At 69.0% G+C, this 114,132-nt stretch carries 103 protein-coding genes and 1 pseudogene (2 of these 104 only partly in view); 43 read left to right on the top strand and 61 right to left on the bottom strand.

Annotated features, from left to right (window positions below):
- Positions 1–601, top strand: the 3' portion of a protein-coding gene (locus E0H75_RS19660; RefSeq protein WP_131515030.1) for an SDR family oxidoreductase. 305 nt of this gene lie to the left of the window's left edge; 601 of the gene's 906 nt are visible here — the last part of the coding sequence; its start codon lies off the left edge, out of view; the stop codon is at positions 599–601.
- 176 nt (positions 602–777) lie between these two features.
- Here the strand turns inward: E0H75_RS19660 and E0H75_RS19655 are convergent, their stop codons facing one another.
- From E0H75_RS19655 to E0H75_RS19645, 3 genes are all read right to left on the bottom strand, one after another.
- Positions 778–1,770, bottom strand: a complete 993-nt coding sequence (locus E0H75_RS19655; protein WP_131515029.1) for a Gfo/Idh/MocA family protein — start codon at positions 1,768–1,770, stop codon at positions 778–780.
- A gap of 11 nt (positions 1,771–1,781) precedes the next feature.
- Positions 1,782–2,762 (bottom strand): Gfo/Idh/MocA family protein, encoded by a 981-nt coding sequence (locus E0H75_RS19650; RefSeq protein WP_131515028.1) that lies wholly within the window; start codon positions 2,760–2,762, stop codon positions 1,782–1,784.
- Positions 2,763–2,874: 112 nt separating this feature from the next.
- On the bottom strand, positions 2,875–3,633 hold the full coding sequence (locus E0H75_RS19645) for an SDR family oxidoreductase (protein ID WP_131515027.1): 759 nt from the start codon (positions 3,631–3,633) through the stop codon (positions 2,875–2,877).
- Between the two features lie 170 nt (positions 3,634–3,803).
- Here E0H75_RS19645 and E0H75_RS19640 point away from each other — a divergent pair, with 170 nt between their 5' ends.
- Entirely contained in the window at positions 3,804–4,517 is a 714-nt protein-coding gene (locus tag E0H75_RS19640; RefSeq protein WP_131515026.1) for an alpha/beta fold hydrolase, read from the top strand.
- Positions 4,518–4,589: 72 nt separating this feature from the next.
- On the opposite strand, the gene E0H75_RS19635 is transcribed toward E0H75_RS19640, so the two are convergent.
- Genes E0H75_RS19635 through E0H75_RS19615 form a run of 5 tightly spaced genes read right to left on the bottom strand, consistent with a single transcriptional unit; the run spans position 4,590 to position 7,212 of the window.
- Positions 4,590–5,354, bottom strand: coding sequence for an alanyl-tRNA editing protein (locus E0H75_RS19635; protein WP_131515025.1), 765 nt, complete (start codon positions 5,352–5,354; stop codon positions 4,590–4,592).
- 3 nt (positions 5,355–5,357) lie between these two features.
- A complete protein-coding gene (locus E0H75_RS19630) occupies positions 5,358–5,768 on the bottom strand; it encodes a hypothetical protein (RefSeq protein ID WP_131515024.1) in 411 nt (136 codons plus the stop codon).
- 50 nt (positions 5,769–5,818) lie between these two features.
- Positions 5,819–6,490: an APH(3') family aminoglycoside O-phosphotransferase gene (locus E0H75_RS19625; RefSeq protein WP_131515023.1), complete on the bottom strand. Its 672-nt coding sequence runs from the start codon at positions 6,488–6,490 to the stop codon at positions 5,819–5,821.
- Between the two features lie 36 nt (positions 6,491–6,526).
- Entirely contained in the window at positions 6,527–6,733 is a 207-nt protein-coding gene (locus tag E0H75_RS19620; RefSeq protein WP_131353919.1) for a helix-turn-helix domain-containing protein, read from the bottom strand.
- On the bottom strand, positions 6,733–7,212 hold the full coding sequence (locus tag E0H75_RS19615) for a DUF2975 domain-containing protein (RefSeq protein ID WP_131515022.1): 480 nt from the start codon (positions 7,210–7,212) through the stop codon (positions 6,733–6,735). The genes E0H75_RS19620 and E0H75_RS19615 overlap by 1 nt, the downstream gene beginning before the upstream one ends.
- Positions 7,213–7,482: 270 nt before the next feature.
- Between E0H75_RS19615 and E0H75_RS19610 the strand changes: the two genes are divergently transcribed.
- Positions 7,483–8,934, top strand: a complete 1,452-nt coding sequence (locus E0H75_RS19610) for an alkaline phosphatase PhoX (protein WP_131515021.1) — start codon at positions 7,483–7,485, stop codon at positions 8,932–8,934.
- A 34-nt stretch (positions 8,935–8,968) separates the two neighbouring features.
- On the opposite strand, the gene E0H75_RS19605 is transcribed toward E0H75_RS19610, so the two are convergent.
- The 3 genes from E0H75_RS19605 to E0H75_RS19595 all read right to left on the bottom strand — a co-directional run bounded on the left by E0H75_RS19605 (position 8,969) and on the right by E0H75_RS19595 (position 12,746).
- Complete coding sequence (locus E0H75_RS19605) at positions 8,969–9,433, bottom strand: hypothetical protein (protein WP_131515020.1); 465 nt, start codon at positions 9,431–9,433, stop codon at positions 8,969–8,971.
- A 55-nt stretch (positions 9,434–9,488) separates the two neighbouring features.
- Positions 9,489–10,058: an RNA polymerase sigma factor gene (locus tag E0H75_RS19600; protein ID WP_202873056.1), complete on the bottom strand. Its 570-nt coding sequence runs from the start codon at positions 10,056–10,058 to the stop codon at positions 9,489–9,491.
- A gap of 69 nt (positions 10,059–10,127) precedes the next feature.
- Positions 10,128–12,746 carry a CHAT domain-containing protein gene (locus E0H75_RS19595; RefSeq protein ID WP_131515018.1) on the bottom strand — a complete coding sequence of 873 codons (2,619 nt, stop codon included), beginning with the start codon at positions 12,744–12,746 and terminating at the stop codon, positions 10,128–10,130.
- A gap of 74 nt (positions 12,747–12,820) precedes the next feature.
- Here E0H75_RS19595 and E0H75_RS19590 point away from each other — a divergent pair, with 74 nt between their 5' ends.
- Positions 12,821–14,107: a S8 family peptidase gene (locus E0H75_RS19590; protein ID WP_131515017.1), complete on the top strand. Its 1,287-nt coding sequence runs from the start codon at positions 12,821–12,823 to the stop codon at positions 14,105–14,107.
- Positions 14,108–14,290: 183 nt separating this feature from the next.
- On the opposite strand, the gene E0H75_RS19585 is transcribed toward E0H75_RS19590, so the two are convergent.
- The gene (locus E0H75_RS19585; RefSeq protein WP_131515016.1) at positions 14,291–15,400 is read right to left on the bottom strand and encodes a serine hydrolase domain-containing protein; all 1,110 of its coding nucleotides are present in this window, start codon (positions 15,398–15,400) and stop codon (positions 14,291–14,293) included.
- A 99-nt stretch (positions 15,401–15,499) separates the two neighbouring features.
- Here E0H75_RS19585 and E0H75_RS19580 point away from each other — a divergent pair, with 99 nt between their 5' ends.
- Positions 15,500–16,081, top strand: coding sequence for a TetR/AcrR family transcriptional regulator (locus tag E0H75_RS19580; RefSeq protein WP_131515015.1), 582 nt, complete (start codon positions 15,500–15,502; stop codon positions 16,079–16,081).
- Here the strand turns inward: E0H75_RS19580 and E0H75_RS19575 are convergent.
- From E0H75_RS19575 to E0H75_RS19550, 6 genes are all read right to left on the bottom strand, one after another.
- On the bottom strand, positions 16,050–17,183 hold the full coding sequence (locus E0H75_RS19575) for an MFS transporter (protein WP_131515014.1): 1,134 nt from the start codon (positions 17,181–17,183) through the stop codon (positions 16,050–16,052). The two genes, E0H75_RS19580 and E0H75_RS19575, sit on opposite strands and share 32 nt — an antisense overlap.
- Positions 17,184–17,226: 43 nt before the next feature.
- Complete coding sequence (locus tag E0H75_RS19570; protein ID WP_131515013.1) at positions 17,227–18,198, bottom strand: quinone oxidoreductase family protein; 972 nt, start codon at positions 18,196–18,198, stop codon at positions 17,227–17,229.
- A gap of 18 nt (positions 18,199–18,216) precedes the next feature.
- The gene (locus E0H75_RS19565) at positions 18,217–18,576 is read right to left on the bottom strand and encodes a hypothetical protein (RefSeq protein ID WP_131515012.1); all 360 of its coding nucleotides are present in this window, start codon (positions 18,574–18,576) and stop codon (positions 18,217–18,219) included.
- 76 nt (positions 18,577–18,652) lie between these two features.
- A complete protein-coding gene (locus tag E0H75_RS19560; RefSeq protein ID WP_131515011.1) occupies positions 18,653–19,516 on the bottom strand; it encodes a DODA-type extradiol aromatic ring-opening family dioxygenase in 864 nt (287 codons plus the stop codon).
- 27 nt (positions 19,517–19,543) lie between these two features.
- A complete protein-coding gene (locus E0H75_RS19555; protein ID WP_131515010.1) occupies positions 19,544–20,320 on the bottom strand; it encodes a citryl-CoA lyase in 777 nt (258 codons plus the stop codon).
- A complete protein-coding gene (locus E0H75_RS19550) occupies positions 20,317–21,453 on the bottom strand; it encodes a CaiB/BaiF CoA transferase family protein (protein WP_131515009.1) in 1,137 nt (378 codons plus the stop codon). Before E0H75_RS19550 ends, E0H75_RS19555 begins: the two co-directional genes overlap by 4 nt.
- A gap of 192 nt (positions 21,454–21,645) precedes the next feature.
- On the opposite strand from E0H75_RS19550, the gene E0H75_RS19545 reads away from it, so the two are divergent.
- Both E0H75_RS19545 and E0H75_RS19540 read left to right on the top strand, forming a co-directional pair.
- Positions 21,646–23,124: an amidohydrolase family protein gene (locus tag E0H75_RS19545; protein WP_131515008.1), complete on the top strand. Its 1,479-nt coding sequence runs from the start codon at positions 21,646–21,648 to the stop codon at positions 23,122–23,124.
- A 63-nt stretch (positions 23,125–23,187) separates the two neighbouring features.
- Positions 23,188–24,012 (top strand): IclR family transcriptional regulator domain-containing protein, encoded by an 825-nt coding sequence (locus tag E0H75_RS19540; protein WP_131515007.1) that lies wholly within the window; start codon positions 23,188–23,190, stop codon positions 24,010–24,012.
- On the opposite strand, the gene E0H75_RS19535 is transcribed toward E0H75_RS19540, so the two are convergent.
- From E0H75_RS19535 to E0H75_RS19515, 5 genes are all read right to left on the bottom strand, one after another.
- Complete coding sequence (locus tag E0H75_RS19535; protein WP_238163145.1) at positions 24,009–24,407, bottom strand: Rieske (2Fe-2S) protein; 399 nt, start codon at positions 24,405–24,407, stop codon at positions 24,009–24,011. The genes E0H75_RS19540 and E0H75_RS19535 overlap by 4 nt on opposite strands.
- Positions 24,408–24,419: 12 nt before the next feature.
- Complete coding sequence (locus E0H75_RS19530; protein WP_131515006.1) at positions 24,420–24,968, bottom strand: DUF6529 family protein; 549 nt, start codon at positions 24,966–24,968, stop codon at positions 24,420–24,422.
- A gap of 8 nt (positions 24,969–24,976) precedes the next feature.
- Positions 24,977–25,663 (bottom strand): hypothetical protein, encoded by a 687-nt coding sequence (locus E0H75_RS19525; protein ID WP_131515005.1) that lies wholly within the window; start codon positions 25,661–25,663, stop codon positions 24,977–24,979.
- Between the two features lie 115 nt (positions 25,664–25,778).
- Positions 25,779–26,555 (bottom strand): maleylpyruvate isomerase N-terminal domain-containing protein, encoded by a 777-nt coding sequence (locus tag E0H75_RS19520; RefSeq protein ID WP_131515004.1) that lies wholly within the window; start codon positions 26,553–26,555, stop codon positions 25,779–25,781.
- 95 nt (positions 26,556–26,650) lie between these two features.
- Positions 26,651–27,655, bottom strand: coding sequence for a DUF2278 family protein (locus tag E0H75_RS19515; protein ID WP_131515003.1), 1,005 nt, complete (start codon positions 27,653–27,655; stop codon positions 26,651–26,653).
- A 104-nt stretch (positions 27,656–27,759) separates the two neighbouring features.
- Here E0H75_RS19515 and E0H75_RS19510 point away from each other — a divergent pair, with 104 nt between their 5' ends.
- Positions 27,760–28,593 carry an LLM class flavin-dependent oxidoreductase gene (locus E0H75_RS19510; RefSeq protein ID WP_131515002.1) on the top strand — a complete coding sequence of 278 codons (834 nt, stop codon included), beginning with the start codon at positions 27,760–27,762 and terminating at the stop codon, positions 28,591–28,593.
- Between the two features lie 56 nt (positions 28,594–28,649).
- Positions 28,650–29,777, top strand: a complete 1,128-nt coding sequence (locus tag E0H75_RS19505) for a hypothetical protein (RefSeq protein WP_131515001.1) — start codon at positions 28,650–28,652, stop codon at positions 29,775–29,777.
- 35 nt (positions 29,778–29,812) lie between these two features.
- Here the strand turns inward: E0H75_RS19505 and E0H75_RS19500 are convergent.
- Positions 29,813–33,237: pseudogene (locus E0H75_RS19500) on the bottom strand (error-prone DNA polymerase).
- Between the two features lie 64 nt (positions 33,238–33,301).
- Here E0H75_RS19500 and E0H75_RS19495 point away from each other — a divergent pair.
- Together E0H75_RS19495 and E0H75_RS19490 are read left to right on the top strand one after the other, a co-directional pair.
- The gene (locus E0H75_RS19495) at positions 33,302–33,637 is read left to right on the top strand and encodes a hypothetical protein (protein WP_131515000.1); all 336 of its coding nucleotides are present in this window, start codon (positions 33,302–33,304) and stop codon (positions 33,635–33,637) included.
- Positions 33,638–33,659: 22 nt separating this feature from the next.
- Positions 33,660–34,433, top strand: a complete 774-nt coding sequence (locus E0H75_RS19490) for an inositol monophosphatase family protein (protein WP_131514999.1) — start codon at positions 33,660–33,662, stop codon at positions 34,431–34,433.
- 2 nt (positions 34,434–34,435) lie between these two features.
- Here the strand turns inward: E0H75_RS19490 and E0H75_RS19485 are convergent, their stop codons facing one another.
- Complete coding sequence (locus E0H75_RS19485; RefSeq protein ID WP_165553856.1) at positions 34,436–35,158, bottom strand: type 1 glutamine amidotransferase; 723 nt, start codon at positions 35,156–35,158, stop codon at positions 34,436–34,438.
- Between the two features lie 59 nt (positions 35,159–35,217).
- On the opposite strand from E0H75_RS19485, the gene E0H75_RS43610 reads away from it, so the two are divergent.
- The 6 genes from E0H75_RS43610 to E0H75_RS44835 all read left to right on the top strand — a co-directional run bounded on the left by E0H75_RS43610 (position 35,218) and on the right by E0H75_RS44835 (position 39,195).
- Positions 35,218–35,466 (top strand): arginase family protein, encoded by a 249-nt coding sequence (locus tag E0H75_RS43610; RefSeq protein ID WP_238163144.1) that lies wholly within the window; start codon positions 35,218–35,220, stop codon positions 35,464–35,466.
- Between the two features lie 26 nt (positions 35,467–35,492).
- Complete coding sequence (locus E0H75_RS43605; RefSeq protein WP_238163182.1) at positions 35,493–35,735, top strand: arginase family protein; 243 nt, start codon at positions 35,493–35,495, stop codon at positions 35,733–35,735.
- A gap of 94 nt (positions 35,736–35,829) precedes the next feature.
- Positions 35,830–37,284: an amino acid permease gene (locus E0H75_RS19475; protein WP_131514997.1), complete on the top strand. Its 1,455-nt coding sequence runs from the start codon at positions 35,830–35,832 to the stop codon at positions 37,282–37,284.
- Positions 37,281–38,201: a universal stress protein gene (locus tag E0H75_RS19470; protein ID WP_131514996.1), complete on the top strand. Its 921-nt coding sequence runs from the start codon at positions 37,281–37,283 to the stop codon at positions 38,199–38,201. The genes E0H75_RS19475 and E0H75_RS19470 overlap by 4 nt, the downstream gene beginning before the upstream one ends.
- 60 nt (positions 38,202–38,261) lie before the next feature.
- Complete coding sequence (locus tag E0H75_RS44840) at positions 38,262–38,606, top strand: copper amine oxidase (RefSeq protein WP_337589513.1); 345 nt, start codon at positions 38,262–38,264, stop codon at positions 38,604–38,606.
- A 70-nt stretch (positions 38,607–38,676) separates the two neighbouring features.
- A complete protein-coding gene (locus E0H75_RS44835; protein ID WP_337589511.1) occupies positions 38,677–39,195 on the top strand; it encodes a copper amine oxidase in 519 nt (172 codons plus the stop codon).
- Positions 39,196–39,198: 3 nt separating this feature from the next.
- Here E0H75_RS44835 and E0H75_RS19460 read toward each other — a convergent pair whose 3' ends face one another.
- Positions 39,199–41,328: a transglycosylase domain-containing protein gene (locus E0H75_RS19460; protein ID WP_131514995.1), complete on the bottom strand. Its 2,130-nt coding sequence runs from the start codon at positions 41,326–41,328 to the stop codon at positions 39,199–39,201.
- A gap of 9 nt (positions 41,329–41,337) precedes the next feature.
- The gene (locus E0H75_RS19455) at positions 41,338–46,854 is read right to left on the bottom strand and encodes an ATP-binding protein (RefSeq protein ID WP_131514994.1); all 5,517 of its coding nucleotides are present in this window, start codon (positions 46,852–46,854) and stop codon (positions 41,338–41,340) included.
- A gap of 194 nt (positions 46,855–47,048) precedes the next feature.
- Here E0H75_RS19455 and E0H75_RS19450 point away from each other — a divergent pair, with 194 nt between their 5' ends.
- Entirely contained in the window at positions 47,049–48,404 is a 1,356-nt protein-coding gene (locus tag E0H75_RS19450; protein ID WP_238163143.1) for an FAD-binding oxidoreductase, read from the top strand.
- Here E0H75_RS19450 and E0H75_RS19445 read toward each other — a convergent pair.
- The gene (locus tag E0H75_RS19445; protein ID WP_131514992.1) at positions 48,401–49,249 is read right to left on the bottom strand and encodes an NAD-dependent epimerase/dehydratase family protein; all 849 of its coding nucleotides are present in this window, start codon (positions 49,247–49,249) and stop codon (positions 48,401–48,403) included. The two genes, E0H75_RS19450 and E0H75_RS19445, sit on opposite strands and share 4 nt — an antisense overlap.
- Before the next feature lie 106 nt (positions 49,250–49,355).
- On the opposite strand from E0H75_RS19445, the gene E0H75_RS19440 reads away from it, so the two are divergent.
- Complete coding sequence (locus tag E0H75_RS19440; protein WP_131514991.1) at positions 49,356–50,516, top strand: pyridoxal phosphate-dependent aminotransferase; 1,161 nt, start codon at positions 49,356–49,358, stop codon at positions 50,514–50,516.
- On the opposite strand, the gene E0H75_RS19435 is transcribed toward E0H75_RS19440, so the two are convergent.
- The 5 genes from E0H75_RS19435 to E0H75_RS19415 form a co-directional block, all read right to left on the bottom strand.
- Positions 50,506–51,681, bottom strand: a complete 1,176-nt coding sequence (locus E0H75_RS19435) for a DegT/DnrJ/EryC1/StrS family aminotransferase (RefSeq protein ID WP_131514990.1) — start codon at positions 51,679–51,681, stop codon at positions 50,506–50,508. The genes E0H75_RS19440 and E0H75_RS19435 overlap by 11 nt on opposite strands.
- A complete protein-coding gene (locus E0H75_RS19430) occupies positions 51,678–52,433 on the bottom strand; it encodes an amidohydrolase family protein (RefSeq protein ID WP_131514989.1) in 756 nt (251 codons plus the stop codon). The genes E0H75_RS19435 and E0H75_RS19430 overlap by 4 nt, the downstream gene beginning before the upstream one ends.
- Positions 52,430–53,113, bottom strand: coding sequence for an amidohydrolase family protein (locus E0H75_RS19425; protein WP_131514988.1), 684 nt, complete (start codon positions 53,111–53,113; stop codon positions 52,430–52,432). The genes E0H75_RS19430 and E0H75_RS19425 overlap by 4 nt, the downstream gene beginning before the upstream one ends.
- Positions 53,114–53,117: 4 nt before the next feature.
- Positions 53,118–54,386, bottom strand: a complete 1,269-nt coding sequence (locus E0H75_RS19420) for an ABC transporter substrate-binding protein (protein ID WP_131514987.1) — start codon at positions 54,384–54,386, stop codon at positions 53,118–53,120.
- Positions 54,387–54,460: 74 nt separating this feature from the next.
- Positions 54,461–54,853 (bottom strand): DUF5997 family protein, encoded by a 393-nt coding sequence (locus tag E0H75_RS19415; protein WP_131514986.1) that lies wholly within the window; start codon positions 54,851–54,853, stop codon positions 54,461–54,463.
- A 48-nt stretch (positions 54,854–54,901) separates the two neighbouring features.
- Here E0H75_RS19415 and E0H75_RS19410 point away from each other — a divergent pair, with 48 nt between their 5' ends.
- Both E0H75_RS19410 and E0H75_RS19405 read left to right on the top strand, forming a co-directional pair.
- The gene (locus E0H75_RS19410; protein WP_131514985.1) at positions 54,902–55,630 is read left to right on the top strand and encodes a LysR family substrate-binding domain-containing protein; all 729 of its coding nucleotides are present in this window, start codon (positions 54,902–54,904) and stop codon (positions 55,628–55,630) included.
- A 63-nt stretch (positions 55,631–55,693) separates the two neighbouring features.
- Positions 55,694–56,212: a VOC family protein gene (locus E0H75_RS19405; protein WP_131514984.1), complete on the top strand. Its 519-nt coding sequence runs from the start codon at positions 55,694–55,696 to the stop codon at positions 56,210–56,212.
- A gap of 3 nt (positions 56,213–56,215) precedes the next feature.
- Here the strand turns inward: E0H75_RS19405 and E0H75_RS19400 are convergent, their stop codons facing one another.
- The 3 genes from E0H75_RS19400 to E0H75_RS19390 all read right to left on the bottom strand — a co-directional run bounded on the left by E0H75_RS19400 (position 56,216) and on the right by E0H75_RS19390 (position 60,315).
- Positions 56,216–58,210 carry a GMC oxidoreductase gene (locus tag E0H75_RS19400; protein ID WP_238163142.1) on the bottom strand — a complete coding sequence of 665 codons (1,995 nt, stop codon included), beginning with the start codon at positions 58,208–58,210 and terminating at the stop codon, positions 56,216–56,218.
- 135 nt (positions 58,211–58,345) lie between these two features.
- Entirely contained in the window at positions 58,346–59,305 is a 960-nt protein-coding gene (locus tag E0H75_RS19395) for an aldo/keto reductase (RefSeq protein WP_131514982.1), read from the bottom strand.
- Positions 59,305–60,315, bottom strand: a complete 1,011-nt coding sequence (locus tag E0H75_RS19390) for a hypothetical protein (protein ID WP_131514981.1) — start codon at positions 60,313–60,315, stop codon at positions 59,305–59,307. The genes E0H75_RS19395 and E0H75_RS19390 overlap by 1 nt, the downstream gene beginning before the upstream one ends.
- 75 nt (positions 60,316–60,390) lie before the next feature.
- Here E0H75_RS19390 and E0H75_RS19385 point away from each other — a divergent pair, with 75 nt between their 5' ends.
- Positions 60,391–61,008: a TetR/AcrR family transcriptional regulator gene (locus tag E0H75_RS19385; protein WP_165553852.1), complete on the top strand. Its 618-nt coding sequence runs from the start codon at positions 60,391–60,393 to the stop codon at positions 61,006–61,008.
- On the opposite strand, the gene cpt is transcribed toward E0H75_RS19385, so the two are convergent.
- Positions 60,986–61,519, bottom strand: a complete 534-nt coding sequence (cpt, locus tag E0H75_RS19380) for a chloramphenicol phosphotransferase CPT (protein ID WP_238163141.1) — start codon at positions 61,517–61,519, stop codon at positions 60,986–60,988. The genes E0H75_RS19385 and cpt overlap by 23 nt on opposite strands.
- Positions 61,516–62,769, bottom strand: coding sequence for an MFS transporter (locus tag E0H75_RS19375; protein WP_131514980.1), 1,254 nt, complete (start codon positions 62,767–62,769; stop codon positions 61,516–61,518). Before E0H75_RS19375 ends, cpt begins: the two co-directional genes overlap by 4 nt.
- A gap of 100 nt (positions 62,770–62,869) precedes the next feature.
- Here E0H75_RS19375 and E0H75_RS19370 point away from each other — a divergent pair, with 100 nt between their 5' ends.
- Positions 62,870–64,801, top strand: a complete 1,932-nt coding sequence (locus E0H75_RS19370) for a potassium transporter Kup (RefSeq protein WP_238163140.1) — start codon at positions 62,870–62,872, stop codon at positions 64,799–64,801.
- A 3-nt stretch (positions 64,802–64,804) separates the two neighbouring features.
- Here the strand turns inward: E0H75_RS19370 and E0H75_RS19365 are convergent, their stop codons facing one another.
- Positions 64,805–65,437 (bottom strand): maleylpyruvate isomerase family mycothiol-dependent enzyme, encoded by a 633-nt coding sequence (locus E0H75_RS19365; protein ID WP_131514979.1) that lies wholly within the window; start codon positions 65,435–65,437, stop codon positions 64,805–64,807.
- Between the two features lie 126 nt (positions 65,438–65,563).
- Between E0H75_RS19365 and E0H75_RS19360 the strand changes: the two genes are divergently transcribed.
- The 5 genes from E0H75_RS19360 (at position 65,564) to E0H75_RS19340 (ending at position 71,787) form a co-directional block, all read left to right on the top strand.
- Positions 65,564–66,778 (top strand): helix-turn-helix domain-containing protein, encoded by a 1,215-nt coding sequence (locus E0H75_RS19360; RefSeq protein WP_131514978.1) that lies wholly within the window; start codon positions 65,564–65,566, stop codon positions 66,776–66,778.
- Between the two features lie 90 nt (positions 66,779–66,868).
- Positions 66,869–68,824, top strand: a complete 1,956-nt coding sequence (locus E0H75_RS19355; RefSeq protein ID WP_131514977.1) for a YncE family protein — start codon at positions 66,869–66,871, stop codon at positions 68,822–68,824.
- A 277-nt stretch (positions 68,825–69,101) separates the two neighbouring features.
- A complete protein-coding gene (locus E0H75_RS19350) occupies positions 69,102–70,334 on the top strand; it encodes a DegT/DnrJ/EryC1/StrS family aminotransferase (protein ID WP_131514976.1) in 1,233 nt (410 codons plus the stop codon).
- On the top strand, positions 70,334–71,062 hold the full coding sequence (locus E0H75_RS19345) for an amidohydrolase family protein (RefSeq protein WP_131514975.1): 729 nt from the start codon (positions 70,334–70,336) through the stop codon (positions 71,060–71,062). The genes E0H75_RS19350 and E0H75_RS19345 overlap by 1 nt, the downstream gene beginning before the upstream one ends.
- Positions 71,056–71,787: an amidohydrolase family protein gene (locus tag E0H75_RS19340; protein ID WP_131514974.1), complete on the top strand. Its 732-nt coding sequence runs from the start codon at positions 71,056–71,058 to the stop codon at positions 71,785–71,787. The genes E0H75_RS19345 and E0H75_RS19340 overlap by 7 nt, the downstream gene beginning before the upstream one ends.
- Here E0H75_RS19340 and E0H75_RS19335 read toward each other — a convergent pair.
- The 4 genes from E0H75_RS19335 to E0H75_RS19320 all read right to left on the bottom strand — a co-directional run bounded on the left by E0H75_RS19335 (position 71,777) and on the right by E0H75_RS19320 (position 74,131).
- Complete coding sequence (locus E0H75_RS19335; RefSeq protein WP_165553850.1) at positions 71,777–72,316, bottom strand: GNAT family N-acetyltransferase; 540 nt, start codon at positions 72,314–72,316, stop codon at positions 71,777–71,779. The genes E0H75_RS19340 and E0H75_RS19335 overlap by 11 nt on opposite strands.
- 64 nt (positions 72,317–72,380) lie before the next feature.
- Positions 72,381–72,686 (bottom strand): hypothetical protein, encoded by a 306-nt coding sequence (locus E0H75_RS19330; RefSeq protein ID WP_131514972.1) that lies wholly within the window; start codon positions 72,684–72,686, stop codon positions 72,381–72,383.
- A 50-nt stretch (positions 72,687–72,736) separates the two neighbouring features.
- The gene (locus E0H75_RS19325; RefSeq protein ID WP_131514971.1) at positions 72,737–73,540 is read right to left on the bottom strand and encodes a CPBP family intramembrane glutamic endopeptidase; all 804 of its coding nucleotides are present in this window, start codon (positions 73,538–73,540) and stop codon (positions 72,737–72,739) included.
- Positions 73,541–73,543: 3 nt separating this feature from the next.
- Entirely contained in the window at positions 73,544–74,131 is a 588-nt protein-coding gene (locus E0H75_RS19320; protein WP_131514970.1) for a TetR/AcrR family transcriptional regulator, read from the bottom strand.
- Positions 74,132–74,199: 68 nt separating this feature from the next.
- Between E0H75_RS19320 and E0H75_RS19315 the strand changes: the two genes are divergently transcribed.
- On the top strand, positions 74,200–76,614 hold the full coding sequence (locus E0H75_RS19315) for a glycoside hydrolase family 3 protein (RefSeq protein ID WP_131514969.1): 2,415 nt from the start codon (positions 74,200–74,202) through the stop codon (positions 76,612–76,614).
- Here the strand turns inward: E0H75_RS19315 and E0H75_RS19310 are convergent.
- Positions 76,574–77,566: an ArsR/SmtB family transcription factor gene (locus tag E0H75_RS19310; protein WP_131514968.1), complete on the bottom strand. Its 993-nt coding sequence runs from the start codon at positions 77,564–77,566 to the stop codon at positions 76,574–76,576. The genes E0H75_RS19315 and E0H75_RS19310 overlap by 41 nt on opposite strands.
- Before the next feature lie 59 nt (positions 77,567–77,625).
- On the opposite strand from E0H75_RS19310, the gene E0H75_RS19305 reads away from it, so the two are divergent.
- The 4 genes from E0H75_RS19305 to E0H75_RS19290 are packed head-to-tail and all read left to right on the top strand — an operon-like array spanning position 77,626 to position 83,107.
- Positions 77,626–78,900, top strand: a complete 1,275-nt coding sequence (locus E0H75_RS19305) for an MFS transporter (protein WP_131514967.1) — start codon at positions 77,626–77,628, stop codon at positions 78,898–78,900.
- Complete coding sequence (locus tag E0H75_RS19300) at positions 78,812–79,633, top strand: ABC transporter ATP-binding protein (protein ID WP_131514966.1); 822 nt, start codon at positions 78,812–78,814, stop codon at positions 79,631–79,633. The genes E0H75_RS19305 and E0H75_RS19300 overlap by 89 nt, the downstream gene beginning before the upstream one ends.
- On the top strand, positions 79,630–80,286 hold the full coding sequence (locus E0H75_RS19295; protein ID WP_131514965.1) for a hypothetical protein: 657 nt from the start codon (positions 79,630–79,632) through the stop codon (positions 80,284–80,286). The genes E0H75_RS19300 and E0H75_RS19295 overlap by 4 nt, the downstream gene beginning before the upstream one ends.
- Before the next feature lie 52 nt (positions 80,287–80,338).
- Positions 80,339–83,107 (top strand): ATP-binding protein, encoded by a 2,769-nt coding sequence (locus E0H75_RS19290; RefSeq protein WP_131514964.1) that lies wholly within the window; start codon positions 80,339–80,341, stop codon positions 83,105–83,107.
- Here the strand turns inward: E0H75_RS19290 and E0H75_RS19285 are convergent.
- Entirely contained in the window at positions 83,085–83,639 is a 555-nt protein-coding gene (locus tag E0H75_RS19285) for a TetR/AcrR family transcriptional regulator (RefSeq protein WP_131514963.1), read from the bottom strand. The genes E0H75_RS19290 and E0H75_RS19285 overlap by 23 nt on opposite strands.
- 75 nt (positions 83,640–83,714) lie before the next feature.
- Between E0H75_RS19285 and E0H75_RS19280 the strand changes: the two genes are divergently transcribed.
- Positions 83,715–84,071: a DoxX family protein gene (locus E0H75_RS19280; RefSeq protein WP_131514962.1), complete on the top strand. Its 357-nt coding sequence runs from the start codon at positions 83,715–83,717 to the stop codon at positions 84,069–84,071.
- Here E0H75_RS19280 and E0H75_RS19275 read toward each other — a convergent pair whose 3' ends face one another.
- The 3 genes from E0H75_RS19275 to E0H75_RS19265 all read right to left on the bottom strand — a co-directional run bounded on the left by E0H75_RS19275 (position 84,072) and on the right by E0H75_RS19265 (position 87,248).
- On the bottom strand, positions 84,072–84,974 hold the full coding sequence (locus E0H75_RS19275; RefSeq protein WP_131514961.1) for a carbohydrate ABC transporter permease: 903 nt from the start codon (positions 84,972–84,974) through the stop codon (positions 84,072–84,074). It lies immediately after the preceding gene.
- 1 nt (position 84,975) lies between these two features.
- Complete coding sequence (locus tag E0H75_RS19270) at positions 84,976–85,818, bottom strand: carbohydrate ABC transporter permease (protein WP_131514960.1); 843 nt, start codon at positions 85,816–85,818, stop codon at positions 84,976–84,978.
- 83 nt (positions 85,819–85,901) lie between these two features.
- On the bottom strand, positions 85,902–87,248 hold the full coding sequence (locus E0H75_RS19265) for an extracellular solute-binding protein (protein ID WP_131514959.1): 1,347 nt from the start codon (positions 87,246–87,248) through the stop codon (positions 85,902–85,904).
- 265 nt (positions 87,249–87,513) lie between these two features.
- Between E0H75_RS19265 and E0H75_RS19260 the strand changes: the two genes are divergently transcribed.
- Together E0H75_RS19260 and E0H75_RS19255 are read left to right on the top strand one after the other, a co-directional pair.
- A complete protein-coding gene (locus E0H75_RS19260; protein ID WP_238163139.1) occupies positions 87,514–89,892 on the top strand; it encodes a glycoside hydrolase family 3 N-terminal domain-containing protein in 2,379 nt (792 codons plus the stop codon).
- A gap of 4 nt (positions 89,893–89,896) precedes the next feature.
- The gene (locus tag E0H75_RS19255; RefSeq protein WP_131514958.1) at positions 89,897–90,937 is read left to right on the top strand and encodes a LacI family DNA-binding transcriptional regulator; all 1,041 of its coding nucleotides are present in this window, start codon (positions 89,897–89,899) and stop codon (positions 90,935–90,937) included.
- Positions 90,938–91,057: 120 nt separating this feature from the next.
- Here the strand turns inward: E0H75_RS19255 and E0H75_RS19250 are convergent, their stop codons facing one another.
- Positions 91,058–91,597 carry a zinc-binding dehydrogenase gene (locus E0H75_RS19250; protein ID WP_131514957.1) on the bottom strand — a complete coding sequence of 180 codons (540 nt, stop codon included), beginning with the start codon at positions 91,595–91,597 and terminating at the stop codon, positions 91,058–91,060.
- Here E0H75_RS19250 and E0H75_RS19245 point away from each other — a divergent pair.
- The 3 genes from E0H75_RS19245 (at position 91,580) to E0H75_RS19235 (ending at position 95,723) form a co-directional block, all read left to right on the top strand.
- Complete coding sequence (locus tag E0H75_RS19245; RefSeq protein WP_202873054.1) at positions 91,580–91,903, top strand: TetR/AcrR family transcriptional regulator C-terminal domain-containing protein; 324 nt, start codon at positions 91,580–91,582, stop codon at positions 91,901–91,903. The genes E0H75_RS19250 and E0H75_RS19245 overlap by 18 nt on opposite strands.
- A gap of 96 nt (positions 91,904–91,999) precedes the next feature.
- Complete coding sequence (locus E0H75_RS19240) at positions 92,000–94,399, top strand: penicillin-binding protein (protein ID WP_131514955.1); 2,400 nt, start codon at positions 92,000–92,002, stop codon at positions 94,397–94,399.
- Positions 94,400–94,466: 67 nt separating this feature from the next.
- A complete protein-coding gene (locus tag E0H75_RS19235) occupies positions 94,467–95,723 on the top strand; it encodes an aspartate aminotransferase type Ic (protein ID WP_131514954.1) in 1,257 nt (418 codons plus the stop codon).
- A gap of 27 nt (positions 95,724–95,750) precedes the next feature.
- Here the strand turns inward: E0H75_RS19235 and E0H75_RS19230 are convergent, their stop codons facing one another.
- Positions 95,751–96,263, bottom strand: a complete 513-nt coding sequence (locus tag E0H75_RS19230; RefSeq protein WP_131514953.1) for a PaaI family thioesterase — start codon at positions 96,261–96,263, stop codon at positions 95,751–95,753.
- A 293-nt stretch (positions 96,264–96,556) separates the two neighbouring features.
- On the opposite strand from E0H75_RS19230, the gene E0H75_RS19225 reads away from it, so the two are divergent.
- Complete coding sequence (locus E0H75_RS19225) at positions 96,557–97,066, top strand: excalibur calcium-binding domain-containing protein (RefSeq protein ID WP_238163138.1); 510 nt, start codon at positions 96,557–96,559, stop codon at positions 97,064–97,066.
- Between the two features lie 60 nt (positions 97,067–97,126).
- Here the strand turns inward: E0H75_RS19225 and E0H75_RS19220 are convergent, their stop codons facing one another.
- The gene (locus E0H75_RS19220; protein ID WP_131514952.1) at positions 97,127–97,537 is read right to left on the bottom strand and encodes a hypothetical protein; all 411 of its coding nucleotides are present in this window, start codon (positions 97,535–97,537) and stop codon (positions 97,127–97,129) included.
- A 79-nt stretch (positions 97,538–97,616) separates the two neighbouring features.
- The gene (locus E0H75_RS19215; protein WP_131514951.1) at positions 97,617–98,975 is read right to left on the bottom strand and encodes an NAD-dependent succinate-semialdehyde dehydrogenase; all 1,359 of its coding nucleotides are present in this window, start codon (positions 98,973–98,975) and stop codon (positions 97,617–97,619) included.
- Between the two features lie 144 nt (positions 98,976–99,119).
- Here E0H75_RS19215 and E0H75_RS19210 point away from each other — a divergent pair, with 144 nt between their 5' ends.
- Positions 99,120–101,234: a M6 family metalloprotease domain-containing protein gene (locus E0H75_RS19210; RefSeq protein WP_131514950.1), complete on the top strand. Its 2,115-nt coding sequence runs from the start codon at positions 99,120–99,122 to the stop codon at positions 101,232–101,234.
- On the opposite strand, the gene E0H75_RS19205 is transcribed toward E0H75_RS19210, so the two are convergent.
- From E0H75_RS19205 to E0H75_RS19185, 5 genes are read right to left on the bottom strand one after another with little or no spacing between them, the layout of a single operon-like run.
- Positions 101,224–101,847, bottom strand: coding sequence for a histone deacetylase (locus E0H75_RS19205; protein WP_131514949.1), 624 nt, complete (start codon positions 101,845–101,847; stop codon positions 101,224–101,226). The two genes, E0H75_RS19210 and E0H75_RS19205, sit on opposite strands and share 11 nt — an antisense overlap.
- An 8-nt stretch (positions 101,848–101,855) precedes the next feature.
- Complete coding sequence (locus E0H75_RS19200) at positions 101,856–103,448, bottom strand: peptide ligase PGM1-related protein (protein ID WP_131514948.1); 1,593 nt, start codon at positions 103,446–103,448, stop codon at positions 101,856–101,858.
- Complete coding sequence (locus E0H75_RS19195; protein ID WP_131514947.1) at positions 103,445–104,563, bottom strand: adenylate/guanylate cyclase domain-containing protein; 1,119 nt, start codon at positions 104,561–104,563, stop codon at positions 103,445–103,447. Before E0H75_RS19195 ends, E0H75_RS19200 begins: the two co-directional genes overlap by 4 nt.
- Positions 104,560–104,943: a response regulator gene (locus E0H75_RS19190; RefSeq protein WP_131514946.1), complete on the bottom strand. Its 384-nt coding sequence runs from the start codon at positions 104,941–104,943 to the stop codon at positions 104,560–104,562. Before E0H75_RS19190 ends, E0H75_RS19195 begins: the two co-directional genes overlap by 4 nt.
- Positions 104,940–107,174: a GAF domain-containing protein gene (locus E0H75_RS19185; protein ID WP_131514945.1), complete on the bottom strand. Its 2,235-nt coding sequence runs from the start codon at positions 107,172–107,174 to the stop codon at positions 104,940–104,942. Before E0H75_RS19185 ends, E0H75_RS19190 begins: the two co-directional genes overlap by 4 nt.
- A 237-nt stretch (positions 107,175–107,411) precedes the next feature.
- Between E0H75_RS19185 and E0H75_RS19180 the strand changes: the two genes are divergently transcribed.
- Complete coding sequence (locus E0H75_RS19180) at positions 107,412–109,445, top strand: phosphocholine-specific phospholipase C (RefSeq protein WP_131514944.1); 2,034 nt, start codon at positions 107,412–107,414, stop codon at positions 109,443–109,445.
- 218 nt (positions 109,446–109,663) lie between these two features.
- On the opposite strand, the gene E0H75_RS19175 is transcribed toward E0H75_RS19180, so the two are convergent.
- Positions 109,664–110,638 (bottom strand): AraC-like ligand-binding domain-containing protein, encoded by a 975-nt coding sequence (locus tag E0H75_RS19175; protein WP_131514943.1) that lies wholly within the window; start codon positions 110,636–110,638, stop codon positions 109,664–109,666.
- A gap of 102 nt (positions 110,639–110,740) precedes the next feature.
- Between E0H75_RS19175 and E0H75_RS19170 the strand changes: the two genes are divergently transcribed.
- Positions 110,741–111,763, top strand: a complete 1,023-nt coding sequence (locus E0H75_RS19170) for a methyltransferase (RefSeq protein WP_165553848.1) — start codon at positions 110,741–110,743, stop codon at positions 111,761–111,763.
- A 12-nt stretch (positions 111,764–111,775) separates the two neighbouring features.
- On the opposite strand, the gene E0H75_RS19165 is transcribed toward E0H75_RS19170, so the two are convergent.
- The 3 genes in view from E0H75_RS19165 to E0H75_RS19155 are tightly spaced (each overlapping or abutting the next) and all read right to left on the bottom strand, a layout consistent with a single transcriptional unit that may run on beyond the window.
- Positions 111,776–112,663 (bottom strand): ABC transporter ATP-binding protein, encoded by an 888-nt coding sequence (locus tag E0H75_RS19165; protein ID WP_131514941.1) that lies wholly within the window; start codon positions 112,661–112,663, stop codon positions 111,776–111,778.
- Positions 112,660–113,472, bottom strand: a complete 813-nt coding sequence (locus E0H75_RS19160; protein WP_131514940.1) for an ABC transporter ATP-binding protein — start codon at positions 113,470–113,472, stop codon at positions 112,660–112,662. The genes E0H75_RS19165 and E0H75_RS19160 overlap by 4 nt, the downstream gene beginning before the upstream one ends.
- A protein-coding gene (locus tag E0H75_RS19155) for an ABC transporter permease (RefSeq protein ID WP_238163137.1) crosses the window boundary here: on the bottom strand, positions 113,465–114,132 show its 3' portion. It continues 160 nt past the right edge of the window; only the last 668 of its 828 coding nucleotides appear in the window; the start codon falls outside the window, past its right edge — the gene reads right to left on this strand; its stop codon occupies positions 113,465–113,467. The genes E0H75_RS19160 and E0H75_RS19155 overlap by 8 nt, the downstream gene beginning before the upstream one ends.

Below are 114,132 nucleotides of genomic sequence, written 5' to 3'. Positions count from 1 at the left end.
CGGCACGGACAAGCCGTTCGTGGGTACGTCGGGAACCGGCCTGCTGGGTCACGCCGGCTTCGGTCGGCGCGGGACCGAGGACGACACCCTGCCGGGCGGCTACCGCATCGACGCGGAGAACTTCGTCATCGACCTGGCCGGCAAGGGCATCCGGTCCTCGGTCGTCCGGCTGCCGATCGTGCACGGCCCGCTCGACCACACCGGGTTCGTGCCCGGGCTGATCACCTTCGCCCGCCGGAACGGATTCGCGGCGTACGTCGGCGACGGGACGAACCGCTGGCCGTCGGTGCACACGCTCGACGCGGCCCGGCTGTACCGGCTCGCGCTCGAGTCGGCGCCCGCGGGCACCCGGCTGCACGCGGTCGCGGAGGAGGGCGTCGAGCTACGCCGGATCGCCGAGGCGATCGGACGCGGCATCGACGTACCGGCCCGCTCGGTCACGCCGGACCAGGCAGCCGAATACATCGGCTACCTGGCGGCGTTCACGGCCCTGGACCACCCGGCCTCCGCGACCCGGACGAGTGAGCTGCTCAACTGGCACCCCACCCACCCGGACCTGCTGGACGACCTGGCCCAAGGGTTCTACTTCCAGAAGTCCTAGCCCCCGCCCATGAAGCTCTCGCGCTGCGCCGCGCCGCGCCGTACATCCAGACCTTGAGCACGGGTCAGCCACCCAAAGCTCGCTCAGATGGTTGACCCGTGCTCAAAGTCGTGCAGCGGGCGCGGTTGCTGCTGCGTGAGCGGGCGGCGGCGAGCAGGCTGCTGGTCGGGGTGCGGCTAGACCTTGGGGATGGGAGCGATTGTTTTGGTGCGAGATCCTTCGTAGGCGGCGAGGAGGATGCCGAGGACGGCGATGCCCTCTTCTTCGGTGTGCAGGGGGCGGGTCCTGCCGAGCAGCGAGTCGGCGAAGTGGCCGATCTCGGCGACGAACGTGTCGACCGGTTCCAGCTCGAACGTCTCGGTCTCGCCGGACCGGAGCCGGTAGGACAACGACGTACCGTCGCTGTGCAGGGAGCCGAGCTCCCCCACCGCGGAGAACCGCTCGGTGGAGTCGGCCGGCTGGTAGGCCCAGCTGGTCACCATCTGCCCGACAACCCCGTTGTCGAACCTGATCAGGACCTGCGCGGAGTCCTCGCCCTCCATGAACTTCAGCCGGTGCGTGGACAGCATCGCCGTCGCCTCGACCGGCAGCCCGCCGGCCAGGTACAGCATCAGATAGGTGGGGTGGTACCCGGTGTCGATGAGCTCGCCACCCCCACTGGTCTTGCTGCTCGCCCGCCAGCCCATGCTGCTCGGGTCGAAGTTGTTGTAGAAGCTGTCGGTCGTCCGTACTTCGTAGACGGTGCCGATCGTGCCGGCCTCGAGCAGTTCCTTGGCCTTCGCGACCGTGGGCATGAACAGCTGGTTGTGCGCACACATCAGCGTCACGCCACTCTTGGTGACCGCCTTGCGAACGTCCGCGGCCTCGTCCGCCGACAGGCACAGCGGCTTCTCGCAGAGCACATGCTTGCCCGCCTCAGCGGCCGCGACGATCGCGTCGCGGTGCAGATGGTGCGGCAGGCAGATGTCGACCGCGTCGAGGTCCTCGTTCGCGAGCATCTCGCGGTAGTCCGTGTACGGCGTCGCGCCCAGCTCCTCGCCCCGCGCGGCAGCCGTGGCCTCCACGGCGTCGGCGACAGCGGTGATGCCGATCTTGGCGGAGTGTTCCTGGTAACCGCGGATGTGTGCCGAGGCGATGCCGCCGGCCCCGATGAGCCCAACCTTGATCATCGGCAGTCCCTTCACTTGTAGGCGATCGATCGTCCGGTCTCCGCGGCTTCGTTCGCGGTCACCACCAGGCGGGTCAGCTCGACCGCCCGGCTGAGGTTGTCGTCGGCACGGGTCCCCTCGGTGATGTGGTCGACCCACTGCCCGAACGCATCCTGACTGTGCTCAGGCACGGGCAACTGCTCGTCGCCGACCTTCAGCACGTTCCCGTCGTCGGTGTACGTCAGCGTGCCCTCGGTCCCGAAGAGCTCGATCGTGAACGGGTTCCGGCTGGCGAACCCGGCCTCGATCACGCCGATCGCCTGGTCGGCGTACCCGGCGGTGACGACGGCGTTGTCCTCGAGGCCGCGGCCGGCCACCGACCGGTACGTCGCGCTGATCGTCTCCGGCGTGGAGCCGAGGAACAGCTGGGTCAGGTAGACGGGGTGGCAGCCGAGGTCGGTCAGCGCGCCACCGATCGCGGTCTTCGGCTCGAAGAACCGCTGCGGCAGCCAGCCCTCCTGCCCGTCTCGCGGCAGGGCGCCGTCGTGGGACAGGCGGACCCGGCCGTAGTTCAGCTGCCCGAGCCGGCCGCTGTCGATCACCTCGCGGATCGCCTGGGTGTAGCCGTGGTACAGCCGCGGCAGGGAGACGATGAGCTTGACGCCGTTCGCGTCGGTGGCGGCGATGATCTCCTCGGCCTCGGCCACGGTCGGCGCCAACAGCTTCTCGGTGAAGATGTGCTTGCCGGCGTTGGCCGCCTTCACCATCACGTCGCGATGGACGTCGGTGGGCGTCGTGATCGTGACGCCGTCGATGTCCTCCCGTGCCAGCAGGGCATCCAGGTCGTCGGTGTACGCGACGCCGAAGTCGTCCGCACCCGCCTGGCCGAGCCCTGGGTCGTCGTCCCAGACCGCGACCAGCTCAGTCCCCGGATGCTGCTGGGTCTGCCGGGCGTAGTCCTTGGCGTGAACGTGCCAGAATCCCAGGACCGCGATGTTGAGCGGTTTCGACACCTTGTCCTCCTCGCGCAAGTCATTGACGGTCTCCCGCAGTACTTTGCCAAGACAAACGGGTGCTCGCGCAGGTTCCCGGCGGTTCGTCTCACAGACCGGTCAGTAGGTCACCTCACTTCCCGGGGTTCTGCTGGGTGGCGAACCAGTCGTCGTACTGGATCGCGCCGAGGGTGGCTTCGCCGGCCGGGACCAGGGTGCGCTCCTGCGGCACGGAACCGAAGTACGTCGACTGTGGGTCGGTCACCACCTCGCGCGGGTCGTGGCGCATGGCAAGCGCCTTGCGGAAGAACTCGTCCATCCGGTACTCCTGCGGCCCGGCGATGTCGATCCGGCCGTTCAGCGGCGCGCCGGACGCCGTACGGGCCACCGCCGTGGCAACGTCCTCGGCGGCCATCGGCTGGAACGCGACCGGCGCCATCCGCACCGTCGTCTCGTCGCTGTCCTCGTCCGCGATGGCCTTGACGAACTCGAAGAACTGCGTCGCGTGCACGAGCGAGTACGGGATCGACGACTCCTCGATCAGCTTCTCCTGGGCCAGCTTGGCCGCGAAGTACCGGTTCTCGGCCATCCGCTCGGTGCCGACGACGGACAGCGCGACGTGGTGCTGTACGCCGGCCCCAGTCTCGGCCTCGAGCAGGTTGATGGTCGACGTAGTGAAGAAGTCCATCACCGCCTTCGCCTCGAACGACGGCGAGTTCGACACGTCGACGACCGTGTCCGCGCCCTGCAGAACCTCGGCCAGCCCTTCGCCGGTGAGGGTGTTCACGCCGGTGTTCGGCGACGCGGCCACGGCCTCGTGCCCGTGTTCGCCGAGTTTCGCCACCACCTTCGAGCCGATCAGTCCGGTACCACCGATGACGACGATCTTCATTGCTGTCCCTCCGTTGCCGTCCGGCGTCCGATGCCGGCCGGTCACCAGCTAAGACAGGGCACCACCCCGGCTTGTGACGGCCGGTCCGGAACTGGCCGCTGTCACAACCCGGACGGGTGTCCGGTCCTGATGGACAAGGAGCAACACCGAATCAAGGGGAGGAACTCACCATGCCCGAGCAGAACCCGGTCGTCGTCCTGGTGCACGGCGCCTTCGCCGAGTCCGCGAGCTGGAACGGCGTCGTCGAGCGGTTGCAGACCCAGTCCATCGACGCCGTCGCCGTCGCCAACCCGCTGCGCAGTGTCGAGGGTGACGCGGCGTACGTCCGCGACGTGATCGCCGGCCTCGGCCGGCCAGTTGTGCTGGTCGCTCACTCGTACGGCGGCTTCGTGGCCACCGAGGCCGCGGCGAACAACGACGCGGTGAAGAGCCTGGTCTACGTCTGCGCGTTCGCTCCGGACACCGGCGAGAACGCCTTCGACCTTTCGCTGAAGTTCCCGGGCAGCACGCTCGGTGACGCGCTGAACGCCTACCCGGTGAGCACCGGGGGCAACGAGCTCGCCATCCGTGCGGATGTCTTCCACCAGCAGTTCTGCGCCGACGTACCGGCCGAAACCGCCGCACTCATGGCCGCGACCCAGCGCCCGGTCACCCAGGCGGCGCTCACCACCGGCCTGCCGACCGATTCCCCGGCCTGGAAGACGCTCCCGTCCTGGTTCGTCTTCAGTGACCAGGACCTCAACATCCCGGTCACCCTGCACCGCTTCCTCGCCGACCGCGCCGGCGCCAAGAACGTCCGCGAGATCGCCGGCGCCTCCCACGCCCTCAGCGTCTCGGAGCCGGACGCCGTCACCGCCACCATCCAGGAGGCCCTGAACGCTTGAGCCTCGCTGGCGGGTTGTTCCACCGATGACGGGAAGTTGTCACGCTAGCGAGCAAACAACCCGCCACCGGGCCTAGTGGACTTCGAGGCGGATGCGTTTGTTGGCCTTGCCTCGGGATTCGGTGCCGGTGACCTTGACGGAGCCGACCTCGGCGGTGGTGAGGACGTGGGTGCCGCCGTCGGCCTGCTTGTCCAGGCCGGTGATGTCGATGACGCGGAGCGGGTCGATCTCGCGCGGGATCAGGTGCGCGGCGATCCGGATCAGGGCCGGATCCGCGTCGGCGACCTCACGGCCGACGAAGTCGACGACGATCTCGCGGGCCGCCGCGATCTCCTCGTTGATCCGGGCCTCGATCCGGCGGCCGAACTCGGCCGACATCGAGTCGAAGGCGAAGTCCAGCCGGCCCTTGCCCGGATCCATGTTGCCGCCGGTCACCGCGACGTGGTGATCCGCCCAGATCACACCGCAGAGAATGTGCAGCGCGGTGTGCGTCCGCATGGTCAGGTGGCGGCGCTCCCAGTCGAGCTCGCCGTGCACCTCGTCGTCGGGACCGGGCAACTGCTCGCCGTCCAGCCAGTGCCAGAGCAGGGGTCCCTCCCGCTTGACGCGGGTGACCGGCGCCGAACCGTCGGCCCAGCGCAGCCTCCCCACGTCGTACGGCTGACCGCCACCGCCCGGGAAGAACGCCGTTCGACGCAAGGCCACGCGACGCTGCTCCGCGTCGACCTCGACGATCGGCGAGTCGAACTCGGCCAGGTACGCGTCGACGGCGTACAACTCGGTGTCGGCCAGCGCCGCCGGGGCGTTGTCCGGCACCTTCTGTCCGGGAACTGCCATCGGTCAGCCGCCTACGGGTGGTTGGGGATTCGTGCAGAGGAACGGTGGCCGGCCGGGCCCGGAGTGGTAGTGGTACTCCTTGCCGCCGGACTCCAGTACGACGCGGCTGCCGTTCACCAGCGCCTGCGTGTAGTGCATGCCGGGCTCGGGGCAACCGAGGCTGCCGTCGCGCCACATCACCTCGGCGGAGCTGACCACCGAGACCTGCGCCGCGTCGACGCCCAGCCGCTTCACCAGATCGGCCTTCGCCTGCTCGGCCGGTCCCGACGGCGGCGGCGAATCGCTCTCGGACACGCCGCTGCTGGACGGTGTCATCGACGGCTCCTCTCCCGCGTCAGATTCGTTGCCACACGCAACCAGCAGGCTGCACGAAACCAGCAGGAAGGGCGCGGCCAGCACAGTGAACACTCGCATCACAATCACCTCCTACCCTAGACGCTCCGCGGGCGCCCGCCGTTGCAGCCTCAGAAGAGCTCGTCCAGCAGGATGTAGAAGTCCAGCTTGTCCTGATCGGGCCCGGTCAGTCCGTAGCCGGCCAGGAACGCGGCGAATGGCTCCTGCGTCAGCTCCCGCTGGAGGATCGCCAGATCGAGCCACCGATCCGCGACGCCCAACCGCCCGACATCGATCACCCCGGTCAGCCGGCCGGTCCGCGGATCGACCAGGACGTTGTCCGGGGTCAGATCGCCATGACACACGACCAGGTCCTCACTCGACGGCCGGGTCCGCTCCAGCTCCGCGAGCAGTTGCTCACCGGTCCAGCCGGCGTACGAATCCTCGAGGTTGTCCAGATCCACCAGGCCCGCGGCGACCCGCGAGCGAGCCTCCGCCATGGTCGTGTCCAGGTCGCGGCGGAACGGGCAGTCCTCGATCGGCAGGCTGTGCAGGGCGCGGGCGAGCTCGACGAACGTCGCCACGACCGCGGGCCGCAGTTCGTCGGTCCAGTCGTACGACGCCGGTACGCCCGGGACCGCCTCGGTCGTCAGTACGCCGTCGCGCTGATCGACGATCCGAGGCACCTTGATCCCCTGCTGTGCCAGCCATTCCAGCCGCTCCGCCTCCGCGGCGACAGCCGGATCCCTCTTCACGAAGTGGTTGCCGACGCGCCGGACCTCAGCGCCCGAGAGCCCTGTCATCCACGCAGCCTAGTGCCCGCGGGGCACTAGCGAGCGTCAGTCCTCGACGAACTCCAGCAGATCGCCGGGCTGGCACTCCAGCACGCGGCACATGGATTCCAGGGTGCTGAAGCGGACCGCCTTGGCCCGGCCGTTCTTCAGTACGGCGATGTTCGCCGGCGTCAGACCGACCTTCTCGGCGAACTCCCCCACGCTCATCTTCCGCTTCGCCAACTCGACGTCGATGCGCACGATGATGGGCATCAGATGACCGCTTCCATATCGGCCCGCAGCGTGGTGGCGCGCCTGAGCAGGGCCCGCATCACCACCATGAGCAGCACCAGGACGGCGCCGGTCAGCACCATGCCGAACAGAACGATCGGCAGCCCCGGGTCGTTCGCCAGCCAGCCGAGGTAGACGAACCCGGCGAACAGCAACACCCAGGCGGCACTGAGCGCCCACAGGATCGCGTCCACCCAGACGAACGCGTCCTCGGTGAAGATCCGGTCGGCCTTCACCATCGTCAGCAACTGCCATGTGCAGACGATCACGACCTGCACGCAGAGCAGTCCCAGGATCGACCAGATCGTCAACGGCCAGCGCAGGTAGGCCAGGTCGGGTTCCTCCCTCGCCATGTAGGCGAACTGTCCCGGCATGCTCAGCGCCTGCGCGAACACCAGGCCGGCGAACAACATGACGAGCAGGATCCGGAGGGGTACGACGACCCGGTCGACCAGATTCATGCATCGACTATCAGTGGCTACCTATCGATTGTCAATAGACCTCACGGCACAACCCGAGACCGCTCGGCGATTACCACTGAGTTGTTCAGATGGTGTTTGCCGGCTGGCAGCCGACCGACGGCAGGATCATCCACGCTCGGGCGGACACCGTCGCCCTGTGGGAGAGGTCCCGGCCCGCAGTGCCGCCGAGCGACTCTGTGCGGTTCGAGAACACAGGATCAGCGGCTGTCGCCCGCGCCGGTCCGCCACTAAATGCTTGAGGAGCATTCCATGTCAGTCGATCGCCGTTCCGTTCTCCGTGGTGCCGCCGTCGGCGCCGCGGGCGTCGGCTTCGCCACCGTCGGCTCGGTGCCGTCGCTCGCCGAGGCCACCCCGGTCTCGCACTCGCACCACGGTCCCGGGCCGTTCCCGACGCACCGTCCCTTCCCACCGCTGCTGGACGACCCGAACGGCCTGCTCGCCCTGCCGGCCGGCTTCAAGTACAAGGTCGTCACCCACGCCGGTGAGACCAAGCTGAAGAGCGGCCAGCCGACTCCGTCGCTGCACGACGGCACCGCCGTGGTCGACAACGACCGCAACGGCTACACGCTGATCCAGAACCACGAGATCGGCGGCAACGACCCGCTCGGCGTACCGCAGATCCCGGGCACCGTGTACGACTCGGCGGTCGGTTCGGCCGGCGGCTGCACCGTCATCTCCGTCGACAAGGACGGCCGCAACAAGGGCGAGTGGGTCGGCATCTCCGGCACCCTCACCAACTGCGCCGGCGGCCCGACCCCGTGGGGCACCTGGATGACGTGTGAGGAGACCGAGAGCAAGGCCAACGGCACCAGCCGGCTCAAGGACCACGGGTACGTCTTCGAGGTCTGGGCCGACGGCAAGACCGCGCACCCGCTGCCGCTGAAGGCGCTCGGCCGCTACGCCCATGAGGCGCTGGCGATCGACGAGGACCGGACCCACATCTACCTGTCCGAGGACGCCAGCGGCCCGAACGGCCTGTTCTACCGCTGGTCCGCGCCGCGCGGCTACAAGCTCAGCTCGCGCAGCTACAAGGACCTGGCCGACAAGGACTTCGGCACGCTCGAGGCGATGGCGATCCTCGGTGACGACGGCAAGCCGATCCCGGACGTGGCCTACCTGACCTCGGCGCAGCTGCTCCGGCCGTTCCGGGTCGCCTGGGTGCCGGTGGCCGACCGCGACGGGCTGACCGTCTCGGTGCGCAACCAGTTCACCGAGGGCCAGGTCACCCGCGGCAAGAAGTTCGAGGGCGTCTACGGCACCCGTGACGGCGTGTACGTCGTCAACTCGTTCGCCGAAGGCGGCACCGCCGACCTGCCGGCCGACGGCGTACCGCACGACGGCATGGTCTGGTTCTACAACTACGACGCCAAGACCATCCAGCTGGTCACGTACTTCCCGGAGAGCGCGGCCGCGAACAAGGGTGCCGAGGCGAAGTACGACGACTACAACTTCGACGGTCCGGACAACGTCACTGTCACCCCGTGGGGCTCGCTGATCCTCGCCGAGGACGGCACCGCGAGCAGCCACGTGCTCAGCGCGACCCCGGGCGGCCCGACGTACGCGATCGCCCGGAACATGCTGAACGACTCGGAGTTCACCGGTCCGACGTTCTCCGCCGACGGCAAGGTGCTCTTCGTCAACATCCAGACCCCGGGCATCACGCTGGCCATCACCGGCCCGTGGCGCGACTACCTGGGCTGAGGCTGACCGCCGTAGCCGGCCCCCCAGGGGTCGGCTACGGCGTCACCCAGCCGGTGAGGATCGTCGGCCCGGAGGCCGGCGTACAGATCAGGCGGTAGGGCTCGGTCGGGATCGGCCAGAGCACGAAGAACCCGAGGTCGTCGATCTCGGCCGAAGCCAACTCCCCGCTGTGGCCGCGGGCACTGACCGTGCCGGACTCGGGCGGATCCAGCTGGCCGAGTACGCCGGTGGGCGTGAGCTCGATCTCGATCGTCCAGCCGTCGGAGGCGAACGTGAGTGCGCGCAAGGTGGCAGCTCGGCTCTCCGATCGGACCGGCGCGGCATCCGCGCTCTCCCAGGCCGAGTCGTAGGTCAGGGCGGCGAGCTCTGCGTCGATGGTCCGCCAGACGAACGCCGCCTTACCCGCGTCGACGAACGTGCGGGGCATCTCCCGCTCGGTCTGCAGCGCGTCGCGCAACGCGTCGAGGAGCTCGTCGTCGTTCCAGCCGGTCTCCGTCATGCCTCCCACCTCCGCACTGATCCCTCAGTGTTCGTCTTCAGCGCTCATTTCAGTGCTAGTCCACCAGTGTCGCCAGAGCCGGCGCCCGCCGCAGCCGGTCCAGGCAGCGGGCCCGGTTCGGGCCGATGCTGCCCATCGGCATGTGCAGCTTGCGGCTGATCTCGTCGTACGGCGCCGGCGGGTCCTGCGTGATCATTGCCAACAGCAACTGACAGCGCTGGGACAGCTGGCCGAAGGCGGCCCGGACGATCCGCCGTCGTTCGTGCCGCAGCACCTCCTCCTCCGCCACCGCATGCTCCACGGCGTGCTCTCCCACCTCCCGCGAGTCCACCGGGTCGACAGGGTCGACCCGGCTCGACACCCGCAGCAGGCGCAGACACTCGCGTTGCGCGGTCGTCGCGATCCAGCCCGGCAGTGCGGCCGGTTCGCGAAGCCCGGGCAGATGCTCGATCAGCCGCAGCCACACGCCCTGACCCACGTCGTCGGTGTCTCCCGGCTGAAGCCGGTACCGGCGGCAGATGGACCAGATCAGTGGGGCGTACCGCTCGACGAGCTCGTCCCAGGCTTCCTGGTCCCCGTCCCCGGCGCGCACGACCAGGCTGACGACGGTCGGATCATCCCGCATTCCCCCGCTCCTTCCGCCCGCCGTCATTGATACGGAGTCCGCGGGCCGCGCGTTGATACATGGTGTGAATCACGCTCCCAGTGCGACGAACGACCGGCCCGCCGCACGGGCAACAGGGTCGTCGCCGACCTTGGCACGGGCGAGCGCGAACGCACCCGCCAGCGGCTCACCGGCTTGCAGGTGATCGTGGAGCGCTGTCATCAGGGGCACGGTGGCCGGGTCGTTCACCGGCACGACGCTGGCCAGGATGCCGGCCGCGCCGAGCGGCACGAGACTGCTGCTCAGTCCGAGCAACTCGTCGGCGCCGACCGGTTTCGCCAGCCCCGACTCACAACTCGACAACACCAATCGGTACGGCGCCCGCCGCAGCCGCTCGAAGTCGTAGACGGTCAGCGGACCGTCGTCCAGTCGCAGCGAAGAGAACAAAGGACTGTCGGACCTGAACGTGCCATGAGCAGCAATGTGGCCGATCCACGCGCCGTCGAGTTCCTTCAGCACCCTGTCGGCGGTGGCGTCGCCGTTCGCGAGGACGGTCGCGCCCGGGTACCGCTCGGCGAGGCGCGAGACCTCGGCACGACCGGCCGGCAGACCCGGGCCGAGCACGAGGACGACCCGGCGATCGGACGGCGGCTGCAACCGTCGTGCCCGCAACCAGGTCGCCGCTGACGGTACGACATTCACCGCGCGACTATCCAGCGACGGCACCAGGCCCCAGGGCAACGCCTGCAGTCGCGCCGGAGGCACGATCACCACAGGCCGATCCTCGAGCACGTCCTGCACCGGACCGAGGATCGCGCTGCCAAGCCGGGCCCCGAGCACATCCAGCGAAGGACCGGACTTCGATCGTCCGTGGGCCAGCCAGCGCAGCCGGAACCGAGATCGCTCCACTTCGATCTCGGCCGTCGCCATCGGCCCAACCGTCAGCCGGCTGATCCGGCCGTCGCGCGCCACCACCGCGTGCAGGACTCCGTCGATCTCGATCAACTCGACCAGCACCGTGTCGCCCAGTTCGTCGATCAACTCGTCGAGCTGAACTCCGGAGGTCTCCGGGTGCGAGCGATGCCCGTGCGCTCGGAGCGTGTGTTCTCGCACTGCTTTCTCGAGCCGGCGCCGTTCACGATCGAGGGCCGGATCCGTCCCGTCCCCATCGCGTTTCGCGTCCAGCCGTCGTACGATGTCGCGCAGGGCGGCGAGATCGTGGACGAGTTGCTGGTCGTCCGGTGGACGCACGGGCGGGATCGTCAGCGCGGTGGCACGCCAGCGTTCGCCCCATTTCAGCAGGCTCCTGGCGTCGTCGCGCCGCAACGCATCGCGGAGCGCGAGTCCGGCCAACTCGGCGCCATGACCGCTCGCGCGTGCTCGCAGTTCGGTCGCGCCCATCATCAGGCGATGTTCGTCCAGCGCGTCTAGGCCACGGGCGCACGCGGTCAGCATTCCGCGGACGTCGCCTCTGGCCTCGGACCGCAACGCCTTGCCGAGCCATGCGGCACCGCGGGCGAGTGGCGGAGTGTCTCGGGTCCGCCGTCCGGCCAACTCCAACTGCCGCTCGGCTGTCCGCGTTCGTCCGTCGGCCAACGCGAGCCGGCCGGCGAGCAGGTGCGCGGCCGAAGCTTCTGTAGCGCCGAGGGTGTCGAGCCGCCTGGCGGTCTCCGTCACCTGCCGCAGCAACTTGGGACCGCTCTCCCCGGATTGGTACCGAGCATCGAGTTGCACCATCGACGCGCGGATCGACCACCACGGACGACGCTGGGCCGAGAACAACCGGCGGGCGCTCTCTGCACGGGATCGCGCGGTCTCGAGCTCACCGGCCGCCAGCGCCGCGGTCGCCGCCGCGAACAGCACCTCGGCTCGCTTCGTCGCCTGCCCACCAACGGTTTCCATCCGGTCGATCGCCTGGTCCGCCTCGGCGAGCGCCTCGGTCGGCAGACCCGCCGCTAGTAAGACAGCACACCGGTCGATCGCGAGCTCGGGCCAGACCACGCCGACCTCGGCAAACCCGCGCCCGGCCTCGTCGAGGTACTGCAGCGCGGCCGGCAGATCGCCGCGCGAGAACGCAACCAGGCCACGGTTCTGACGGGTTTCGGCGTACTCGAACTCCTGGCCGCTCGCGGCGTACAACCGGCCGGCCTGTTCGAAATCGGTGTCGGCCTGCCGGGTGATGCCCATCTCGAGCTGGATGAACCCGCGGTAGTTGCGGCAGCGTGCCTCCCAGACCCGGTCACCGGACCGCCGCAGCCGGCTGATCGCGATCCGCAGATCGTCCAGCGCCTCGCGATGCCTGCCCAGGATCAGCAGTACGTCGGCACGGCGCAGCAGAACGCGCCCCGAGAGCGCTCCCCGGCTGAGCCTCACCGCGCGGTCCAGGTGGGTGAGTCCCTCGCGGCTGCGGCCGGCCCGGCCAAGGGTCGCGCCGAGGGTGGCGAGAACATCGGCCTCTCGCTCCGGCCGGCCCGCGGTCTGGGTGAGTCGCAGCGCGATCCGGAGCTCGCGGATCGCGGTGTCCACATCGCCGAGCTGGCGCAGGCCGATCCCGATCGCCTGGTGCGCGCAGGACGCGGCGTCCGGATCGAGGTCGCCGGCGAGCAACGATCGGGCCGCCGCGATGGCGTCGTGCGGACGCGAGAGAGCCAGCGGCAGCAGATCGTTCGGTGCAACCGCCGTTTCGACACTCCCCCCGGCCGTCTGCACGGTGAAATGATATCGGTCCGCTCGACGATTTCGTCGAGTTCCGGGTTAACGATTCAAGGGGGATCGCCCACCGAATGGCGCAAAAAACGGGAAATCAAACGACCGAACAACAGGACCCGAAGTACATCGCCCAGATCAAACTCATCCTGGAGGCATTCGGACGCGACGCCGGCGTCCATCCGCCGGAGTGGGAAAAGGAAGGCGCCGACTATCTGTACCGCATCGGTACAGTGCTCGTCCGCGACGAGGATCTGCAGCGTGTGGTCGAACTCTTCCAGGGCGGCACGACTGGTGAAGGCGGCATCGGCGGGGTCAGCCGGCTACTGCTGCCGGACAAGGTTCCGCCGAACGCACCGGAAGGACCGAACCCCACGCAACGCTTCCTGGCTCTTGCCGACCAACGGCTCGGCCGCGGGGTCGTCACTCCAGAGCACTTGTTCTACGTGACTCCCAGCGTCAGCCCGTGTCCGGCGACCGAACCCGAGGAGGTTGCGCAGGGGATCCCGCCGGACCCCGTACTGCCGACTCCGTTCCTGCCCGCCGGTGCCGCCGACGGGCGCGGAGTGAAGGTGGTCGTGCTCGACGTCGGCTGGTCCGAGGCACCCGCGGCGTACTGGCTGAACGGCGTGACCGGCGATCCGGAGGACGCGTTCTTTCCCTCCGGCCGGATCCGGCCGTACGCGGGTCACGGCACCTTCATCGCCGGCGTACTGCGGGCGGTGGCGCGAAATGTCGAGGTGGTGGTCAAGAGCTATTTCACCAGTGTCGGCGCGATGTGGGAGTTCGATCTCGCCCAGGCTCTTGACGAAGTACTCGATCTCGCTCCGGACATCATCAGTCTGTCGGCCGGAACCAGGACGCGTTTCGACCTTCCGGCGCTCGGCCTCGACGTGTTCGTCCAGACCCGGCTGAATCGGGTGAACGGTCTGGTCCTGGTGGCCGCAGCCGGGAACGAGAACAGCCGGGACTATTTCTGGCCGGCCGCGTTCCCGGAGACCGTGTCGGTCGGAGCGCTCGCCGACAACGGGCGCGATCGCGCGTCGTTCAGCAACTTCGGTGGCTGGGTCGACGTCTACGCGCCGGGCGAGAACCTGGTGAACGCGTTCCTGACCGGGAGTTACGAGTGCACCGAGCCACCGAACACGGGCGAGGTCCGGGACTTCACCGGCATGGCACGCTGGAGTGGTACGTCGTTCTCGACACCGCTGGTCGCCGCGCTCATCGCCGGTCGCATGTCGCTGACCGGGGAGAGTGCGCGCCAGTCCGCGGACGCGTTACTCGCCTTCGCGCTGACCCAGCCGTCACCGGGGGTCGGGCCTGTTCTGACCACCGGCGACGCGTTGGCGTCCTTGGGTCAGTGAGCGTGTGAGTGTGTCGACGCGGCGCGGCCCCCATCCGGTCTGACCACCGGAGTCCTCCCGCACCGCGTCGACGCTCCCCCCTCTGTACCCCCCGCTTGCTCTCCCCCCAGAGCATTTCGAAGGGCGCCCCACTACGCGGAGTCGCCGTCGGCGCGGATTGATACACCCGATTTCCGGGAGATCTCAGACGGCGCTTTCCAACGCGTCGAGCAGAGTCTGCGGCCGCGGGTCGGGCACCGTGCGAACCTGGTTCATCAGGTAGGAGAACGTGATGCGGCGCGACGGCCAGGCGCCGTGGGTCGAGCCGCCGGCACCGACGTGGCCGAAGGCATCGATCGGCCGGCCGAGACGACTGCCTGGAACGTGGAGTTCGAAGCCGGCGCCGTACACCATCTCACTCCCCCAGGTCGGCTCGGTGCCGCGACGGATCTCCCGGCGGGCGAGCTCGACGGTGGCCGGGGTCAGGATGCGCTGACCGTCGACCTCGCCGACGAGCGAGGCGTAGAAGCGAGCCATGCCGCGGGCAGTGGCGAAGCCTCCTACAGCGGCTAGCCCGGCGCTGCGGTACTCCGTGCTGTTCCAGATCTTCTCGGCGCCGGGCACCCAGAGCGGATTGCGGTTCAGCTGCAGAAGCCGGTCGGTCTGTGGTTCGTCGATCAGTACGCCGTCTGGCGCGACCATCGTGGTCGCTCGCCAGTGCAGGTCCTCCGGCAGACCGATCCACACCTCCAGCCCCAGCGGTACGGCGTACTCCTCGGCGAAGAACTGCTGAACGGTCCGGCCGTCGACCCGTCGTACCAGCTCGTCGACCAGCCAGCCCCAGGTGATCGCGTGGTACATGAACGCGGCGCGTGGATCCGTCGACGGAGCCTGCGCCGCCAAGTGCCCGGCCATCACGTCGTGGTCGAGGAGATCGGCGTACCCGGCCTCGACCCAGGGCAGCCTGGCCTGGTGGGACAGTACGTCGGACAGCGTCGTCTCGGTCTTCCCGGCGGCACCGAACTCGGGCCAGTAGCGGCTGAGCCGATCATCCAGAGACACCTGACCGCGCTGCACCATCAGCAGGACGCACGCCGACGCGAGCCCTTTGGTGCCGGAGAACATCAGCTGGATCGTGTCCCGATCCCAGCCGCGCCCGGCGTCCGGGTCCGCCGTACCGCCCCAGAGGTCGACCACCGGCCGCCCGTCCTGGTACGCCGCGAAGGCCGCGCCCAGCTCGCCTCGCTCGGCGAAGTTCCGCGCGAACGCATCCGCCACCTGCTCGAATCCTGCTGCCGTCCACCCATCGATCATGAACAGATAGTACCGATCGGTCTTATCTCCCGCCACTCCATCTCCCCGCCACTCCGAGATGACACCGATCGGTATCCTGTTCTGCGGAGGTGGTGCACGATGCCGGTGAAGGCCGGAGAACGGCTGGACCCCGAGGCGACCAGGGCGCGGATCCTGAAGGCGGCCTCGGAGGTGTTCACGCAGCGGGGCATCCACGCGACCGGGATCAACGAGGTCGCCGAGGCGGCCGGCGCGTCCAAACTCACCATCTACAAGAACTTCGGCTCCAAGGACGGCCTCGTCGAGGCGGTGCTGACCGACCGCACCCAGCGGGTCCGCGCATGGCACGAGCAGGCGGTCGAGCAGGCCGCGGCCGGCCGGGAGCGGATCCTCGCCGTCTTCGACCTGGTCGCGAGCTGGTACGCCGAGGCCGGCTTCCGCGGTTGCGCCATGATCAACGCGGCGACCGAGGATCGCGGTCAGGACGGCGCACCCCGGCGACTCGCGCAGGACCATCTCAGCTTCTATCGCAACCTCTTCCAGCGACTGCTGACCGAGACCGGTGTGTGCGACCCCGAAACCACGGCTCGCCAGCTGGTCATCGTCCTGGAGGGCGCGACGATCATCAGTGCGGTCGATCGGGATCCGGGCCTGGGCGCCGAGGCGCGCGTCATCGTGGAGACACTGCTCGACGCTGCCTGAGGAACACCAGGCAGACGACGACGCAGGCCGCGGCGGACACGGCGGCCAGGTAGAACGCGGCTGGGAATCCCAGTCGTTCCGCGACGAGTCCACCGAGCGGTCCGGCCACCATCACACCGAGATCCCAGAACGACGTCATCACGCCCATCGACACACCGGGCCGCAGCCCGCGCACTCGGTCCAGAGTCATCGACACACACGCCGGATAGATCAGCGCCATCCCGCATCCGGCCAACGCAGTGAACACGAGCGCACCGACTGCCTCGCCGACCAGCGCGAGCCCCACCAACGCCACCACCTCGATCGTCACGGTGACAGCTGCCACCGTGCGCCCGCCGTACCGATCGACCGCGGGGCTGCCGGCGAACCGGATCACCAGGAACGCCGCCGCGAACACCGCGAGCGCGATGCCGTCGCCGCCGATCCCGTCCGCGCGCAGCCGCAGCACCAGCAACGCCGCGACTGTGCCATAGCAGTACGCCGCCAACCCAACGGTTGCTCCAGGCAACGGAACTCCCACCGGGACCAGGTCACGGAACCTCCGGATCCGGACCAGAGGCTCGATTCGGCCGGGATCCGAGCGCGTCGTCAACACCAGCAGAGCCGATGCGGCCGCGAGACCGACGACGACCCACCACACGCGATCTCCGATCAGCGACGCGATCACAGGTCCAGCGGCCAAGCCACCCCACATCGACAGACCGAACCACCCCGCCGCGCGCCCACGTTGCGCCATCCGCATCCCCGACAGGACCCACGGCAGCGCAGCGGAAAACAGAGCCGCCTCCCCCGCGCCCATCACGAGTCGCGCGATCATCAAGATGATCAGACTCGGCGCCAGTAGCTGTCCAAGTCCACCGAGCGCAGTCAGCACACCCCCGGCCACCACGACCGGGCGCGACCACCCGGCATCGGCCAGCCACCCCGCGACCGGACGACCGCACGCCGTGGCCAGGAACGCGATCCCGACCGCGGTCCCACTCGCCAGCGCGCCGCCGCCGAACTTCTCCGGCACGTACGCCGGCAAGGCCTGCAACGTCGCGCCGAACGCCAGATACCCGCACAGCACCGCCACCCACAACCGCCGGACCGGAACACCCATGGCGGAGATGATACCGCTCGTTCTTATCTCAACGGCAGCCGTCTCAGATGGTCAGCACCAGACGGCCCGCAGTCAGGCCCGCTGACTGTCGCTCCCACGCCGCCGCGATCTCGTGCAAGGGAACGCTTTCGTAGGCGACCGCGATCTCACCGACCGCGGCGTGCTGCAGCACCGCGGTGAAGGCGTCCCGACGCTGCTCCGAGGTCAACGCATTGTTGGTGTAGCCAAGGACACTCACCGACCGGCTCCGCAGCACCGCAGAGGAGAACGTCGCCTCGTCCCCCGACGCACCACCGAGATTCACCAACCGCCCGCCAGCGGCCAGGACCCGCGATGCCGCGGTCGCCGCAGCACCGAAGACCGGATCCACCACGACATCAACCGAGCCACCAGTCGCCTCGGAGAACGCCCGCGTGAGTTCTCCGACATCACCGGTCATCGACACGACCTCATCAGCACCGACCGCAAGCGCCCGCTGCTTGGCCTCCTCCGACCGGCACTCCGCCACGATCCGACTGGCGCCGAGGACCCGCGCCGTACCGATCGCGGCCTGACCGACGGCTCCGCCGCCTCCGAGAACGAGAACACTCTCTCCCGGTTGCAACTGGGCGCGCCACGTCAGCACCATCCACGCCGCGACCGCCGACAGACCGAGCGCCGCGACCTGGGCATCGGCCACCGGGGCATCGACCACGATCAGATCGTCGTCCGGTACGGCGCACCGCTCGGCGAAGCTGCCATCACCCGGAGACATCCCGGCCGACGTCGGGAAGAACACCCTGGTCCCGGGGGCCACGACATCCGACTGCTCGACCACACCGACCCCCTGCACACCCGGTACGTACGGCAACGGCTGCTGACCGAAGTACGACGTACCGGAGGCACACAGCAGATCCAGCGGTACGACGGGGGCCGCGGTGACGCGGACGATGGACTGGCCCGCGGACGGCACGGGGTCCGGGTGTTCAGCATGCGCCGGCGATTCGCCGTGGGCGCGCAGGACGGCTGCTCGCACGCGTCTCCTCCTCCAGACTCAGGTGGCGATGTCCGGGTACGGCAGGGTGAGGTGTTCCATCGCCTTGCCGTAGGCCTGCTGATACTCGAGCGGTCCATGGTCGCGCTCGAACATCGCGATGAACAGGGTGAGCGTGAGGAACGGATGCGCACCGAGCTCGAACAGCGCCACATGGTTGTGCTCGCGCAACGCTGTCCGCTCCTCGTCGGTGAGCTGCTGCCAGGTCGACTTCTCGCCGGTCGTGCAGTTGAGGATGCGGTTCGCCATCTCCTCCTCCCACCAGCTCACCGTCCCGGCCGCGTCCTCGCGATACCGCTCGACCAACTCAGGATCGCGGTCGACCGTGAACAGGAACTTGTCCAGCAGGTACTTGCTCATCCACGTCCTCGCTTCGCTCCGGGCGCGGATGAGGCTCGAGCCGCGCTGTGCTCAATGGTGAACTCGCTTCGCTCCTTCACTCCGGTACTCCGTTCGGATACCAGGTGAAGTACGCCTCCATGGTGTGGAACAGGTCGAGCGAGTCGACGTGATCCGCCTTCGCGCCGGCCCCAGCCACGCCCATCATCAGCATGAAGTCCATGAACCCGTGCGTCGCGTTGCCCGGCAGGTGCAGGCTGTCCAGCGTCACCTCGGCCAGGCAGCCCTCGACGTCGCCGCTCGCGATCCACTCGACCGCCTTCCGGTCGAACTCCGGATCGGGGCCGTGGGCACCGAACTGCCGCGGCCCGCCGAGTTCGAGGGACAGGTGACCGGTGCCGATGATCGCCACCCGCTTGTCGTCCGGCCAGGACTCGACCAGCTGCCGGATCGTCCGGCCCAGCTCGACGAACCGCTGCGGCCGCGGCAGCGGCGGCGCGAAGATGTTGGTGTAGATCGGCACGATCGGCAGGTCCGCGTCCGGGCGGAGCGTGATGATCGGGCAGGTGATGCTGTGGTCGATCCGAAGTTCGTTGCTGAAGGCAAGGTCGAAGCCAGCGTCCAGCCCGTTGCGCAGGATGTGCCCGGCCAGCCGCTCCTCACCCGGCAGCGTCATCCGTGGCAGCCCGAACTCGCGTTCCTCGTTGTACCAGTTCGCATCGAAGTACGGCGCTTTGCCGACCAGGAACTGCGGCATGTTGTCCAGCCACAGCTGGTGGAAGTGGTCGCTGCCGACCATCACCAGGATGTCCGGCCGGGCCTTGGTCAGCGTCTCCCGGAACGCCTCGATCTTGGCGACCCACTCGTCGGCGAACGGCGGCCGGTCGGCACCGGTCGAGGTGCTGGCCCGGTAGTAGAACGGATGGTGCGTCGAGGCGATGACCGCGGCGACGGTGGCCATGAAGAGCTCCTCTGCTTCCGGGAACTGTCACTCGTTGGGGTCGACGTAGACGGCGTTGCGGTCCACGGTGAGATAGGCGTCCATGCCGATCGGCCGGCGGCGTTCCTCGGCGAGCTGACCGAGCAGGCCGGCAGCCCTTGCCAGCAAGGCGAATCCGCGCAACAGCTCGACCGGAAGGCCGAGATCGGCGAGGGCAGCACCGCAGACACCGGCGCCGTTCAGTGGAAGCTTGCGGCCCAGCACCTGCTCGTGCACCCGGCCGATGGCTTCGAAGAGCCGTAGGTGTGGCCCGCGGAGACCTTCGTCCTCGGCGATGCCGATCAGCACCGGCGTTCGCGGGTCCTGCACCTTGTGCACCGGATGCCCGAGGCCGGGAACGTACTTCCCCGCCGCCCGCGTCGCGGTGACGACTTCGAGTGCCAGCGCGTCCCACCCGGCGTCGTCGGTCGGCAGGTCCCGGCCCTCCAGCGCCTCGTGCAGGTAGATCCCGCAGTCCTCGGTCACTCCGAGGAAGCGCGATCCGCCACCGAGCAGTCCGGCCGCGAGCGCACCTTGGAGTGAGTCCGGCGCAGAGAGATAGGTCAGCCGGGCCGCGATCGCCGTCGGGGTGAAGCCGTGGTCGGCGAGTGCGACCAGGACCGCCTCGAACACCCGCGTTTCCGACGGCGTCGGGCGGCGCAGCGCGACCAGCCAGAACGCGAGCTCACCGAACCCGACCTTGCCCATCAGGTCGGCCGTGAGGTCCTGACCGAGCAGGTGGATCTCGTCGGCGGTCGACGTACCCAGGGACGTTGGGAAGCTCATTCCTTCAGCCACCTCCGCAGCTCGGCTCCGTGTTCGTCCAGCGACGGCGGCGGCAGCCGGTACTCCGCCGGTGTCTCGGAGAAGGTGATCGGGTTGCGCACGGACGGGATCGAGTCGATCGTCACCACCGGGTCCAGCCCGATGTCCTCGGCGAAGGCCACACCACCGTCGATCGTGTTGATCGGCCCGCACGGAACGCCGGCGGCGATGATGTCGCCGAACCACTCCATCCGGGTCCTGGTCCGCAACCGCTCCACCAGCAGCGGTCGCAGTTCCTCCCGGTTCGCGGTCCGCTTCTCGTTCCGGTCGAAGCGCGGATCGTCGGCCAGTTCCGGCACGCCGAGCACCTCGGTCAGGCGGCGGAACTGATTGTTGTTGCCCGCGGTGATGATCAGCTCGCCGTCGGAACATGGCAGCGGCTCGTATGGGAACAGACTCGGGTGACTGTTCCCCATCCGCAGCGGTACGACGCCACCCGCGACGTACGCGCTCGACTGGTTGACCAGCCCCGACAGGGCCGAGGACAGCAGGTTGACCTCGACGTGCTGGCCGCGCCCGGTCTCGTGCCGCGCGTTCAGGGCGGACAGTACGCCGATGGTCGCGTGCATCCCGGCCATCACATCGAACACCGAGATCCCGGCCCGGAACGGCTCGCCGTCCGGATCGCCGGTCAGACTCATCAGCCCGGAGATGGCCTGCACGATCAGGTCGTACCCCGGCAGGGCGGCTCCCCGCGGCCCGCTCCCGAATCCGCTGATCGATGCGTAGACCAGTCGCGGATTGACCACCGAGACCGACTCGTAGTCCAGGCCGAAGCGCGCCAACCCACCCGGCTTGAAGTTCTCGATCAATACGTCGGCCCGCCGCGCGAGCTCCTGCGCGACGGCCACATCACCGGGGTCCTTCAGGTCGAGCGCGATCGACCGCTTGTTCCGGTTGACCGCCAGGTAGTACGTCGAGATCCCGTCGCGGACCGGCGGCTGCCAGGACCGGGTGTCGTCACCGCCGGGCGCCTCGACCTTGACCACCTCGGCACCGAGGTCGGCCAGCAGCATGGTCGCGTACGGGCCGGCCAGGATGCGGGAGAAATCGGCCACCAGGACCCCGGACAACGGACCTCTCCCAGCGGGCATGACGCGACCTCCCCGATTATTCCGGACACTTGTCCGCATGGACCTAGTCGCCCCAGTCTCAGCGCGCCGGTCCGGCACTGTCAAGCACCGGACGGCGAGCCCTTGACACCGCCGACAGGCGCTTCGATAGTGACCGTATCGCCGTGATGACCGGCATACGGACGTCTGTCCGACCGTTTTCTGGAGGGGATCATGACCACTGCCGAGACGCCGGTCGCGGGCCGGCCGTTACTGCTGCGCGGCGGGACCGTACTGACGATGGACGACAACCACACGGTGCTGACCGCGGGCGACGTACTGGTCGTCGACGACCGCATCGCCGCCGTCGGACCCTCGGTCGACGTCCCCGAGGGCACGCAGGTGATCGACGCCACCGGCGGCATCGTGATGCCCGGGATGATCGACACGCACCGGCACATGTGGCAGACCGCGATGCGCGCGTACGGCGCCGACTGGACGCTGACGCAGTACTTCGTCTGGTACTACCTCGAGCACGGCAAGACCTTCCGGCCCGAGGACATCCACGCCGGCAACCTGACCTCGGCCTGGGAGTCCCTCGAGGCCGGTGTCACCACCACCGTCGACTGGTCGCACGGGTTGCAGTCCGTCGATCACGCCGAGGCCGCCGCGGACGCTCTGCGCGCCGTCCCCGGCCGCTTCGTGCTTGCCTACGGCAACATCCAGGCGGGGCCGTGGCAGTGGTCCGCGGACCCGGCCGTCCGGGCGTTCCTGGAGCGGATCAGGGACGACGACGAGCTCGGGCTCCAGCTCGCCTTCGACGTCACCGGCGACCCGGCCTTCCCCGAACGCGCCGCGTTCGAGGTGGCTCGCGACCTCGGGGTCGGCGTCACGACGCACGCCGGTGTCTGGGGCGCGACGAACGACGACGGCATCCGGCTGATGCACGAGAACGGCTTCATGACACCGCAGAACATCTACGTGCACAGCGCGACTCTGAGCGAGGACTCCTACCAGCGGATGGCCGCGACCGGCGGCTCGGTCTCGGTCTCGACCGAGTCCGAGCAGAGCGCCGGCCAGGGCTACCCACCCACCTGGCAGGTCCGCAAGTACGGCATCCCCGTCTCGCTGTCGATGGACACCAGCGTCTGGTGGAGCGGCGATCTGTTCAGCGCGATGCGTACGACGCTCGGCGCCGACCGGGCCCGTGAGCACCTCGAAGCCCACATGAAGGGCGACACCGTGACGCACAGCCATCTGCGTGCCGAACATGTGGTCGACTGGGCCACTCGCGGCGGCGCGAAGGCGCTCGGCCGCGACGATCTCGGCAGTCTCGAGCCCGGCAAGAAGGCGGACGTCGTACTGATCAAGAACGACGCGTCGCCGGTGTCGTTCCCGATGGTGCATCCGTACGGCCAGGTCGCGTTCCAGGCGCAACGCGGCGACGTCCACACCGTCATCGTCGACGGCAAGGTGGTGAAGTTCGCGAACCAGTTGGTCGGCGTCGACCTGGCCGCCGTCCGAGGAGAGGTCGAGGCGACCGTGGACTTCCTCCGGTCGGCACTCGGCGAGGACGCTTGGGCGGCCGGGATGAACCCGGACCTGCCGAAGGACGAGGTGCTGGACAACCCGTACCAGTACACCGAGTACAAGTCGGAGTCCACCCGCGAGGCCCGCGGCACCATCTTCGGCGACCCCGGCTCCGGCCAGTGACAGTGGCCGGGTCGTAGGCTCTCGTCCGGAACGGAACGTCGTACGACGGGGAGGCAGGAACTGATGGCAGGACGCGGTGCGGGTCCGGACTTCGTCGAGTCGCTGGCTCGGGGGCTGGACGTGCTCGCCTGCTTCGACGCGAATCACCGCACCATGTCGCTCAGCGAGGTGGCGACCGCGGCCGGGCTGGCCCGCCCGACCGCGCGCCGGCTGCTGCTCACGCTGGAGGAGCTCGGCTTCGTTCGCTCGGTCGAGGGCTCCTTCCAGTTGACGCCGAAGGTGCTGACGCTCGGCATGGCCTACGTCGGGGCGCTGGGGCTGTGGGACATCGCGAAACCGCATCTCGAGGAACTGGTGGCGCGGACCGGTGAGTCGTCGTCGATGGCGCAACTCGACGGCTCCGACATCGTCTACGTCGCCCGGGTGTCGGTGCCGAAGATCATCGCGCTGCGGGTCGACATCGGTACCAGGTTCCCGGCGGCACAGACCTCACAGGGCAAGGTCCTGCTCGCCGCCCTCTCCCCCGAGGAACTCGCCGAGACGCTCGCGCTGCCGAGTCGCGCGGGGCTTCCGCCGTACATCGGGCGTACTGCGAATCACTTGCGGGACGAGCTGACCGAGATCCGCGCGCGTGGGTGGGCGTTGGCCGATGAAGAGCTCGCGCCCGGGGTCCGGTCGGTGGCGGCGCCGGTGCGCGACGGAACGGGCGCCGTCCGCGCCGCGATGAACGTGACCGTGCACGCGGCGGAAACCAGCACCGAGAAGCTGCTGCGGGATCATCTCCCGCTGCTCCTTCGCACGGCCGGCGACGTCAGCGCCGAGTGGGCGCTGTGGCAGTCGCGGCCACACCACGAAGTACCGCAGTCGAAGAATCAGTCTTCGGCCTAGGCGAGCGTGATCGTGTCCCCCGAGACGGTGATCTTCTTGGCGGCGAGGGGCTGCGGGGCCGGGTCGTGGACGACCGAGCCGTCCTTGATGGAGAACTTGCTGCCGTGGCAGTCGCAGTTGATGGTGCCGTTGGCAACACTCGCGACCTGACAGCCCTGGTGGGTGCACACCGACGTGAACGCCTTGAACGTGCCGGCAGTCGGCTGCGTGACGACCACCTTGCTGTCGCCGAAGATGACTCCGCCGCCGACCGGGATCTGGCTGGTCTTCGCGAGCGCGGCGCCGGCCTGCGGCGTGGTCGCCGGAGGGCTGTTGGACTCGCCGTACGTGCTGCATCCGGTGACGGCGGCCATCGCGGCCACGGCCAGGATGGTACGGCGACTTGGATCGTCCACGGGCAGGTCCCTTCAGCGAATGATGCCGAACGTGGTGAAGAACCACAGCGAGGAGGTCAGCCACACCCCGACCAGGCCGGCGAAGACTGCGCCGCCCACCGCCGGCAGCAGCCAGCGGGACGCGTCGGTCCGGGTCAGGGTCAGCATCTTGGCGACGAATGCGCCGTAGAAGAAGCAGCCGAGCAGCGAGTGGATCAGCACCCGTGGCTGGTCGTACTGGAATCCCAACGCATAGAGGCAATGGGCGACCACGGGAAGCGTGGCCGCGACGGCGGCGCGGCCCGACCACCGATGCAGCGGTCCGATCCAGCTCCGGCCCGCGAGCGGCCGAAGGTGCCCGAACAGCGCCAGGGCGGAGATCAGTTGCACCAGGGCGAGGACGAACGCGAGCGAGGCCAGCCACGCCTTGACCGACTGTGTGCTGGAGAAGCCGGCCAGGTTCACCGCGACGCCGGTCGGCTCGTGCAGCCGCGCGTACAGACCGAGGACGACGGCGACCGCCGCGCCGATCGACAGCGGGATCGCGACCCTGCTCGTCGCGCCGATCGTTGCTGTCGACATGGCTCTCCTCAGAACGTCTCGTCGCCGGTGACCGATGTGGCCGTGACCGCGGTTCCGCCGACGGTCGACGTACCGGTGGACGGATCGAGCGGCGGGGCGGGCGCGGGCGTGCCGTCGTTGTCGATGCCGACCTGACTGCCGTCGGCGAGCACGATCCAGCCGATGGTGTTGGCGGAGGTCTTCGCCCGGTACAGGCCGGCCGGTGGGTCAGCCTTGGAGATCGTGAAGCGCAGCGTGCGGCCGTGGACCGTGACTGTGCCGGTGACCTGGCCGTTGCCCAGGGTCCCGACCACGCGGTCACCGGCACGGGAGCGGAGCGCGAGGGCGTCGCCGGTTCGCGTGCCGGTCAGCCATGCCTCGACGCGACGGCCATCGCAGACGTACGCCGCCGCCCGGCCGCCCTTCACCGCGATCGCGAGACTCGCCTCGCGGTTCGCCGTACGACCGGCGTAGACGACTGCTACCTGCTGGGTCGGAGTGGGGGCGGCCTGCTTCGTGGCGGTCGGCTGCGGATTGGTCGGTGGCGGGCTGGCCGCCGGCCGGGCGGTGTTAGGCGGAGTGACCGGCGCGCTCGTCACAGCGGCCTCGGACGATGCTGGGCCGGTCGAGGTGGTCTGCGTGCTGTTCACGACAAGCAGCGCGACGAGCCCGACGGCCGCGGCCGCGAGCGTCACCAGTGGACTGCGTTGCCCCATCTCTCCCCCACCCCCGGAGGCAGTATGTGTCGAGAATCGCCGCCGGGGACGGCCAGGTCAACGGCTGGGCGCCTCGCTCATCCAGAGCGCTGAAGCGCGGCCATCGGCTGGAGCGTCAGTCGCTGACCCAGTCCATGTGGTCGATCCAGCGGTCGAGCAGTGCCCGGTCGCCCTGCAGATCCAGACTGGGTGCCGCATCCAGGCGGCGGCGCCTGCTGAGCACGAGCAGGAGGTCAGCGGCTGGGCCGCGGAGCGTGAGGTCCGCCTCAGCATGCGTGCGTTCCAGCACAACTTGGTCCGGTTCCCGGCGGGCCAGCCACTCCCCGGGCGCGTCGGTCGTGTGGAAGTGCAGGGTCTCGCCGTCGCCGCGCATCCCATCGGCGAAGTCCGACCGGTTCTCCCAGTAGCCACGCGATGTCATCGTGTCCAGCCAGTCCTCCAGGGCCGCAGCGGCAGGCTCTGGCGCCAGCTCGTACTGCCTGTCGAGTGCCACCGCCGCGTCCGCGCGATGCACGGACGCCTCACCGAACAACCGACGCGACCAGAACGGCACGCCCGCCGCGGCACCGGACGGATCCCACACCGGCGCGTCATCGGCCACCGAGTCGAACGCCTGTTTCGCCGCGGCCGCACCGTCGCTCATCCAGGCGCCCCACTGGCTCGAATCGGCCGGCGCCGGAACGTAGGCGGCGAACGCCTTGCTCGGCTCGCTCAGCTGCTCACCCACGAGCATGGTCACCATGCGATGGGTGGCGCCGACATGGTCGACGAGGTCGGCCAGCGTCCACTTCGGACACGTCGGCACCGGGGTCGCCGCCTCCCGGCCGTCCACCCACTCGGCGAACGTCCTCGTCTGCTCGACAACGGACTTCAAATACGAGGACGTGTCCATCGCTGCAACTCCAAGCGCTCCGTCGTTACCTGCTGCCGTCGCCCAGCCAAGCCGCCCACCCTTTCAGATCGCTTTCATGCCGACAACAGGTGGGATCAGAAGACGACGCTCCAGCCGGAGCGCTGTGCCTCGGTCGCGGTATAGGCGACGCCGTGGATCTTGAGGCCGGCAGTGTTCAGCAGCGTGATCTCACCGCCTTTGTTGCCCAGTTGGACAGTCGGTGGGAGGTGAACGAGGAGCGTCGCGCCGGGTGCCAGCACACCGGCCGGGACGGGCCCGACGTGGAGAGCTCGATCGACGAGATGCCAGCCGGTCAGGTCGACCGCGTCCGGCGATGCGTTCAGCAGGGTGACGGTCTCGGCTTCAGGCGCGGGGCCGACCGGGTTGATCAAGGCGGCGACGATCTGGACCGCCTCGGCGCCGAACTCCGCGACCGGTGCGTCGACAAGGGCGTGACCGGTCTTGTCGTCGGTGTGCCACGACTGGCTCTGGAACGCCAGGAAGATCCCGACCCAGCGTTGCTGGTCCGGCAGCCCGATGATGATCCCGCCGTCCTGCCACACCCCGTCGTCCTTGCGGAAGGCACCGACGTTCCCCTGGTTCATGTGGATGTCGTGTACGCCGTTGCCCGGCCGGAAGCCGAAGACCTTGTCCTGCGCGTCGTCCTGCGGACCCCAGCGCTCGCCGAACGCGTACACGACCGCGGCCGGCTCGCGGATCGCCCGCTGCACCTGATCGTCCAGCAGGTCGGCAAGATCGTTGCCCGGTCCCTCGACCTCGGCCGGCAACGGCCGCAGCAGCGTGCGATCGAACAACGTCTGCCGGACGTAGTCCAGGTTGACCCCGGCAGCACCGGTGTCGAGCCGATGCCAGCCCCGGGTCAGTCCGGCCAGCTGTGCGGTGACCGGATGCCGGAAGTCCTCGTCGACCCGGTACAGCAGCTCCGACGGGAACTCCTTCGACTTCACGTTCACTGCGATCCGGCAGTCCACTCTGGCGTCGTCCACCAGCCGGATCTGGTAGTGCGGCGTGTCCGAATCGCCTTCCCGGCGTACGCCGACCGCCCGGCCGACCAGTACGCCGTACGTCGTCAACGGCATGGCTACCCCCTCGATCACAGCCCCCACTACCTAGGAGCCCACGAGTCGGCGGGGAATGCAACGGGCCGCGTCGTCCTGTCGGTGGCGGCGAGTAGGAAGGGGGAATGAGATATGGACTGATTCTTCCGGGTGGGTCTGCGGTCGAGCAGCTCGAGCAGGCGGTCGCTGCGGAGGCGGCCGGCTGGGACGGGGTGTTCGTCTGGGAGGCGGCGTACGGCGTCGATGCGTGGGGGCTGCTGACGGCGATCGCGGCCAGGACGAGCCGGCTCCGGCTCGGCACGATGCTGACGCCGTTGCCGTGGCGACGGCCGTGGAAGGTTGCGAGCCAGGTCGCCACTCTGGACCAGGTGTCATCGGGTCGCGCGACCCTGGCGGTCGGGGTCGGCGCCGTCGAGACGGACCTGCCGCGCACCGGCGAGGAGCTGGACCTGCGGACCCGGGCGGCCATGATGGACGAGGGCATCGACCTGATCCGCGAACTCTGGGCCGGACGATCCAGCTACCACGGTGAGTACTACGACTACGAGTGCGGCCGCGACGACCTGGCGCAGGTCGGGCGGCCGGTCCAGGACCGGATCCCGATCTGGGTGGTCGGTGTCTGGCCGAGACCCAAGTCGATGCGCCGCGTCCTCCGCTGCGACGGAGTACTCCCGCAGTACCAGTCAGGCCACGACTCCCCAGACGACCTGGGGCAGGTCCGCTCCTGGCTCACCGCCCAGGGCGGCTCACCAGACCTGGACATCATCGCCGAAGGCGAAACCCCCGCCCACGACCCCGCCGCAGCCTCCGCCCTCGTCAAGCCCTGGGCCGACGCCGGAGCCACCTGGTGGCTGGAAACCCGCTGGGAAATGCCCCACCACTCCCCCGAACGCATGCACCAGGTGCGCAGCCGAATCGCCGCCGGCCCACCGGTACGAGCGGCGAGCGCCAAGGAGTAGCCGAGCTCTTTACAGAGAGTGTCCGCGCCGCCATCCTCAGGCTGGGGGTGGGGGAAATGGCGGTGGATCAGAAGCAGCCGGACACGCGTAAATGGTGGCAGCTGTCCGGGCGGTTCTCGGCGATGTACGCGGTCGAGATCACCGCCGTGGTGGGCGGCCTGATCGCGACCATCGTGTACTCGGTGGCCGGACCGGGGACGAACTGGACCACGCTGTCGTCCGCGGTGATGATCGCGGTGGCGTCGCTGGGCAGCGGCGGGCTGCTCGGCATCCTGTTCGGCGTCCCCCGCACCGGCGCGGGCACCGATCGGGCGCAGCCGGTCGCGGGCATCGCGATCCCCTCGATCGGCGCGAACACGAACCTGGAACAGATCTCCGACTGGCTGACCAAGATCCTCGTCGGCGTGGGTCTGACCCAGTTCCCCGCCATCAAGCGCGAGGCCGGTGCGCTGTTCCGGTCCCTCGCCCCGGCGCTCGGTGACGGCAAGGGCGCGGCGGCCTTCGCCGGCAGCATCGTGATCTATTTCTTCGTGATCGGGTTCCTGAGCGGCTGGTTGTACGCCCGGTTGCGGCTCGGACTCGCGATGAGCAGCGCCGACGCCATGCTCGAACTCTCCCGCCGGGCTGACCGAGCCGGGGACACACAGACCGCGGAGGCCGCGAAGCAGGCTGCGAAGACCTTCACGCAGCTCTCCCTCGGCGCCGAGACTCCGCCGGCGGCGACCCGGACCGGGACGACCGACCTGATCAGCCGCTACGAGGAACTGCGCGCGACCCTGCCGTCCGGGCCACGCCGGACCTCGGCGATGGAGGATCTCGTCCGGCAGGCACGGCAGCTCACCCAGACGGAGCGCTTCACCGCACTCGACGTCACCCAGCTGTTCAACCAGGGCACCGATGGCTGCCGGGTGGTGGCGCTGGCGCTGATGGAGGGCGACCTGGGGCTGGCCGATTTCGCTTCGGTCCTGACGGCGATCCGTACGCCGAGGTCCGCGTTCGAGCAGTACCACGCGCTGACCGTCGCCAACCTGCTGGTCTCCTCGCTGGGAGCAACCGAGCGAACCGATCTGCAGGAGGCCCTCGCCTCCCCGGAGATCAGCCGCGACTGGGGCAGCGACACCAGCCGCGCGTCCCTGGCCGAGTCGATCCGCGGCCGTCTCGGCTCCCTCCCACCCGCCAGTTGATTGAGGCAACGAACTGCCCGATGCGGTTCGCTGGATCAGCGGAAGTCGCGGGAGGCAGTCTTGGCGGCCAGGGGGAGGCGTTCGAGGTGGTCGGCAGAGAGGTTGGTGACTTCGCCCGCTCGTTCTACGCGGCCTCGGATGATGAGGGCTCCGGCCGTGCGGGCCACGGTGGCGTGGCGGTGCCAGCAGCCGACGGTGATGACGATGTTGGCCATGCCGGTCTCGTCCTCGAGGTTCATGAAGGTGACGCCGGAGGCGGTCGCCGGGCGCTGGCGGTGGGTGACCACGCCGGCGACGCGGACCCGGGCGCCGTTCGGGGCTTCGCGGAGTTGGGCCGCAGACAGGATGCCCTCGGCGCGGAGCCGCTCCCGGACGCGTTGCATCGGGTGACTGGTGGTGGTGATCGAGGTGGACCACAGATCCGCCATGTCGGCCTCGATGTCGCTCATCCCGGGCAGGGTCGGCGGTGGTCCGGCGGCGGTGATCCCGGCGAGCTGGCCCGGCCGCTCCTCGGCGGCGCGACCGGCCTCCCACAACGCCTGCCGGCGATCGAGGCCGAAGCAGTCGAACGCCCCGGCCGTGGCGAGCGCCTCGACCTGCGCGGCGGTGATCCCAGTACGCCGGACCAGGTCGGCCATCTCGGTGAAAGGCCCACCGCGCTCGCGCTCCTCGACGATCAGCTTCGCGCCCTTGTCGCCGATCGTGCGCACCTCGGACAACCCGAGCCGGACCGAGAACACGCCGTCGCGACGGTGCACAGTGGTGTCGGACGGCGCCTTCGGATCGAACGGGCCGACCAGCGGCTGCGGATCCTTCAGACAGGCCGGCGATCCGGTCGGGCCGGTGAGCTCCTGACCGTCGACCAGTTGCTCGAGCCCGGCGTCGACTCCCGAGAGGTGCAGGTGCGGGCGCCGTACCTCGACGCCGTGGCGGCGGGCGTCGGCGACCAGGGACTGGGGTGAGTAGAAACCCATCGGCTGGGCGCGCAGCAACGCGGCCAGGAACGCGGCCGGGTAGTGCAGCCGCAGCCACGTGCTGGAGTAGACCAGCAGGGCGAAGCTGATCGAGTGGGACTCGGCGAACCCGAAGTTCGCGAACGCCTCGATCTTGTCGTAGATCTCGTCGGCCAGGTCCCCGGCGATCCCGTTGCGCGCCATCCCGGCGTACAGCTTGTCCTTCAGTGACGAGATCCTCTCGATGCCGCGCTTGGACCCCATCGCCCGGCGCAGCAGGTCGGCCTCGTCGCCGTCGATCTCGCCGACCGCCATCGCCATCTGCATCAGCTGCTCCTGGAACAGCGGCACACCCATGGTCCGCTCCAGCACCGGCCGCAGCTTCGGGTGCAGGTAGGTGATCGGCTCCTCACCGGTCCGGCGGCGGATGTACGGATGGACCGCGCCGCCCTGGATCGGGCCTGGCCGGATCAGCGCGATCTCGGTGACCAGGTCGTAGAACCGGCGCGGCTTCAGCCGCGGCAGCGTCGCCATCTGCGCCCGCGACTCGACCTGGAACACGCCCACCGAGTCCGCGCGGCACAGCTGGTCGTAGACCCCCGCCTCCTCCTTGGGGATCGTGTGCAGCAGCCACGACTCGCCGATGTGCTCGCGGACCAGCTCCATGCAGTACTGCAGCGCGGCCAGCATCCCGAGCCCGAGCAGGTCGAACTTCACCAGCCCCATCCACGCGCAGTCGTCCTTGTCCCACTGCAGGACCGTGCGGTTCTCCATCCGGGCGTGCTCGATCGGCACCACCTCCCCCACCGGCCGCTCGGTCAGCACCATCCCGCCGGAGTGGATGCCCAGGTGCCGCGGGAACTTCAGCAGCTCGGTCGCCATCGCCACCACCTTCGGCGGGATGTCGTGCTCGGTCGAGGTGATCTCCGGGCTCCAGCCGTCCACCTGCTTCGACCACGCGTCCTGCTGACCGACCGAGTACCCCAGCGCCTTGGCCATGTCCCGGACGGCGGACTTCGGCCGGTAGGAGATCACGTTCGCCACCTGGGCGGCGTTGCGGCGGCCGTACTTGCGGTAGACGTGCTGGATCACCTCCTCGCGGCGGTCGGAGTCGAAGTCGACGTCGATGTCCGGCTCCTCGGTCCGGGTGGTGGCGAGGAAGCGCTCGAACGGCAGGTCGTAGAGGATGCTGTCCACCGCGGTGATCCCGAGCGCGTAGCAGACCGCCGAGTTCGCCGCCGATCCCCTGCCCTGGCAGAGGATCCCGTTGTCGTGCGCATACCGGACGATGTCCTCGACGATCAGGAAGTACCCCGGGAACTCCTTCTCCTCGATGACCGCCAGCTCCCGCTCCAACCGCTCGTAGGCGTCCGGCCGCTGCCCGCGGGTCCCGTACCGCTTGGCTGCGCCCTCGAAGGTGAGGTGCCGCAACCACGACATCGGCGTCTCCCCCTCTGGTACGTCGCGCAGCGGCAGCTTGGGTTTCGCCCGGGCCAGGTCGAAGGCCAGCTGGTCGGCCAGTGTCACCGATCGCGCCACGGCCCCGTCGTACCGGCGGAAGCGGAACGCCATCTCCTGCCCCGAGCGCAGGAACGCCATCCCGCTCGGCGGCAGCCAGCCGTCCATCGTGTCCAGGTCCCGCCGGGCCCGGACCGCGGCCAGCGCGGCGGCCAGCTTGTGCTGCGCCGGGGTGGCGTAGTGAACGTTGTTCGTGGCAACTACCGGGAGGCCGCGGTCGGCCGCCAGCCCGGCCAGGATCCGGTTCCGGGTGGTGTCGGCGGGCAGATGGTGGTCGATCAGCTCGACCACCACCCGGTCCTTGCCGAACAGTCCGGTCAGCCGGTCCAGCTCACGCCCCGCGGCGGCCGGACCTTCGGCGTGCCCACCGAGCTCCAGCGCCTGCCGGACCAGCCCCTTGCGGCAACCGGTCAGGATCAGCCAGTGGTCGCGACCCTTCGCCGCCAGCCTCTCCAGGTCGTAGACCGGGCGGCCCTTCTCCCCACCGGCCAACTGTCCCTCCGTGATCTCGCCGGCCAGTATGTGATAGCCCTCCTGGCCGTCCGCCAGCACCAGCAGGTGACTGCCCTCGGGATCGGCCACGCCGTTCTGCGGGCCGGTCAGCTCGAGCGACAACTCCGCTCCGAACACGGTCGGCAACTTGTACGCCGCTGCCGCCTCGGCGAACCGGGCCGCGCCGTAGAACCCGTCGTGATCGGTCAGCGCCAGCGCGTGCAGCCCTGCCGGACCGCGGCCTCGACCAGGTCCTCCGGCTGGGAAGCACCGTCCAGGAAGGAGAAGTTCGAATGCGCGTGGAGCTCCGCGTAAGGCACCGCGTGCTCCGGGCGACGAACGGTGTCAGGCACATACGGACCGCGGTGCTGTGACCACGCCGGGCTGTCGCCGCCGTCGCCCGTCACCGGCCGCCCGCCGTGGCTGCCCGGCCGGGACCGGTCCGACAGCTTCCGCTCCAGCTCCGACCACTTGATCGGCGGATTGTTGTAGCCCATCACACACACCTCCCATCCGGATCAAGACTAGAACACATGTTCGAAGAACGTGTAATCTGAAAACATGCTTGGTCGGTTCACGGTGCGCCCGGCCGACGACGGATCGAACGGATTCGGCGTCTGGGACGGTGCGGTCAACGGGTGGCGTGCGATGGGTATCGACAATGAAACGGAGGCCCACCGGATAGCCAGCGATCTCGACGTCCAGTACGACGCTCACGGCCCGCGTCCGGCCGACGCCGTACGGCGGGTGGACCCGGCCCAACCGGTCCAGCGCGCCCAGTGGCAGGACGGCCAGCTCGACGTCTGGATCCGCGACAACGGCGAGTGGCTCGGCCGGGTCTGCGACAAGGACGGCCACATCACCTGGATCCCCGGCACCGACCTCCGCCCGTTGTAGCCAGTCGGGTTGGATGGGCGGCATGAGCACTCAGACCGACGCGGAGGTGGCGATCCAGGCGGCCGAGGCCGGCGCCGCGGTCGTCCGCGCCAAGTACGGCGTACCGCTGGCCAGGTACGACAAGTCGCCCACCGACTTCGCCACCGAGGCGGACCTCGAGGCGGAGCAGGCGATCCTCGACGTACTGCGTGCCGCGCGGCCCGACGACGCGGTGATCGGCGAGGAGTACGGCGCCGACGGTCAGGCGGCCCGGACCTGGTTGGTGGATCCGCTCTGCGGCACCCTCAACTTCGCCGCCGAGACACCGTTGTTCTCGGTGAACGTCGCCCTCAAGGGGCCGGGGGTCGCGGCCGTCGCGCAGCCGCTCACCGGTGAGGTGTTCTGGACCGACGGGACGACTGCCATGGTGCGCCGCGACGGTACCGACTCGCCGGCCACACCGTCGGCGACCTCACTCCTGATCGACGTCGATGTCGACGATCCGCCCGGGAGCGACTTCGTCGGCGCCCGGATCCTGACCGACCCGACCCTCCTGGCCACCTTCGGGCTTCGGGTGTCGTCGACCACCCTCACGCTCGCCTGGGTGGCGGTGGGTCGCCGGGCCGGCTACATCACCAACGGCGCGCTGGTCGACAGCGTCCACTTCACCGCCGGCATCCAGCTGTGCCAGGCGGCGGGCTGCGTCGTCACCGACTTCAGCGGCGAACCGGTGCACACCGGCCCAGGCCTGGTCGTCGCGGCGGACACCGCAACCCACGATCGTCTGCTGGAGGTCGTGTCCCGCTGCTCGGCGTAGCCTCAGCAGGCCGGCTCGTGCGAACCAGTGGCCAGGGCGGCGAACGCGAGAGCGAGCGGACGCCACGCGGCGTACATCTCGGTCTCGGCCGCGCGGATCTCGGCCAGCCCGCGCTCCAGCTCCGGACGAGCGGTGCCGGCCCTGCACTGCGCCTCGTACCACCCCTTGACGATCCCGTACGACGCCTCCGGGTGCCACTGAACGCCCCACGCCGATCGACCGATCCGGAACGACAGCAAGTCACCGTCATCGCTTCTGGCCAGTTCGATCGCGCCGGCCGGCGGTACGGCCACCGTGTCGGCGTTCCAGGCCACCGCAGGCAGTCGGGCGGACCCAAGATCGAGCCCTGGACCGACCACTGGGTCCAGGGCGGCCTCGGCAGTCCAGACCGGCCCGAGCACGCGAGAGTTCTGGCCGTGCGGCCGGGAGATCACCGTGCCGCCCAAGGCGTCGGCGAGCAACTGGTGGCCAAGGCAGATGCCGAGGGTCGGCACCTCCTGTCGCACCGCGTCGGCGAGGAGCGTCTTGATCGGAGTCAGCCACGGCACCCGATCCGCGTCGTGCACACCGGGCAGACCACCAAGCACGATCAATCCGGAGAGCCCGTCCGCGTTCTCCGGCACGGGATCGCCGCCGTACGCGCGGCAGACCTGAAACGGTGGCAGCCAGTCGGCGAGATGGCCGGGCGGGCAGAGTTCGTCCGGCTGCACGACGAGGAGATTCACGGCGGCCAGACTACGTCGCCGTTGGTTGACATGCGGTGGCTGGATGCCAGACTCCGAGCATGACCCGCTACGGGCAGCAGTTCGGGCCGGACTTCACGTTTCCGGGTGTGCCGGCGTGTCATCTGGACGATCCGGCGTCGTACGCGGACGCGCAGGTCGTGATCCTCGGCGCGCCGTTCGACGGCGGTACGTCGCATCGGCCGGGGGCCCGGTTCGGTCCGACGGCGATCCGGATGCGGGACTATCTCGGACACGACGGCTCGCGGCCGAGTCTTGCGTTGCGCGCACCGATGGTCTGGTCGAGCTGAACGTCGTCGACGCCGGTGACGTGGAGATGTACTCCGGCGACCACTCGATCGCGTTCCCGGACGCGAAGCGTGTCGCCAATGTGCTCGGCCACGGCCGGGTGTCGATGCTGCACTTCGACGCACACGCCGACACCGGCAACATCGAGTTCGGCTCGCTGTGGGGCGCTGGCGAATCGCGTGGTGCTCGAGGCGGTGTCCGCGATCGCCCGCAAGCGCCAGGACGAGCGCGATGGCACGCGGTGGGATCCTGCCCACCCGCTGCTGAGTGACCGGCCGGAGCCTGGCTGACCTGTTCCGTCGGCCAATTCCGAGTGCCACACTCCGAATTGGGGGCGGGGTGACCTCCCTCGAGGGGAGGGCATCATGGCGATGACGCCGCAGCAACTGTTCCGTCGCAAGCCGGTCCCGGAGATGTCGCAGGAGAGCGGCACCGACACCGGTCAGAGCGAACTCGTCCGGACGATCGGCTTGTTCCAGCTCTCGATGTTCGGCATCGGCGCCACCGTCGGCACCGGAATCTTCTTCGTCCTCGCCCAGGCGGTGCCGGTCGCCGGACCGGCGGTGATCTGGTCGTTCGTGATCGCCGGCGTGGTCGCCGGACTGACCGCGATCTGTTACGCCGAGCTCGCCAGTGCGGTCCCGGTGTCGGGATCGTCGTACTCGTACGCCTACGCGACCCTCGGTGAGCTGCCGGCGATCGGCGTCGCCGCGTGCCTGCTGCTGGAGTACGGCGTGTCCGCGGCCGCGGTGGCCGTCGGCTGGTCGCAGTACCTGAACGAACTGTTCGACAACATCTTCGGCTTCACCATCCCGGACAGCCTGTCGCAGGCGCCGGAGCAGGGCGGTGTGTTCAACCTGCCCGCGGTCATCCTGGTGCTGCTCTGCACCCTGCTGCTGATCCGCGGCGCGAGCGAGTCGGCCACGACGAACGCCGTCATGGTGTGCATCAAGATCGGTGTCCTGCTGCTGTTCATCGTGCTCGGGCTGAGGGGCTGGGACGCGAACAACCTGTCCGACTTCGCCCCCTTCGGCATCAGCGGGATCACCTCCGCGGCCGGCATCATCTTCTTCTCCTACATCGGTCTGGACGCCGTCTCGACCGCGGGTGAGGAAGTGAAGAACCCCCGGCGGACGATGCCGCTGGCGATCCTGATCGCGCTCGTCACGGTCACCGGGCTCTACATCCTGGTCACCCTGGTCGCGGTCGCCGCCCAGCCGTCCGGCGACTTCGAGAACCAGGAGGCCGGCCTGTCGGCGATCCTGGAGAAGGTGACCGGAGCGACCTGGCCGGCCACCGTGCTGGCCGCCGGCGCGGTGATCTCGATCTTCAGCGTCACGTTGATCGTGATCTACGGGCAGACCCGGATCCTGTTCGCGATGGCCCGCGACGGGATGATCCCGGAGCTGTTCCACCGAGTGAACCCGCGCACCCACACCCCGGTGCCGAACACGATCATCGTGGCCGTGCTGATCGCCCTGCTGGCCGGGCTGATCCCGATCAACTTCCTGGCCGAGATGACCAGCATCGGCACCCTGGTCGCGTTCCTGGTCGTGTCGATCGGTGTGATGGTGCTGCGGCGGACCCATCCCGAGCTGCCCCGCGGCTTCAAGGTGCCGGGCTATCCGGTCACACCGATCCTGTCGATCCTCGGCTGTCTGTGGATCATCAAGGACCTGCGCGCGGTCACCATCTGGGTGTTCCTGATCTGGCTCGCGGTGGCCCTGGCCTGGTACTTCATCTACGGCTTCCGGCACTCGCATCTCGGCCGGCACGAGCACGTCGGGCTGATCCACGACGACGACGGGCCGGCGTCATGACGATGATCATCGGCTACGCCTCCGACGAGCGCGGGAAGGCGGCGCTCCACCTCGCCGCGATGCTGGCCCGGTCCGCGCATGACGATCTGATTGTCTGCACCGTCGTACCGGCGCCGTGGACGCCCGGGATGGCGCGGGTGGATGCGGAGTACCAGAACTATCTGGCGCAGACTGCCGATCAAGCGCTCGAGCGGGCCCGGAACTACCTGCCGGGTGATGTGCCGGCGACGTACGTTCGGTACAGCGCCCGGTCGGCGCCGGCCGGTCTGCTCGAGATGGCCGCGCACAACGATGCCCGGCTGATCGTGCTCGGGTCGTCGTCGGCCGGCGCGTTCGGCCACATCTCACTCGGCAGCGTTACGGACCGGCTGCTGCACAGCTCGCATGTCTCGCTCGCCCTGGCCACCCGGGGATTCCGCTGCCCGGGGGACGCCAGCGTCCAGCGGGTGACCGCGGCCTTCGGCGGCACCGAGAGCGCTGAGGAGCTGGTCCTCGCCGCGGCCGCGGTCAGCGCCGAAGCCGGTGCTTCGCTGCGGATCGCCACGTTCGCGGTGTGGTCGCGTCCGGCGTACACCACCCGGCTCGGCACCGATTCCGAGGACCTGGTGATGGACGAATGGCGGACGGAGGTGGAGAAGACCGTCACCGCCACGCTGACCCAGGTGCAGCACCTGCCGCACGGGCCGCGAACGGTCGAGACCGTGATCGGCTCCGGTGCGAACTGGGCCGAGGCGATCGACGACGTCGGCTGGGATCCCAGCGACATCCTGGTGATCGGGTCGAGCGAGCTCGGGCCGGTCGCACGGGTGTTCCTCGGCTCGCGGGCGACCAAGATCCTGCGGCACTCCCCCGTCCCGGTCCTCGTCGTACCGCGCAACCGGGCCGAGGAACTGGCCGGGCGCGCCGCCGAGAACTGACCATGCACCAAGCCGACCGGAGCGACCTGCTCTCGCTCTTCCCGGCCGGCAACGGCCTGACTGGCGCTCGAACTGGGCTGCGACTGCCTCGGCGAGATCGTCTTCCTGGACGCCGTACTGCACGACACCCACGGCGAGCCGGTCACGATCACGAACGCGATCTGCCTGCACGAGGAGGACAACGCAGTCTTGTGGAAGCACGTCGACCACACGACCGGTGCCGAGGTACGGCGGATGCGCCGGATGGTGGTGTCCTGTCACGCGACAGTGGCGAACTACGAGTACCTGATCTATTGGCGCTTCTATCAGGACGGCAACATCGAGTGCGAGGTCCGGGCGACCGGGCTGATGGTCACCACGCCGTTCGCCGCGGACGGTACGCCACCGGCCACCGGCACTTCCTGATCGCGCGGCTCGACCTCGACGTGGACGGCGACGCGAACACCGTGCAGGAGGTCGACTCCCGCGCCTCCCGGTGTCGGACGACAACCCGCACGGGCTGGCCGTCGTCACAGACACGACCCCCATCCGGTCCGAGTCCGAGGCCGCCCGCGACTTCAACTGGGCGGCCCAACGCACCTGGAAGGTGGTCAACCCGAACCGCGTGAACGCCGTCGGCACCAATCCGGCGTACCAACTGATCCCGAGCGCGTCGATCCCGCCGCTGATGGACCCTGGTACGCCGCAATACCTGCGGGCACCCGTGATCGGGCACACGGTGTGGGTGACCCGGCAGCACGAAGAGGAACGCTGGCCGTGCGGCGACTACCCGACCCAGTCGACGGTCGACCACGGGATGACGCGCTGGATCGCGGACGACGAATCGCTCGAGAACACCGACGTCGTGCTCTGGTACGTGTTCGGCATCCACCACGTCACCCGGGTCGAGGACTGGCCGGTGATGCCGGTGGACACGATCGCCTTCTGGCTGAAGCCGTTCGGTTTCTTCGACCGCAACCCGGCACTCGACGTCGCACCCAATCACCGGGACTGACAACTAGCGGCGCCCGGGGCCGCCGCCGTTCTCGTCCGGGGGTCTGCCCTCGTCGGCTGGGCGAGGCTCGGCGGCGCCCAGCATCTTGCGCGGTGGCGCCTTGAAGTGGCGCAGTGGCATGCCCTTGAGGGCGCCCTGCATCGCGGTCTGCCACAGCGGCCCGGCGGTGCCCGAGCCGGTCGGGTCGGAGATGTCCCGGCCGTCGAGAGTGTGGCGGTACATCAGGTTCGTGTACGGCAGGTTCGCGTCCGCCACGACCGCTGCTCCGGCCAGGTTCGGCGCGTAGCCGGCGTACCAGACCGCGAGGTTGTCCTGGATCGTGCCGGTCTTGCCGGCCAGGTCCCAGTTGCCGAAGTTCAGCCGGCCGCCGGTGCCGCCGGGCTCCATCACCGCGCTGAGCACCCGGTTGACGCCGTCGGCGACCTGCGGGGAGAGCGCCTGGTCGCAGTCGATCTGCGGCGTGTCGATGTACCTGCCCGCCTTGTCCCGGATGGACGCGACGACGAGCGGCTTGCAGTACTTGCCGCGGGCCGCGAACGTCGCGTACGCGTTCGATAGCATCAGCGGGGTCACATAACCGACGCCCAGCGTCATCGACACGACCTGGTCGAGCGGATGCAGCGTCTGGGCGTTGTACATCCCGAGCTTGCCCGCGACCCGGGCGATCGGGCACAGCCCGACCCGCTGCGACAACTGCAGGAAGTAGGTGTTGGTCGAGAACCGGGCTGCCTCGACCATCGTGAGGTTGCCGCTGTGGGTCGAGTTCCGCGGCGTGTAGTCCGGGTCGCGGGTCCAGCCCTTGCAGGTGCGGAACTTCTTCCCGCTCAGGTTGATCTGCTCCGGCGAGTTGATCCGGTAGTTCAGCGGCACGCCCTTCTGGATCGCGGCCGCGATCGTGAACGCCTTCATCGTCGAGCCGTTCTGGAACCCGCCGTACCCGCCGGCATAGGACTTCTCGACGTTGTAGTTGTAGTTCGTGTGGTTTCGGCCGTTGCCGTACGGCTTGCTCTGCACCATCGCCTTCACCAGGCCGCTGCCCGGCTGGACGATCGTGATCGCCGCGATCGCGGTGTCGGTCGGTTTGCTGTGCGCACTGATCGACTTCTGCGCGGCCTTCTGTATCCGCGGGTCGATCGAGGTCCGGATCAGCAGCCCACCGGTCTTCAGGAAATGGTCGCGGTCCTTGACCGTCGCGCCGAGGGCCGGGTTGTCCAGCAGCTTCGAGACGACGTACTCGCAGTAGAAGGGGTAGCGGGAGTTCGCGCAGCCGTTCGGCACCGGCAGGACCCGCTTCAGGTTGATCACCGGGGTTTTGAGCGCCTGGTTGGCCTGGCGCAGCGAGATCACCTTGAGTTCGAGCATCCGTTTGAGCACCACGTCGCGCCGTGCCCTCGCCCGCGCCATGTTGTTGGTCGGGTCGTAGCCGGTCGGGTTCTTCACCAGGCCGGCCAGCATCGCGGCCTGGGGCAGGGTCAGCTTGTCGGCGGTGGTCCGGAAGTAGTGCTGCGCCGCGGCCTGGACGCCGTACGCGCCGTCGCCGAAGTTCACCAGGTTCAGGTACCGCTCCAGGATCTCGTCCTTGGACAGCTGGCTCTCGATCGCGATCGCGTACCGCAGTTCGGTCAGTTTGCGCTCGTAGGTGACCGCGGTGGCCCGCTGGCGTTCCTCGGCGGTCTTGGCCTTCTCGACCAGGCTGAGCTTCACGTACTGCTGGGTGATGCTCGACCCGCCTTGCTGGACCTCGCCCTCGGTCTGGTTGCGGACCATCGCCCGGATCGTGCCCTTCGCGTCCAGGGCGCCGTGGTCGTAGAACCGCGAGTCCTCGATCGCGACGATCGCCCGGCGCATGATCGGGCTGATCCGGTCCAGCGGCACCGGGATCCGGTTCTGCTCGTACAGCGTCGCGATCAGGCTGCCGTCCGAGGCGAGGATCCGGCTGCGCACCGCCACCGGATCGACCACGAGCTCCCGCGGCAGATCCTGCACCGACTTGGCCACCTGCTCGCTGCCCTGCCCCGCGAATCCGGCGAAGGGGATCGCCAGTCCGGCCGCCAGCGCACCGGACAGTACGCTCACGCCGATGAAAGTGATCAACGAGTGAGCCTTACTGCGACCGCCCCTCTCGGTCCGCATACCTCCAGGTTAGGCGAGTGGTCCAACTCCCGGTAGACCGGAAATGATTGCCTCGATCAACCGTGGGCGCAGTTCGTTCGCACTGATCACCGCATCGACCGATCCGACCTCGACCGCACGCTGGATGTTGTGCACGCGATCGAACCCGACCGCGACCTCGCCCAACTTCTCCGCGCGTACGGCGGTCCGCACCTCAGCCAACTCGGTCGCGAGCGCTGCCCGCTCCGCCCCGGTCGCCTCGCCGACCCGCTCGGCCAGCGACGCGACTCGCTCGTCGGCAGCCGTCCGGGCGTCGACCTCACCGGCGAAAACGACCGCCGCCGCCGGCGCTCCGCCGATCACCGACGCGTACGAGCCGTCCACCGCCAGCACGGTCATCGACGGGTTGAGCGCCTTGGAGAACACCACGAACGCTCCACCGTGGTAACGCGACACCACGCAGAACACGATCGGGCCCTGGAAGTTCACGATCGCGCGGCCGATCTCGGCGCCGTACTCGAGCTGGAGGTTCCGCATCGAGTCCGGCGAGCCGTCGAAGCCGGACAGGTTCGCCAGCACCACCAGCGGCCGGTTGCCGCTGGCCGCGTTGATCGCCCGGGCCGTCTTCTTCGACGAGAGCGGGAACAGTGTGCCGGCGGTGTAGGTGTCCGGCCCGTCGGTGGGAGGGAATCCGTGCCGCGGCACGGACTTGGACTCGATGCCGACCAGGCAGACCGGGTAGCCGCCCAGGCGGGCGTCCTGCACGACCGCGGTGTCGGCGTCGGCCATCCCGGCCCAGCGCTCCAGCACCGGGTGGTCCTGGTCTGTCACCGATCGCATCAGCGTGCGGATGTCGAACGCCTTCTTGCGGTCCGGGTTCGTCGCCGCCGAGAAGATCTCGCCGACGGTCCGGAAGTCGCTGCCGGGCGCAGTGTGCGGGTACGTCGTGACATCGCGATCCAGGGGGTCGGACGTCTCGGCCCGGCGCGGCCCGATCTCCCCCGGGACGACGTACGAGTGGTCGTAGTGCGCCATCAGCACATCGCGCGCGCCCCTGAGGTCAGGAGCCCAGTACTGCGCCTGGCCGTTCGGACCCATCACCCGGTCGTAACCGCCGATGCCGAAGTTGTCCTCGGCCGAGACGCCACCGGCGAAGTCCAGCGTTTGCTTGCCGGTCAGCACCATCGCGCTGTCCGGCGTCATCACCAGGATGCCCTTGGTGTGCATCAGCATCGTCGCCTCGGCGTTCCAGTACGGCTGCGCGCCGACGTTGATGCCGGCCACGACGACGTTGATCTCGCCGCCGTCCTGGGTGAACTCGACGATCCGCTTGAGCGCCTTGGCGACCCAGTCCATGTTCTCGGTGCCGGAGTCCATCGAGATCCGGGCGCCGGCGGACAGCGAGTACCACTCGACCGGCACCCGCATCCGCTCGGCCAGGTCGAGGGCCGCGATGATCCGCGAGCACTCCCCCTCGGCGACCGCGCCGAGCGCCTTGGTCGGGTCGCCGCTGAGCGCGACCCGGGTGATGCCTTCGGGGTGCCGGGTGGTCGGCGTACTGACGATGCCGAGGATGACGCCGGCCTTGTTCAGGCCGCGCGGGCGGTCCACCGGGACCAGCGCGCCGCTGTCGTCGAGGTCGTACTCTACGAAGGAGCCGCCCGCACCGGCGACCATGCCGCTGACCTCGTACGGGTAGATCGTGTTGCGCCGGCGCGACCGCTGCACCTTCTGGGCGTAGTCGTCCAGCGGCATCAGCCGCCCGGTCGGCGGCTGCTCGACCGAGGTGACGACGCCCGCACCGGGCTGGTAGTAGAACCGCGCCGCCACAGGGTTGATGCTGCCGTCCGGCGCCGCGACCCGGCCCTGGACCAGCACTTCCTCGATCCCTGCGCCCGCGGTCATCGGCGCGATGTTGCGTTGCAGCGCGGTCACCTCGTCGACCTGAGCCTCGACCACCGGCCAGATGTGCACCCAGACGTGGTTCATGTCGAGCTTGGCACCGGCCGCGCCGCGGTCGGTCCGGGCCCGGCGGATCGCCTCCAGGCAGTTCGCGATCGCCCGCTCCGCGTGCGGCAGCGAGGTCACCTGCCCGTCCTCGTCCCGGACCACGACGAACTGGCGAACCTGCGCGAGCGCGACCAGTCGCTGGTCGGCATCGTTCTCCCGCGACACGCAGTGGTAGAGCAGTACGTCGTCCGGCCCTTCCAGCCGGGTGATCCGGAAGTCGCGCAGCCGCCACAGGTTCAGCCGCCGGCCGACCATCGGGTGCACGCCGCGGACGTTGTCGTCCTCGGCCACCGAACCGCCGGCCGGACGGTAGGTGAAGTACGACACCGGCCGGCCTTGGCCCGGTGCGATCGCGACCGAGAACCGGCGTACCCGCTGGGCGACCGGCTGGTCGGCGACCATCCGGCGGTAGAGGTCGGACGCCTCCTGCTGGGAGGCCGGCAAGTCCGGGCCGTACAGGTAGAGCTCGACCACAGCCTCGTGCCGGGCCGGGCGCGCGTCGATCTGCGCGGTCAGCGCACGGGACAGGCCGCTGTCCGGGTCGGCCAGCTCGGCCACCGTTCCCACCGAGGTGACGAGGTGACTCGGCCGGTCGTCGATCGTGTAGTCGGCGGTCGCGAACGGCCGTCCGTCGACGGCGAACTCGCGCAGGTCGTGCAGCTCGTACTCGCGGTAGTGCCGGCGGATCAGCACCTCGAGCATCGGCTCGCGCTCACCCCAGCCGCCCTCCAGCCGGTGCGCCAGGAACCGGACGATCGGCTCCGGGATGGTTGCGAGCGCGTCGACCCGCTCCTTGCGGTCGGGCGCCTCCGGGTCCGCCGCGAGCGCAGCGACCTCGTCGCCGACGCCTTCCAGCACCGAGGCCCGCTCCGCGTCCACCTGCGGCTGGTCGAACCACCGGAACCGCACGCTCCGGGCCAGATCGCCGATCACCGGGAAGCGCAGCTGGGTCGCCAGCACCAGCCGGTCGAGCAGGTCGTGCGCGGACTCGTCCACCGGCGACACCGGTCGCGGCTCGGCGATCCAGCGCTGCAGCAGCGACGACACCAGCAGCTCGTCCGGGGTGGAGCGCTGCTGGGCCAGGAAGATCCGGAACACAGCCTCCTCGAGCTCGGTACTGCGCTCCAGATCGGTCACGCCGTACTGACCCAGCACCCGAGTGAGCCGCGCGCGGAACTCGGCCGGCAGACCACCGCGGTCCGGATCGAGGCTTTGCAGATAGGTGTGGAAGTGCTCGCGCGGGCTGTGCACCCGGTTCTCGGTGCTGATCTCCTCGCCGGCGGGCCGGTTGCGGCTCAGCTCGGCGAAGTCCGCGAACACCCGCAGCAGATCGATCTCGGCGACGACCGGAGGGTCCGCCAGCTCGGACCGCGCGGACAGGTAGTCGGCCAGCATGCCGCCCTCGTCCGACGGATCGATGTCGAACCCGAGCAGCATGCTGCGCAGGTCGTCCAGCCCTCGCTCGACCCGCTCGGCCGCAGACTTCTCCCCGGACCCGTTCGGCAGATCCAGCTGTACGCCGTTCTCCGTCGGAGCAGCCGCCTCCGCACCGGACTCGTCAGCGACCGGCTCCAGCCGCAGCAGCGGCGCACCGGTCTCGACCTGACTGCCGGTGGCGACGAGCAGTTCCTTCACGGTCGCCTTGAACGGCGCGTAGAGCACCGTCTCCATCTTCATGCTCTCCAGAACGAGCACCGGAGCACCGGCCTCGATCTCGGCCCCGGTCTGCACCGGCGTCGCGACCACGAGAGCCGGCGCGGGAGAACGCAGTACGCCGCCTTCGTCGCGGCTGACCCGGTGAGTCACGCCGTCGACCTCGACCAGGTGGACCGGCCCGTGTGTCGCGGTGACCAGGCGGAACCGCTGCCCGCCGACCACGAGCCGGCTGGTGTACTCGTCCAGCCGCTCCAGCTCGGCGTCCACGACCTTGAGGTGGTCGTTGCCGGTCCCGACTCCGACCCGGAACCGATCCGGCCCGATCCGCGCCACCGTCACCCGGTAGCTCGCACCGCGCAGCTTCAGGTCGATCGCGCGACCCACCTCGTGCTGAACCTGCGGGCGACCGCCGTGCGCGGTCTCCAGCAGCCGGACGCGCTCGACCTGCTCGGAGTCCTCGTACCCCTCGATCGCGGCCGCGACCAGCGCGACGCCCGAGTGCCGGTGCGAGACCAGCCGGCCCTCACCGCGGACCCGGTCGATCCAGCCGGTGTCGGCGCTGCCGTCGATCACCTCGCGCTGGTCCAGCAGTTCGAGGATGAAGCTCTTGTTGGTGGCACCGCCCTCGATCAGCACCGTGGTCGCGCCGACCGCCCGCCGCAGTCGCGCCATCGCCTCCTCGCGGGTCCGCCCGTAGCCGATGATCTTCGCGATCATCGAGTCGAAGTCGGCCGGGATGCTGTCACCGGCACTCACTCCGGTGTCGACCCGGATGCCGGGTCCGGACGGCAGGTCGAGTACGGCGATCCGCCCCGGCGACGGCGCGAAGTCGCGGTCCGGGTCCTCGGCGTTGAGGCGTGCCTCGACCGCGTGCCCGCTCTCGACCGGCTTCGTGCCCTCCAGCAGGGCGCCGTTCGCGACGTGCAACTGGGCCTTCACCAGGTCGAACCCGGTGGTCAGCTCGGTGATCGGGTGCTCCACCTGCAGCCGGGTGTTCACCTCGAGGAAGGCGAAGCTCTTCTCGCCGGGGTGATACAGGAACTCGACCGTCGCCGCACCCCGGTAGCCGACCGCGAGCGCCAGCCGCTCGGCGGAGGCCTTCAGGTCCTCGACCTGGCCGGCCGACAGCAGCGGTGAGGCGGACTCCTCGATCACCTTCTGGTTCCGGCGCTGCACGGAGCAGTCCCGAACGCCGAGCGCCCAGGCGGTCCCCTGGCCGTCGGCGATGACCTGCACCTCGACGTGGCGGGCACCGGTGACCAGGCGCTCCAGGAACACCACGCCGCTGCCGAACGCTCGGGCGGCCTCGTCGCTGGTCCGCGCGTACGCATCGGTGAGTTCGTCCGCCGAGCGGACCACCCGGATCCCGCGGCCACCTCCGCCGGCCGTTGCCTTGAGCATCAATGGGTAGCCGATCGTCTCGGCCGCCTGCAACGCCGCCGCCAGCGACTCGACCGGGCCGCGACTCCACGGCGCGACCGGTACGCCGACCTCCTCGGCGATCAGCTTGGACCCGATCTTGTCGCCGAGCTTGCGCATCGCCTCGGCCGACGGCCCGATGAACGTCACGCCGATCCGCTCGCACAGCTCCGCGAAGGCCGGGTCCTCGGCCACGAATCCCCAGCCGACCCAGGCCGCGTCGGCCTTCGTCTCTCGCAGGGCGCGCTCGAGTACGGCGAGATCCAGATACGGCCGCGCCGAGGCCGGCCCGAGCGGGTAGGTGATGTCGGCCTCGCGGACGAAGGTCGCGGTCCGCTCACCGTCGGTGAACAAGGCGACAGTCTCGATCGGGTCACCGCCCTCGGCGTTGACCTCGCGGACCGCGTTGATCAGCCGCATGGCGGCTTCACCCCGGTTCACCACTGCGATACGCTTGAACATCGACCGCCTCCGTGTCTCACCCTGTTGTCACAGTTGGGATCGCCAACCGCTGGCACAGGTTTTCAGCCTTGCCTGCCTACCGTCGAGTCGGCCCCCCATCCAAGCGTGTTTTCGCCCTCTTCGGCATGACCCCGCGGGTGCGAAAGACTGCGGGCGAAGGGTGGAGTCTCTGGAGGGGAGGCACTGTGTCGGGTGTGGATGAGTTGGTCGAGCGACTGCGGGGCGAGGTTGGCGGGCCGGTCCTGGTTCCTGGTGACGAAGGGTTCGCGGAGGAGGTGGCCGGCTTCAACACGGCGGTCACTCACAGTCCGGCCGTCGCGGTCGGGATCACGTCGGAGGCGGATGCCGCAGCCGTCGTACGGGCGGCGGCCGACGCCGGACTGCCGATCCGAATGCTCGCGACCGGGCACGGAACGCCTGCGGTCACCGACGGCGTCCTCGTCACCACGTCCCGGCTGACGGGCGTCACGGTCGATCCGGACCAGAAGGTCGCCCACATCGCCGCGGGTTCGCGGTGGGCGGAAGTCATTGCCGCGGCCGGACAGCATGGGCTCGCGCCGATCATCGGCGCCTCCGACGCGGTCGGGTGCATCGGCTACACCCTCGGGGGCGGACTCGGTCCGCTGGCCCGGACCTACGGCGTCTCGTCGGACTGGGCGCGTGGCTTCCGCATCGTCACCGGCACCGGTGAGGTGGTGACGGCCAACGCGGACGAGCACTCCGACCTGTTCTGGGCGCTGCGCGGCGGCAAGGGCGGTTTCGGCCTGGTCACGTCAATGGACTTCGCCCTGGTCGAACTGACCACGCTGTACGGCGGTTCGGTGTTCTTCGACGCCCCGGACATCGCCAGGGTGTTCATGACCTGGGCGAGCTGGACCAAGACGCTGCCCGAGACCGCGAACTCGTCGGTCGTGATCCTGCGGCTGCCGCCGCTGGAGTTCATCCCCGAGCCGCTGCGGGGCAAGACCGTGCTCAACGTCCGCTTCGCCTTCATCGGCGACCCGGCCGAGGGCCAGCGCCTGTTCCGGCCGATCCGCGACGCCGGTACGGCGATCGTCGACAGCGTCGGCGAGATGCCGGCCACCGACATCGCGCTCATTCACAACGATCCCAAGGACCCGGTGGCCGCGTGGGACCAAGGTGTTCTGCTCCGTGACATCGACGCCGGTTTCGCCTCCGCCTTCCTCGAGGTCGTCGGGCCGGAACAGCAGGTGCCACTCGTCGCGGTGGAGATCCGGCATCTCGGCGGCGCGGCGCACCGCGACGTACCGGAAGGCAGCGCGGTCGGTGGGCGTGGTGGCGCGTACAGCCTGGTGATGATCGGTGTCCCCGATCCGGGCCTGTTCGAGACTGTGCTGCCCGCCGCGGCGGGTGGTGTGCTGGATCGGCTGTCGGCCTGGGTCTCCCCGGAGACCACCGTCAACTTCGCGGCCGCCTTCTCGCTGCCGTGCTCGTACGAGGCGGCGTGGCCGGCCGACACCTTCGCCCGGCTGGCCGAGGTACGCGCGTCGTACGACCCGCAGGAGCTGTTCCCGTACGGGCCCTCCTAGTCGCGCCAGGAGTGCTCGGGTTCGTAGCCGAGCAGGCGGCGGGCCTTGTCGATGGACAGCAGGGTGTCGTTCGGGCCGAACGGGCGCTTGACGGGTACGCCGGGGAACACCTCGGCCAGAAGCTCCTCGTTCGGCCGTGACATCACCGTGTCGGCGTTGGCGACGATGAACACGTCGGTGCCGGTGATGTCGTAGTCGAGCGCGCGGCGGACGGCCTGCGCGCCGTCGCGGGCGTCGATGTAGCCCCAGAGGTTCCACTTGCGCGCCTGCGCGTCGGCGTCGAACGACGGGAAGCGCGCGTAGTCCTCGGGGTACATCACGTTCGAGAACCGCAGGCCGATCAGCTTCAGGTCCGGATGCCACCGGCACAGCTGGCGGGCCAGCTCCTCCTCGAGGGTCTTCACCAGCGAGTACGTGCTGTTCGGCCGCGGCGGGTAGTCCTCGTCGACCGGCACGTACGGCGGGAACTCGTCGAACGGCAGGCCGAGCACGGTCTCGCTGGACGCCCAGACGATGTTGCGGACTCCGGACCGCAGGGCCGCCGAGAACACGTTGTACGTCGCCGTCATGTTGTTGTGGAAGGTCGCCGCGTTCGGCCGTAGTCCGGGCGCCGGGACGGCGGCCAGATGGACGACGGCGTCGACACCGTCGTGGCGGTCGTCGATTCCGGCGATCGCCTCGTAGGCCTGGCCGAAATCGGTCAGGTCGACCCGCGACGCCACGACACCGGTCCGCGCCGGCGGTGCCTGGTCCAGGGCGACCACGTCCCAGCCGTTGTCCTGCAGGTGATCGACCACCACCCGGCCGAGTTTCCCGCTGCTTCCGGTGACCGCTACCCGTGCCATCCGCACTCCTTCGAGTCGCTCGCTGACCGACCATCCGATGATGGCACGCGTCTCACGACACAGGACCGTTGGCCAGGAAGTGGACACTCGGCCTAGGCTCGAAGCCGTGAAGCTTGCTGGGCGGATGAATCGACTGGGTACCGAATCGGCGTTCGAGGTGCTGGCCAAGGCGAAGGCCCTGGAGGCACGCGGCCGCGAGATCGTGCACCTCGAGATCGGCGAACCGGACTTCGACACACCCGAGCATGTCGTCGCCGCCGCGCAGCAGGCGCTGGACAAGGGCCATACGCACTACGTGCCGGCACCGGGCATCCCCGAACTGCGGACCGCGGTCGCGGACTTCCTCGAGCGCACCGGCCGGCTGACCACGACGCCGGACAAGGTGCTCGTCACGCCGGGCGCCAAGCCGATCATGTTCTTCACGATCATGGCGCTGTGCGAGGAGGGCGACGAGGTCCTCTACCCGGACCCGGGCTTCCCGATGTACGCCTCGATCGCCGCGTTCGCCGGCGCCAAACCGGTGCCGGTGCCGCTGCGCGAGGAGAACGGGTTCGTCATCGACCCCGAGGAGCTCGCGTCGCTGGTCACCGACCGGACCAAACTGCTGATCCTCAACTCCCCGCACAACCCGTGCGGCAGTGCCTCGACACCCGAGCAGTTGGAGGCGATCGCCGAGATCGCGATCGCCAACGACCTCGTCGTACTCAGCGACGAGGTCTACTGGGCACTGCGGTACGACGGGGACCACCACAGCGTGCTGGACGTCGACGGCATGGCCGAGCGGACCATCCTGCTCGACGGCTGGTCGAAGACGTTCGCGATGACCGGCTGGCGGCTCGGGTTCGGTGTGTTCCCGCAGCCGCTGGTCGAGCCCGTGACCCGGCTGCTGATCAATTCGGTCTCGTGCACGTCGGCCTTCAGTCAGTACGCCGCGATTGCCGCCTTGGAAGGACCGTGGGACGACGTCGAGCGGATGCTCGAGGCGTTCCGGGAACGCCGGGAAGTGATCGTCTCCGGACTGAACGCCGTACCGGGTGTGTCGTGTGTCGAGCCGGGTGGAGCGTTCTACGCGTTCCCGAACATCGGTGAGCTCGGGTTGTCCGCGGCGACGCTGGCCGATCGGCTGCTCGACGAGGCGGGGGTCGCCTGTCTGCCGGGCACATCCTTCGGCGCGTACGGCGAAGACCACCTGCGGTTCTCGTACGCGAACTCGGTCGAGAACATCCGGCGTGCCCTCGACGCCTTCGAGGCACTGGTCACGAGCTGACGAACGCCCGCTGCACCTTCGTCGCGGCGGTGACGATGTCGGACAGCTCCGTCTCGTCTGCCATCAGCAGACTCTGGCGGATCCACACGACCGTGTCCGCGGCCTGTTCCGCGACCGGGCACGGCTGCAGGTCGGAGTAGGCCTGAAGCGCGCTCTCTCGCGACAGCGAGCGGTAGCCGGAATCCAGCGGAACCCCTTCGGCCGCCATCGCCGCGAGGAAGTAGTCCTTGCCGTGCCCGCCGAACGCAGCCGGGTCGTAGCGGACCAGGCCGAGGTGATGGCTGCTCGCGGTGGTGCCCGGCGGCTCCGGCAGGACCTCCAGACCATCAACGTCGGCCAGCTCCCGGCGGAGGAACTCCACCGCGCGATGCCGGGTCTTCACCTGGTCGTCCAGTACGCCGAGTTGCGGCAGCAGCACGGCGGCCTGAAACTCGGTCATCCGCAGGTTCCACCCGACATCCGGATGCTCGTACCACTCGCCCTCGAGACTCCGGCCGACGTTGTGCAGCGCCCAGACCTTCCGGTACACGGCCTCGTCGTCCGTCACGATCAGCCCGCCCTCGCCGGCCGTCATCGCCTTGCTGGACTGGAAGCTGAAGCACGCGGCATCACCCAGCGTCCCGACCGGTCGATCACGCCAGGTCGCGCCATGCGCCTGCGCCGCGTCCTCGACGAGAGGTACGCCGTACTCTCGCAACGCATCCACCTCCGCGGGAGCTCCGGCGAGATGTACCGGCATGATCGCCTTCGTCCGCGGCCCGATCAGCCGCCCGACCGCGGCCGGGTCGAGGTGGAGCGTCTCCGGCGTGACGTCGGCCAGCACCGGTCGCGCGCCGGCCAGCACCACCGCGGTCGCGCTCGCGACGAACGTGTACGCAGGCACGATCACCTCGTCGTCCCGGCCGACCCCGAGAGCGCGCAGCGCGAGGAAGAGCGCGACCGTCCCGTTCACGACCGAGATGCCGTACTGCGCTCCGATCGACTGGGCGAAGGCGGTGGTGAACTCGGCCACCTTCTGACCGGAGGTCGCACCCCAGTCACCACTGTCGAGCACCTCGAGCAGGAGCTCGCGCTGCTCCGCGGTCGCGGGCGGTGGCCAACTCGGCCAGCTCGCGGTCCGGACCGGACTACCACCGTCCAGCGCCAAAGTCGTTGCCTCTGTCATCGACATCCCTCCAGGAGCCGAGTCATCGTGCCGAACAGCAACAGGTCGCGGTCGGCCTGATCGATCGGTGCGAGTTGCACCCGGCCGACTCCGACTCGCAGATCCAGGAACAACGCGTCGGACCCGAAGACCATCCGGTCCGCACCCACCGCATCGACCAGCCCGGCCACGTGCCGCGCCGTCGTCCGCGACCCGCAGAGCTCCAACGTCACATTGGCGTACTTCGACGCCACCTCGGCAGCCGCAGGGAACCCGGCCGGGAACAGGCCGGCGTGGCCCATCAACAGTTTCACCGACGGATGCCGTGCGGCAACGGTCGCGAAGTGCTGGGGACCGCACCACGGCGAACCGAACATGCCGTGGGCGAGTACGACGCAGCCGCGCTCGGCCGCCAACTCGAAGGCGGCTTCATACCCTGGTCCGTCGAGCGCGTGCTCATGCGTGTCCGGGTGCAGCTTCAGCCCGATCATCCCCGGCACGTCGAGCAAATCGGCTGTCCGTCGCGCGGCCTCGGGGTCGTGCGGGTCGTAGACGGCGTACCCGAGAAAGCGTCCCGGAAAGCGCTCGATCTCCTGGAGCAGCAGGGCGTTCCCGGCGCGGGAGTCCGGGCCGATCGCGAGCATGTGCGAGACGCACATCGTGGCCACGCCGCAGCCGTCCATCACGCGCACCAGGCTCTCGGTCGAACTGTCCGGGATCGCGAAGGCGAACCACGCCCCGAGATGACCGTGGGCGTCGATGATGCCCGTCATCCGAGCAGTTCCAGGATGTTGCCGCTAGCAATCAGTTCGACCTCGTCCGCGGGCAGTTCCAGGTGGTCGAGCTGGAACCGCGGGCCGGCGTCGTCGGTCAGTGGCGCACCGGTCCCGAACAGAACACGCTGGGCGCCGTACCGGCGTGCGACCCACTCCACTGCCAGGTGACCGCACAACGTCGCGGTGTCCACCCGCACCTCGGGATGCGTGTCCATCAGGTCGGCGAGCTCGCGCAGCGCACGGTAGCCGGTGTTGATCACTACGATCCGCAACGACGGCACCTCGGTCGCGAGCCGGTGGATCTCCCCCGGACCCACCGACTCCAGCGCCAGCAACACCGCGACACCGGTCTCGGCCAGCTCGCGAGCCAACGCGATCCCGTGCGGCGCGGTCAGCAGGAAGCGATGCTCGGCCGGACACATCCGCACCACCCGAGCACCCGCCGGCACGCCGGTTCCCAACGGCCCGGGTACGGCGACCGGCACCCGGATCAGCCGTGGATCCGCCGGCAGCTCAGCCGCCGCGGTCGGGTCGTAGTACAGATCGTGCGAATGCACCACACACGCCGCGTTGATCGCCAACCGGTCGAGCTCGGCGAGCAGACCCGGCGCGTCCGCACTTGGTACGTCGCCCGTCGGCACCGGACCGACGATGCGATTGACGTCGACCACTCTCATCCGGTCAGCGCTGTCTGGAGAGCAGATCGTTGGACTGCTTGGCCGCCGCGTCGAGGGCTTCCTGCGGTGTCTTCTTGCCGGTCAGCACGGCCTGGATCTCGACCGACAGCAACGTCATCACCTGGCGGGCGGCCGGGTTGACCTCGCCGGAGTAGGCGTACTGCAGTGCTTCCTCGAACTTCTTCGCCTGCTCGTCGGCGGCCGGCACCGGCGCGTCCGTGCGCGGGGACAGGAAGTTGGACGCGGTGGCGAGGCTGATCTCCTGCTTCGGCTGGGTCATGAAGCCGAGGAACTTCTCCGCCGCATCGACGTCCTTCGATCCCGCGTTCACCGCGAGCCCGCCGGGCAGCCCGAACCCGACCCGCTTCTTGTTCTCCAGCGGTACGCCGACCACGACGTTCGCGGCGCCCCAGCTCGCGGCCACGGTCTTGGCGTCGATCAGGGTGTTGGTGAAGCCCATCGCCACCTGCTGCTTGCCGAGCGCCTGGTCGGCGACCACGTTCGCGTTCGACAGGGCGCTCTTCGGGATTCCGCCGTCGTCGTACAGGCCCTTCAGGAACGTCAGCGCCTCGACGCCGGGTGCCTGGTTGAACGCCACCGACTTGCCGTCATCGGCGAACACCTTGCCGCCGGCCTGCCACAGCAGCGGGTAGAAGCTGAGGTTCAGCGACGCCTCCGGCGAGGCGGAGTAGTCCAGCGTGGCGACGCCGGCCTGCTTGAACTTCGGCACGGCGGCCTTGATCTCGTCCCAGGTCTCCGGCGGCTTGGTGATACCGGCCTTCGCCAGCAGTTTCTTGTTGTAAACCGTCGTGGTGACCGTGTGATAGATCGGCACCGCGTACAGCTTGCCGTCGACCTTCAGCGCGTCCAGAGCACCGGGCAGGAACTTGTCCTTGTCCGCGTCCAGCACCTTGTCGACCGGTTCGAGTGAGCCGGACGTGACGAACTGCGGGATCTGGTCCGGCCCGAGCAGCAGGACGTCGGGGCCCTTGCCGCCGGAGAACGCGGTCGCCAGCTTCTGGTCCCGGTTCGCCCAGGGCTGCTGCTCGATCCGCAGGTCGATCCCGCTGTTGGCCGCCTCGAAGTCCTTCTCGATCTGCGTCCAGTACGTCGTGGCCGCCTTCTCGTCGGCGATCACGGGGTACATCCAGACCGTCACGACCGCCTGGTCCGAGGACCCACCGGAACCGCTGGAACCGCCGCACGCACTCAATCCGGCCACTACCGCTACTGCGGCCACGGACCCCACGACCCGGCTGACTCCGACCTTCATCAGGACCTCCCAGACGCACGCACGGCGGTAACCGCATTTACGGTCATGACCGAAAATAGTGCCTGAGTGACGGGTCACGTCAAGGGGTCGGGCCTTGGGTCCGTCTTGTTCCTGAGCTCGGCGGCCTGGCGGCGGACGTCGGCCTGGGTGGCCCGTTCGTGCTCGAGCCAGTCGGGGTTCTCCGACTTGATGGCCTCGATCTCGTCCGTGGTCAGCGCCTCGGAGATGCCGGCCCGGGCGAGGCCGCTGATCGAGACGCCGAGCTTGGCCGCGACGACGGGCCGCGGGTGCGGACCGGTCCGGCGCAGCTCGCGGAGCCACTCGGGCGGGTCGGTCTGGAGCGCGTTCAGCTCGTCGCGGGAGACCGCGCCCTGCTGGAACTCCGCGGGGGTCGCCTGGAGGTACACCCCGAGCTTCTTGGCCGCCGTGGCCGGTTTCATCGTCTGGGGTGTCTTACGCGCCGTCATGCGGCAAGACTAGCGACCGCCACCGTCACGCCCGGTAACCTGGCCACCGTGACCGGCCCGCGACCCACCTTCCGGCTGGGCTACGTGCCCGGCGTGACACCTGCCAAGTGGGTGCGGATGTGGGCCGAGCGCCTGCCCCGGATCCCGCTGGAGCTGATCCAGGTCACCGCCGCCGAAGCACCGGCCCTGGTACGTCGCGGCGAGGCGGACGCCGTACTCCTCCGGCTGCCGATCGACCGCGACGGCCTGCACGCCATCCCCTTGTACGTCGAGCAGACGGTGGTCGTGGTTCCGAAGGACCACCTGGTGACGGCGGCCGACGAGGTGACCACCGACGACCTGGCCGGCGAACTCATGCTCTACCCGCAGGACGACGTCTTCGCCTGGGAACGCCCACCTGGACGGGTGATCGACGAACGTCCCCCGACCACGGCGGACGCGATCGCACTCGTTGCCATGGGCACCGGGTTGCTCGTCGTACCGCAGTCGCTGGCCCGGCTGCACCACCGCAAGGACCTCACCTACCGGCCGCTGCTGGACGCGCCGGAGTCGCAGGTCGCGTTGTGCTGGCCCGAGGACGAGACGTCAGAACTGGTGGAGCAGTTCATCGGGATCGTCCGCGGCCGGACGGTCAACAGCAGCCGCGGCGCACAACCCGCGGCCAAGACGCCGACCGGGAAAACGCCCGCCAAGAAGGCTCCGGTCAAGAAGGCCCCGGCCAAGAAGGCCCTGGCCAAGGGTGCCGGGAAGAGGACCGGCAGACCGCGTCGCCGCTAGCCGTGGCTTTCGGTTGAGTCTTCAACTATCATCGGAAGAGTCCCGACGAGAGAGGTTTGTTCGATGGCGATCTTCCGCTTGAACCATGCGGTGCTGTACGTGCGGAACGTGGCCGAGAGTGTCGCCTTCTACCGCGACGTGCTCGGGTTCGGCTACACCGAGGGCGGCGACGCCTACCAGGGCGCGGCCTTCCTCCGCGCGCCCGGCTCGACCAACGACCACGACCTCGGCCTGTTCGAACTCGGCCCGCAGGCCGGCCCGTCCGGTGCCGGGCAGACGACCGTCGGGCTCTACCACCTGGCCTGGGAGGTGGACACCCTCGGCGACCTCGAGGACCTCGCCGCGACCCTGACCGAGGCCGGCGCCCTGGTCGGTCAGTCCGACCACGGCACCACCAAGTCCCTGTACGGCAAGGACCCGAACGGGCTCGAGTTCGAGGTCGTCTGGATCATCCCCGCCGACCTGCTCACCGACGAGGACCGGGCGAAGGCAGGGGTACGCCGCCTGGACCTCGCGGCCGAGGTGGACAAGTACGGCCGCGACGCCCGCAGCGGCGTCGGCATCTCCCGCGTCCTCGCCTGACTTTCACCCAGCCAGGTGCTCGGCGATCCGCAGTGAGTTGGCCAGCACGGTGAGCACGGGGTTCACTCCGCCGTTCGTCACGTGCACCGAGGCGTCGGCGATCCGGACGTTGGCGTGACCCCAGACCCGGCCGTACGGATCGGTGACCGATCGCGCCGGGTCGTCGCCCATCCGGCAGGTGCCCGCCTGATGCTGCCCGCTGCTCGCCTGCCGCGTCGCACCGATCGCACCGACAGCCGTCCGGACCGCGCCCGCTTCCGCCAGCCACTCGCGGGCCTTCGCGCTCATGAAGGCCTGCGCCCGGACGTCCTCGGGGTGAATCGAGCCGCTGATCGTCACGACCGGATTGCCGAAGCGGTCGCGGACCAGCGGATCGACCTGCACCCGGGACTCCGCCGACGTGACCTCCTGGATCGGCCCGACGACCCGCAGCATGCGCCGCGCTTCCCGCCGCATCGCCTGCTTCCCCGCGGCACCGGCCCGCGGGATCAGCCCGGCGCCGGTCAGATAGTCGTACGTCGAGGCCGGTGTCGGGACGAACTCGTTCGCCAGCATCCCGCCGCCCACGATCCCGTCGTTGCCGTGCCGGAAGTCGCAGGTCGCGATCGACACACCTGGGCCGATCAGATCGGCCAGCTCGTCATCGAACAGCCCGACCGCACCGGCGTACACGTGCGCCTGTAGGTGCCGGCCGACCTGGTCCTGGTTGTTGCCGAGGCCATCGGGTTCGCGATGGTGAGCGCTGTTGAGCAGGAGTCGCGGCGTCTCGCTCGCACCAGCGGCGATCACGACCTCCTCACACTGCACGGTCCGGCGCCAATCCTCGGCGACCAGCGCGACACCGGTCACACGGCCGGATGCATCGGTGACCAGTCGCTCCGCCGTCGTCTCGGTGACCAACGTGCACCGTCCGGTCGCGAGCGCGGCCGGCAACGCCGTGTTGTGAGTGCCGGACTTGGCTTCGACCGGGCACGCGAATCCGACGCACTGCCCGCACCGCACGCAGCCCGCTCGCCCTTGGTAGTCGACCGAGTTGATCAGCAGCGGTACGTCGAGAGTCCCCCAACCCAGGCGCTCCGCGGCCGCCGCGAGCCGCGTCGCCGGACCGGTACGCGGCATGGGCGGCATCGGGAGCTCCCGCGGCTCATGCCACGGGTCGACACCGCCACCACTCACACCGAACCTCTGCTCGGCCAACGTGTAGTACGGCGCCAGGTCGTCGTACGTGATCGGCCAGTCCGACAGAGCGCTCCCTGACGGAACGCCGTACGTGCTCGCCATCGCGAAGTCGCGCGGCACGAACCGCCAGGCCTGAGCGCCGTACACCCGGGTGCCGCCGCCGACCGTGAAGGCGTTGTTGCCCCAGCCACCGTCCGGCGGCAGCACCTGCCGCGGTACGCCGTCGATCACCGCGACCCGAGGGCGTCCGAACGGATCCGGGTCGGTCAGTGCGGGCAGACCGGCCACCGACCGCGGGTTCCGCAGGTGGTCGCGGGACAACGACTCCGTCGTCGGGTAGCGACCGGTCTCGACGACCAGCACCGACCGCCCGGACTCGGCCAGCACCTGTGCGGCTGCACCGCCGCCTGCGCCGGAGCCGACCACGATGCAGTCGTACCGATCCGCCAACTCCGACCGCCGTGTGATGCGCAGGTCGGTCTGCACCGGCGCCCACGCCCCGGCCTTGTCCGCCTGCCAACCGACCATGGTCCACGCGGGCGGCCGGACCTGCCCATCCCCCGCGTAGAACCCCTGCGCGATGATCCGCACCAGCCAGGCGCCGTCCGGATCTGCCATCACCACCTCAAGGTCCGGCTCATCGCCCGCGACCTCCAGCGCGCGCTCGACCCGCACCAGCCAGTCCGGCCGGTCCTCGGTCACCACTCGCTCGATGAACCCCACCGCTCCGGCCTCGGCCGCCGACGGGAAGTCGTCCGCCGGGATCGCGAGCTCCGCCAACCGCTCGACTACCAACCGCTGCCGTTCCGACAACCCCACAGTCCGATCTCCTTCGTCAGAGGACGCCGGCTCCCACTCAATCATTCATGCCGGAGTACCAAGGCCGGCTGGTCAACGCCGGCGCCAAGTCGCCGACAAACCGTCCGGCCACCAGCCGCCCCGCGGCCGGTCCAGTCAGGTGGTCACCGGATGCGGACGGTACGGCGCTTCCACCAGCGCCCGCTCCTCGGCGGTGAGCGTGAGGTCGACGGCAGCCACCGCGTCCTCGACGTGCTGCGCGCGGGTAGCGCCGACCACGGGAGCGGTGACGCCGCGAGCGCCGAGGAGCCAGGCCAATGCGACCTGGGCTGGGGGCACACCACGATCCGCGGCGACCGCGTGAACGGCCTTCACCACGGCTTGGTCGCTCTCGCCGTACAGGTCGTCGGCGACCGGGTCGCTGCCGGAACGCGCCGTACCTCCGCCGGTCCGGGCCAGCAGGCCGCGCGCGAGCGGGCTGTACGGAATCACGCCCACGCCCTGGTCGACGCAGAGCGGGATCATCTCGCGCTCTTCCTCGCGGTAGACCAGGTTGTAGTGGTTCTGCATCGAGACGAACGGGATCTGCGTCACCTGCTGGGCGACCTGCTGCGCCTTCGCGAACTGCCAGGCGAACATGCTGGACGCCCCGAGATAGCGGGCCTTCCCGGCCCGGACGACGTCCGCGAGAGCATCCATCGTTTCCTCGATCGGCGTCTCGTCGTCCCAGCGGTGGATCTGGTACAGGTCGACGTACTCGGTGCCGAGCCGGCGCAGCGACGCGTCGATCGCGTCCAGGATGTGCTTGCGGGACAGGCCGCGGTCGTTCGGTCCGGGGCCGGTCGGGTAGTACACCTTGGTCGCGAGTACATAGTCCTCGCGGCGGCCGAAGAACTTCCGCAGCAGCCGGCCGGTCAGTTCCTCGCCGGTTCCCTTCGAGTACGCGTCGGCGGTGTCGAAGAACGTGACCCCGGCGTCGACTGCCCGCCGTACGATCGGCTCCGCGGCCTCCTCGCCCAGGTGCCACTCGCGGGCGCCACCGGTGCCGAAGCTCATCATCCCTAGGCAGATCCGCGAGACCCGCAGACCCGTCTCTCCCAGCCGGACGGAGTCCATCAGCGCCGATCGCCGTTCAGGTCGGCCAGCGCGCCGAAGACACGCTTCGGCCGCCAGCCACCGTCGTCATCGGTCGCGACCAGCCCGTACGACGACAGGTCGAGATCGTGGGCGGGGTCGCCCCGCCGGTGCGGCAGTTCGTACCCGGCGAAGCTGAACCAGAACGCGGCCGCGAGCTCGATCCGGTCGAACTCCTCGACGAGCTCCAGCAGGTACTCCACTTGTTCCCCCTCATCGCGCTCGTAGTGCCCGTTGATCGCGGGCGGGTCGACGGATCGGTCGACGATCATCCAGCCCGAGCCGCCCCGAGCAGCGGCGCCGCGGTAGGCGCAGCAGCCGAACTCGGTGATCGCGACCGGCTTGCCCCACTTCTGCCGGGCCACCAACTCGTCGTGGAACGTCGCCGCGTTCTGCTGGTCGCGGTACGCGTCGATGCTGACGATGTCGAACAGCTCCCAGTTCACGTCCTCCCACATCCCCGCGGCGTACGTGATCCGGCCGCCGAACTCGGCGCGGGCCGCAGCCACCAGTCGCTGCTGTACGTCGCCCCACCGCGCGAGGCCCTCGGACAGCTGCGCGAGCTTGTCCTGATCGGCCCAGGTCGCCGGATCGGCCATCGTCGCCAGCCGCTCCCCCGACGTGTCGCCGGGCACGAATCCCTTGCAGAACACGGAAAGCTCGCAGCCCAGCACCAGGACGACATCGCCGCGGCCGGACGTCCGCAACGTCTCGGCGCGGGTCGCGCAGTCGGACAGGAAGGCGATGAACTCGTCCGGCTCGAGATCCATCGGGACCGGCGAGAACCACAGGTCCAATCCGGCGTCGAGGGCCGCCTCCCCCGCGATCGTGAGCCGGTCCGGGTCGTTGCCCGAGACCCGCACGGCGGGAGCGTGCAGGTCGTCGGCGATGGTCCGCAGTTCGTCGCGGACCGTGCCGGCGTCGAAGCGCCGGCGCGTCGAACGGCCGTCGTACTGCAGGCCGGTGTCGTAGTTCACCCCGAGAGGACGCATGGGCTCTACGGTAGCAATCAATCTCATACTCGGTACATCTTTTTATCGAGTACGAGTTCACCTACCCTGAACGGCGTGGACCAGCAGCCAGCGCCCGGGCGCCGCGAGCGCAAGAAGGCCGAGCTCCGGACCCGGATCTCCGACGTCGCCACGGCGCTCTTCCTGGAGCGCGGCTTCGACGCGGTGTCGGTGACGGAGATCGCCGAGGCCGCCGACGTCGCCCGGCCGACCGTGTTCGCCCACTTCGCGCGGAAGGAGGACCTGCTCTTCGACCGCTACCCGGAAGCCGAGGCTCTGGTGGTTACCGCCGTCACCGATCGCCCGGCCGGCACCTCCGCGGTCGCCGCGTTGTCCGAGCTGATGATCAAGCTGGCGGACGAGGGGCATCCGCTGTCCACGATCCGGAGTCGATTCGCGGCGTTCTGGCGGCTGGTCGAGTCCTCGCGTGCGCTGCAGTCCCGCGCTCGCGAGCTGCTCGACCACCTCGAGCAGGCGATCGCGGCTGCGATGGAGGCCACCGGCGTCCCCGATGCTCGCCTGACCGCTGCGCTGGCGGTTGCGGCGTACCGGACCGTCCACCTGGAGTCGATCCGGCGGATTCTGGCCGGTGACGACGAGGCTGAGGTCGCCGCGGATCACCGGACGCGGATCGGCTCAGCTCTCGCGCGGGTCACTTCAGGTGCCGGGCGATAGTCCTGGCGCAGTCCAAGGCTTCGGTGTGACTCGAGTCGACCTCGACGTCGTAGCTGACGCCCTCGTGGACGAGGGTGGCCTGCAACGCCGCCATCCCGACCGCCCGGTCGCCGCGGGCCAGTTCCCGCCCGGCGGCTACGTCGGGATCGCAGTGGACGCCGACCCAGAGGATCTCGACGTCGCCTGCCGCATCGCGCCAGCGCTGCTGCGATGCGGCTCCGCCGAGGAACACGTCGTCGATGATGACGTTCGCGCCGGCCCGGCACATCGCGACGATCCCGGCCGTCCAGGCCGCTTCCAGGTGCCGGAACTCGGGGCCGACCACGACCTCGCCGTCCGGGCCGATGTGGATCCCGTCGTCCGACGCCTGCATCGCGGCCGGCATCGCCTCGACGAAGCTGTCCGCCCCGAACGTCAGCCACCGCTCGTCCAGGATCGCCTGCAGACACCGGATCATCCCGGACTTCCCCGAACTGGACCCACCGTTGACCACCATCAGCCGACCCGTCACGCCGGCAACGATAGCGATTCCAACGGCTTGGGACTGGTCCGGGCCCAGCTCCGTCCGGCGAGCAGGAGGAACGGTATGGCGAGCAGCTGGATCACTGCGCTGATCAGATAGGCCGAGCCGTAGCCCCAGACATCAGCCGACCGGCCGAGCGTGGGCTGTATGACCGCTCCGCCGCCGGAGGCGAGCAGGTTGTCCGACGACAACACGGTCGCCCGCTGAGCCGACGGGATCTGGCTGTTCAACAGCGCCTGCCGGACCGGCCCGATCGCAGCGAACATGATGGCCCACACGCTCAGCAGCACGAGCGCCATCCAGAAACCCGGGACCAGACCGATCAGCACCAGCGTCACGACGATGACCCCGGTCGCCACGAGCAGGAGCGTCGTACGACGACGGAACAGCCGGGCCAGATACGCCGCGGAGGCCCCGCCCACGATCTGCGCACCGGCGACGAGTCCGGCGGACAGGCCGGCGACCGCATACGAGTTGGGGTTGCCGTACAGCTGGAGGAGGTACGGCTGCGCGGCGTAGAAGCCGTACACGCCGACCCCGGCCCCGAACAGACCCGCGAGCATCAGCCAGCGGACCGGCGGGTTGAGCAGTCCATGAGTCAGCGACGCCTTGAGGATGCCGCGCATCTCACCGGCCACCGACACCCGCGGCTTCGGCGTGAAGCCGACGTCGCGCATCGACCACCACGCCACCACGAAGGTGACCGCGAGCAGGACCGCGCGGACGACGTACGGGACACCGAGGTTCGTCCACTGCGCCAGGAAGCCGCCGGAGATCGAGCCGACCAGCATGGCGACGCCGCTCGCGATCTGGCCCTTCGCGAAGGCGGCGTCCAGTTCGCCGTCGTACCCGGTCGCGTTCAGGCCGTCGACCAGCCAGGCCTCGGTCGCACCACTGAAGAACGTGAACCCCAGCCCGAGCAGCGCCGACGCACCCGCCCAGGCGACGAACGGCGCGTGGTGCTGCCAAAGGAACAGGTAGAGCAGCGTGGACCCGAACAGGGTCGCGGCCCCGAGGAGGTACGACGCCCGCCGGCCGACCGTGTCGGCGACGACACCGGTAGGCACCTCGAACAGCATCATGCCGACGGTGAAGAACGCGTTCGCGGCGAAGGTCTCGCCGATGCTCAGGCCTGCGTCGAGCAGGAACAACGTGTTGATGCCCCAGATCATCGACGACGCCCCGGTCGCCACCGCGGTCAGCGTGATGTACGTGCGCAGGATCCGCTCCGGACTCATCAGGTCCCTCCTTCTCGGTCACCTGGTACGTCGGAGCCGGTCGCGGGTTCTCGACGCCGCTCACCGGACTGACCACCCCGGAGGGGTAGGGTCCGCTTCCGTGAACGCTTCAGGCGCGCCGCACGGTGCTGCGCAGAACACAGTGCGGCTGGCGGTGGTCGTCGCGGCACTCGGAGTGGTGTTCGGCGACATCGGGACCAGTCCGATCTACACGTTGCAGACCGTGTTCAACCCCGAGGACCCGCATCCGGTCCCGGTCAGCACCGACAACATCTACGGCGTCGTCTCGCTGATCTTCTGGTCGGTGATGATCATCGTCACGGTCACCTACATCCTGCTGGCGCTCCGCGCCGACAACGACGGCGAGGGCGGTGTGATGGCGCTGATCACGCTGTTGCGCCAGTGGCGGACCAGCCACCCCGGGCGGCGCCGGGCAGCGACCGTGCTGGCGGCCCTGGGTCTGTTCGGCGCCTCGCTGTTCTTCGGCGACGGCATGATCACCCCGGCCATCTCCGTGCTGTCCGCGGTCGAGGGTCTGAAGGTCGTCGAGCCGCCGCTCGGGCACTACGTCGTACCGATCACGGCGGTCATCATCATCGTGTTGTTCCTGGTCCAGCGCCGCGGCACGGAGACGGTCGGCCGGGTCTTCGGCCCGGTGATGATCGCCTGGTTCGCGGTGATCGGTGCCTGCGGCATCGGCGGGATCGTCGGGAACCCGGACATCCTCAAGGCGCTCGCGCCGACGTACGCGATCGGATTCCTGATCGGCCACTTCCACATCGCGTTCTTCGCCCTGGCCGCGATCGTGCTCGCGGTCACCGGCGCCGAGGCGCTGTACGCCGACATGGGTCACTTCGGCCGGCGCGCGATCAGCCGCGGCTGGCTCTTTCTGGTGCTGCCGGCCTGCACGCTCAGTTACCTCGGGCAAGGCGCGCTGATCCTGGAGGACCCGGGCAACATCAGCAGCCCGTTCTTCCTGCTCGTGCCCAGCTGGGGGCGGCTGCCGCTGGTGCTGCTGGCGACCGCGGCCACGGTGATCGCGTCCCAGGCGGTCATCACCGGTGCCTACTCGGTCGCGTCACAGGCGGCCCAGCTCGGATACCTGCCGCGGCTCCGGGTCGCGCACACCTCGGTGACCACGATCGGCCAGATCTACGTCCCCTGGATCAACTGGCTGCTGTTCGCCTCGGTGCTCACGCTGATCTTCGCCTTCCGCAGTTCCGCTGCCCTAGCCTACGCGTACGGCATGACGGTCACCGGCACGATCAGCATCACCACGCTGCTGTTCTTCTACGTCGCCCACTACCGGTGGCACGTCCCCAAGTGGCTCATCGCCGTCGGCGCCGTACCACTGCTGGCAGTCGACGTCCTGTTCGTCGGCGCGAACCTGACCAAGCTGCTGCACGGTGCCTGGCTGCCGCTGCTGATCGCGCTGACCGCCTTCACGGTCATGACCACCTGGCAGCGCGGCCGCGCGGTCGTCACCGCCGAACGCAAACGGCTCGAGGGCCCGTTGGACGAGTTCATCGAGGAGCTCCGCTCCGGCGGGCTGGTGGCTCAGGAAGTTCCGGGAACGGCGATCTTTCTCAACCGCGGCCGCACCACGGCACCACTGGCGCTGCGGGCGAACGTCGAGCACAACCAGGTGCGCCACGAGCATGTCGTGATCGTCTCGATCGAGACCGAGCCCGTACCTCGCGTCGCCGACGACCAACGGGTGACCGCCAACGAACTCGGGTACGGAGACGACGGGATCACCCACGTCACCGCGCGGTTCGGGTACATGGAGACGCCGGACGTGCCCGCGGCGCTGGCCCTGCTCGACCCGGAGGCGACCGAGGGCCGGATCGACCTGGACCGGGCGTCGTACTTCCTGTCCAAGATCGAGCTGCGCAAGGGGCCGGCGGCGACGATGGCGAGCTGGCGCAAGCACCTGTTCATCGCCACGTCACACATCACCGCGGACGCCGCCGAGTACTTCAACCTGCCCCGCGACCGGACGGTCATCATCGGGTCGCACGTCGAGGTCTGAGGTTTACAACCAGGGTGGCGGCGGTGGCGCCGGCTTGCCGTCAGGCGTGAGTACGTCGTCGTAAGAGCGGCCAGTCAGGTACGCCGCGCACTGGTGCAGCGGACCGTGCACCTGCGGATCGGTCTCGCTCTTCGCGCGGATGTCGGCGCAGAGTTCCTCGAGGAAGCCGGTCGGCAGATCGGCGAAGGTGATGCCGGCGTCGAGGTCGACGGCGTGGATCATCACCTCCATGCTGCGCATCCACGCCACCTCGGTCGCCGGGATCGGTCGCCCCTGCGCGCTCCGCACCTCGGCCTGCCACTGCTCCTCGGTCAGCGCCGACATGGCCTCGGCCAGGGTCTGCGCGGTCTGCTGGAACCGCTGCACCAGTTCCTCGGTGGGACGCTGCGACCCGGCCTCGATGTCGGAGTTGCGCTGCTCCGGTGACGTGTACATCCGGCGCTCCTCGCCGGTCCGCGCCCAGTGCACCAGGTTGCCGAGGGCCTCGGCGTTGTTGGACAGGTGCGCGGCGACGTGCTTGCGGGTCCATCCCGGGAGGGACGACGGGGCGTCGAGATCCGCGTCCGCGAGCGCTCTCGCGCAGAGCTCCGTACCTTGGGCAACCCAACCGTTACTGGTGGCGAGTGTGCGCGTCATGCTCGCAACCTAGCGGACCGGAGTGAACCCTCGGACGGCCGCGTACGGCGCGCGTTGTTGCAGGGGGTCGGTGATCTGGTGAGACTGAGCGCGCCGGACAGATGCGCACAGTGAGGAGGACCGCGGATGGTGACGACGATCGGGGTTGTCGGTCCGTCGGATCTGGTCACGTCGACCGGACGGGTCCTCGCCTCCCAGCGCGGTATCGAGGTCGTGCCGCTGCGCTACCGCCGCGAGACCGACACCCCGAAGGTGATGGCCGAGGCGCCGCCGACCGTCGACGCCTGGCTGTTCACCGGCGTCGTGCCGTATCAGATCGCCGCCGCGAACAATCTCCTCGACCGTCCGGCCGTCCACGTCGAGTACACCGGCGCGACCCTGATGCGCGCGCTGGTCCAGCTCCTCCGCGAGGGCCGCGACATCACCTCGATGAGCATCGACATCCTGGACGAGGCTCAGGTGCACGAGACGCTCGACGAGGTCGGGCTGCCGACCCGAGGCATCCGCGTCCTCCCGTATCGCCCCGGCCTCAGCTCCGACGACGTACTCGCGTTCCACCGCGAGGCCCACGCGACCGTCGCCATCACCTGCATCCGGTCGGCGTACGAGAAGCTCCGGACCGAGCAGACGACGCTCCGGCTGGCGCCTTCGGTGCACTCCGTCCGCGCGGCGGTCAACGGTCTGCTCCTCGTCCACGACGCTTTGCGCAGTGATGATGCGCAGATCGCGCTCGGCCTGGTCGAGATCGCCGCGGAAGGCGAGAACGCTCTGCGACGCGAGGCCGGCTCTCTCGGCGGCAGCGTCATCCGGTACGACGACAAGCGGTTCCTGGTCGTTGCCACGCGGGGACCACTGGAGCAGGCGACCGCGGCGTTCACCGAGCTCGGCATGCTGAACAGGCTCAAGGAGCAGTTCGGACCGGTGCGGATCGGGTTCGGCATCGGTGGCTCGGGCACCGAGACCGAGGCGCTGGCCCGCCGCGCCCTCGGCCGGGCGAAGACCGCCGGACGGACCGCGGCCGTGATCTCGCTGCGCAACGACATCGACCTGGTCCTCGTCGGCGGCGGCGCGCCCCGCGCGCAGCAACGCTCGAAGCTCCAACTCCTCGCGCAACGTGCCGGCCTGTCCAAGGCCACCCTCGAGCGACTCCAGGAGCTGGTCCACGCGACCCCGGAGGCCGGTCTCACCACCCGCACGGTCGCCGACCACCTCGGCATCCAGCCGCGCACCGCCCGCCGTGTGCTCAACCGCCTCGAACGCGCCGGCCTGGCCGATGCGACCGGCACCCAGGCAGGCCCCAGCAGCGGCCGCCCGCTGATCATCTACCGCGTCCATCTCTGACCTGTTGACGCCCCGAATCGGGCCCGCGTAGGGTTCCGGGATAATTACAGCCATGACCGTAATAGCGGTTGGCTCACCCCGGGAGGCCTTGTGGACAAGCGGTTCACACGGAGACTGATCGGCACCGTCGTCGTTTGCGCGGCACTGCTGGGTGCCGGAGTCACCGCCCGGGCCGAAGTTCCGGCCAAGCCCGAAACGCCGGTCACGATCGACACCCTCGGCCCGGCGTCCGCCGTCACCTCGACCAGCGTCGCCGAGCAGGTCGGTGACCGGATCTGGACAGTGACGTCCAGCGTCTCCCCGGTGCAGGTCGGTGCCTTCGACCCGGCCACGCGCACCGTCGATCGCAAACTCGCGCTTCCCACCGGCGCCGGCGCCTGGGCGATGGCGCACATCGGCACCGATCTGTACGTCGCCCTCTACACCCCCGGCGACGTCTACCGCATCGACACCACCACAGGGACCGCCACCAGGGTCGCGCAGTTCGGCTCGTTCATCTGGTCGATCGCCGCCACCCCGGACGGCAAGATCGTCGCCGGCACCTACCCCGACGGCGCCGTCCACGAGTACGACCCGGCCAGCGGCACGACCAAGTCGTACGGCGCGGCGATCGCCGGCGAACAGTACGTCCGCAGCATCGCCGCCGACGCGACCACCATCTACGCGGGCGTCGGCACCAAGGCCCACCTGATCGCCATCGACCGTGCGACCGGCGATCGTCACGACGTCCTCCCGGCGAGGTACGCGGACCGCACCTTTGTCGCAACGCTCACCTTGTCCGGCACCACGCTCGCCGCCGGACTCTCGCCGACCGGCACGATGCTGCTGTTCAACACGACCGACCTCAGCAACCCGGTCGAGGTGCAGACGCCCGGCGGAGACCAGTACGTCACCGCCATCACGATCGACCAGCCGACCGGCGACGTGTATCTGGGCACCCGCCCGTCCGGGACGCTCTACAAGTACCGCGACACCACGCTCACACCGCTCGGTTCGCCGTACGACGGCGCGTACTTCAACCGGATCTTCGTCGACGGCTCCACGATCCGGGCCGAGCTGACCAGCCAGGTCGTCGACTTCGACGAGGCGACCGGGACGTTCAGCGGCACCGACCTCGGCCAGGCCGGGCTGCCACCGGCGCCCGAGCAGGCAATGGGGATCGCGGCCACGAAGACCTCGGTGCTCGTCAGCGGCAAGGCCGGCATCCAGGTCCACGATCTCGCCACCGGCACCAGCACGCGGACCTTCCTGCCGGGTGAGGCCAAGACCTTGACCCCGGTCGGCGATGACGTCTACCTCGGCGTCTACACGCTCGCGCGGTTGTGGGCGATGACGCCGAACGGCTCCGGCCTGCACGAACTCGGCCAGATCGGCCACGAGCAGACCCGCCCGACAGACGACGCGTACGACGCCCGCTCGCGGACCTGGCTGATCGCGACCGAGCCCGACTACGGGAAGTACGACGGAACGCTCACCGAGCAGCACCTGGACACGGGCGTCCGCGAGGTCCACCGCGGCGTCGTACCGCACCAGTCGGTCCGCTCGGTCACCACGGACTCCGGCATCGCCTACCTCGGCGGGGCCACGCGCAACAGCCTCGGTACGACGCCCATCTTGCCCGAGGCAACGGTTGTCGCCTTCGACCTGCGCAGCAACCGCACGCTGTGGGAGGTCGCGCCGCTCGCCGGCGCTCAGAGCTACAGCGACCTGCTGACGTATCGCGGCAGGCTCTACGCGACCACCGACGACGGGCGGCTCGCGGTACTGGATCCACACACCGGCAAGCTGCTGTCGACCGTTGTCCTCGGCACCAGTCAGAGCCGGCTGACGATCGCGCGCTCCGGGCTCTTCGGGACGGACAGTCAGCGCGTGTTCCAACTCGTCCCGAACCGCAAGGGCGCGCCCACCGTGACCACGGTCGTCGCCGGGCTGGCCGCGCAGATCTACAGCTATCCGCTGATCACGACGTCGCCCACCGGCGACGCCCTCTACACGATCAAGGGCCGGGACCTGGTCCGCACCGGCAACCTTCCCCGGGAGAAGTGAGCCGATGACCCAGCTATCCCGCCGTACGCTACGGCCAGATCTTCATCGACAGCTCCGGGGTCTATGGTGAAACGAACTTCGGCGGCAATCTGTACCGGCTCGGCCCGGCCTGACCGGGGCGGAGCTGCTGGTGAACAACCCGGTGACCGGGTGGTACACCGTGCCCCAGCTGACCCCGGTGGCCGGCCGCCGGCACGTCGTCCGGGGTCTCGCCGACCGCGATCTCGTCCAACTACCGTTGCCGTAAGCAACCTCAACCACGTGAGGACGCGTTTCGATGGACAACAGCACGCTCGCCCGTGACGGCGGTACGCCGGTGCGCACCACTCCCCTGCCGTCGGTGTTCGACTCCTCCGGCCGCCGGTTCGGCGACGAGGAGGTCAAGGCCGTGGAGAGGGTGCTGCGCAGTGGCATGCTCTCGGCGACCTGGGGCACCGAGGTCCCGGCCCTGGAGCGGGAGTTCGCGGACCTGCTGGGCGCCGGGCATGCGGTCGCGTGCAGTTCGGGTACGGCGGCGCTGCACCTCGCGGTCGCCGCGGTGAACCCGGAGCCGGGTGACGAGATCATCACCACGCCGATCAGCGACATGGGCACCGTGTTCCCGATCATGATGCAGAACGCCGTACCGGTGTTCGCCGACGTCGACCCGATCACGGGGAACCTCGATCCCGCCGCTGTCGCCGCCGCGATCACGCCGAGGACGAAGGCCGTGATGGCGGTGCACCTGTTCGGCAAGCCGGCCCCGATCCGGGAACTGCGGGAGCTGTGCGATCAGCACGGGATCGTCCTGATCGAGGACTGCGCGCAGGCCTACCTCGCCCCGGTCGGCGACACGTACGTCGGGCGGATCGGGCACATCGGCTGCTTCAGCCTGCAGCAGACCAAGCACATCAGCGCCGGCGACGGCGGTCTCGTGGTCACCGACGACGCCGCACTGGCCCGGCGGATGCGGCTGTTCGCCGACAAGGGCTGGCCGCGCGACACCGACGAGCGGACCTACCTGTTCCTCGCCCTCAACTACCGGATGACCGAGTTGGTGGGGGCGGTGACCCGCGCGCAGTTGTCGCGGGTGCGGGAGATCGTCGCGGATCGTCGTACCGGCGCCGCACGCGCCACGGCCGGGATCGGCGACCTGGCCGGCATCACGGCGCCACCGGACGGCGGCGATCACGTGTACTGGCAGTACCCGCTGATCATCGACCCGGAGGTTGCGGGCGACATGCGCGAGTGGGCGGCGGCCCTGACCGCCGAGGGCGTGCCCGCGGTCGGCGGCTACCTCACCAGCCCGCTGTACGCCGCGCCCGCGGTGCGGGAGCGGGTCACCTACGGACAGTCCGAGTTCCCCCTGCAGGACGTCGAGTATCCGCCGGGTCTGTGCCCGAACGCCGAGGACCTGATCACCAGCCGGCTGCTGGTCCTGCCCTGGAACGAGAACTACACCGACGCGGACGTCGACGACATCGTCGCCGCGATCCGCAAGGTCCACAGCGCACTGGCCCGGGAGGCCTGATGAACGACACCCCGCACCTGCTGGACTGCGACGTACTGGTCGGGCACGACGTCACGACCGGTCGCTGGAGTCGTCCCGACGCGGTGCAGGACGTGTTCAAGGCCACCGGGATCTCCGGTGGTGTGGTGTCCTCGCTGCGGGCCGTGCACTTCGACGTACCGACCGGGAACGACGGGGCGCGGCAGGTTGCCGACAGCAACGGCTGGTCGGCGGCCCCGGTGCTCGACCTGCGCGACGTGCTGGGCGCCGAGCGGGAACTCGAGCGGATCCTGGCTCAGCCGGACCGCCCGCGGACGATCCGGCTCGCGCCGACCGCGCAGGGTGTGGAGCCGGGCTTCCCGTCGTTCGACCACGTCGTGCGGCTGCTGGTGGAGGCGGACCTGACGATCTTCGTGGAGGGCGACGTACGCAAGATCGGTACGCCGTTCCGCGGTCTCGGGGCGCGCGTCGTGTTCCTCGACACGCACTTCTACCACCTCGGCGACTTCATCGTGCTCGCCCGCGCGGAGAGCGGGTTCCACACCTCGACCCGGATGCTCACCGGGCCGGACTCGCTGGAGATCGTCGCCGGCGAGGTCGGCGCCGAGCGGTTGCTGCTCGGCTGCCGGACGCCGTTCCACGAGACCCACTCGGTGGTACGCCGCCTGCTGACCTCGAAGCTCACGCACGCCGAGATCGCCCAGGCCGGCAGCAAGTCCCTGACCAACCTCCTGGAGCCGGCATGCTGATCGACGTACACGCGCACTGGGGTCCGTGGTTCTTCTCCATGGACGTGCGCAGCATCGACGTCAACATCGACCTGATCGACCGCTTCGGCATCGACCTCCAACTGGTCTCCGCGATCGAGGCGATCGTGTACGACGCCCCCGCGGGGAACCGCTCGCTCGCGGAGCAACTCCCGGCCGACCCGCGGCTGCGCGGGATGCTCGTGGTGGATCCGCGGCGGCTGGACGAGGCCCGGGCCGATCTGGACGAACTGCTCGCCGGCGACGGTCGCTCCCGGTGGGTCGGGGCCAAGATCCACACCGAGTACAGCCGCACCCCGATCGCGTCTCCCGGCATGCAGGCCGCGATCGAGCTCACCACGGAGTTCGGACTGCCCACCCTGGTCCACACCTGGGGCGACAACGTCCTCGACCTCGCCGACGTCGCGGCCCGCGTCCCGGACGCTCGGGTGATCGCCGGCCACATGGGCGCGTTCGGCTGGCCGCACCTGCCCGAGGCCGCGTCCCGCTCGGACCGCATCTGGTTCGAGCCGTGCTGGTCCGCCCCCGACGCCAACCGGATCCGCTGGGTCCTGGACCAGATCGGCCACTCCCGGCTCATGTTCGGCACCGACGCGACCCTCATCGACCCCTCGGTCGCCCTGGGCGCCTTCGAAGCCGCCAACCTCACGCCCACCGAACACGACGCGATCATGTGGCAGAACGCCACCAGTCTGTTCAGCCTCTGAGCGCCTGGTTCGGGGACACGAAGACCACGATGTCGGTCTCGGGGCCCCGGACGGGTGGTTCCTGCCAGCCGATCTTGCGGTAGAACGCGAGCGTGTCGTGATTCTGGTTCCAGGCCAGTAGCCAGGCGCGCGGTTGCTCCTGGGTCGCCGTCTCCAGCAACCGCCGCCCGAGGCCCGTCCCGCGGGCGTGCGCGAGCACCCCCAGCTCGTCGATCTCGAAGCCACCGACAAGCAACTCCTCGACCTGCTCCGGGCCGAGCCGCTTCTGCACGCTCCCGTAGGACCGATCGGTCCGGAACGGCGCCGGCGTGATCCAACCGGTCACGAACCCCGCGATCCGCCCGTCCTCGGACCGTTCCACCCAGGCCTGGAACCCGTCCCGCCGGGCGTCGCCCTCCAACCGCCGCCGGAACGCGACTCGCGTCTCGTCCGGATCCCGGTGCTGCCACGGCGGGGCCGTGAACACCTCGACGTACGCCTCGGTCAACTCGTCCGCGATCTCCAGCACGCCAGCCCCATGACTCTCCACGAACACAACCTAATCAACCCATGGTGCGGTGGACGCCTGCGGCAGGCGTCCACCGCCCGGGCGATCAGTGGGTGGCGGGCTCCGGCTCGGGTTGTGGCGCCGGCCTGGCCGGCGGTGGAGCGGCGGCGATGGCCTCCAGTTCGGTGCGGAACTGAGGCAGCATCCAGCGCAGCGGCTGGTCCAGGACTCTGGCGATGGTCGCCTCGTCGACGCGCAGCAGGCCGGCGATGCGGGCCAGCGCGTCCGGTTCGTCGGTGGCGGCGTGGAGCAGGTGCACCACCTCGTGCCGGTGGGCGAAGACGGCCAGTGCGGCCGCCGCCAACCCCGGATCGATCTCGGGCGGACTTGCGATTTCCCCGTTAACAGTCACGCATCCTCAACCCGATCCACCCCCGATCGGTTACGTGTCAGTCGTTTTGATCACCCTCCGCCAGGCAGCCAGCCGACCTTGCCGATCAGGTACGTCGCCCCCACCAGGGCAGCGATATCGATCAACGTATGAGCCACGACCAGCGGGCCGACCCGGCCCCAGCGCCGGTACAGGTGGCAGAAGATGACACCCATGATCACGTTGCCGGCGAACCCGCCGAGGCCCTGGTAGAGGTGGTACGAGCCTCGCAGCAGCGAACTGGTGACCGTCGACCGGGTGGTCGACCAGCCCAGCTGGTCCAGCCGGTGGTTGAGGTAGCCGAGGACGATGACCTCCTCGAGTACGGCGTTCTGTACGGCGACGAGGACCAGGATCGGGATGCGCCACCAGTAGTCGGGGAGCTGCGACGGGTCGACGGACAGGTTCGCGCCGGTGGCGTAGGCGGCGAGGTAGAAGGCGAGACCGGCTCCGCCCACGCAGGCGGCGACTGCGGTGCCGCGGCCAAGATCGCGGATCCGCTGCCGCAGATCGAAGCCGATCGTGTGCAGAGACTCGCCGCCGCGGGCCAGGAAATGGGCGACGAGCGCGACCGGGACCAGGGCGTTGACGATCGCGAACACCTGCCAGGTGAGATCCAGCCACGGGCGTCCCGGCGCCCGCGAACCGACGATGACCGCCGTCTGCCCGCTGATCGGCTTCGCCGAGGTCAGTACACCGGTGAACGAGATCACCGCCGAGAGGGCCGACGCGCCCAGCGACAGCGCCAGGACCAGCCAGATCTCCTTCGTCAGGACCCGTCGATCGGCCACGGGGGCCGCGGGAGGTCCGGCGGCCTCACCCGCGGAGCTCGTCATGCCTCAACTATCCACTGCTCCCCCAGCCGAGCCGAGCAGGTCCACGACGTGAGTCAGGAGGTCGGCGGGCTCGACCGGCAGGCCGAACTGCGACTCGACCTGGAGACCGTCGGAGAGTGCGATCAGCAGGGTCGCGATCAGCACCGGGTCCGCGGCCGGACTGAACGTCCCGGCGGCCTGACGGGCACGGACAGCGTCGGCCAGTGATTCGCGCAGCCGTGCGTAGCGCTCCACGAAGTACGGGTGCGACGGGTGCTGTGGGTCGCCGGCCTCGGCCGAGAACGTCGAATAGAGCTGGACCAGCCCCGGTACGTCGCTGTTGTGACGAATGATCGCGGTCAGTTTGTCGATCAGGTCCGATTCGTCGAAACGGTCGACATCTGCCTCGTCGCGGGCCCGCAGTACCGCGTCGAAGAGCTTCTCCTTGGAGCCGAAGTAGTGCAGCAGACCGGCCTCGCTCAGCCCGACCGCGGCGGCGAGCTCCTTGGTCGAGGTCTTGCGATAGCCCTGCCGGGCGATCACCTCGAGCGCCGCGGTCAGGATCTCCTCCCGCTTCGCGACCCCCTTCGCGTACGGACCTCTGGCAGCCATGCGGGCATGCTACCGAGACCCGGAACGAAAACCTAGCGGTACTCGGTTTTGGGGCGTACAGTCGTCGCATGAACCCCAGCTCAGCCGATCTCGCCGTACTGCTCGGCCGCCTCACGCTCGAGGAGAAGGTCCGGGTCCTGACCGGACAGGACTTCTGGTCGACCCATCCGCTGCCCGGCATCGGCCTGCGCTCGATGGTTCTGTCCGACGGGCCGAGCGGCGTCCGCGGACCCGTGTGGGACGAGCGGGATCCGTCGCTGAACCTGCCGTCGGCCACCGCCCTCTCGTCGTCGTGGGACGTCGAGGTCGCCCACCGGTACGGCGTAGTGTCGGCACTCGAGGCACGGCGCAAGGACGTGGACGTCGTACTGGGTCCGACGATCAACCTGCATCGCTCCCCGCTCGGCGGCCGGCACTTCGAGGCGTTCAGCGAGGATCCGGTGCTGACTGCGGACCTGGCCGCTGCCTACGTGGCCGGCGTACAGGAGCTGGGTGTCGGCGCGACGCCGAAGCACTACGTCGCCAACGACTTCGAAACCGACCGCTTCACCGCCGACGTCGAGGTGAGCGAGCGGGCGCTGCGCGAGGTCTATCTGCTCGCGTTCGAGAAGGCGGTCTCCGAGTCGAAGGCGTGGCTCGTGATGAGCGCGTACAACTCGATCAACGGAGCCACCGCTACGGAGAACGACCTGCTGGAGACACCGCTCAACACCGATTGGGGTTTCGACGGTGTCGTGGTGAGCGACTGGACCGCCGTACGCAGCGTCGAGAGCGCCAAGTACTCGCAGGATCTGGCGATGCCGGGACCGGTCGGCGCGTGGGGTGATGCGCTGGTCGACGCAGTACGGGCCGGTGAGGTCGAGGAAGAGGCGATCGATCGGAAGGTACTGCGGCTGCTCGCGCTCGCTGCCCGGGTCGGCGCGCTGGAGGGATACGAGAAGCCGGCCGAGGTGCCGCAGGTCGACGGCGTTGCGTTCGCCCGGACCGCGGCCGCCGAGGGTTCGGTCCTCCTCCGGAACGCTGGAGAGTTGCCGTGGAGCGCTGTCTCGCAGGTGGCGGTGATCGGCCACAACGCGCGGGACGCGCGCACCCAGGGCGGCGGCAGTGCGACCGTCATCCCGCCGTCCGTGGTCTCGCCGCTGGACGGGCTCCGGGCCGCGCTGCCGGATGCCGAGGTCACCTACTCGGTCGGCGCCGTCGTGCAGGAAGGTGTCGCCGAGCTACCGCTGTCCACGATGGTCAATCCGGAGACCGGGCAGCCGGGCGCACGGGTTCGCTTCCTGGACGCCGAGGGTGCCGAGTTGTTCGTCGAGGACCGGCTCTCCAGCGCGCTCGTCTACCTCGGCGGCAACGCACCGGTTGCCCGGACGAAGATCTTCGAGTTCCACACGAGCTACACCCCGGCCGGGTCCGGCTCCGTCCTGCTCGGCTTCGCGTCCGTCGGCCGCGGCCGGATCTTTGCCGATGGCAAGCTCCTCCGCGAGGACGTCGCCGTACCGGTGGGGACCGATCTCGGTGCGGCGCTGCTGTCGCCGCCGTCGATCTCGGCGCCGCTGGAGGTGACAGCCGGTCAGGCGGTCGACGTTCGGGTGGAGTTCGAGTTGCCCGAGCGTGGCGGTGAGCTGGGCAACGCCATGAGCATCACCGTCGGCGTCGAGCCGGACCGCTCCAACCCGCAGGCGCTGATCGACGAGGCCGTCGCGGCGGCCGCAGCGGCGGAGGTCGCGGTCGTGGTGGTCGGGACCAACTCGAAGGTCGAGTCCGAGGGCTACGACCGCAGTTCGCTCGCACTTCCCGGCCACCAGGACGACCTGGTTCGGGCCGTGGCCGCGGCCAACCCGCGCACGGTCGTGGTCGTCAACGCAGGCTCGCCCGTGCTGCTGCCCTGGCGTGGCGAGGTTGCCGCGCTCCTGGTCACCTACTTCGGTGGCCAGGAGTACGGCAACGCCTTGGCCGACGTACTGCTCGGCGTCGTGGAGCCCGGCGGGCGACTGCCGACCACGTGGCCGCGCGAAGAGGCCGACGTACCGGTCATCGACGTGACACCACGCGACGGGATCGTCCGGTACGACGAAGGCGTCCACATCGGGTACCGCGCCTGGCTGACGGCCGGCACTGGGCCGGCGTTCGCCTTCGGCCACGGCCTCGGCTACACGACCTGGGAGCTCACCGATCTGCGCGCGGTCGATCCGTCGTCGGTCGCGCTGACCGTCCGCAACACCGGCGACCGCGCCGGCAAGCATGTCGTCCAGGTGTACGCCGAACGCCCTTCAACCACTGTGGATCGTCCGGCCCGCTGGCTGGCCGGCTTCGCCGTCGTACGTCTCGCCGCGGGCGAAGCTCGGGAGATCACCGTCCAGCTGCACAACCACACCTTCGAGCATTGGGACAACGGCTGGACCACCGAACCCGGCACCTTCACCCTCCGCGCCGGCTCGTCGGTCACCGACCTCCCGCTCGCCTGCCCGATCGAAATCCGCTGACCGGCGCCGGTCGTCGTACGACGCGACGACCGGTGTCGGACTGCCAGTACAAGACCGAGCGTCCGGACCGTCGACGTTCGAGAAGGCCCGCATCGGTCAGCACCCGCAGGTGGTCCGAGACGGTGGCCAGCGAGAGACCGGTGGTCGCGACGAGGACCGTCGTACTCACCGGCTCCGCGGCCTCGACCAGGATGCGGGCCCGGTTACGGCCGAGCAGCTGCACCAACGGCTCGGCCGGAGCCTCGGTCCCGGCGAAGATCCCGGTGACCGGATACGTCAGCGCGAACCGGTCCGGCTTACGCCAACTGACATTGACGCCCGGGCTGTGGGCCGCGATGAACATCAGGTCGCGACCCCGCACGTCCGTGGTCGGGTAGTCCCATCGGTTCACCTGGATCCGCCCGTCTCCCAGCCAGCGGACATCCGGACCGAGCCCACGCAGTACGCCGGACCATCCCTGCTCGCTGAGCCTCGACGTCCGCGACACGATGTCGGCCTGCAGCACCCGCAACCGCCGCGGCCAGTCCGGCTCGACCGTCTCCGTCCACACCCACCGCAGGAGCTCCGCCGCCGCGTCCGCGAGTCCTGTCGACGTCAGCAGGATCTCGGGCAGCGGCGTCCGTACGACGCTGAGGTCCGCGCGGATCTGGTCGTCGTCCAGGACCGTCAGCAACTCGAGCTCGTCGGCCAGCGCCTGGTCCGGCTCGAGCGGTGGCACGGTCAGGAAGTCGGCGACCCAACTCCGGCCGAAGGCGTTCTCGACGAGCGCGGCCCAGACCGGCCGGGCGGCCAACTGAGCCTCGAAGGCGGCCTTGTGCTCGTCCTTCCAGGCCCGGAACCACGGCTCGACCGGCCGCTCCAGCAGCTTCAGCGCGGACACGGTCTCGGTCAGCTGCGACGTCCCGAACCTGGCCAGGGCCAGGGTGTCGGCGTCGACGAGGAACTCGGACAAGGTTTCGCCTCCATCCGAAACTGTAGGCCGCGGACGCGCTGCCGTCGAAGCTTCCGGACATGAGCACCTACCGGGAGATCTTCAGGAACGCCGAGTTCCGCAACCTCTGGTTCAGCAGCGCCCTCGGCAACGCGTCGTCGACGATGACCAGCCTCACCCTCGCCCTGATGGTCGACGCCGCGACCGGGTCGGCGTTGCTGGCGGCCCTGGTGATGTTCGGCCCGTCGCTGGCCCAGGTGCTCGGGGCCTCTACCCTCATGTCGGCCGCCGACACCGCACGGCCGCGGCGAGTCCTGACAGCACTCGCCACGCTGTCGACGGCGGCAGTCGCCACGCAGGCCGCCCTCGATCTCAGCGCAGGGATGCGGCTTCTCCTCGCACTCCTCGTCGCCTACGGACTCTCGATCGGAGGTGGCGTCCGCTGGGGACTGCTGAACGAAGTGGTCGACGAGGATCAGTTCATCCTCGGCCGGTCCGCGATGAACCTGTCCGTCGGCGCGATGCAGATCGCCGGCTTCGGCATCGCCGGATTGTTGCTGCAGGCACTGAGCCCGGCGACGGTGCTGTGGATGGCGACGGCCTGCTCGGCGCTGAGCATCCCGGTTCTGCGCTTCGGTCTCCGCGATCGCGCACCGCGACGCAGGGCCCGGACTGGGCTCGGCGAGACCTGGCGGGGCAACCGCCGTCTCCTCAGCCAGACCAGGACCCGCCCGCTCCTGCTCGCCCTGTCGCTACCAAACGGTCTGATCGTCGGCTGCGAGGCACTCTTCGTTCCGTACGCCGGTCCGCGTGCAGGCTGGCTGCTGGCCGCGGGAGCCGCCGGGATGATGACCGGCGATCTCGTCGTCGGCCGCTTCCTTACCCCGTCCGGTCGTCGTACCGCCGGTCGTTGGTTGCGCTATCTGCTCGCCGTCCCGTTCCTCGGCTTTGCTTTCGACCTACCGATCGGCGTACTCGCGGCTCTGGTCGCTGTCGGCAGTAGCGGCTATTCGGCGTCCTTGTCGCAACAGGAGGTGCTGGTCGATCTCACGCCGGCAGACCTTAGGGGGCAGGTGCTCGGCCTCGAGTCCGCACTGCGGATGACCGCCTTCGGGATCTTCGCGATCCTCGCCGGCACACTCGCAGACCTCACCGCGCCGGCACCTTCGATCACCGCCTTCGCGGCCGCGTCGTTGCTGGTCTCGCTCGTCCTCACCCGCCCGCTGGCGAAGGTGATGCGGACCGGCGGCCGGATAGTCTCGCCGCATGGAGGTAGCGCGGCTGAGGAAGGTCTCCAAGCGGTACGGCCGACGGGAGGTTCTGACCGACGTCGATCTGCACCTGCAGGAGGGTGAGTTGCTGGCTCTCGTCGGCGCCAACGGTTCCGGCAAGTCGACGGTGCTGAAGCTGATGGTCGGCCTGTCCCGGCCGACGACCGGCACAGTACGGCGCACTGCGCAGATCGTGAGCTACGTACCCGACGTCTTCGCCTCGCACGACCGCCTCTCGGCATCGGCCTACCTGCGGCACATGGGACGGATCCGAGGCTTGAGCGCTCGGGCTGCCCGGCAACGGTCCGGCGAACTCCTGGACAGGCTCGCACTGACCGGCGGCGCGGACACTCCGATGCGGAAACTCTCCAAGGGCAACGCGCAGAAGGTCGCGCTCGCCCAAGCACTCCTCGAACCACCGCAACTGCTGGTCCTCGATGAACCGTGGTCCGGCTTGGACACCACGGCCCACGGAACGCTCCGGGCGTTGCTCACCGAGACGGCCCGCGAGGGCGGCGCGGTCGCGTTCACCGAGCACTCCGACCAGGTCGTGAAGTCAACGGCCACGAGGGTCTGCGAGATCCATCAGGGCAAACTGATCCAACGCACCACGACCACACCGCACCAGTTGACGGAGATCGAACTGATCCCCGGCGCCGACCTCGACTGGTCGCATCAGCCGGACGTTCTCGAGGTACGACACCACGACGCCGGCGTCACGTTGGTCCTGCCGACCGGCAGCCACGACGCAGCGTTGCTGACGGCCCTCAATCACGGCTGGTCAGTGGTGTCGGTCCGGCAGGTGAAGCCCGAGTGAGCGCCCTCTACCGGTACCTCCTGGCCAGCGTCCTGCTCTCCCAGCGTTACTTGCCGCCGACCCTGATCTTCCTCGCCGCGCTCGCGGTCGGCGTGACCTCGGACAACGGCCCGCTGCAGGCGTCGTACGCGTTCTGTGTGCTGGCCATGCTGATCTGCAGCACCTGGCTGGCCGTCAGCATCGTCAACCACGAGGACCCGACCCAGCGCAAGATCACCCTGGTGATGATGGGCGATTCGCTGCGCGTGCTCGCGATCACGGTCGCCGTCGTCCTCACCTGGAGCATCCCGCTCATCGCGGTCGGCCTGATCTACCCGATCGTCACCGGCGAGCACGTCATCACCGCGGGCAACCTGACCGTCGGCGCTGTTGCCCAACTGGCCGCCGCGATGATCGGCACCGCGATCGGCCTGCTCTGCTCGCGCCTCGTCATCCCCCGCATCGGCATCGCGACTCTGACCGCGGCCGCCGCGATCCTCGTCGTCCTGCTGATCCGCTGGGTCTCCCCGATCCGACCGATCATGACCCTGCTGTCCAACGACCACACGGCGACCGAGGACGCCGTACCGCTGACTCTCCTGACCGTTCTCTGCGCAGCCATCCTCGCTGCCGCCCTCCTCGCAACCCGCGGCATCGCCGACCGCAAGGAGTGACGCACCATGCAAAGTTGTGGTCGGCTCTTGCGTTGGGGCGCACACTGACCGCATGGGGGGAACGGACGGAGACCATGGATCGCTCCCCGGCCGCGACCGGGAGCAGGCGTTGCTCGCCCGCGCCTTGCAGAGTGCGGCCGAAGGAAGTCCCAGGGCGCTGTTCGTCCACGGCGAGGCAGGTGTCGGCAAGACGCGACTGGTCCGAGAGGCCTGCCAGGCCTCGCAGTTGCGAACAGCCTGGGGCAGTTGCGTCCGTTTCGCCGCCGCCGAGGTTCCGTATACGCCCATCGCCGGTGTGCTTCAGGACTGGCTGAACAGCGCCGGTCCGACCGAGCGCGACGAGGTCCTCGCCGGTGCCGACGATCTCGCCGCACTGCTCCCTTCGATCGGCTTCGGTACGGCGATCGCCGGCGGACGACTGGTACCGCTGGTTGATCTCGTCATCAGCCGGCTGGCCGACCGCCGGCCCACGGTGGTGGTCGTCGACGATCTGCAATGGGCGGACGCGGCGTCGCTCGATGTACTGGCGTACCTGATCGCGGGCTTCCGGAACCAGCCGTTGGCGCTGATCGCCACCTGCCGCGACGAGGCGCGGTCCGAAGGCCACCCGCTGCACGGCTGGCTGGCCGACATGCGCCGGATGCCGTCGTTCGAGGAGATCCACCTGGAGCGGCTGGACCTCGAGTCGACGGCGGATCAGATCGCCGGCCTGACCCGGCATCCGCGGGATCTGGAACTGGCCGCGCAGGTGCAGGCGATGTCCGACGGCAACCCGTACCTGACCGAACTGCTGGTCCGCGATCTCCCGGACCCGCAGGCCGCTCCCATCGCTGTGCCCGACGCCTTGCGGGATGCGCTGCTCGCCCAGTGGCACGGCCTGCCCCGGGAATCCAGGGACCTCACCCGGCTGCTCGCGGCCGCCGGTCGACCGGTGCCACTCGCTGTCCTGACCAGGGTCGCCGGAGAGCACGGCATCAACCCCGAGTACGTCACCGACTGCCTGACCGAGGCCGAGACCCACGGCGTGATCGAGTCGACCAACGGGACACCATGGTTCCGCCATCCACTGATCGCCGACATCCTGTACGACGGTGTCCCGCAGACCGCGGCCGGGAAGGTGCATGCGACGTACGTGCGAGTGCTCGAAGCCACGCCCGACGCGGACGCGGCCGACCTGGCCGCGCACAGCCACCTGGCCGGGCGGACGGACGATGCCTACCGATGGTCGCTGCAAGCTGCCGACGACTCGGGTCGGCTGGGTGCGCCGGCCGAGGAGGCGATCCATCTGCGCCGTGCCTGCGATCTGTGGGAGTCGGTCTCCGACCCGATCCGCGGCAGCGTGCACGACCGGATCCGACTGCTGCGGCGTGCCAGCTCGGCCTACGCCAAGATCGGCGAACCCGGCGCGGCCAGTGCTTTGCTGGACCAGGCGATGGACTTGGTCGACCGGCGTACCGAGCCGCTCCTGGCCGCCGCGATCCTGACCAGCAGATCGACGGCACGCTGGAGCGCCAGCTCGCCGTCGACGCCGGACCTGACCGACGCGCAGGACGCCGTCGATCTCAGCTCGTCGGATCCGGACAGCCCCGAACACGCGATGGCGCTCGCCGAACTGGCTGCGTTGCAAGTGTGGGACGACCCGACCGCGAGCGCCGTGCATGCACGCCAGGCAGTCGCGGCCGCCGAGCGATCAGGCTCGGACGAGGCCCTGACGAGAGCACTCTGCAAGCGTGCGGCCGCGACGTGCGTCACGAGTCCGCCGGACGCGCTCACCGACGCCACCCGAGCCGCGCACCTCGCGTTGTCGCACGGAAACCTGCGCGACCTGCAGGACGCGACGATCTGGCGGCTCAACGCCTTGGCTGAGCTGAGCCGGTACGACGAGTTCCTGACCGAAGGTCTGACGGCGTACCGGCGACTGATCGACGGCGGTGCGGGCAAGTTCTGCCATCTCCTGCCGTTCATGCTGACCGACGGGTTGCTGGACAACGGCCGCTGGGACGAGGCACGAGCGATGATCCGGACGGCGCTGGCGGCACGGTGCGGTGGGATCAGCGGCGCCGGCGTCCGGCTCGCGGCCAGCCTGCTCGCCGTCAGGTCGGGTCAGGTCGCGGAGGCGACACTGCATCTGGAGCGCGCCGAAGAACTCGTGCCCAGCACCTTCCCCGGCCTCCAGGAGGGCTTCGGGCTCTGTGGAGCGGCGACGTTGCTTGCCGAGGGCAAGCCCCGGGAAGCGCTCGACTGGCTGAAGCGCTGCGTACCGACCGGCGACCAGGCGGCCGACGACCTGGGTGACGAGGTTCTCTTCGCCTACGCAGAGGTCGCCGCCGAACTCGCCCGGACCGCACGGGACCACCAGGATCCTGCCGGGGTCACCGAGGCGATCGCCACCCTCGACGAGGTGCTGGCCGGTTGGCCGACCGAGCCGTTCACGACCGGCACCCCTGCTGCGACGATGCACAGAGCACTGTTCGAGGCCGAACGGGAGCGCTGCCGGGCCGGAGCTGATCAGCCCGATCGATGGCTCGACGCGGCAGCGGCGTGCCGCGAGACCGGGAACGTCTGGGGCCAAGCACGCGCCCTGTTCCGCTTCGTGGAGTCGGGTCTCAGCGAAGGCCGGCCGGCCACGACCCTGAGTGAGTCGCTCCGCGCGGCGTACCGTCCAGCTGTCCAGATGGGCGCGACGCCGCTGCAGCGTGACATCGAGGCGCTCGCCCTCCGGTCCCGAATCTCACTGGCCGACCCGGCACCGGCAACAGATCCAGGTCCGGACACGGAAAGCCTCGGGTGGTCCGGAGTCAGCGTGCCAGGACGCGGCTGACGACCTCGTCGACCATCGTGGATGGGATGGGGCGGTGGGCTACGAAGCGGCGGTAGAAGAACGGGCTGGTGAGTAGGTCTGTGGTGAGCTCGGGATCGGTGTCCTCGGGAAGCTCGCCGCGGTTGCGAGCGCGTTCGAGGACGGCGAGGAGAGGGTCGCGGCGGCGGTCGGTCAGGTCGGTGTGGAGGCGGGACAGGGCGGGGTCGCGCTCGGCCGCGTCGATGAAGGCGGCCAGCAACCGCGGGAACGGCGTGTGCTCCATCAATTGCACGAACGCGTTCAGGATCGCGGCCACATCTGATTCCACCTTCCCGGTGTCCGGCACCGGGAACGGCCGGAAGGTCGCGTCCATCGCGTCGATCAACAGGGCACCCGTGGTCGGCCAGCGCCGGTAGAGCGTCGCCTTGCTCGCGCCGGCACGCCGGGCGACCGCCTCCATCGTGAAGCCGGCCAGCCCTGCCTCGTCCAGAACCTCCAGCGCAGCCGCGAGCATTCGCTGCCGTGCCCCGTCACCGCGCGAGACCGCTGCCATTGATCCGCCTCCATCGAAACGCTATCGTACCGATAGATAAGAGTACGGGTCCGTACCGATAGCAGGTGAGTCAGGATGAAGACCGGGACGTACTGGGCAGTGACCACGATCGTGGTGGGCGAGTGTGCCGTCGGCGGCACGATGGATCTGCTGCGGCTGCCGCCGTTCTACCCGATGATGATCGACCTCGGGTATCCGAGCTACCTGGCCACCATCCTCGGCGTCGCGAAGGTGGCGGCCGCGGTGGTGCTGCTTGCGCCCCGCCTGCCGAAGCTGAAGGAGTGGGCGTACGCCGGCGTACTGATCAACATGACCGGGGCAGCCGCGTCGAACGCCGCCGACCATCAGTACGCCGGGATGATCGCCCCTGCCACGTTCGCCGTACTGGCGCTCGCGTCGTGGGCCATCAGACCCGGCAGCAGAAGGTTGTAGTTAGCGGCTGAAGCCGGCGGTCAGGCCGCTGAGGAGTTGGCGGCGGCCGATGGCGTAGAGCAGGACGATCGGCAGCGTGGTCAGCACGACCGACGCCAGGACAGCAGGGACGTTCACGCTGTACTGGCCTTGGAAGGTCCACAACGCCAGTGGCAGGGTCCGCTTGTCGGGGCTCTGGGTCAGGATCAGCGGCAGCAGGAAGCCGTTCCAGACGGCGAGGCCGTTGTAGATGCTGACCGTGACGAGTGCGGGCCGGGTCAGCGGCAGCGCGAGCTTGCGCAACATGTCCCACTCGGTCGCCCCGTCGACGCGCATCGACTCGAAGAGTTCCTTCGGTACGTCGCGGATGAAGTTCGTCAGCACCAGTACCGACAGCGGGATCGAGAACGCGACCGACGGCAGGATGAGTGCCAGCAGGCTGTCGTAGAGATGCATCCGGATGATCAGCAGGTAGACCGGGATGATGGTGGCCTGCAGCGGGATCGCCAGCCCCATCAGGAACAGACCGTTGACCCCGGCAAGGAAGCGGCTGCCGGCACCGCGGATGATCGCGTACGCCGCCATGAACGAGATCGCGACCGCCGGGATGATCGTGCCGGCCGTGACGATCACGCTGTTGGCGAAGTACCGCGGGAAGTCGGACTCGATCACCAGTCTGTAGTTCTCTGCCGTCGGGGCGGTCGGCAGCGCGAACGGGTTCTGGGTGAAGTAGTCGCCCTGGTCCTTGAAGCTGGTGACGACGATCCAGTACAGCGGGATCAGCACGATCCCCAGCCACACCCAGCCCGCCGCGCCGCCGAACCAGTTCAGCTGGAGCAGCTTGTGCGCGCGGACGGGTCCGCCGCGCGCGGGCCGGGTCGCCGTACTCGTGCTTCTCGTGGCCGTTGTCGTGCCGGATGCCATGTCACGCACCTTCCTGCTGGCTGGCGGTCGTACTGCCGCCGAGCCGGCGCAGCAACAGGGCCAGGGCCAGGCCGAGCAACACGAGGAAGACGGCGATCACGCTGGCCGGGCCCATCTGGTTGGACATGAATCCGCGCTTGTACATGTCGAGGGCGAGGACGCGAGTCGCGTCGCCGGGACCGCCCGCGGTCAGCACGAAGATCAGGTCGAAGAACGTCAGCGACCCGACCACCATCAGGGTGGACGACGTGATGATCGTGTACTTCAGCTGCGGCACGGTGATGCTGAAGAACTGCCGGACCCGGCCGGCCCCGTCGATCGACGCGGCCTCGTACATCGTGGTCGGGATCTGCCGGACCCCGCCTTGGTAGATCAGCGAGTGGAACGGGATGAACTGCCAGGAGACGATGAAGACGACCACCCCGACCGCCAGGTTGCTCTGGCCGAGCCAGTCCTGGGTCAGAAAGTCGAGGTGCAGTCCCGGGCCCAGACCGAAGTTCGGGTCGAGCAAAGCCTTGTAGGTGATGGCGATCGCGGCCGAGCTGAGCAGCAGCGGAATGAAGTAGAGGACGGCCAGAAACGCGCGGTACCGCTGGCGTCCGGCCAGGAAGGTTCCGAGCAGCAGGCTGATCGGAGTCTGCACCGCCCAGGACAGGATCATGATCTCGAAGGTCACCAGGATGCTGTGCAGCAGCGTGGGATCGGAGAGCACGGACCGCCAGTTGGACAGCCCGGCCGGATGGATCGGGCCGAGGCCGTCCCACTCGGTGAAGCTGAGGGCGAGTACGCCGACCAGCGGGACGACACCGAAGACGACGAACATCACCAGTGCGGGCAGGACCATCCAGCTGACCCGACCGCTCCGCCCGACGGCACCGGACGGAGCTTGACGAGCGCCGGCCGAGACGGCAGGCGGAGCGGTCAGAGTCACTGTCCGATCACCGCGTTCATGTTGTCGGCGAACTGCTGCGGGGAGATCGACAGCTGGAAGAGCTTGGCGATGTTGTCGAGCAGCGTCTCGGCCGCGGTCGGGCTGAGTGCCTGGTCCCAGGACTGGGCGAAGTTCTTCGCGTTCGCCGCGGTGTCGTAGACGAAGTTCAGCCACTCGGAGTCGTTCTTGTCCGTGATCGACGAGAGCTTGTCCTTCGCGCTCTTCACGACCGGGATGTTGCCCGACTTCACCCAGGCATCCACCGTGGCGTCGTCGAGAGTGTTGTTCGCGATGAACTTCTTCGCGTTGTCCTTGTCGGCCTGGCTCGCCTTGGAGGAGATCGACATGTACTGACCCGGGTTGCCCACGGTGTCGGTGGGGTCGCCCTTGCCGCCGTCGACCGGCGGGAAGTTCATGTACCCGAGGTGTCCCCCGGTGACGAAGTCCTTACCGGCCGACTTCATGTTGCCGTAGGTCCACGCGCCGTGCAGCATCATCGCTGCCTTGCCGGTGTACAGCAGCGCCTGGTCGGCGTTGGAGTCGGCGGTGATCGAGGAGAAGCCCTTGATGAAGCCGTTCGCCTTGATCAGCTTCTGCATCTCGTCGAGCGCCTTGAGCGCGGACGGGTCGGACCAGCCGTCCTTCTTGCCGTCGTAGATGTTCTGGAAGACCTCGCTGCCGCCGATCCGGTCGAACAGAAACTCCAGCCACATCATGTTGGTCCAGCGCGACTGGCCGCCGAGTGAGAACGGCGCGATGCCCTTGTCGTTGAACTTCGGCACCAGGTCCATGATGTCGCCCCACGACTGCGGCGGCTCGGCACCGATCTTCTCGAACGAGCGCTTGTCGTAGAACAGCACGATCGGCGTCACGGTCTCACCAGGCACCGCGTAGAGCTTGCCGTTGACTGTCGCTGCTGTGAAGGCGGACGGGAAGATCGAGTTCTTCAGGTCGGTCTGCTGGTTGAACCAGTCGGTCAGGTCCTCGACCTGGCCGGCCTCGACGTAGGCCTTCAGGCCGCCACCGCCCCAGCCCCAGATCAGCGTCGGCCCCTGGCCGGCACCGATTGCGGTCTTGATCTTCGCCTTGAACGCGTCGTTCTGGAACTTGGTGGTCTTGATCTGACTGCCCGAGTTCGCGTCGTTGAACCGCTTGACCTGCGCGTCCCGGATCGCCTCCTGCGGCTGGCCGGTGAGGTACCAGTACGTCGTACCGGTGCCGGCGGCCGCACCAGTGGTCGAACCGGGTGTGGTCTTCGGGCCGGAGCTACCGCAGGCCGCGAGGCCGGCCGCCAGTGCGCCCCCGCCGACCAGGCCGAGGAACGTACGCCGAGATGTCGCCATGGGATCCACTGTGATCTCCGTACTCCATGCTGCTCCGCCGGTCGCGGAAGCACCGGACAATTAAAAGATGTTTCGTAACGTAGATTTCGAACATGTCGCTGTCAAGACTTGAACTACCGGCTCTTTGCGGTCACAGTGAGGTCACGGAATCGCCTGGTCACACGGGTGATTCCCAGACTTTGTGACGACGGCGAAGATCGCTGAAACTATCGAAACTTTTTCGATAGTTTGTCACAACCAACGGCGCCGATTTAGGGAGAATTTCTTGTCCAGCTCGAGCGACCAGCCGTGGCGGGACCCGGGACTGCCGGCCGACAAGCGGGTCGAACTGCTGCTGCAGGCGATGACGCTGCGGGAGAAGATCGCGCAGCTCGGCAGCCGCTGGGTGGGCAACGACATGGCCGACGCCGAGCTGCCCGCGGACGAGACCATCAACGTCGCGCCGATGGAGGACGTCTTCGCCACCGACGCCGCGCCATCCCTGGCCGAGGCGAGCCGGGACGGCCTCGGTCACCTCACCCGGGTCTGGGGCAGCGTCCCGCAGTCGGTCGAGCAGGGCGTGGCCGAACTGATCCGGCAGCACGAGGTCGTGCTCGAGAGCTCCCGGCTCGGGATCCCCGCGCTCGTGCATGAGGAGTGCCTGACCGGATTCACGACGTACGGCGCGACCGTCTACCCGGCGTCGATCGCCTGGGGTGCGACGTTCGACCCAGACCTGGTCGAGCGGATGGCGGCCGCGATCGGGCGGGACATGGCCGCGGTCGGCGTTCATCAGGGGTTGTCGCCGGTGCTGGACGTGGTCCGCGACTATCGGTGGGGACGGGTCGAGGAGACGATCGGCGAGGATCCGTATCTGGTCGCGATGCTCGGGTCGGCATACGCGCGCGGGCTGCAGAGCGCGGGCGTGCTGGCGACGCTGAAGCACTTCGCCGGGTACTCCGCGTCCCGCGCCGGCCGCAACCACGGGCCGGTGTCGATGGGACGGCGGGAGTTGCTCGACATCATCCTGCCGACGTTCGAGACCGCGATCGCGACGGCCGGCGCCGGATCGGTGATGAGCTCGTACTCCGACATCGACGGTCTGCCGGCCGGCGCGGACTCATGGTTGTTCACCGACGTTCTCCGCAACGAATGGGGCTTCGGCGGCACGGTGGTCTCGGACTACTGGGCCGTGCCGTTCCTGGCGTCGATGCATCGGGTGGCCGCCGACAACGCCGACGCGGGCATGGTCGCGCTGACGGCCGGCACCGATGTCGAACTGCCGGACACCATCGGCTTCGCCGGCCTGCTGGACCAGGTGAAATCGGGCGAACTGTCCGAGGAACTGATCGATCGCGCCGCCCGGCGGCTGCTGTTGCAGAAGGCCCGGCTCGGTCTGCTCGATCCCGACTGGACCCCGGCGGGCTCGGTCGGCGATGCGGCGGTCGACCTCGACTCGGCCGAGAACCGCGCCATCGCGCGACAGCTCGCCGAGCGGTCGGTCATCCTGCTCGATGCGGGATCGTCGTTGCCGCTGTCAACAGACCTGCGGCGGATCGCCGTCGTCGGCCCGTGCGCGGGCGATCCGCGGACCCTGATGGGTTGCTACGCGTTCCCCAACCACGTCCTGCCGCGGTACCCGGACCGCGGCCTCGGCGTCGAGGTGGTCACTCCGGTCGATGCCCTCCGCAACGAACTCCCGGACGTCGAACTCCTGTCTGCCAAGGGATGTGACGTCATGGGAGACGACCGCTGCGGGTTCGAAGCAGCTGTCACCGCGGCCCAAGACGCCGATGTCTGCATCGCATACGTCGGTGATCTGTCCGGACTGTTCGGCCACGGCACCTCCGGGGAAGGTTGTGACGCCGAGGATCTGCGCTTGCCCGGCGTCCAGGGCGAGTTGCTCGACCAGTTGCTTGCCACCGGCAAGCCGGTCGTCGTCGTGGTGGTCTCCGGGCGTCCGTATGCGCTCGGTGAGATCGCGGACCGGGTCGCCGGACTGGTGCAGGCGTTCATCCCCGGCCAGGAGGGTGCCGCCGCGATCGCCGGCGTACTGAGTGGGCGGATCGTGCCGAGTGGCAAGCTTCCGGTGCAGATCCCGCGGCACGTGGGCGGGCAGCCGGGGACGTACCTGCAGCCGGCCCTCGGCAGTGTCGAGAGTGCGGGCATCAGTGGTCTCGAGGCCGCGCCGCTGTTCCCCTTCGGGTACGGCGGGTCGTACACGACGTTCGAGGTCGGTGACCTGCGGATGAGCGCGACCGAGATCGGGAACGACGGTGAGTTCACCGCGACCGTGCGGGTCCGCAACACCGGCGACCGGGCCGGCGACGAGGTCGTTCAGCTCTATCTGCACGACGTGGTGGCGCGGATCGCGCGGCCACTGAAGCTGCTGACCGGGTTCGCGCGGATATCGCTCGAACCCCAGGCCGCGGTTGACATAACCTTCCGTGTGCACGCGGATCGCACGGCGTACACCGGACCGGATCTGCGCCGGATCGTCGAGCCCGGCGAGTTCGAAGTGATGCTCGGCACGTCGTCGCAGGACCTGCCGTGTCGCGCTGTCGTCCGGATCACCGGGGATGTGAGGGTGGTGGGTCACGAGCGCATGCTGACCACTCCGGTCGACCGCACCCCGGTCACCGCCGACGCCCCGGGAGGAGGGTGATGAGATGTCACGGCTGAAGGGACGCGTCACCCTCGCCACCGTCGCCGGCACCGCCGGGGTGTCGATCGCCACGGTCTCCAAGGTGCTGAACGGGCGCAGCGACGTCTCGCCGGTCACCCGGGCCCGGGTGCAGGAGATCCTGGAGAAGCACGGGTACGTCGGCCGCCGGCCGGAGACGGTCGAGCGCGACACCGTCGAGTTGTTCTACCAGGGCATCGTCAACGCGTACTCGGTCGAGGTGATCCAGGGTGTCGTCGACGCCGGCCAGGCAGCCGGGGTGGACGTCGTACTGAACGCACACCCGCCGCACCCGCAGACGACCAGCTCCGGACGGGCGGCCCGGTGGATCCGTGAGGTGATCGCGGCCGGGCGGCGCGCCGCGATCGGGATCACCAGTGAGCTGGCCGACGCCGACCTGGCCGCCCTGTCGCGGGCCCGGCTGCCGCTCGTGGTCGTGGACCCGGCCAACATCCCGCAGCCCGACGTGACCAGCGTCGGCTCGACCAACTTCGCCGGCGGGATGGCGGCGACCCAGCATCTGCTGTCGCTCGGCCATCGCCGGATCGCGTACGTCGGCGGTCCGCCGACCTCGGGCTGCAACCAGGCCAGGATGAGCGGATTCCGCAGTGCGATGGAGGCGGTCGGCGCCCCGGTGCCACGCGACTACATCTGGCTCAGCGACTTTCTGTACGACGACGGCCTCGCCGGCGGAGCGGCGTTGCTGGACCTGGCCGACCGGCCGTCCGCGATCTTCGCCGGTAGCGACGAGGCCGCGCTCGGCGTACTGGAAGCAGCGCGCGCCCGCGGTCTGCGGGTCCCCGAGGATCTGAGCGTGGTCGGCTTCGACGACACCCAGATCGCCCGGCTCGCGTCGCCGCCACTGACGACCGTCAAGCAGCCGCTCCGCGACATGGGAGCCGTCGCCCTCCGCACCGCCCTCCAACTCGCCGCCGGCGAGAAGGTTGCCTCACACCACGTCGAGCTGGCCACCACCCTGATCATCCGTGGCTCCGCCGCCCCCAACCGCATCCGCTCCGTCTCCTGAGTCCAATCAGTCAGGTACGCCGTACTCCGCGCACACCCAGGTCCGTGAGCTCACCGGTGGCGATGGGACCCACGTCGTCCTCGAGTCACGCGACGCCCTCAAGGTCCTGAACTGGAGACCCTAGGGCAGGACCACCAGTCGGCGACCGCGTCGAGCGGTGTGTTGCCAGGCGGATTCGATCTCGCTCAGCGGCACCCGGTCGAGGGCGAAGGTGAGGGCGCCGGACAGGGTCCACTCGACCACCTGGCCGTAGGCCTCGCCCATCGTCTCCGGGCTGAGGTTCCGCGCCGCGCCATACAACTCGACCCCGGACGTACGCAGGCTCGCCGCCGGTACGACGACGTCCGTGCCGGCCGACTCGCCGATCTGCACGATCCGGGTCGGCCGGGCGAAGGCGAACGACTCCGGGATCAGCGACCGCAGCAGCACCTCGGTCGGACGGCCCCACAGAATGTCCACGACCACGTCGTACCCGTTGCCCTTGGCATCCATGAACGCCTGGGTGAGCTCGTCGTCGGAGACCGCGGTGTTGATGACCGTGTCCGCGCCCAGCGCCTCGACCTCGGCGAGTTGCTGGTCGTCGCGACCGGTGGCGACGATCCGGCCGGCGCCGAGCAGGCGGGCGACCTGAACGGCGCCCGCGTGGTCTCGGCGGCACACCTGTCCCTCAAGCTGGCCGCGATCTCCGAGCTCGCGATCAGCTCACTCGCCGAGCGCGGTGTCAGTCTGCGTGACGCCCGGATCATCGCGCTGACCGTGGAACGCTTCACCGTCGGCCATGTCCTCGAGGAGCAGAGCCCACCGCCCGACGTGACTGGATTCGACCTGGAGACCTTCCGGGCCGCACACCCGGCGTCGGTCACCGCCATCCAGGAGTACTTCGAACCCGGCCGGAGCGTGGACGACCTGTTCCGGGACTGCCTGGCCGTCGTCATCGCCGGCGCCGCCGTTGTCGGCCGGCAGTGACCATTCCGTCACAATTGGTGAGATCGTTGGGCAGATGTGTTAATTCCGTGACGAAAATGTCCCGGTGAAGCCCCTCCGGGGCTAATCTGCCGGACCATGCACAGACGCGAGCCGGCCCGCCCCAAGGTCGTCCAGTCGGTGGTTCTCTTCCTGTTGACCAGCGCTCTCGCCGGAGCGCTCGTCGCCGGCCTGGCCCTTCCGCTCGCCGGACTGGCCGGGGTGACCACAGCGAAGGCCCACGACACGGTCCAGTACCTGCCGCAGGACCTCAAGGCGGCGCCGGTTTCCCAGAAGAGCATCATCCAGGCGGCCGACGGCTCGCTGATCGCCACTTTGTACCAGGAGAACCGGGTACCGGTGACGTTGCGGCAGATCAGCCCGATGATGCGCAAGGCGATCGTGGCGATCGAGGACGACCGGTTCTACGAGCACGGCGCGCTGGACGCCAAGGGCACTCTGCGCGCACTGCTGCGGAACCAGTCGCAGGGTGGGGTCCAGCAGGGTGGCTCCAGCATCACCCAGCAGTACGTCAAGATGAACCTGGTCGAGAAGGCGAAGACGCCGGACGAGGCCGCGGCGGCCACGGCTGACACGTACGAACGCAAGGTCGCCGAGCTCCGGTACGCGATCGCGGTCGAGAAGGAGTACTCCAAGGATCAGATCCTGGAGAAGTACCTCAACCTCGCGAACTTCGGTGATGGTGCCTGGGGCATCGAAGCCGCCGCCTTGCACTACTTCTCCGTGCACGCGTCCCGGCTGACGCTGCCGCAGGCCGCGATGCTCGCCGGTCTGGTGAAGAACCCGACCGGCTACGACCCGACGAACAGCATGAAGCGGGCCAAGGAGCGCCGCGACGTGGTGATCCGGCGGATGCAGGAACTGAGCATCGTCACCGCCGCACAGGCCACGGCCGCACTGAAGACCCCGGTGATCGATCCGAAGAAGGTCCGCAACGTACCCAACGGCTGCGCGAACTCGAAGTACCCGTTCTACTGCGAGTACATCGTCTCCCAGCTGAAGAACAACCCGAGTTTCGGCAAGACTCCGCAGGCCGCGGAGAACTACATCGAGACCGCCGGCCTGGTGATCCGGACGTCGCTCGACCCGAGGATCCAGAAAGCGGCCGAGGACTCGATGAAGAAGCATTCCAAGCCCAGTGACCAGGCGGTGGCCGCGGTCACCATCGTCGAGCCCGGCACCGGCCTGGTGAAGGCGATGGCGCAGAGCAAGCCGTACGGCAACAAGAAGGGTCAGACGTCGTACAACTACAACGTCGAGAAGTCCTACGCCGGCGGGTACGGCGGGTTCCAGAACGGTTCGACGATGAAGGCGTTCACGATCGCCGCCGCGATCGAGAAGGGTGTCCCCCTCACCTACCGCATCAACTCGCCGCAGCAGATCGACCTGAGCGGCAAGAAGTTCAGCACCTGCAGCGGTACGACGTCCGCCCCGGACTACAAGCCGAAGAACTCGACCAAGACGATCGCGGACCCGTCGATGATCGACGCGGCCAAGGCGTCGACGAACACCTACTTCCTGCAGCTGTCCGAGCAGGTCGGTCTGTGCCCGATCGCGACCATCGCGTCCAAGCTCGGCATGCAGGACGCCCAGACGATGAAGCCGCTGCAGCAGGTCCCGTCGTTCACGCTCGGGTCCGCCGGTCTGATCACACCGCTGATGCTGGCCAACGCCTACGCGACCTTCGCCGCTCGCGGCAAGTACTGCACGCCGATCCTCGTCACCGCGGTCACCACCAGCAAGGGCAAGTCGATCCCGGTCAAGGGCCGCAGCTGCAAGCAGGCGCTCACCGCGAAGGTCGCCGACGGCGTCAACTACGTGCTCAACCAGGTGATGGGATCCGGCGGCACCGGTAGCAAGCTGAAGTTCGGCCGGAGCGACCTGGCCGGCAAGACCGGAACGATCAACGGCAACATCGCCGTCTGGTTCGCCGGCTACTCCACCAGGCTCGCGGCCGCGTCGGTGGTGGCCGACGCGACGCCGAAGTACACGGACCTGGCCGGGCTGACGCTGAACGGCAAGGAGATCGGGAACGCGTCCGGCTCCGGGACCGCGGGACCGATCTGGGAGACCGCACTGCAGGGTGCCTTGAAGGGTCTGCCGTCGACCCACTTCGTGCGGCCGGACGACCTGACGATCCGCGGCAACGTGAAGGACCTGCCACAGCTCAAGGGCGTCCTGCCGCCGATCGCGATCGCCCAGCTGCAGCAGCTCGGCTTCCAGGCCGAGGTCGCGCCGGCGCCGGTCGACTCGGACGCACCGGCGGGCACCGTCGCGTACACCAGTCCGCGCCAGGAGGACGGCGCACCGGCCGGTGCGAAGATCACGCTGTACCTGTCGAACGGCAGCCAGGCGACGCCGCCTCCGCCGCCGACGACACCGGGACCGCCCGGTACGCCGCCGACGATCCAGCTGCCGCCGGGCTGGCCGACCTGCCCACCGACGGACCCGCGCTACCCGAAGTGCCGGCGGCGCTGACCCTGTCCGCAGTCACGGTCGGGTGATCACTAGGCTTGGACCATCACCCGACCGTGAAAGGACTCCCGTGAGCGTCGACGAGCTGACCGCCCAGCGTGACCGTGCCCGCCAGGACTACGAGGCGCTGGTGGCCCAAGGGCTGAAGCTGGACCTGACGCGCGGGAAGCCGTCACCCCGGCAGCTCGATCTCGCCAACGGTCTGCTCGAGCTCAAAGGTGATCCGGTCGGAGCCGACGGGACCGACCTGCGGAACTACGGCGGCCTGAACGGACTGCCCGAGCTGCGCGCGATCTTCGCGGCGGATCTGCAGGTGCCGGTCGAGCAGTTGCTGGCCGCCGGGAACTCCAGCCTCGAACTGATGCACGACGCCGTGGTGTTCGCGCTGCTCGGTCTGGTGCCGGGCGCCGAGCAGCGCTGGGCCGACCAGCCGGAGATCGCGTTCCTGTGCCCGGTGCCGGGGTACGACCGGCACTTCGGCATCTGCGAGCGGTACGGGATCCGGATGATCCCGGTGCCGATGACACCCGACGGCCCGGACATGGACGTGGTCGAGCGCCTCGTCGCCGAGGACGGCCGGATCAAGGGCATCTGGTGTGTGCCGAAGTACAGCAACCCTGACGGCTCGGTCTACTCCGACGAGACCGTCGGGCGGCTGGCGGCGATCGAGACCGCGGCACCGGACTTCCGGATCTTCTGGGACAACGCGTACGCCGTACACCACCTGACCGACGCACCGGCGGAGATCGCCGACGTCCTGGCACTCTGCGCGGACAACGGTCACCCGGACCGGGCCTTCGTGTTCGGGTCCAGCTCGAAGATCACCTTCGCCGGTTGCGGCGTCGCGTTCTTCGGCTCCTCGCCCGCGAACGTCGAGTGGTGGCTGAGCCACACGGTCAAGCGCAGCATCGGGCCGGACAAGATCAACCAGTTGCGGCACGTGCAGTTCCTCCGCGACGCCGACGGGCTGCACGAGCACATGCGGAACCTGGCCGGCCTGATCCGGCCGAAGTTCGACGCGGTCGACAAGATCCTGACCGCAGAGCTCGGCGGCACCGGGCTGGCGACGTGGACGAGCCCGGCCGGTGGATACTTCATCAACCTCGAGGTGCCGGAGGGCTGCGCCCGCGAGGTCGTCGCGAAGGCCAAGGCGGCCGGCATCGCCATCACCCCGGCCGGCGCGACCCACCCGTACGGCGACGACCCGGCCGACCGCACCATCCGGATCGCCCCGACGTACCCGGAACTCCCGGAGGTGGAGGCCGCGATCTCCGGCCTCGCCACCTGTGTCCGCCTCGTCGGCACCGAGAAGCTCCTGGCCGGCTGACGCCCGCTCTCGAGTTGCCGACCGCTGTCAGGCGGTCGGCAACTCGAAGATCAGGCAGGTCGAGGTGGCGTGAGCCAGCAGCGCGCCGGCCTCGTCGAACAACCGCGACTCCGCAACCGCGGTACGGCGGCCGCGGCTGATGATGCCGCCTTCGCAGCGGAGCAGACCGGACTTGATCGTCACCGGCTTGATGAAACGCGTCATCAGGTCCAGCGAGGTGTAGCCGAACCCGGCCGGCAGCGTCGAGTGGACGGTACAGCCGGCGGCCGTGTCGAGCAGGGTCGCGATGATCCCGCCGTGCACGGTCCCGAGCGGGTTGTAGTGGAACTCCTGCGCCGGCATCAGCACGGTGACCCGGCCTTCCTCGGCCTCGAGCCCGGTGGCGCCGACCAGTTGCAGGATCGGCGGCGCCGGGATCTCGCCGTTGCCCATCGCGTGCAGCATCTCGAGTCCGGACGTGGTCCCGATCCGCGCGGCGGCCACTGCCGGGTCGGACCACGAGAAGGTCCGGCTCCGGGTCTGCTCCTGAGTCTCCGTCATGGACCGAGCTTCACACGCCGAGCTGGGTCCGTCAACGAGACCTAGCACTCACTGTCGTTCAAGCGCATGAAAACAAGGGGCTCCGACCCCGGCACTTGCCTCTGGCGCCGCCCTCGCTAGGCTGCTGGGCGTACTGGGGGAGGTTTGCGTGAGGCAGTTCAACACACCGCCTGAATGGCCCGATCCGCCGACGGCGCGGTGGCGGCCACCCAGACGCTGGAGGCCGAACGAGTCGTGGCCGCCGGCCCCGGCGGGATGGTCCTTCTGGGTCGACGAGCGGGGGTGTCCGGTCCGTGGGCCGTTCGGACGGGTACGGCGGTCCGAGCAGCGTCAAGCTGGTGGCGATCACCGTGATCCCGCTCGCCCTGATCGGCGCGCTGCTGTTCTACAAGCCGTTCAGCAGCGGCGACACAGTCACCTCGGCAACGGGTCCGGAACCAACGACGATCCGGTCCACCTCGGTCGCACCCACCACCGAGCCGACCGCACTGCGCCGTACCGAGAAGCCGACCCGGCAGATCGAGCGCAGGCCGACGTCGACGCCCGCACCGTCGGCCACGCCGGAACGATCACCGGTCGTCGAGCCCACCGCCGAGCCGGCGGAGCCGCCGACGGCCGCCCCAGGGCCGTCAGCGACCGTGTCGTCGACGCCGTCGACTTCGGTCGTGAGCGCGGTCCACTACGAGAACTGCGACGAGGTCCGCGCCGCCGGCAAGGCGCCGCTCCATCGTGGCGACCCCGGCTATTCGCGCGACCTGGACCGCAACGGCGACGGCATCGCCTGCGACCACGGCAACTCCTGATCACGGCCGGACGACCACCGGCTGGAAGGCAGCCTGGACGTTGGCACTGGTCGGGGTCACCTACTCCTTGGACGGCACGTAGAAGTCGGAGTCGAAGTACGACGTGAAGTGGAGCGTCCGCGGACACGACGAGCTGTTGATCTGGAGCGTGGTGCGCGCCACGAGCCAGCCGGTGCGCAACTCGTACGCCTTCACCGGGATCGCGATCTTGTGGAAGGTCACGTCGGTCGGGAAGGCGCTCGGGTTCTTCACCGGTGTGTACGGGCAGGTGCGAACCGCCGTTCCGTAGTCGGGATCGTCTGCACAGACGACCAGGGAGGCGACGGTCGGGTCGGTCGTCTTCCAGCTGCCTGGAAGCTTCGTCGTGTAGTCATCCGCCTCGGACGCACTGACGTCGGCCTCGCCGCGCGCGGTCTTCGGCGCGTCCACGACGCGGTGGCCGAACCAGTACCTCTGCTCGGCTGTCGTCACGCCCCACAGTCGCCGGCCTCGCGCTCAGAGCATGAGGCGTCCCGCCGGCCGCCGCCGCGCCGTGGCCGGTTGCTGCCAGTTACAGGCGGATGGACTTCTTGTTCATGAACTCCTCGATGCCGGCCGGCCCGAGTTCGCGGCCCATGCCGGACCGCTTGATGCCACCGAACGGAAGGTCAGCCTGGGATCCGCCGGCGCGGTTCAGGTAGACCATGCCGGCCTCGATCTGTTCGGCGACACGGCGGGAACGCTCGTCGTCGGTGCCCCAGACCGATGCGCCGAGACCGAACGGCGTGTCGTTCGCGAGCGCGATCGCCTCGGCCTCGGTCTCGGCCTTGAACACGATCACCACCGGCCCGAAGATCTCCTCGTAGTACGCGTCCATCTCCGGCGTGACGTCGGTGAGGACGGTTGCCTCGAGGAACGCACCCGGCGTGACGCGCCGGCCGCCGGTGCGCAGGGTTGCGCCCTGCTCAACCGCCTTCGCCACCTGGCCTGCGACCTCGTCCGCGGCCGCGTTGGAGGCCAGCGGCGGCAGCTTCGTCTCCGGGTCGGCGGGGTCGCCGGGAACGTAGTACTCCGCGACGCGCTTGGTCAGGCGGTCGACGTACTCGTCGTAGATGTCGGCGAGCACGATCATCCGCTTCGGCGCGTTGCAGGACTGGCCGCAGTTGCGCATCCGGGCGGTCGCGGTCGAGTTGACGGTCTCGTCCATGTCGGCGGTGTCGAGCACGATCAGCGGGTCGGAGCCGCCGAGTTCGAGCACGGTCTTCTTCAGGTTCTTACCGGCTTCGGCGGCGACCGAGACACCGGCCTGTTCGCTGCCGGTCAGCGAGACGCCGACGATCCGCGGGTCGGCCAGGATCGCCGGGATCTGCCGGCTGGACGCGTACGTGTTCACGTACACATCGTCCGGTACGCCGGCCGCCCGCAGGATCTCCTCGATCGCGCGGCCCGAACGCGGGCAGATCGACGCGTGCTTGAGCAGGATGGTGTTGCCGAGCACCAGGTTCGGCGCGACGAACCGGGCCACCTGGTAGCACGGGAAGTTCCACGGCATGATCCCGAGCAGCGCGCCGATCGGGCCCTTGGTGATGACCGCCCGTCCGCCCTTGATGTCCAGCGGTTCGTCGGCCAGCAACGCCGGCCCGTTCTCGGCGTAGTACCGGAAGATGTCGACCACGATGCCGACCTCGCCGCGGCCCTCGTTGATCCGCTTGCCCATCTCCTGCGTCATGATCGCGGCCAGCTCGTCGGTCCGTTGTTCGAACAGGTCCGCAGCGCGCGCCACGATCGCGGCGCGTTCCTCGACGGTCCGGCGTCGCCACCCCGGATAGCCGGAGTGCACCCGCCCGATCGACTCCCGCACCTCCTCGTCCGTCGAGTTGGCGACTTCCTCGATCAGCACACCCGTGGCCGGGTCGGTGACTGAATACATGGGTCCTCCATCCAAAGACGACGCAAGCGCCCAGGCTAACCACTCCACTCCATACTGTATACAGTGATCTCACCTGTTGTCGTCGGGGGTGTGGCCGGGCATGCTCAGGGCTGTCCCGCCCACTCGTTGATCGGATGCCCGCCCGTGTCTGAGCTACGGAAATACCGTCTTGTCGTTGTGCGGCTGGTCGCCGTACTGGCTGCTGTCTCGGTGCCGAGTCTCGCGCTCGCCGCGCCGGACGCCACCGCTCCCCCGGATCCCGCGAACGCCTGGCAGTACCCGCACTGGCCACAGAAGCAACCGTGGCAGGAGTCGGGCACGGCCGGGCCGGAACAGCGGATCGCCACCACGGCGAAGAACGGCCTGCCCGGGCCGATCGATCCGCAGAACTGGGAGAACCCCGACCACATGACCTGGAACGACTACCGCAAGCCGCCCGGGACGAACTGGGCCGATCCCGCGGTGCCGGGATCGGTGCGCACGTTCAAGGGTGCGCTGGTGCTGGTCGACTACCCGAACCAGGATTTCGTCATCACCAAGCCGAAGGGCTCCACGCCGTTCGGCAACCCGAGCGCCGAGGCGAACGGCGTACCGCGGGACCAGGTCGCGCAGTTCTACAAGAACTTCCTCAACACACCCAGCGCGCTGAACCGCGGCCACACCCTGCACGAGTACTGGATGGAGGACTCCGGAGGCCGGTACGGCGTGGACCTGACGGCGTTCGGCCCGTACCGGATGCCCGGCAAGTCGCACGAGTACGCGATGGAGTTCCAGGGCGACTCCGCCTGCCCGGCCGGTGACGACTGCACCAAGGACATCCGTGCCGACGGTCGCGCCGCCTGGGTCGCCGACCAGGGGCCTGAGGTCCCGGCCGGGTTCGACTTCGTGTTCTTCCTCAGCGCCGGGCAGGACGAATCGTCCACCTGGCAGGAGTTCGGGATGATGAAGTTCCCGAACAAGGAGGACGTCACCGAAGACTTCGGCCCGCCGGACCCGGCGCTGCCGAACTGGTCGGACACCCGGTACGTCGACTGGACCTCGTGGGCTGCCGGCGCGTCGATCTGGCCGAACGCCGGCGGCGGGTCGTCCACCCAGGCCGAGAGCTCCGGGATGGGTGTCTTCGCCCACGAGTTCAGCCACATCCTCGGCATCGGCGACAACTACAACAATCCGTACGGCGTCCCGCCGAGACGCTCCTACACCGGCATCTGGGAGATGCTCAGCCGCGGCAGCTTCAACGGTCCCGGCGGACCACACAGCCGGTGGATGATCCCTGCTACCGGTGGCGCGTCGATGGGCGCGCAACACATGCTGCGGAACAAGATGAAGCTCGAGATGGTCGACGAGCAGAACGTCCTTCGGCTGTCCCGCGAAGCCCTCGCGTCGTCCGGCGTGGTGATCGCTGACGTCACCGCACGGTCTGTCGAGCCGGGAGCGAAGGGCCTGTCCGGCGTCAACATCGCGCTCGGTGGAGCGGGCGACCTGGCACCGCCCTGTGACGTCAACACCGACGCGTTGTGTGACGGCCGCGGCTACCAGAACTACACGGTCGAGGTGGTCGACCGGATGGGCACCGACTCGTTCACGCCCGACTCCGGGGTGCTGCTCGCGAAGACCAAGAACCAGGACCGGGCGCCGTTCGAGTGGGTCGTCGACGCGAACCCGCAGGACATCAAGATGACCGACTACGTGCTGCCCGACGGCACCGAGGTACCGATCACCATCGGCGACTACCGTCAGCTGTCCGACGCCCTGTTCCACGCGGGCACGAACTCCGGCAGCGAGTACGAGTACACCGACACCGCCAACCGGCTGCACTTCTACGTCACCAACATCCACCGCAACGGCAAGGCCGTCCTGTCCTACACGGTCGCGATCCGCTCGCTCGACGGCGCCGGCCCACAGAAGCGTGGCGTCCGGGTCCTGCCGACGGTCGCCAAGCCTGGTCAGGGCGGCGTCCAGACCTGCAACTTCAACCTCACCAACACCGGCAAGGCCGGCACCGGAGCACAGCACCCCGAGGACGTCACGCCGTACCTCAAGGGCGATGTGTACCGCGTTTCCGCGAAGGTGGACGGCAAGAACTGGGACGTCCAGCTCCCCAACGCGCTGGCCACCGCCAACGCCGGCCAGCACGTGAACGTTCCGGTCTACGCCAAGGCCGGCATCGCTCCGCTCGCCAAGATCACTCTCACCGCCACCTCCGAGAGCGACCCCACCAAGAAGTCCACCGCCACCTGCATCGCGATCAGGCGGTAAGCAGCTCGGTCAGTGCGTCGGGCGTCCAGGACAACTGGACGCCCGGCGCGGCCGACAGGTAGTCGACGATCTGCGGCGTGGTCCAGCCGTGGGCTTCGGTGAGGCCGGTGGCTATCCAGCGGAGGTACGGCGCTGTGGGGGCGGCCGGATCCAGGTCGGATGCGTTTCCGTGGGTGACGGTGAACATCGGGAGACCGTCGCGTTCGCCGAGGCGAGCGACGGTTTCGTAGCGGCCCGGGCCCATGGTGTGGAGGGACTCGACGTTGGCCAGCAGGCCGGCGAGGTCGCGGGCGAAAGGCCCGCCCGGCTCACGACGCATCTCCTGCGCGGCGACGTCGCCGAGCTGGTCCGGAGTCAGCAGGTACGCGCGTCCGGCGACGCGGCCGGGACCGGCCGGATCGTAGAAGGCGGACCCGCCGCCCCAGACTTTCGACGCCCCGGCGAAGAGCAGACGCCCGGGTACGTCGACACCCGCGATCTGCTCGGGGTCGCTGCGATCCCGGCAGCCCGGATACACCCGCATCCCGCCGGCCGGGCGACCGCCGGCCAGGTAGCAGCGGAAGCGGTCGAGGGCGAGGTTGGAACCGTAGGCGACGTACCAGACTCGCTCCATCGAACCTCTCAGACCGGGAGGGCACGCTCCACGGAGGCCTGCTCGGCCTCCGCCAGCACGATGCGGGAAGCCTCACGGTACCGGCGGTCCGCCTCGGCCGGAGTGTCGCCCACAGCGGTCAGCCCGAGCCTGCCCTTCTCGGTCACGCAGCTGATCATGTGGAACACCACACCGACCTGCTTGGCCTGGTCGAAGTGCAACCCGTGCCGCGCGACGATGTCGAACAGGTCCGCAGGCATCAAGCCCGTCAGCAGTTCCGACTCCAGGTGATCGGTCGCGACCAGATGTTTCTCCTGGCCGCTCGAGGTCAAGAACAGTGCGGTCCGCGGGTCGTAGCGCCCGTCGGTCAGGTACTGCAGCGTGAGGAACGGGTGTGTCGTCCCGCCCTTACGCAGGTTCAGTTCGATCGCGTACGGCGTCCACGCGCCGAGCTCGTCCTTGACCACGACGAAGTCGATCGCGAAACGCCCGAGCGCTCCTTCGCTCGCCAGCCGCCGCCCGATCGTCGCGGCGTGCTCGGAGATCATCCGCGCGTACTGCCGCGCTGCCGGGAAGATGCAGCCGAGGTAGCTCTGGCCGCTCGCGCCGCCGAGCAGTTGGTCGTGCGTCGACAACAGCTCGACGGCACCACCGGGCACGACTCGCAGCTGAACGCTGGGGCTCTGCAACTCCGTGCCGACGATCCGTTCCTCGACGATTCCGCCGTTCTCCGCGAACTTGGCGATGTACGTCTCGAACGGCATCTTCTGGGACTCCAGCTCCATCGCCCGCAGCCGCTCCAGCACTTCGTCCCGCTCCCCCGCCGACCCCGGCGCGGGCAACCCCTTCAGCCGCACGACCGCGTTGCCCTCGCCGGACACGCCTTCGTTGAGCTTCACGATCGCGCTGTCCATCGTGGGACGTTCGGCCCGCATCGCGAGCAGTGCGTCGGCGATGTCGTCGAGGGTGCGCAGGTTCTCCGCCCCGAGCGGATGCGGTACGCCGATCTCGGCGAACAACCGGCGGCAGCCGGACTTCGAGCCCAGTGGGGCCAGCCGCGGATCGGCGGCGTACATCGGGATGCCGAGGCTGATCGCGACGTCACGCTCGAGCTCGGTGGTGTTGTAGGGAATCAGGTGCGAACGCAACGGATTCGGGATCAGGTCGGCGATCCGCTGGAGCAACCGCGGCCGGGCCAGCAGCTTCTCGCTGAGCGAGATCGGCGTGGCATCGTTCACCGCGATCAACGACAGCCGGGCCCGCGCATGACTCGGGATCACGCCGGGCAACAGCGCCAGGTAGTACTCGATGATCTCGGGCGCGATCGGCACCGAGGTCACGTAGATCATCCGCAGCCGCGGCTCCCGCAGCAGGATCAGCAGGAACAGGAACCGTTCCTCGTAGGCCTGCATCATCGTCCCGGTGCCGGCCGACTCGGTCCGGTCCAGCGTCAGCGACGGTACGACGACCACCGACTCGTCGGGATGGTTGAGGCGCATCGCGGCCCACACCCCGGCCATCCTCGACTGCAGTTGGTCGAAGTACTGGTACCGCTCGTCCTCGGTCAGGGAGGACAGGCTCCGAGCCGCCTCGTCCGGAGCGGTCCACAGATCGCCGGTCATGACGCGACCTTGGAGTTGTCGAGACCGCGAATGCTGTACGCATGCACGGTGCGGCTGAAACCGCGGACCTCCCGCAGCCCGGCGTCCTCGCCGATGACCGCGTTGCCGGCGGCGCTGTACACCCGTTCGGTAGCCAGGATCTGCCACGCCTCAGCGTCGGCGCACAGTCGCGCGGCCAGGTTGGTCACGCTGCCGATGGCGGCGTAGTCCAGTCGTTCGTCGAACCCGATCGTGCCGAGCGTCGCGTAGCCCTGGGCAATACCGATACCGAGCCCGAGGTCGTGCCCGCGACGGCTCCACGTCTCGGCCAGTCCGCGGACCCGGGTACGCATCGCGACGCTCATCCGCAGCGCCCGCAGCGGTCCGTCCTCGCAGCGGACCGGGTCGTTGAAGAACACCATCAAGCCGTCGCCCGCGAAGCGTTCCAGCGTTCCCTCGAACCGGAAGATCAGGTCGCCGAGCGCGTGGTGGTACTCCTCCAGCACGCCCATCACCTCCTCCGGCTCGCTCGCCTCGGCGAACGTGGTGAAGCCGCGCAGGTCGCAGAAGACCACGACGATCTCGCGCCGGTGGCTGGCCAGGAACGACTCGTCGCCGGAGTCCACGATCAGCTCGGCCAACTGCGGGCTGAGGAAGCGCCGCAACCGGTTCATCCGCTGCAGTTGCGACACCTGGCTCTCGACCCGCGATTCCAGTTCCTGGTTCCACGCCGACAACTCGGACGCCTGGCGCTTGATCGTGTCCTGGTAGTCCTTGATCCTCGCGAGCGAGGCGACCCTCGCCAGCAACTCACTCTGGTTGACCGGCTTGGTCAGGAAGTCGTCGGCGCCGGCCTCGAGCGCCTTCACCTTCTGCTCATCGCCGCTGGCCGTCACCATCACCACCGGCAGGTACGCCGTGTCCACCTGGTCGCGGATCCGGCGGCACACCTCGTAGCCGTCGATCCCGGGCATCAGGATGTCGAGCAGCACGAGGTCGACGTCCTCGGCCGCGATCACCTCCAGCGCCTGCTCTCCTGACGATGCGGTCAGGACGTCGTACCCGCGGGGGGTGAGGATCGCCTCCAGCAGCCGTACGTTCGGTGGTTGGTCGTCGACGACGAGCACCTTGGTCATCGTGCACCTCCGAGTTGGAGGAAGTCCCGGACTTGCTGTGGCAGAAGGCGGACGCTGATCGGCTTCTCGACGTACCCGGTGAAGCCTGAGGCGAACGCGTGCTCGCGGTCGTGGTCCATCGCGAACGCCGTCACCGCGACGACCGGTACGGCGCGACTGCGCTCACTCGAACGGATCCGGCGCAACGCCTCGGCACCGTCGATCCCTGGCAGCTGCAGATCCATCAGGATCAGATCCGGTTGCTCGGACTCGGCCAGCCGGACACCGTCCTCACCCGAGGTCGCCTCGATCACGTCGTAGCCGGAGAACCGCAGCACGTCGCGCAACAGCTTCAGGTTCTTCGGGTTGTCCTCCACCACCAGGATCAGTCCTGGACTCATCGATCCTCCCCCTCGTCTCCCGCGACGGCTCCCACCGCGCGCAAGGCCTGCAGCAACGCGTCCCGGCTCACCGGCTTGACCAGATAGGCGGCGGCACCGAGCTTCGTACCGCGAGTCCGTTCGTCGACAATCGACACGATGATCACCGGGATGTCGCGGGTCGCCGCCTCGGCCTTCAGCGCCTGCAGCACAGCCCAGCCGTCGATCCCCGGCAACCGGATGTCCAGCAGGACCACGGCGGGCCGGACCCGGCGTACGGCGTCCAGTCCGGACTGACCGTCGCCGGCCACCGTCACCCGCAGCGCAGCACCGGACAGGTACGCCGTGATCAGGTCGAGGGACGGACGGTCGTCCTCGATCACGACCACGTCGCCGACGGTTCGGGCCGCATCCCGGCCCGGCTCGCTTTCCCTGCTTCGCAAGGAGAATCCGAACGTGCTGCCGACCCCGACCTCGCTGTCCAGCCACATCCGCCCACCGAGCAACTCGACGATCCGGCGCGACAGCGTCAGCCCGAGGCCCGTGCCCTCCTCCTGCGACGGACCGCGACCGCCCTGCTGGAACGACTCGAAGATCCGCTCCCGGTCCTCCGGAGGTACGCCGCGGCCGGTGTCGGTGACGGAGATATGGACCTCGGCCCCGGACCGTGTCGCCCGGATCACGACCGCTCCGTCGTCGCCGGTGAACTTCACCGCGTTCGTCGCCAGGTTCAGCACGACCTGCTTCAGCCGGAGCTCGTCGGCGTACACCTGATCGATGCCCGGACCGACCTCGACGTGCAGGTCGATACCGTGTGCGGCCGCGCGTTCGCGCAGCATCGACGCGGTGTTGTCGAGCACGCGGCGCAGCGGGAAGGTGGAGTACTCCAGCTCCATCCGGCCGGCCTCGACCTTGGACAGGTCGAGGATCTCGTTCAGCAGTTCGAGCAGGTGCTTGCCCGAGCCGTGGATGTCGCGCAGGTACTCCTCCTGGCGTTCGTTCAGGTCGCCGAACATGCGCTCCAGCAGGACTTCGGAGAACCCGAGGACGGCGTTGAGCGGCGTACGGAGCTCGTGCGACATGCTGGCGAGGAACTCCGACTTGTGCCGGCTCGCGACCTCGAGCTCGGCGCTGCGCTGCTTGAGCTCTCGATAGAGCTGCGCGTTCAGCAGGGCGAGGGTCGACTGGTCGGCGAACATCTCCAGCAACGTCAGCGTCTCCTCGGCGAACTCACCCGGTCGCATCCGGCGGACGACCAGCGAGCCGACGATCTGTCCTTCGCGCAGCATCGGTACGGCGACCAGCGAGCGCCAGCCGGCGTCGTACAGAACGGCCAGGTGCGGGTCGCGCTCGACGGCACTCAGGTCGGGCACCGCCAACGGGCGGCCGAGCTTGGCCGCGCGGCCGACGAGGGTCTCGTCGAGATGGATGCGGGTAAGGCGCAACCGTTCGATCACGCTCGGAGCGGTCTGGTAGACGCTGCGAACGAGGAAGCACTGCTCGTCCTCGTCGTACTCCATGATCGAGCCGCCGTCGGTCGCCGAGATCCGCACCGCATGCTTGGCGATTGTCGACAATACGTTCGCCACATCAAGACTGGAGTTGACCGCTTCCCCAACCTCGCGCAACGCCTCCAGCTCGCCGAGCCTGCGGGTCAGCTCCGCGCCTCGCGCCTCGAGCTGCTGGACGAGCTTGACGCTGTTCACCGCCATCGCCGCCTGGCCCGCGAAGGCGGTGACGAGATCCTGCTCGCCCTGGCCGAACGGGCTGACCTCGTTGCGCCAGACTGCGAGCGCGCCGACCACCTCGTCGTCGACGAGCATCGGCGCTCCCATCGTGGTCCGGAACCCGGCCAGTCGCTGGAGCTCCTGACGCCCGTACGCCGGATCCGCGAGCACGTCGGGGATCTGCTGGGTGGCGCGATCGAGGCCGACCCGGCCGATCAGCGTGGCCCGGTCGAGCGGCGTCGGATGCTCGATCAAATAGCGGGTCGCCTCGGCCGACAGCCCGACCGCCTTGCTCAACTGGAAGTTCCCGCCGTCGAGCAGGTACAGCTGCGCGGCCTGCGATCGGCACAGGCGGCAGGCGCTCTCGACGATGGTGGTCAGGACTGTGTCCGGGTCGCCCGCCGAGCGACCGACCGCCGACAGGACCTCGTTGGCCGCGGCGAACTGGTCGCTCAGTGCGGCGAACTCCCCCCGGAGCCGTTCGAGTCCGTTTTCCCTGGCGCCGAAGAGCGCGCGCCCGCCCATCGCAGCCTCCCCCAATCCCCCAGGCCGCGCTAGTCCAGTCTCCCGCCGATCATCGCGGAGAGCAATCACTCCACGGGTGATCGACCAACCTTGCACTGTTCGGAATGGCGTGAAGAGCACATGCAATGAACAGCAGAGTTCATCTTCCGTGGGTTAATCGTTCAAGCTAGGGTGCCTGCGATGCCGTGCTGGTGCTGAACCCTCCATCCGTCCCCTCCGCCCACAAGGAGAGCAGGCATGCCAGACATCAACCGCCGCAGGTTCCTGCAGCTCGCCGGTGCGTCCGCCGCGGCCGCCGCGATGGCCAACAGCATCGAGCAGGCCGCCGCGATCCCCGCGCACCGCCGGTTCGGTGACATCACCGACGTCGAGCACATCGTCGTCCTGATGCAGGAGAACCGCTCGTTCGACCACTACTTCGGCACTCTCAAGGGCGTCCGCGGCTTCGGCGATCCGCGACCGGTGACGCTGCCCAGCGGCAAGCCCGTGTGGCACCAGACCGACGGCGCCGGGAAGGAGATCCTTCCGTTCCGGCCCGAAGCGGACAACCTGGGCCTGCAGTTCATCCAGGACCTCGCGCACAGCTGGTCCGACGCGCACCAGGCGGTGAACAACGGCAAGTACGACCAGTGGATCCCGGCCAAGACCGCGACCACGATGGCGTACCTGACCCGCGAGGACATCCCGTTCCACTACGCGCTGGCCGACAAGTTCACCCTGTGCGACGCGTACCACTGCTCGTTCATGGGTTCGACCGACCCGAACCGCTACTACATGTGGACCGGCTACACCGGGAACGACGGAACCGGCGGCGGCCCGGTCCTCGGCAACGACGAGGCCGGCTACGGCTGGACGACGTACCCGGAGCGGCTCGAGCAGGCCGGCGTCTCGTGGAAGATCTACCAGGACATCGGCGACGGGCTGGACGCGGCCGGCGGCTGGGGCTGGATCGACGACGCCTACCGCGGCAACTACGGCGACAACTCGCTGCTGTACTTCAACAACTACCGCAACGCACAGCCCGGGAACCCCTTGTACGACAAGGCACGCACGGGCACGAACGCGAAGGCCGGCGAGAGCCTGTTCGCCCGGCTGACCGCCGATGTGAAGGCGGACCGGCTGCCGAAGATCTCCTGGATCGCGGCGCCGGAGGCGTTCACCGAGCACCCGAACTGGCCGGCCAACTACGGCGCCTGGTACATCTCCCAGGTCCTCGATGCGCTCACCTCGAACCCGGAGGTGTGGAGCAAGACCTCGCTGTTCATCACGTACGACGAGAACGACGGCTTCTTCGACCACGCCGTCCCGCCGTACCCACCGCTGTCCGCGGCGCAGGGATTGTCGACAATCGACCCGGCGCCCGACCTGTACACCGGCACGAAGGCCTCGCACGGTGCGTACGGTCTCGGTCAGCGGGTGCCGATGCTGGTCGTGTCGCCGTGGAGCACCGGTGGCTTCACCTGCTCGGAGGTGTTCGACCACACCTCGATCATCCGGTTCATGGAGCGCCGGTTCGGTGTGCACGAACCGAACATCTCGCCGTGGCGGCGGGCGATCTGCGGTGACCTGACGTCGGCCTTCGACTTCGGTACGACGAGCACTCGGCCGGCCCAATTGCCGGACACGTCGGCGTACGTGCCGCCGGACAACGAGCGCCACCCGGACTACGTGCCGACGCCGCCGTCGGTCGGCCGCGTCCCCGGTCAGGAGCGCGGCGCCCGCCGTACCCGGCCGTTGCCCTATGCACCGATCGTCGACGGATCGGTTGCTGGCGGCAAGTACACGCTCAGCTTCCGGTCCGGTGCGCACGCCGGGGCGCAGTTCCTGATCACGTCGGCGAACCGGACCGACGGGCCGTGGACGTACACGACCGAGGCGGGCAAGAGCATCGCGGACAGCTGGAACACGATCTACTCCAACGGCGTCTACGACCTGACCGTGCACGGACCGAACGGGTTCCTGCGCACCTTCCAGGGCAAGCCCGCCACCGGCCTGGAGATCACCGCCCGCGAGAACACCCGCACCGGCGACGTCGACCTCACGCTGACCAGCGACACCGCCCGCCGCGTCACCATCACCAACGCGTACGGCGGCAAGCCCAAGCGCCTCGACCTCCGCCCGGGCAAGACCACCCACACCATCACCACCACCGAACACTGGTACGACGTCACCATCACCACCACGACAGACGCGACATACACCCGCCGCCTGGCCGGCCACGTAGAAACCGGCACCCCAGGCCGCAGCGATCCCGCAATCAAAACCATCTGACCTCAGTCAGCACGCCTACCCCGGCAAGGCCCAGGCAGACATCCCGTCGTCTATCTGGGCCTCCGCCGAGCACCAGGATCCGCACCGACCCGCGGGCGTGGATCAAATCGAACGGTCCGTCGACCGGCCTCCCGTCGCGCAGGTCGTGACGGATCACCTGACCCGCTACCGAGCCCTGCTGACCAATCCGGGTTTCAAGGCCTGGTTCTACCAGTTCCTTATGACCAGTGGTCGACGTCGGTCAGACGTCTGAGCTCTACTGGTGGGACGCCGAACGTCGAGGTGACGAGGCGGCTGAAGTGGGAGGGGTTGGGGAAGCCCCAGCGGGCTCCGATCGCGCTGACCGGCAGGGCTCGCAGCGCCGGGTCGAGGAGGTCGTGCCGGCAGCGGTCGAGGCGGAGCCGGCGGATGTGGTCGACGACGGTGGCCGGCTCGGTCTCGAACAGTTTGTGCAGGTAGCGGACGGAGATGTACTGGGCATCGGCGATCATGCGTGGGGACAGCGCCGGGTCGGACAGGTGCTCGTCGATGAAGGCGTGGATCTGGACCAGGAGCGTCCGGCGTCGTGATTCGGACGGAATCGGGCGGCGGTTGCCGAGCCGACGGGACAGCGTCACCGTCAGCAGGTCCAGCATGGTCGTCCCGAGGCGTGCTGCATCGGCTTGGGCGAGGTCGTCGACCTGCCCGGGGAGCTGACGGGCGAAGGACGAGACGAGCGCACCGACCCCTTCGCTACCGCGCATCCGGACGCCTGCGAGCTCTGTGAGGTCGGCCGATGACAGCGGCAGCAGTGCGCGGGGAAACGTGACGGCAACGATTCCGGCGGACGGGCCGTTCGCCCAACTGCAGGGGCGCAGCAGGTCGACCAGCGCGAAGTCTCCGGGAGCGCACCGGGCTTCGCGACCGCCGTGCGCGATCACACCCCGTCCGCGAACCTGGACGTCGATCTTGCACAGCTCGGGGTCCGAACTGCTGATGTGCGACCGCTTCCGGCTCGCCTGGCTCGATTCGCCCGTGGCGAGCTCGATGACTCGCACCGGCCCGAGATCCTCGATCCGTAGCTGGTCGCGGGCATCGAGCCCGGTGGCCGGTGGCACCAGGTCGAGGCGCCCGAGCGAATCCCCGACCACGTGGTGCCAATAGTCGGCCCGCGCGTTCAGGGGCTGATCATCAGCGCTGAACACGATGCTCATACCATCCACCGTACGGCGATACCCGCCATTCGTTCACCCGTGCGCAAGAGCTGTGCACTCGTAGTCATGCGCTGCGGTGTGAGGCCTGCGAACGTCGAGGGCATGACCAACGACATCGACCCGCGGACAGACCACGACCTGCTCCGCGGCGCCACCGCAACGAAGGTCCTGACCGCCGCGGCAGAACTCGGCGTAGCCGACCTGCTCGCGGACGGACCACAGTCGACCGAGGATCTTGCCAAGCGCATCGGCGCGCACCCGCCGTCCTTGTACAGAGTCCTGCGGATGCTCTCCGGGCTGGGTTTCGTGACGCAGCGTCAACCCGACGAGTTCGCCCTCACGGACCTCGGTACGACGCTCCGCACCGGGACTCCCGCCTCGATCCACGCGTTGATGACGATGCTCTGGGGTCCCGAAGCGTGGTCGGCCTGGGGTGAACTCGCCTGGACCGTTCGTACCGGTGAGACCGGTTGGAGTCGTGCTCACGGGATGAGCTGGATCGACTTCTACAACCGGCGACCGCAAGCGTCCGCCAACTTCAACAAGGCGATGTCGCAGCACACCCGAGCCGCCGCCCCCGCCCTCATCGAGGCAGCCCAGCTGGATCGCTTCCGGACCTGCGTCGACATCGGCGGCGGCGACGGCACCCTCCTCGCGGAGATGCTCCAGGCACAGCCCACTCTCGAGGGGATCGACTTCGATCTGGAGTCCGGACTCGGCGCGGCTGCCGCGACGCTGACGGCAGCGGGCGTCAGCGATCGTTGCCGCATCGAGGCCGGCGACTTCTTCGACGCCGTACCCGGAGGAGGCGACGTCTATCTGCTGAAGCAGATCCTCCACGACTGGGACGACAAGGCGGTCGTCGCCATCCTCCGCAGCTGTCGCGCGGCCATGTCGCCGGACGCTCGGCTGCTCGTCCTCGAACGATTGCTGCCCGAGCTGACCGGCCCGGACGACCTGCCCACGTTGCTGGTCGACCTGCACATGCTGGTGATCACCGGCGGACGCGAGCGCACCGCGGACGAGTTCCGCGGGCTCCTCGAGCAAGCGGACTTCACCACAGTCGCCGTCAGCGAGTCGCTGCCTCCGTTCGGCTATCACGTCATCGAGGCGGCCCCGGCCTAGTGCCAGCCCTCTCTAGAGGATGGGCGCTTCCGGCTTGGGGGCGTCGGCTGGGGTGCTGTCATCCAGCTCCTCAACGGCGTCGACGTTGATGCGGGTGGACCAGCGGTTGTCCGGGTCGGGTTGGGGGATGGAGTCGAGCAGGAGCTGGGTGTAGGGGTGCGACGGCTCGTGCATCACCGTGGAGACCGGGCCGCGTTCGACGATCGTGCCCTTGGTGATGACCATGACCTCGCCGCCGAGGTAGTAGACCGTCGACAGGTCGTGGGTGATGAACAGGGTCGTCATCCCGTGCTCACGCTGGAAGTCGAGCAGGATGTCCAGGAAGTGCTTGCGCACCTGGGCATCCAGCATCGACACCGGCTCGTCGGCGATGATGAACGACGGCCTGAGCATGTGCACCCGCGCCAGCATGATCCGTTGCCGCTGGCCACCGGACAGCTGGTGCGGATACCGGCCGAGGACGTTCTCCGGCTCCAGCCGGACCGCCCGCAGTGACTCCTCGATCAGCTCCAGTCCCTTGGACCGGCTGCTGGTGAGCCCGAACTTCTTCACCGCCTTCCACAGCACCCGATCGACCCGGTAGAACGGATTGAAGATCGCGTACGGATCCTGGAACACCGGCTGGACGTCGCGCCGGTACTCGTCGTACTCGGCCCTGCTCAGCTTGAAGATGTCCTTGCCGCCGTAGAGCACCGAGCCCTCGGTCGGTTTCTGCAGGCCGAGCACGTTGCGGGCGATCGTGCTCTTCCCGCTGCCGCTCTGGCCCACCAGGCTGACGACCTGCGGTGGCTCGGCCGCGAGCGTGAAGCTCACGTCATCGACAGCGGTGATGTAACCGCCCTCCACACCACGCGCATGGAATCGTTGCTGTACGCCACGAAGTTCGAGCTCGGACTTCACGAGGCCCTCCGTCCTACCCGTGGGATCGACTCGATCAGCTGCCGGGTGTAGGGATCCCGTGGGTCCTTGAACACCTGGCGTACGTCGCCGACCTCGACCAGCCGGCCCTCGTACATCACCGCGACCCGATCGGCCAGTTGCGCATGCACTCCCATGTCGTGGGAGATCACCATCAGCGTCACGCCGAAGTCGCGGCGCAGGTCGCCGAGCGACTGCAGGATGACCCGCTGGATCGTCACGTCCAGCGCGGTGGTCGGCTCGTCCGCGATCATCAGGTCCGGCTCCAGCGCGACCGCGATCGCCATCAGCACGCGCTGCTTCATCCCGCCGGACAACTCGTGCGGGTACATGCTCGCGACCCGCGGCTCGAGGCCGACCTCGCCGAGCAGCCGCGGGATCATCGTGTCGACCTCGCCCCTGCGGCCGGGCGCGTGCTCGAGGATCACGTCCTTGAACTGGTCCCGGACCCGCATCACCGGGTTCAGCGAACTCATCGATCCCTGCGGCAGATAGGACAGCGCGCTCCAGCGCAGGACCCGAAGCTCCTCGCCGTCCACCTTCAGCAGGTCGATCGGTGAACGGCCGCCCGGATAGAACGTCACCGAGCCGCCGGTCACCTTGCCAGGCGGCTTGAGCAGCCGGAGCAGCGCGACCGCGAGGGTGCTCTTGCCGCTGCCCGACTCCCCCGCGATCCCGAGGATCTCACCGCGCCGTACGTCCAGATCCAGCCCGCGCACGGCCTTCACGTCACCGCGGTTGGTCGAGTACGTGACGTCGAGGCCCTTCACTTCGAGCACGGAATCACTCACCGGCCACTCCTCTCAGCCGCGGGTTGTAAACCTCTTCCAGCCCGATGTTGACCATGTTCAGCGCCGCGAACAGCAAGGTCAGCAACACGATCGGGACGACGAACATCGGCCAGGCTCCCAGCGTCAGCGCCCCGGTGCCGATCGCGTTGAAGATGATCTGCCCGAGGTCGATCACCCCACCGGGCCCGAGCCCGATGATCTCCAGACCGACCAGACCGAAGATCGCACCGAGCGCGGACGACGCGAACCCGACGCCGATGAACGGCAGCAGGTTGGGCAGGAGTTCGGTGACGATGATCTCCAGGTCTCTGGACTTGCTCACTCTGGCGAGGTCGACATACGGGCGCGATCGCAGACTGAGGACCTGTGACCGGATCGTCTTCGCCGCGAACGGCCAGGAGAAGATCGAGATCATCACGCCGACCTGGAACAGGCTCACGTTCTTGGCGTACGCCGACAACGCGATCAGCAGTGGGAACGTCGGGATCACCAGCAGAATCCCGGTGAAGGTCGACAGCACCCCGTCGATCCACCCGCCCTTGTAGCCGGCCACGAACGCCACGATCACGCCGACGACGGTCGAGATCACGCCCGCGATCGCGCCGATCTGCAGCGACACCGCGAGCGCCTTCACCACCATCGCGAACACGTCCCGGCCGA

This window comes from Kribbella capetownensis, from assembly GCF_004331485.1.
Taxonomy (GTDB): domain Bacteria; phylum Actinomycetota; class Actinomycetes; order Propionibacteriales; family Kribbellaceae; genus Kribbella; species Kribbella capetownensis.
The sequence above is the reverse complement of the archived record's forward strand: the minus strand, read 5'-3'. Positions and strand labels throughout refer to the sequence as shown.

Excerpts from the sequence above, each read along its gene's own strand:
- E0H75_RS19200 (WP_131514948.1), bottom strand. The coding sequence starts at position 103,448 with ATGACCGGCGATCTGTGGACCGCTCCGGACGAGGCGGCTCGGAGCCTG.
- E0H75_RS19275 (WP_131514961.1), bottom strand. The coding sequence starts at position 84,974 with ATGGCATCCGGCACGACAACGGCCACGAGAAGCACGAGTACGGCGACC.
- E0H75_RS19345 (WP_131514975.1), top strand. The coding sequence starts at position 70,334 with ATGAACGACACCCCGCACCTGCTGGACTGCGACGTACTGGTCGGGCAC.
- E0H75_RS19475 (WP_131514997.1), top strand. The coding sequence starts at position 35,830 with ATGGCGATGACGCCGCAGCAACTGTTCCGTCGCAAGCCGGTCCCGGAG.
- E0H75_RS19285 (WP_131514963.1), bottom strand. The coding sequence starts at position 83,639 with ATGGCAGCGGTCTCGCGCGGTGACGGGGCACGGCAGCGAATGCTCGCG.
- E0H75_RS19445 (WP_131514992.1), bottom strand. The coding sequence starts at position 49,249 with ATGGCACGGGTAGCGGTCACCGGAAGCAGCGGGAAACTCGGCCGGGTG.
- E0H75_RS19510 (WP_131515002.1), top strand. The coding sequence starts at position 27,760 with ATGAGATATGGACTGATTCTTCCGGGTGGGTCTGCGGTCGAGCAGCTC.
- E0H75_RS19495 (WP_131515000.1), top strand. The coding sequence starts at position 33,302 with ATGCTTGGTCGGTTCACGGTGCGCCCGGCCGACGACGGATCGAACGGA.
- E0H75_RS19560 (WP_131515011.1), bottom strand. The coding sequence starts at position 19,516 with ATGGCCACCGTCGCCGCGGTCATCGCCTCGACGCACCATCCGTTCTAC.
- E0H75_RS19395 (WP_131514982.1), bottom strand. The coding sequence starts at position 59,305 with ATGGACTCCGTCCGGCTGGGAGAGACGGGTCTGCGGGTCTCGCGGATC.
- E0H75_RS19320 (WP_131514970.1), bottom strand. The coding sequence starts at position 74,131 with ATGGCTGCCAGAGGTCCGTACGCGAAGGGGGTCGCGAAGCGGGAGGAG.
- E0H75_RS19175 (WP_131514943.1), bottom strand. The coding sequence starts at position 110,638 with ATGAGCATCGTGTTCAGCGCTGATGATCAGCCCCTGAACGCGCGGGCC.
- E0H75_RS19610 (WP_131515021.1), top strand. The coding sequence starts at position 7,483 with ATGTCAGTCGATCGCCGTTCCGTTCTCCGTGGTGCCGCCGTCGGCGCC.
- E0H75_RS19180 (WP_131514944.1), top strand. The coding sequence starts at position 107,412 with ATGCCAGACATCAACCGCCGCAGGTTCCTGCAGCTCGCCGGTGCGTCC.
- E0H75_RS19490 (WP_131514999.1), top strand. The coding sequence starts at position 33,660 with ATGAGCACTCAGACCGACGCGGAGGTGGCGATCCAGGCGGCCGAGGCC.
- E0H75_RS19280 (WP_131514962.1), top strand. The coding sequence starts at position 83,715 with ATGAAGACCGGGACGTACTGGGCAGTGACCACGATCGTGGTGGGCGAG.
- E0H75_RS19645 (WP_131515027.1), bottom strand. The coding sequence starts at position 3,633 with ATGAAGATCGTCGTCATCGGTGGTACCGGACTGATCGGCTCGAAGGTG.
- E0H75_RS19325 (WP_131514971.1), bottom strand. The coding sequence starts at position 73,540 with ATGACGAGCTCCGCGGGTGAGGCCGCCGGACCTCCCGCGGCCCCCGTG.
- E0H75_RS19435 (WP_131514990.1), bottom strand. The coding sequence starts at position 51,681 with ATGACAGAGGCAACGACTTTGGCGCTGGACGGTGGTAGTCCGGTCCGG.
- E0H75_RS19620 (WP_131353919.1), bottom strand. The coding sequence starts at position 6,733 with ATGCCCATCATCGTGCGCATCGACGTCGAGTTGGCGAAGCGGAAGATG.
- E0H75_RS19350 (WP_131514976.1), top strand. The coding sequence starts at position 69,102 with ATGGACAACAGCACGCTCGCCCGTGACGGCGGTACGCCGGTGCGCACC.
- E0H75_RS19565 (WP_131515012.1), bottom strand. The coding sequence starts at position 18,576 with ATGAGCAAGTACCTGCTGGACAAGTTCCTGTTCACGGTCGACCGCGAT.
- E0H75_RS19195 (WP_131514947.1), bottom strand. The coding sequence starts at position 104,563 with ATGACCAAGGTGCTCGTCGTCGACGACCAACCACCGAACGTACGGCTG.
- E0H75_RS19470 (WP_131514996.1), top strand. The coding sequence starts at position 37,281 with ATGACGATGATCATCGGCTACGCCTCCGACGAGCGCGGGAAGGCGGCG.
- E0H75_RS19520 (WP_131515004.1), bottom strand. The coding sequence starts at position 26,555 with ATGGACACGTCCTCGTATTTGAAGTCCGTTGTCGAGCAGACGAGGACG.
- E0H75_RS19265 (WP_131514959.1), bottom strand. The coding sequence starts at position 87,248 with ATGGCGACATCTCGGCGTACGTTCCTCGGCCTGGTCGGCGGGGGCGCA.
- E0H75_RS19420 (WP_131514987.1), bottom strand. The coding sequence starts at position 54,386 with ATGAAGGTCGGAGTCAGCCGGGTCGTGGGGTCCGTGGCCGCAGTAGCG.
- E0H75_RS19215 (WP_131514951.1), bottom strand. The coding sequence starts at position 98,975 with ATGTATTCAGTCACCGACCCGGCCACGGGTGTGCTGATCGAGGAAGTC.
- E0H75_RS19530 (WP_131515006.1), bottom strand. The coding sequence starts at position 24,968 with ATGTCGACAGCAACGATCGGCGCGACGAGCAGGGTCGCGATCCCGCTG.
- E0H75_RS19640 (WP_131515026.1), top strand. The coding sequence starts at position 3,804 with ATGCCCGAGCAGAACCCGGTCGTCGTCCTGGTGCACGGCGCCTTCGCC.
- E0H75_RS19375 (WP_131514980.1), bottom strand. The coding sequence starts at position 62,769 with ATGAGTCCGGAGCGGATCCTGCGCACGTACATCACGCTGACCGCGGTG.
- E0H75_RS19300 (WP_131514966.1), top strand. The coding sequence starts at position 78,812 with ATGGAGGTAGCGCGGCTGAGGAAGGTCTCCAAGCGGTACGGCCGACGG.
- E0H75_RS19460 (WP_131514995.1), bottom strand. The coding sequence starts at position 41,328 with ATGCGGACCGAGAGGGGCGGTCGCAGTAAGGCTCACTCGTTGATCACT.
- E0H75_RS19415 (WP_131514986.1), bottom strand. The coding sequence starts at position 54,853 with ATGACGGCGCGTAAGACACCCCAGACGATGAAACCGGCCACGGCGGCC.
- E0H75_RS19575 (WP_131515014.1), bottom strand. The coding sequence starts at position 17,183 with ATGGGTGTTCCGGTCCGGCGGTTGTGGGTGGCGGTGCTGTGCGGGTAT.
- E0H75_RS19525 (WP_131515005.1), bottom strand. The coding sequence starts at position 25,663 with ATGGGGCAACGCAGTCCACTGGTGACGCTCGCGGCCGCGGCCGTCGGG.
- E0H75_RS19580 (WP_131515015.1), top strand. The coding sequence starts at position 15,500 with ATGCCGGTGAAGGCCGGAGAACGGCTGGACCCCGAGGCGACCAGGGCG.
- E0H75_RS19190 (WP_131514946.1), bottom strand. The coding sequence starts at position 104,943 with ATGAGTCCAGGACTGATCCTGGTGGTGGAGGACAACCCGAAGAACCTG.
- E0H75_RS19555 (WP_131515010.1), bottom strand. The coding sequence starts at position 20,320 with ATGAGCTTCCCAACGTCCCTGGGTACGTCGACCGCCGACGAGATCCAC.
- E0H75_RS19270 (WP_131514960.1), bottom strand. The coding sequence starts at position 85,818 with ATGGTCCTGCCCGCACTGGTGATGTTCGTCGTCTTCGGTGTCGTCCCG.
- E0H75_RS19230 (WP_131514953.1), bottom strand. The coding sequence starts at position 96,263 with ATGACGGAGACTCAGGAGCAGACCCGGAGCCGGACCTTCTCGTGGTCC.
- E0H75_RS19540 (WP_131515007.1), top strand. The coding sequence starts at position 23,188 with ATGGCAGGACGCGGTGCGGGTCCGGACTTCGTCGAGTCGCTGGCTCGG.
- E0H75_RS19365 (WP_131514979.1), bottom strand. The coding sequence starts at position 65,437 with ATGACGCGCACACTCGCCACCAGTAACGGTTGGGTTGCCCAAGGTACG.
- E0H75_RS19515 (WP_131515003.1), bottom strand. The coding sequence starts at position 27,655 with ATGCCGTTGACGACGTACGGCGTACTGGTCGGCCGGGCGGTCGGCGTA.
- E0H75_RS19255 (WP_131514958.1), top strand. The coding sequence starts at position 89,897 with ATGTCACGGCTGAAGGGACGCGTCACCCTCGCCACCGTCGCCGGCACC.
- E0H75_RS19315 (WP_131514969.1), top strand. The coding sequence starts at position 74,200 with ATGAACCCCAGCTCAGCCGATCTCGCCGTACTGCTCGGCCGCCTCACG.
- E0H75_RS19630 (WP_131515024.1), bottom strand. The coding sequence starts at position 5,768 with ATGCGAGTGTTCACTGTGCTGGCCGCGCCCTTCCTGCTGGTTTCGTGC.
- E0H75_RS19185 (WP_131514945.1), bottom strand. The coding sequence starts at position 107,174 with ATGGGCGGGCGCGCGCTCTTCGGCGCCAGGGAAAACGGACTCGAACGG.
- E0H75_RS19240 (WP_131514955.1), top strand. The coding sequence starts at position 92,000 with ATGCACAGACGCGAGCCGGCCCGCCCCAAGGTCGTCCAGTCGGTGGTT.
- E0H75_RS19205 (WP_131514949.1), bottom strand. The coding sequence starts at position 101,847 with ATGGAGCGAGTCTGGTACGTCGCCTACGGTTCCAACCTCGCCCTCGAC.
- E0H75_RS19290 (WP_131514964.1), top strand. The coding sequence starts at position 80,339 with ATGGGGGGAACGGACGGAGACCATGGATCGCTCCCCGGCCGCGACCGG.
- E0H75_RS19425 (WP_131514988.1), bottom strand. The coding sequence starts at position 53,113 with ATGAGAGTGGTCGACGTCAATCGCATCGTCGGTCCGGTGCCGACGGGC.
- E0H75_RS19405 (WP_131514984.1), top strand. The coding sequence starts at position 55,694 with ATGGCGATCTTCCGCTTGAACCATGCGGTGCTGTACGTGCGGAACGTG.
- E0H75_RS19170 (WP_165553848.1), top strand. The coding sequence starts at position 110,741 with ATGACCAACGACATCGACCCGCGGACAGACCACGACCTGCTCCGCGGC.
- E0H75_RS19305 (WP_131514967.1), top strand. The coding sequence starts at position 77,626 with ATGAGCACCTACCGGGAGATCTTCAGGAACGCCGAGTTCCGCAACCTC.
- E0H75_RS43610 (WP_238163144.1), top strand. The coding sequence starts at position 35,218 with ATGACCCGCTACGGGCAGCAGTTCGGGCCGGACTTCACGTTTCCGGGT.
- E0H75_RS19455 (WP_131514994.1), bottom strand. The coding sequence starts at position 46,854 with ATGTTCAAGCGTATCGCAGTGGTGAACCGGGGTGAAGCCGCCATGCGG.
- E0H75_RS19505 (WP_131515001.1), top strand. The coding sequence starts at position 28,650 with ATGGCGGTGGATCAGAAGCAGCCGGACACGCGTAAATGGTGGCAGCTG.
- E0H75_RS19360 (WP_131514978.1), top strand. The coding sequence starts at position 65,564 with ATGGTGACGACGATCGGGGTTGTCGGTCCGTCGGATCTGGTCACGTCG.
- E0H75_RS19625 (WP_131515023.1), bottom strand. The coding sequence starts at position 6,490 with ATGACAGGGCTCTCGGGCGCTGAGGTCCGGCGCGTCGGCAACCACTTC.
- E0H75_RS19590 (WP_131515017.1), top strand. The coding sequence starts at position 12,821 with ATGGCGCAAAAAACGGGAAATCAAACGACCGAACAACAGGACCCGAAG.
- E0H75_RS19605 (WP_131515020.1), bottom strand. The coding sequence starts at position 9,433 with ATGACGGAGACCGGCTGGAACGACGACGAGCTCCTCGACGCGTTGCGC.
- E0H75_RS19545 (WP_131515008.1), top strand. The coding sequence starts at position 21,646 with ATGACCACTGCCGAGACGCCGGTCGCGGGCCGGCCGTTACTGCTGCGC.
- E0H75_RS19585 (WP_131515016.1), bottom strand. The coding sequence starts at position 15,400 with ATGATCGATGGGTGGACGGCAGCAGGATTCGAGCAGGTGGCGGATGCG.
- E0H75_RS19340 (WP_131514974.1), top strand. The coding sequence starts at position 71,056 with ATGCTGATCGACGTACACGCGCACTGGGGTCCGTGGTTCTTCTCCATG.
- E0H75_RS19430 (WP_131514989.1), bottom strand. The coding sequence starts at position 52,433 with ATGACGGGCATCATCGACGCCCACGGTCATCTCGGGGCGTGGTTCGCC.
- E0H75_RS19550 (WP_131515009.1), bottom strand. The coding sequence starts at position 21,453 with ATGCCCGCTGGGAGAGGTCCGTTGTCCGGGGTCCTGGTGGCCGATTTC.
- E0H75_RS19600 (WP_202873056.1), bottom strand. The coding sequence starts at position 10,058 with ATGCGGGATGATCCGACCGTCGTCAGCCTGGTCGTGCGCGCCGGGGAC.
- E0H75_RS19615 (WP_131515022.1), bottom strand. The coding sequence starts at position 7,212 with ATGAATCTGGTCGACCGGGTCGTCGTACCCCTCCGGATCCTGCTCGTC.
- E0H75_RS19655 (WP_131515029.1), bottom strand. The coding sequence starts at position 1,770 with ATGATCAAGGTTGGGCTCATCGGGGCCGGCGGCATCGCCTCGGCACAC.
- E0H75_RS19635 (WP_131515025.1), bottom strand. The coding sequence starts at position 5,354 with ATGGCAGTTCCCGGACAGAAGGTGCCGGACAACGCCCCGGCGGCGCTG.
- E0H75_RS19390 (WP_131514981.1), bottom strand. The coding sequence starts at position 60,315 with ATGCGTCCTCTCGGGGTGAACTACGACACCGGCCTGCAGTACGACGGC.
- E0H75_RS43605 (WP_238163182.1), top strand. The coding sequence starts at position 35,493 with ATGTACTCCGGCGACCACTCGATCGCGTTCCCGGACGCGAAGCGTGTC.